Origin of the sequence: Ruegeria sp. HKCCD6157 (assembly GCF_013110685.1) — a bacterium.
Classification (GTDB): Bacteria; Pseudomonadota; Alphaproteobacteria; order Rhodobacterales; family Rhodobacteraceae; genus Ruegeria.
The window spans coordinates 795,478-910,820 of the sequence record NZ_WVRB01000001.1 but is presented as its reverse complement, the minus strand read 5'-3'; the positions used below and the strand labels follow the sequence as shown (position 1 = coordinate 910,820).

109 protein-coding genes and 1 tRNA gene (2 of these 110 only partly in view) are annotated in these 115,343 nt (G+C 59.4%); 40 read left to right on the top strand and 70 right to left on the bottom strand.

Annotated elements, in window-relative coordinates:
• Positions 1–1,029, bottom strand: partial view of an aldehyde dehydrogenase family protein gene (locus tag GS612_RS04225; protein WP_216603501.1) — the 5' portion only. It extends 438 nt beyond the left edge of the window; only the first 1,029 of its 1,467 coding nucleotides appear in the window; its start codon is at positions 1,027–1,029; the stop codon falls past the left edge of the window.
• Positions 1,030–1,195: 166 nt separating this feature from the next.
• On the opposite strand from GS612_RS04225, the gene GS612_RS04220 reads away from it, so the two are divergent.
• A complete protein-coding gene (locus GS612_RS04220; protein ID WP_253286093.1) occupies positions 1,196–2,296 on the top strand; it encodes a LacI family DNA-binding transcriptional regulator in 1,101 nt (366 codons plus the stop codon).
• Positions 2,297–2,306: 10 nt separating this feature from the next.
• Complete coding sequence (locus tag GS612_RS04215) at positions 2,307–3,944, top strand: GMC family oxidoreductase (protein WP_171231324.1); 1,638 nt, start codon at positions 2,307–2,309, stop codon at positions 3,942–3,944.
• Between the two features lie 422 nt (positions 3,945–4,366).
• Here GS612_RS04215 and GS612_RS04210 read toward each other — a convergent pair.
• Positions 4,367–4,456 (bottom strand) — tRNA-Ser (locus tag GS612_RS04210).
• A gap of 202 nt (positions 4,457–4,658) precedes the next feature.
• On the opposite strand from GS612_RS04210, the gene GS612_RS04205 reads away from it, so the two are divergent.
• The 8 genes from GS612_RS04205 to GS612_RS04170 all read left to right on the top strand — a co-directional run bounded on the left by GS612_RS04205 (position 4,659) and on the right by GS612_RS04170 (position 12,232).
• Positions 4,659–5,957 (top strand): SPOR domain-containing protein, encoded by a 1,299-nt coding sequence (locus GS612_RS04205; RefSeq protein ID WP_171639938.1) that lies wholly within the window; start codon positions 4,659–4,661, stop codon positions 5,955–5,957.
• Between the two features lie 16 nt (positions 5,958–5,973).
• On the top strand, positions 5,974–7,140 hold the full coding sequence (locus GS612_RS04200; protein ID WP_171115085.1) for a D-alanyl-D-alanine carboxypeptidase family protein: 1,167 nt from the start codon (positions 5,974–5,976) through the stop codon (positions 7,138–7,140).
• On the top strand, positions 7,137–7,763 hold the full coding sequence (gene tmk, locus GS612_RS04195; RefSeq protein WP_171639171.1) for a dTMP kinase: 627 nt from the start codon (positions 7,137–7,139) through the stop codon (positions 7,761–7,763). The genes GS612_RS04200 and tmk overlap by 4 nt, the downstream gene beginning before the upstream one ends.
• 3 nt (positions 7,764–7,766) lie before the next feature.
• Positions 7,767–8,888, top strand: a complete 1,122-nt coding sequence (locus tag GS612_RS04190; protein WP_171639170.1) for a DNA polymerase III subunit delta' — start codon at positions 7,767–7,769, stop codon at positions 8,886–8,888.
• A complete protein-coding gene (locus GS612_RS04185) occupies positions 8,885–9,691 on the top strand; it encodes a TatD family hydrolase (RefSeq protein WP_171329769.1) in 807 nt (268 codons plus the stop codon). Before GS612_RS04190 ends, GS612_RS04185 begins: the two co-directional genes overlap by 4 nt.
• Positions 9,688–10,485, top strand: a complete 798-nt coding sequence (locus GS612_RS04180; RefSeq protein WP_171115079.1) for an MBL fold metallo-hydrolase — start codon at positions 9,688–9,690, stop codon at positions 10,483–10,485. Before GS612_RS04185 ends, GS612_RS04180 begins: the two co-directional genes overlap by 4 nt.
• Before the next feature lie 54 nt (positions 10,486–10,539).
• Positions 10,540–11,472 carry an AEC family transporter gene (locus tag GS612_RS04175; protein ID WP_171639169.1) on the top strand — a complete coding sequence of 311 codons (933 nt, stop codon included), beginning with the start codon at positions 10,540–10,542 and terminating at the stop codon, positions 11,470–11,472.
• A 61-nt stretch (positions 11,473–11,533) separates the two neighbouring features.
• Positions 11,534–12,232, top strand: coding sequence for a CbiX/SirB N-terminal domain-containing protein (locus GS612_RS04170; protein ID WP_171639168.1), 699 nt, complete (start codon positions 11,534–11,536; stop codon positions 12,230–12,232).
• Positions 12,233–12,269: 37 nt separating this feature from the next.
• Here GS612_RS04170 and GS612_RS04165 read toward each other — a convergent pair whose 3' ends face one another.
• From GS612_RS04165 to GS612_RS04145, 5 genes are all read right to left on the bottom strand, one after another.
• Positions 12,270–13,262: a GGDEF domain-containing protein gene (locus GS612_RS04165; protein WP_171639167.1), complete on the bottom strand. Its 993-nt coding sequence runs from the start codon at positions 13,260–13,262 to the stop codon at positions 12,270–12,272.
• On the bottom strand, positions 13,259–13,846 hold the full coding sequence (locus GS612_RS04160; RefSeq protein ID WP_171639166.1) for a heme NO-binding domain-containing protein: 588 nt from the start codon (positions 13,844–13,846) through the stop codon (positions 13,259–13,261). The genes GS612_RS04165 and GS612_RS04160 overlap by 4 nt, the downstream gene beginning before the upstream one ends.
• 118 nt (positions 13,847–13,964) lie before the next feature.
• Complete coding sequence (locus GS612_RS04155; protein WP_171115072.1) at positions 13,965–15,524, bottom strand: trimethylamine methyltransferase family protein; 1,560 nt, start codon at positions 15,522–15,524, stop codon at positions 13,965–13,967.
• A gap of 118 nt (positions 15,525–15,642) precedes the next feature.
• A complete protein-coding gene (locus tag GS612_RS04150) occupies positions 15,643–16,335 on the bottom strand; it encodes an HAD family hydrolase (RefSeq protein ID WP_171639165.1) in 693 nt (230 codons plus the stop codon).
• A 24-nt stretch (positions 16,336–16,359) separates the two neighbouring features.
• A complete protein-coding gene (locus tag GS612_RS04145; protein WP_152458565.1) occupies positions 16,360–16,644 on the bottom strand; it encodes a DUF3572 domain-containing protein in 285 nt (94 codons plus the stop codon).
• Between the two features lie 88 nt (positions 16,645–16,732).
• Between GS612_RS04145 and GS612_RS04140 the strand changes: the two genes are divergently transcribed.
• Positions 16,733–18,133: a diguanylate cyclase gene (locus GS612_RS04140; protein ID WP_171639164.1), complete on the top strand. Its 1,401-nt coding sequence runs from the start codon at positions 16,733–16,735 to the stop codon at positions 18,131–18,133.
• Positions 18,134–18,138: 5 nt separating this feature from the next.
• On the opposite strand, the gene GS612_RS04135 is transcribed toward GS612_RS04140, so the two are convergent.
• The 4 genes from GS612_RS04135 to GS612_RS04120 are packed head-to-tail and all read right to left on the bottom strand — an operon-like array spanning position 18,139 to position 20,046.
• Positions 18,139–18,612: a periplasmic heavy metal sensor gene (locus tag GS612_RS04135; protein ID WP_171639163.1), complete on the bottom strand. Its 474-nt coding sequence runs from the start codon at positions 18,610–18,612 to the stop codon at positions 18,139–18,141.
• Positions 18,609–18,962: a hypothetical protein gene (locus GS612_RS04130; protein ID WP_171639162.1), complete on the bottom strand. Its 354-nt coding sequence runs from the start codon at positions 18,960–18,962 to the stop codon at positions 18,609–18,611. The genes GS612_RS04135 and GS612_RS04130 overlap by 4 nt, the downstream gene beginning before the upstream one ends.
• Entirely contained in the window at positions 18,952–19,569 is a 618-nt protein-coding gene (locus GS612_RS04125; RefSeq protein ID WP_171639161.1) for an RNA polymerase sigma factor, read from the bottom strand. Before GS612_RS04125 ends, GS612_RS04130 begins: the two co-directional genes overlap by 11 nt.
• Before the next feature lie 6 nt (positions 19,570–19,575).
• Positions 19,576–20,046: an EF-hand domain-containing protein gene (locus tag GS612_RS04120; protein WP_171205470.1), complete on the bottom strand. Its 471-nt coding sequence runs from the start codon at positions 20,044–20,046 to the stop codon at positions 19,576–19,578.
• Positions 20,047–20,265: 219 nt separating this feature from the next.
• On the opposite strand from GS612_RS04120, the gene GS612_RS04115 reads away from it, so the two are divergent.
• Positions 20,266–20,664 carry a DUF983 domain-containing protein gene (locus tag GS612_RS04115; protein WP_171115058.1) on the top strand — a complete coding sequence of 133 codons (399 nt, stop codon included), beginning with the start codon at positions 20,266–20,268 and terminating at the stop codon, positions 20,662–20,664.
• A 25-nt stretch (positions 20,665–20,689) separates the two neighbouring features.
• On the top strand, positions 20,690–21,391 hold the full coding sequence (locus GS612_RS04110) for an NUDIX hydrolase (RefSeq protein WP_171639936.1): 702 nt from the start codon (positions 20,690–20,692) through the stop codon (positions 21,389–21,391).
• Positions 21,392–21,401: 10 nt separating this feature from the next.
• Here the strand turns inward: GS612_RS04110 and GS612_RS04105 are convergent, their stop codons facing one another.
• The 31 genes from GS612_RS04105 to GS612_RS03960 all read right to left on the bottom strand — a co-directional run bounded on the left by GS612_RS04105 (position 21,402) and on the right by GS612_RS03960 (position 50,044).
• Positions 21,402–23,069: a ribonuclease J gene (locus tag GS612_RS04105; RefSeq protein ID WP_171639160.1), complete on the bottom strand. Its 1,668-nt coding sequence runs from the start codon at positions 23,067–23,069 to the stop codon at positions 21,402–21,404.
• The gene (locus GS612_RS04100; protein ID WP_152458573.1) at positions 23,066–23,845 is read right to left on the bottom strand and encodes a type III pantothenate kinase; all 780 of its coding nucleotides are present in this window, start codon (positions 23,843–23,845) and stop codon (positions 23,066–23,068) included. The genes GS612_RS04105 and GS612_RS04100 overlap by 4 nt, the downstream gene beginning before the upstream one ends.
• Before the next feature lie 11 nt (positions 23,846–23,856).
• Positions 23,857–24,606: a biotin--[acetyl-CoA-carboxylase] ligase gene (locus GS612_RS04095; protein ID WP_171639159.1), complete on the bottom strand. Its 750-nt coding sequence runs from the start codon at positions 24,604–24,606 to the stop codon at positions 23,857–23,859.
• A gap of 54 nt (positions 24,607–24,660) precedes the next feature.
• The gene (nuoN, locus tag GS612_RS04090; protein ID WP_171115054.1) at positions 24,661–26,103 is read right to left on the bottom strand and encodes an NADH-quinone oxidoreductase subunit NuoN; all 1,443 of its coding nucleotides are present in this window, start codon (positions 26,101–26,103) and stop codon (positions 24,661–24,663) included.
• A 15-nt stretch (positions 26,104–26,118) separates the two neighbouring features.
• A complete protein-coding gene (locus GS612_RS04085; protein WP_171167325.1) occupies positions 26,119–27,663 on the bottom strand; it encodes an NADH-quinone oxidoreductase subunit M in 1,545 nt (514 codons plus the stop codon).
• Entirely contained in the window at positions 27,663–29,813 is a 2,151-nt protein-coding gene (gene nuoL / locus GS612_RS04080) for an NADH-quinone oxidoreductase subunit L (RefSeq protein ID WP_171639158.1), read from the bottom strand. The genes GS612_RS04085 and nuoL overlap by 1 nt, the downstream gene beginning before the upstream one ends.
• A 6-nt stretch (positions 29,814–29,819) precedes the next feature.
• Positions 29,820–30,125, bottom strand: coding sequence for an NADH-quinone oxidoreductase subunit NuoK (gene nuoK, locus GS612_RS04075; protein ID WP_005984024.1), 306 nt, complete (start codon positions 30,123–30,125; stop codon positions 29,820–29,822).
• Between the two features lie 4 nt (positions 30,126–30,129).
• Complete coding sequence (locus GS612_RS04070; protein WP_171115048.1) at positions 30,130–30,732, bottom strand: NADH-quinone oxidoreductase subunit J; 603 nt, start codon at positions 30,730–30,732, stop codon at positions 30,130–30,132.
• Positions 30,729–31,139: a carboxymuconolactone decarboxylase family protein gene (locus GS612_RS04065; protein WP_152458579.1), complete on the bottom strand. Its 411-nt coding sequence runs from the start codon at positions 31,137–31,139 to the stop codon at positions 30,729–30,731. Before GS612_RS04065 ends, GS612_RS04070 begins: the two co-directional genes overlap by 4 nt.
• Positions 31,136–31,630, bottom strand: coding sequence for an NADH-quinone oxidoreductase subunit NuoI (nuoI, locus tag GS612_RS04060; protein ID WP_152458580.1), 495 nt, complete (start codon positions 31,628–31,630; stop codon positions 31,136–31,138). Before nuoI ends, GS612_RS04065 begins: the two co-directional genes overlap by 4 nt.
• Before the next feature lies 1 nt (position 31,631).
• Positions 31,632–32,669, bottom strand: coding sequence for an NADH-quinone oxidoreductase subunit NuoH (gene nuoH, locus GS612_RS04055; protein ID WP_152458581.1), 1,038 nt, complete (start codon positions 32,667–32,669; stop codon positions 31,632–31,634).
• A gap of 204 nt (positions 32,670–32,873) precedes the next feature.
• On the bottom strand, positions 32,874–34,895 hold the full coding sequence (gene nuoG / locus GS612_RS04050; RefSeq protein ID WP_171639157.1) for an NADH-quinone oxidoreductase subunit NuoG: 2,022 nt from the start codon (positions 34,893–34,895) through the stop codon (positions 32,874–32,876).
• Positions 34,896–34,900: 5 nt separating this feature from the next.
• Positions 34,901–35,305, bottom strand: a complete 405-nt coding sequence (locus GS612_RS04045) for a DUF5333 domain-containing protein (RefSeq protein ID WP_171639156.1) — start codon at positions 35,303–35,305, stop codon at positions 34,901–34,903.
• 98 nt (positions 35,306–35,403) lie between these two features.
• Complete coding sequence (locus tag GS612_RS04040; protein ID WP_152458585.1) at positions 35,404–35,754, bottom strand: hypothetical protein; 351 nt, start codon at positions 35,752–35,754, stop codon at positions 35,404–35,406.
• A 37-nt stretch (positions 35,755–35,791) separates the two neighbouring features.
• On the bottom strand, positions 35,792–36,208 hold the full coding sequence (locus GS612_RS04035; protein ID WP_171205464.1) for an MAPEG family protein: 417 nt from the start codon (positions 36,206–36,208) through the stop codon (positions 35,792–35,794).
• A 5-nt stretch (positions 36,209–36,213) separates the two neighbouring features.
• A complete protein-coding gene (gene nuoF, locus GS612_RS04030) occupies positions 36,214–37,512 on the bottom strand; it encodes an NADH-quinone oxidoreductase subunit NuoF (protein ID WP_171639155.1) in 1,299 nt (432 codons plus the stop codon).
• A 12-nt stretch (positions 37,513–37,524) separates the two neighbouring features.
• Positions 37,525–37,746, bottom strand: coding sequence for a DUF5337 domain-containing protein (locus GS612_RS04025; protein WP_171115038.1), 222 nt, complete (start codon positions 37,744–37,746; stop codon positions 37,525–37,527).
• A 30-nt stretch (positions 37,747–37,776) separates the two neighbouring features.
• A complete protein-coding gene (locus GS612_RS04020; protein ID WP_171639154.1) occupies positions 37,777–38,916 on the bottom strand; it encodes an NADH-quinone oxidoreductase subunit E in 1,140 nt (379 codons plus the stop codon).
• On the bottom strand, positions 38,916–40,139 hold the full coding sequence (locus GS612_RS04015; protein WP_171115034.1) for an NADH-quinone oxidoreductase subunit D: 1,224 nt from the start codon (positions 40,137–40,139) through the stop codon (positions 38,916–38,918). The genes GS612_RS04020 and GS612_RS04015 overlap by 1 nt, the downstream gene beginning before the upstream one ends.
• The gene (locus GS612_RS20625; RefSeq protein WP_256367742.1) at positions 40,139–40,261 is read right to left on the bottom strand and encodes a hypothetical protein; all 123 of its coding nucleotides are present in this window, start codon (positions 40,259–40,261) and stop codon (positions 40,139–40,141) included. The genes GS612_RS04015 and GS612_RS20625 overlap by 1 nt, the downstream gene beginning before the upstream one ends.
• A gap of 1 nt (position 40,262) precedes the next feature.
• Positions 40,263–40,436: a hypothetical protein gene (locus GS612_RS04010; RefSeq protein ID WP_010442775.1), complete on the bottom strand. Its 174-nt coding sequence runs from the start codon at positions 40,434–40,436 to the stop codon at positions 40,263–40,265.
• Positions 40,436–41,041 (bottom strand): NADH-quinone oxidoreductase subunit C, encoded by a 606-nt coding sequence (locus GS612_RS04005; protein ID WP_170343779.1) that lies wholly within the window; start codon positions 41,039–41,041, stop codon positions 40,436–40,438. Before GS612_RS04005 ends, GS612_RS04010 begins: the two co-directional genes overlap by 1 nt.
• Positions 41,042–41,052: 11 nt before the next feature.
• Positions 41,053–41,586: an NADH-quinone oxidoreductase subunit B family protein gene (locus GS612_RS04000; RefSeq protein ID WP_010442777.1), complete on the bottom strand. Its 534-nt coding sequence runs from the start codon at positions 41,584–41,586 to the stop codon at positions 41,053–41,055.
• Positions 41,577–41,942 (bottom strand): NADH-quinone oxidoreductase subunit A, encoded by a 366-nt coding sequence (locus tag GS612_RS03995; RefSeq protein WP_068335558.1) that lies wholly within the window; start codon positions 41,940–41,942, stop codon positions 41,577–41,579. Before GS612_RS03995 ends, GS612_RS04000 begins: the two co-directional genes overlap by 10 nt.
• A 194-nt stretch (positions 41,943–42,136) precedes the next feature.
• Complete coding sequence (locus GS612_RS03990) at positions 42,137–42,919, bottom strand: crotonase/enoyl-CoA hydratase family protein (RefSeq protein ID WP_171639153.1); 783 nt, start codon at positions 42,917–42,919, stop codon at positions 42,137–42,139.
• A 1-nt stretch (position 42,920) separates the two neighbouring features.
• Complete coding sequence (locus tag GS612_RS03985) at positions 42,921–43,772, bottom strand: hydroxymethylglutaryl-CoA lyase (RefSeq protein ID WP_171227951.1); 852 nt, start codon at positions 43,770–43,772, stop codon at positions 42,921–42,923.
• 78 nt (positions 43,773–43,850) lie between these two features.
• Positions 43,851–45,785 carry an acetyl/propionyl/methylcrotonyl-CoA carboxylase subunit alpha gene (locus GS612_RS03980; RefSeq protein WP_171639152.1) on the bottom strand — a complete coding sequence of 645 codons (1,935 nt, stop codon included), beginning with the start codon at positions 45,783–45,785 and terminating at the stop codon, positions 43,851–43,853.
• Positions 45,786–45,790: 5 nt separating this feature from the next.
• Positions 45,791–46,216: an ASCH domain-containing protein gene (locus GS612_RS03975; protein ID WP_171615922.1), complete on the bottom strand. Its 426-nt coding sequence runs from the start codon at positions 46,214–46,216 to the stop codon at positions 45,791–45,793.
• 1 nt (position 46,217) lies between these two features.
• Entirely contained in the window at positions 46,218–47,822 is a 1,605-nt protein-coding gene (locus GS612_RS03970) for a carboxyl transferase domain-containing protein (RefSeq protein WP_171639151.1), read from the bottom strand.
• 87 nt (positions 47,823–47,909) lie between these two features.
• Positions 47,910–48,437 carry a lysozyme inhibitor LprI family protein gene (locus tag GS612_RS03965; protein WP_171639150.1) on the bottom strand — a complete coding sequence of 176 codons (528 nt, stop codon included), beginning with the start codon at positions 48,435–48,437 and terminating at the stop codon, positions 47,910–47,912.
• On the bottom strand, positions 48,434–50,044 hold the full coding sequence (locus GS612_RS03960) for an AMP-binding protein (protein ID WP_171639149.1): 1,611 nt from the start codon (positions 50,042–50,044) through the stop codon (positions 48,434–48,436). The genes GS612_RS03965 and GS612_RS03960 overlap by 4 nt, the downstream gene beginning before the upstream one ends.
• Before the next feature lie 136 nt (positions 50,045–50,180).
• On the opposite strand from GS612_RS03960, the gene GS612_RS03955 reads away from it, so the two are divergent.
• Positions 50,181–50,783 carry an OmpW family protein gene (locus GS612_RS03955; protein WP_152458599.1) on the top strand — a complete coding sequence of 201 codons (603 nt, stop codon included), beginning with the start codon at positions 50,181–50,183 and terminating at the stop codon, positions 50,781–50,783.
• Positions 50,784–50,835: 52 nt separating this feature from the next.
• Here the strand turns inward: GS612_RS03955 and GS612_RS03950 are convergent, their stop codons facing one another.
• The 3 genes from GS612_RS03950 to GS612_RS03940 form a co-directional block, all read right to left on the bottom strand.
• A complete protein-coding gene (locus tag GS612_RS03950) occupies positions 50,836–51,999 on the bottom strand; it encodes an isovaleryl-CoA dehydrogenase (protein ID WP_171115013.1) in 1,164 nt (387 codons plus the stop codon).
• A gap of 164 nt (positions 52,000–52,163) precedes the next feature.
• Entirely contained in the window at positions 52,164–53,354 is a 1,191-nt protein-coding gene (locus tag GS612_RS03945; RefSeq protein ID WP_171205455.1) for a DegT/DnrJ/EryC1/StrS aminotransferase family protein, read from the bottom strand.
• A gap of 39 nt (positions 53,355–53,393) precedes the next feature.
• Entirely contained in the window at positions 53,394–54,065 is a 672-nt protein-coding gene (locus GS612_RS03940; RefSeq protein ID WP_171639148.1) for an HAD-IA family hydrolase, read from the bottom strand.
• 134 nt (positions 54,066–54,199) lie between these two features.
• Here GS612_RS03940 and glmU point away from each other — a divergent pair, with 134 nt between their 5' ends.
• The 4 genes from glmU to GS612_RS03920 are packed head-to-tail and all read left to right on the top strand — an operon-like array spanning position 54,200 to position 58,617.
• On the top strand, positions 54,200–55,552 hold the full coding sequence (gene glmU, locus GS612_RS03935; protein WP_171639147.1) for a bifunctional UDP-N-acetylglucosamine diphosphorylase/glucosamine-1-phosphate N-acetyltransferase GlmU: 1,353 nt from the start codon (positions 54,200–54,202) through the stop codon (positions 55,550–55,552).
• 3 nt (positions 55,553–55,555) lie between these two features.
• A complete protein-coding gene (glmS, locus tag GS612_RS03930) occupies positions 55,556–57,379 on the top strand; it encodes a glutamine--fructose-6-phosphate transaminase (isomerizing) (RefSeq protein ID WP_171639146.1) in 1,824 nt (607 codons plus the stop codon).
• A 3-nt stretch (positions 57,380–57,382) separates the two neighbouring features.
• The gene (locus GS612_RS03925) at positions 57,383–57,925 is read left to right on the top strand and encodes a pyridoxamine 5'-phosphate oxidase family protein (RefSeq protein WP_171639145.1); all 543 of its coding nucleotides are present in this window, start codon (positions 57,383–57,385) and stop codon (positions 57,923–57,925) included.
• A 5-nt stretch (positions 57,926–57,930) separates the two neighbouring features.
• The gene (locus tag GS612_RS03920) at positions 57,931–58,617 is read left to right on the top strand and encodes a DNA alkylation repair protein (protein ID WP_171639144.1); all 687 of its coding nucleotides are present in this window, start codon (positions 57,931–57,933) and stop codon (positions 58,615–58,617) included.
• Here GS612_RS03920 and GS612_RS03915 read toward each other — a convergent pair.
• Positions 58,605–59,036 carry a hypothetical protein gene (locus GS612_RS03915; protein ID WP_171639143.1) on the bottom strand — a complete coding sequence of 144 codons (432 nt, stop codon included), beginning with the start codon at positions 59,034–59,036 and terminating at the stop codon, positions 58,605–58,607. The two genes, GS612_RS03920 and GS612_RS03915, sit on opposite strands and share 13 nt — an antisense overlap.
• 90 nt (positions 59,037–59,126) lie before the next feature.
• On the opposite strand from GS612_RS03915, the gene moaA reads away from it, so the two are divergent.
• Together moaA and GS612_RS03905 are read left to right on the top strand one after the other, a co-directional pair.
• The gene (moaA, locus tag GS612_RS03910; protein WP_171639142.1) at positions 59,127–60,134 is read left to right on the top strand and encodes a GTP 3',8-cyclase MoaA; all 1,008 of its coding nucleotides are present in this window, start codon (positions 59,127–59,129) and stop codon (positions 60,132–60,134) included.
• Between the two features lies 1 nt (position 60,135).
• Positions 60,136–61,434, top strand: a complete 1,299-nt coding sequence (locus tag GS612_RS03905) for a 3-deoxy-D-manno-octulosonic acid transferase (RefSeq protein ID WP_171639141.1) — start codon at positions 60,136–60,138, stop codon at positions 61,432–61,434.
• Between the two features lie 71 nt (positions 61,435–61,505).
• Here the strand turns inward: GS612_RS03905 and GS612_RS03900 are convergent, their stop codons facing one another.
• The 5 genes from GS612_RS03900 to GS612_RS03880 are packed head-to-tail and all read right to left on the bottom strand — an operon-like array spanning position 61,506 to position 68,074.
• Positions 61,506–62,669: a M20 aminoacylase family protein gene (locus tag GS612_RS03900; RefSeq protein WP_171639140.1), complete on the bottom strand. Its 1,164-nt coding sequence runs from the start codon at positions 62,667–62,669 to the stop codon at positions 61,506–61,508.
• A gap of 22 nt (positions 62,670–62,691) precedes the next feature.
• Positions 62,692–63,855: a M20 aminoacylase family protein gene (locus GS612_RS03895; RefSeq protein WP_171639139.1), complete on the bottom strand. Its 1,164-nt coding sequence runs from the start codon at positions 63,853–63,855 to the stop codon at positions 62,692–62,694.
• 16 nt (positions 63,856–63,871) lie between these two features.
• Entirely contained in the window at positions 63,872–65,038 is a 1,167-nt protein-coding gene (locus tag GS612_RS03890; protein WP_171227934.1) for a M20 aminoacylase family protein, read from the bottom strand.
• A 40-nt stretch (positions 65,039–65,078) separates the two neighbouring features.
• The gene (gene argE / locus GS612_RS03885) at positions 65,079–66,248 is read right to left on the bottom strand and encodes an acetylornithine deacetylase (protein WP_171639138.1); all 1,170 of its coding nucleotides are present in this window, start codon (positions 66,246–66,248) and stop codon (positions 65,079–65,081) included.
• Between the two features lie 5 nt (positions 66,249–66,253).
• A complete protein-coding gene (locus GS612_RS03880; protein ID WP_171639137.1) occupies positions 66,254–68,074 on the bottom strand; it encodes an ABC transporter ATP-binding protein in 1,821 nt (606 codons plus the stop codon).
• A 285-nt stretch (positions 68,075–68,359) separates the two neighbouring features.
• Here GS612_RS03880 and GS612_RS03875 point away from each other — a divergent pair, with 285 nt between their 5' ends.
• The 3 genes from GS612_RS03875 to GS612_RS03865 all read left to right on the top strand — a co-directional run bounded on the left by GS612_RS03875 (position 68,360) and on the right by GS612_RS03865 (position 72,141).
• Positions 68,360–70,066, top strand: coding sequence for a peptide ABC transporter substrate-binding protein (locus GS612_RS03875; RefSeq protein WP_152458615.1), 1,707 nt, complete (start codon positions 68,360–68,362; stop codon positions 70,064–70,066).
• 94 nt (positions 70,067–70,160) lie between these two features.
• Positions 70,161–71,168, top strand: a complete 1,008-nt coding sequence (locus GS612_RS03870; protein ID WP_171114986.1) for an ABC transporter permease — start codon at positions 70,161–70,163, stop codon at positions 71,166–71,168.
• Positions 71,161–72,141 carry an ABC transporter permease gene (locus GS612_RS03865; RefSeq protein WP_152458617.1) on the top strand — a complete coding sequence of 327 codons (981 nt, stop codon included), beginning with the start codon at positions 71,161–71,163 and terminating at the stop codon, positions 72,139–72,141. The genes GS612_RS03870 and GS612_RS03865 overlap by 8 nt, the downstream gene beginning before the upstream one ends.
• Positions 72,142–72,148: 7 nt before the next feature.
• Here the strand turns inward: GS612_RS03865 and GS612_RS03860 are convergent, their stop codons facing one another.
• The 6 genes from GS612_RS03860 to GS612_RS03835 all read right to left on the bottom strand — a co-directional run bounded on the left by GS612_RS03860 (position 72,149) and on the right by GS612_RS03835 (position 78,874).
• Positions 72,149–73,285 (bottom strand): MFS transporter, encoded by a 1,137-nt coding sequence (locus GS612_RS03860; RefSeq protein WP_171639136.1) that lies wholly within the window; start codon positions 73,283–73,285, stop codon positions 72,149–72,151.
• A gap of 68 nt (positions 73,286–73,353) precedes the next feature.
• Entirely contained in the window at positions 73,354–74,631 is a 1,278-nt protein-coding gene (locus GS612_RS03855; protein ID WP_171639135.1) for a DUF3422 family protein, read from the bottom strand.
• 107 nt (positions 74,632–74,738) lie between these two features.
• Entirely contained in the window at positions 74,739–75,095 is a 357-nt protein-coding gene (locus tag GS612_RS03850) for a VOC family protein (RefSeq protein ID WP_171639134.1), read from the bottom strand.
• A gap of 160 nt (positions 75,096–75,255) precedes the next feature.
• Positions 75,256–76,710 (bottom strand): NAD(P)(+) transhydrogenase (Re/Si-specific) subunit beta, encoded by a 1,455-nt coding sequence (locus tag GS612_RS03845; protein ID WP_171639133.1) that lies wholly within the window; start codon positions 76,708–76,710, stop codon positions 75,256–75,258.
• A 13-nt stretch (positions 76,711–76,723) separates the two neighbouring features.
• Positions 76,724–78,295, bottom strand: coding sequence for a Re/Si-specific NAD(P)(+) transhydrogenase subunit alpha (locus GS612_RS03840; RefSeq protein WP_171639132.1), 1,572 nt, complete (start codon positions 78,293–78,295; stop codon positions 76,724–76,726).
• Positions 78,296–78,424: 129 nt separating this feature from the next.
• Positions 78,425–78,874: an isoprenylcysteine carboxylmethyltransferase family protein gene (locus GS612_RS03835; RefSeq protein ID WP_171639131.1), complete on the bottom strand. Its 450-nt coding sequence runs from the start codon at positions 78,872–78,874 to the stop codon at positions 78,425–78,427.
• A gap of 174 nt (positions 78,875–79,048) precedes the next feature.
• Between GS612_RS03835 and kynU the strand changes: the two genes are divergently transcribed.
• Positions 79,049–80,242, top strand: coding sequence for a kynureninase (kynU, locus tag GS612_RS03830; protein ID WP_171639130.1), 1,194 nt, complete (start codon positions 79,049–79,051; stop codon positions 80,240–80,242).
• Here kynU and GS612_RS03825 read toward each other — a convergent pair.
• The gene (locus tag GS612_RS03825; protein WP_171639129.1) at positions 80,235–80,813 is read right to left on the bottom strand and encodes a TetR/AcrR family transcriptional regulator; all 579 of its coding nucleotides are present in this window, start codon (positions 80,811–80,813) and stop codon (positions 80,235–80,237) included. The two genes, kynU and GS612_RS03825, sit on opposite strands and share 8 nt — an antisense overlap.
• 99 nt (positions 80,814–80,912) lie before the next feature.
• Here GS612_RS03825 and GS612_RS03820 point away from each other — a divergent pair, with 99 nt between their 5' ends.
• Entirely contained in the window at positions 80,913–81,377 is a 465-nt protein-coding gene (locus GS612_RS03820; protein WP_152458626.1) for a (2Fe-2S)-binding protein, read from the top strand.
• 3 nt (positions 81,378–81,380) lie between these two features.
• Positions 81,381–83,621 (top strand): xanthine dehydrogenase family protein molybdopterin-binding subunit, encoded by a 2,241-nt coding sequence (locus tag GS612_RS03815; RefSeq protein ID WP_171639128.1) that lies wholly within the window; start codon positions 81,381–81,383, stop codon positions 83,619–83,621.
• 58 nt (positions 83,622–83,679) lie between these two features.
• Here the strand turns inward: GS612_RS03815 and GS612_RS03810 are convergent, their stop codons facing one another.
• The 5 genes from GS612_RS03810 to GS612_RS03790 form a co-directional block, all read right to left on the bottom strand.
• A complete protein-coding gene (locus GS612_RS03810) occupies positions 83,680–84,489 on the bottom strand; it encodes an autotransporter outer membrane beta-barrel domain-containing protein (protein WP_171227924.1) in 810 nt (269 codons plus the stop codon).
• Positions 84,486–84,956 (bottom strand): hypothetical protein, encoded by a 471-nt coding sequence (locus GS612_RS03805; RefSeq protein ID WP_171639127.1) that lies wholly within the window; start codon positions 84,954–84,956, stop codon positions 84,486–84,488. Before GS612_RS03805 ends, GS612_RS03810 begins: the two co-directional genes overlap by 4 nt.
• A gap of 532 nt (positions 84,957–85,488) precedes the next feature.
• Entirely contained in the window at positions 85,489–86,268 is a 780-nt protein-coding gene (locus GS612_RS03800; protein WP_171639126.1) for a gamma-glutamyl-gamma-aminobutyrate hydrolase family protein, read from the bottom strand.
• Between the two features lie 218 nt (positions 86,269–86,486).
• Positions 86,487–86,912 (bottom strand): heme-binding protein, encoded by a 426-nt coding sequence (locus GS612_RS03795; RefSeq protein ID WP_152458631.1) that lies wholly within the window; start codon positions 86,910–86,912, stop codon positions 86,487–86,489.
• Positions 86,913–86,983: 71 nt separating this feature from the next.
• Entirely contained in the window at positions 86,984–89,119 is a 2,136-nt protein-coding gene (locus GS612_RS03790; protein WP_171639125.1) for a malate synthase G, read from the bottom strand.
• Positions 89,120–89,324: 205 nt separating this feature from the next.
• Between GS612_RS03790 and pepN the strand changes: the two genes are divergently transcribed.
• The 7 genes from pepN (at position 89,325) to GS612_RS03755 (ending at position 98,594) form a co-directional block, all read left to right on the top strand.
• Positions 89,325–91,877, top strand: a complete 2,553-nt coding sequence (pepN, locus tag GS612_RS03785; RefSeq protein WP_171639124.1) for an aminopeptidase N — start codon at positions 89,325–89,327, stop codon at positions 91,875–91,877.
• The gene (locus tag GS612_RS03780; RefSeq protein ID WP_171639123.1) at positions 91,874–92,302 is read left to right on the top strand and encodes a hypothetical protein; all 429 of its coding nucleotides are present in this window, start codon (positions 91,874–91,876) and stop codon (positions 92,300–92,302) included. Before pepN ends, GS612_RS03780 begins: the two co-directional genes overlap by 4 nt.
• 129 nt (positions 92,303–92,431) lie before the next feature.
• Entirely contained in the window at positions 92,432–93,691 is a 1,260-nt protein-coding gene (locus tag GS612_RS03775; protein ID WP_253286092.1) for a hypothetical protein, read from the top strand.
• Between the two features lie 81 nt (positions 93,692–93,772).
• Positions 93,773–95,284, top strand: a complete 1,512-nt coding sequence (gatB, locus tag GS612_RS03770) for an Asp-tRNA(Asn)/Glu-tRNA(Gln) amidotransferase subunit GatB (protein ID WP_171639122.1) — start codon at positions 93,773–93,775, stop codon at positions 95,282–95,284.
• Between the two features lie 147 nt (positions 95,285–95,431).
• Entirely contained in the window at positions 95,432–96,688 is a 1,257-nt protein-coding gene (pepT, locus tag GS612_RS03765; protein WP_171639121.1) for a peptidase T, read from the top strand.
• A gap of 80 nt (positions 96,689–96,768) precedes the next feature.
• Positions 96,769–97,188 carry a DUF4177 domain-containing protein gene (locus tag GS612_RS03760; RefSeq protein WP_171639120.1) on the top strand — a complete coding sequence of 140 codons (420 nt, stop codon included), beginning with the start codon at positions 96,769–96,771 and terminating at the stop codon, positions 97,186–97,188.
• 329 nt (positions 97,189–97,517) lie between these two features.
• A complete protein-coding gene (locus tag GS612_RS03755; protein ID WP_171639119.1) occupies positions 97,518–98,594 on the top strand; it encodes a PLP-dependent cysteine synthase family protein in 1,077 nt (358 codons plus the stop codon).
• A gap of 13 nt (positions 98,595–98,607) precedes the next feature.
• Here GS612_RS03755 and GS612_RS03750 read toward each other — a convergent pair whose 3' ends face one another.
• Positions 98,608–98,862, bottom strand: a complete 255-nt coding sequence (locus GS612_RS03750; protein ID WP_171639118.1) for a BolA family transcriptional regulator — start codon at positions 98,860–98,862, stop codon at positions 98,608–98,610.
• 107 nt (positions 98,863–98,969) lie between these two features.
• On the opposite strand from GS612_RS03750, the gene GS612_RS03745 reads away from it, so the two are divergent.
• The gene (locus tag GS612_RS03745) at positions 98,970–99,596 is read left to right on the top strand and encodes a J domain-containing protein (protein ID WP_171639117.1); all 627 of its coding nucleotides are present in this window, start codon (positions 98,970–98,972) and stop codon (positions 99,594–99,596) included.
• A 154-nt stretch (positions 99,597–99,750) separates the two neighbouring features.
• Positions 99,751–100,317, top strand: coding sequence for a hypothetical protein (locus GS612_RS03740; RefSeq protein ID WP_371809281.1), 567 nt, complete (start codon positions 99,751–99,753; stop codon positions 100,315–100,317).
• Between the two features lie 160 nt (positions 100,318–100,477).
• Here GS612_RS03740 and GS612_RS03735 read toward each other — a convergent pair whose 3' ends face one another.
• Complete coding sequence (locus GS612_RS03735; RefSeq protein ID WP_216603500.1) at positions 100,478–101,365, bottom strand: Hint domain-containing protein; 888 nt, start codon at positions 101,363–101,365, stop codon at positions 100,478–100,480.
• A gap of 454 nt (positions 101,366–101,819) precedes the next feature.
• Between GS612_RS03735 and cobS the strand changes: the two genes are divergently transcribed.
• The 5 genes from cobS (at position 101,820) to GS612_RS03710 (ending at position 108,609) form a co-directional block, all read left to right on the top strand.
• Positions 101,820–102,806, top strand: coding sequence for a cobaltochelatase subunit CobS (gene cobS / locus GS612_RS03730; RefSeq protein ID WP_152458642.1), 987 nt, complete (start codon positions 101,820–101,822; stop codon positions 102,804–102,806).
• A gap of 121 nt (positions 102,807–102,927) precedes the next feature.
• A complete protein-coding gene (cobT, locus tag GS612_RS03725) occupies positions 102,928–104,805 on the top strand; it encodes a cobaltochelatase subunit CobT (RefSeq protein WP_171639115.1) in 1,878 nt (625 codons plus the stop codon).
• A 150-nt stretch (positions 104,806–104,955) separates the two neighbouring features.
• A complete protein-coding gene (locus GS612_RS03720) occupies positions 104,956–106,746 on the top strand; it encodes an aminopeptidase P family protein (protein WP_171639114.1) in 1,791 nt (596 codons plus the stop codon).
• Between the two features lie 63 nt (positions 106,747–106,809).
• A complete protein-coding gene (locus GS612_RS03715; RefSeq protein ID WP_171231265.1) occupies positions 106,810–107,151 on the top strand; it encodes a DUF427 domain-containing protein in 342 nt (113 codons plus the stop codon).
• A gap of 90 nt (positions 107,152–107,241) precedes the next feature.
• The gene (locus GS612_RS03710; RefSeq protein ID WP_171639113.1) at positions 107,242–108,609 is read left to right on the top strand and encodes a DUF3179 domain-containing protein; all 1,368 of its coding nucleotides are present in this window, start codon (positions 107,242–107,244) and stop codon (positions 108,607–108,609) included.
• 3 nt (positions 108,610–108,612) lie between these two features.
• Here GS612_RS03710 and GS612_RS03705 read toward each other — a convergent pair whose 3' ends face one another.
• The 5 genes from GS612_RS03705 to ftsZ all read right to left on the bottom strand — a co-directional run.
• A complete protein-coding gene (locus GS612_RS03705; RefSeq protein ID WP_171114940.1) occupies positions 108,613–110,298 on the bottom strand; it encodes a chloride channel protein in 1,686 nt (561 codons plus the stop codon).
• 100 nt (positions 110,299–110,398) lie between these two features.
• Positions 110,399–112,048 carry a DNA repair protein RecN gene (gene recN, locus GS612_RS03700; RefSeq protein WP_171639112.1) on the bottom strand — a complete coding sequence of 550 codons (1,650 nt, stop codon included), beginning with the start codon at positions 112,046–112,048 and terminating at the stop codon, positions 110,399–110,401.
• 36 nt (positions 112,049–112,084) lie between these two features.
• A complete protein-coding gene (locus GS612_RS03695; protein WP_171114936.1) occupies positions 112,085–112,948 on the bottom strand; it encodes an outer membrane protein assembly factor BamD in 864 nt (287 codons plus the stop codon).
• Positions 112,949–113,074: 126 nt separating this feature from the next.
• Positions 113,075–113,995, bottom strand: coding sequence for a UDP-3-O-acyl-N-acetylglucosamine deacetylase (lpxC, locus tag GS612_RS03690; RefSeq protein ID WP_171231262.1), 921 nt, complete (start codon positions 113,993–113,995; stop codon positions 113,075–113,077).
• 213 nt (positions 113,996–114,208) lie between these two features.
• Positions 114,209–115,343 carry the 3' portion of a cell division protein FtsZ gene (ftsZ, locus tag GS612_RS03685; RefSeq protein ID WP_171639111.1) on the bottom strand. 470 nt of this gene lie beyond the right edge of the window, so only the last 1,135 of its 1,605 coding nucleotides appear in the window; its start codon lies beyond the right edge, outside the window; the stop codon is at positions 114,209–114,211.

Below are 115,343 nucleotides of genomic sequence, written 5' to 3'. Positions count from 1 at the left end.
ATTAGCGACCTTGGTCACCTCGACTTTGCTGACTTTGGGACCCAGATCGCAGTCTTCCAGGGGATCCCCGATCGACAAAGCACGGGCTGCGGACACGAATTTTTCAAGGAACTGATCCGCAATGTCGTGATGCAGATACATCCGCTCGTTGCAGGTGCAAATCTGGCCGCAATTGGCAAACCGGGCGCCAATGGCGGCCGAGACTGCGGCATCAATATCCGCATCCTCCATCACTATGAACGGAGCCTTACCGCCAAGCTCGAGCCGGACGACCTTGATCCGGTCGGCCGCGGCGCGAAATATCTCTTTCCCGGCGCGCGTGCTGCCGGTCATCGTGATCAGTGACGTATCGGGGTGTTCGACCAGCCGCTGCCCCACCACCGGCCCCTTCCCCGTCAGAACATTCAGAACACCGGGCGGAAACCCGACCTTGTCTGCAAGCTCGGCGACCGCAAGACCGGACAACGGCGTGATTTCGTGCCCCAACAGAACAACGGTGTTGCCCGCGACCAGCGCGGGTCCGACCTTCCTGGCGGCCAATGCCAAGGGGTAGTTCCAGGCCGTCAAAGCAACAACAACGCCATAAGGATGACGCCGGATCTGGATTTCCTCGGACTTGTTGTCCGATGCCACTATGTCACCCGAAATCCTCCGGGCCTCTTCAGCTGCATGGCAGAGAAAAGTGACGGCGGCATCTACTTCACCTCGGGCTTGCGAGATCGGCTTGCCCTGCTCGACCGTGATCAGAGCTGCCAGACGACCGGCGTCCGCCCGGATAGCCTCGGCGAGTTTCAAAACCAGTCGCGCCCGCTCGATCGCCGGGCGCGACGACCACGAGCCAAAAGCGCGGCGGGCCGCCTCGACCGCTGCATCCGCATGAGCGGCAGTGCCATTTGGAACTTGCGCAACGATCTCTTCATTTGCAGGGTTCTCGACATCAACCGTGCCCGCGCCAAAGTCGGCGAAGCGGCCATCGACAAACATCGAATGGCGAATGACTTGACCCAACTCCCCCACTACAGATCGCAATTTCGCCTCCCGCGCTTGCTCGGCCAAACCACAGTGGCGACCGCACCGTCGATCAAAACACTAATAATATTATTTCGTCAACACTAATATTAATTATTAGTTACTAATATTAGTTGCGCACCTTCTGCATAGTCGATAAAAAGGATGCGAACAAAAAGGTTGAGCGATGAACAATCAAGCGAACAAAGCCGGGCAGCACAGGGGTGTGGGACGAGTCGCGGGCCGGCAGCGCGTAACGATGCACGACATTGCACGCGTCGCCGGATGCTCGCAGACGACAGTATCGCTGGTCCTCAACAAAAACGATTCCGTCAAAATCTCCGAGGACACCAAGCAACGAGTCCTGGACGCCGCCAACACGCTTGGATACGCCATGCCCTCTCAACTCAGGAAACCCCAAGACAACGCGCGCCGACCCGCGGCGTTGGACGGAACCATCGCTTTTGTCGTAGATGATCTGGCGTCGAGCCCCGAAATGGTAAACGCGTTCAACGGCGTGAAACAGGCCGTTCGGGACACCGGAAATCTTGTATTGCTGGCAGAAACCCAAAACGACCCCGAGGTCGAGCCCAGAACGCTTAGATATTTCCTCGACCAACAGGTTGCGGGCATCATTTACGCAACCGTATTCACCCGGCGGGTGGTTGTTCCGGAAATCCTCAGGCAGACCGCTACCCCTGTTCTGCTGCTGAACTGTTTTTGTGACGACCTCTCTTTTCCTGCGGTGATCCCCGGCGAAGTCGCTGCTGGACATACAGCGACCAACGCCCTGATCAAGGCTGGGCACAAGCGAATCGCCACCATCACCGGCGAGCCGTTCATGGAATGCGCCGCAGGACGAACGACCGGGTATAGAAACGCCTTGGCTTCTGCCGACATTCCATTTGACGAAGACTTGGTCATCGAAGGCAACTGGCTGCCCAGCGCAGGCTATGCTGCCACGCGTGAATTGATGGACCTGCACTCTCCGCCAACCGCCATTTTCTGCCAAAATGACCGCATGGCGATCGGCTGCTATGAAGCGCTCAAGGAACTTGGCCTGTCCATCCCCGAGGACATCTCGGTCATCGGATTTGACGATGACGAAACCGCGCGACACCTGTCGCCGCCCCTGACCTCGATGATCCTTCCTACTCGGGCGATGGGACGCTGGGTCGTCGAACAACTGTTCCACGGACCAACTGATGGTCAGCGGCACCCTCTCGTGAAGCTTGAATGCGAACTGGTCGAGCGCGACTCGATCAGCGAACCCAAACGCCGGACCTGAAGGCGAAATCATGACGGAAACCTTCGATCACATCGTCATCGGCGGCGGCTCTGCCGGCGCCGCAGCTGCAGCGCGACTGGTAAACCAAGGAAAGTGCAGAGTTCTGGTGTTAGAGGCCGGTCATTCGCATCGCCATCCTTTGCTGGACATGCCGCCGGGCATCTTCAAGATGATCAACGGGTCAAAGTTCATGACCTATCACAAAACTGAACCGCAAGACCATCTGGACGGTCGTGTGCATGACATTCCGCAGGCCAATGTGTTGGGCGGCGGGTCTTCCGTTAATGCACAGGTCTATATGCGTGGTCGCCCTTCTGATTATAACGCGTGGGACGACCTGCTACGAGCGACCAACGACGGGGTCGGCTGGGGATGGGACGATGTGCTGCCCTATTTCCGCAGGATGGAAGACAATAACAGGCTTCACAATGACCTGCATGGCAGCGACGGTCCGGTGCAGGTTTCGGATCCAGGGCATATCGATGACATGTCCCGTTGGTTCGTCCAGTCGGTTCAGGCCCTTGGCGAACCATTCAACACGGACTTCAACGGCGCAACGCAGCGTGGTGTCGGGTTCTATCAGTTCACCAATCGCGCTGGAAAGCGCAGCTCGTCGGCCTATGCTTTCCTCGCCCCTCTAGAGATGAACCCGAACTTGACCATCCGGCTTGGCGCAACGGTCAGCAAAGTCATCATTGAGAACGACAGGGCCGTCGGGGTGCAGTACCGAGACAAACGCGGAGCAAACACCGTCCGGTGCGATGGCGAGGTTGTCCTTGCTGCGGGCGCTCTGGTCACGCCGAAAATCCTAATGCTGTCAGGTATCGGACCGGATGCACAACTTGCAGAACACGGTATTCCCGTCATCTGCCCATTGCCCGGGGTCGGACAGAACCTGATCGACCACCCCGAAGTTCCCATCACCGCCTTTGCCAATGGTCCTTACGGATATTTCAAACAAGGTGAGGGCTGGCGGATGCTGCGCAACGGCATCCAGTTCAAACTGTTCGGCAGCGGCCCGGTGACTTCCGCCGGGGTCGAAGCCGGCGCCTTTGTCAATCCGTCGAACCCCGACGGAGAACCGACCATTCAGGCCTTTTGCGTGCCCATCGTCTATCTGGATCGCGATGCGCTGGACGAGGTGCAGGATGACTTTGGCCTGACCGTTACGACCGTGGTGGTCAAACCGAAATCACGCGGAGAGGTTCGGCTTCGCTCGGCCGATCCTCACGCCCTGCCGGTGGTCTCGCCCAACCTTCTGAAGCATGAAGACGACATGCAGGAGATGATCCGGGGGCAGCAGTTCTTTCGCCGGGCATTCACGTCCGGCCCGCTTGCGCGAAGGATCCGCGAAATCGTCATTCCAACAGCGGATGACGATCAGACGCTGCGAGCACATTGCAAGCGGTTCGTGAAAACCAACTATCACCCGGCGGGCACCGCGAAAATGGGCCGGGACGGCGACGGAATGGCCGTGCTGGACGCCAGAATGCGCGTGCGCGGGATCGAGAGCTTGCGGGTGTGCGACATGTCCGCCGTGCCGGACATCAACGCCGGCAACACAAACGCACCTGCCATGATGCTGGGTGAACGATGCGCCGACCTGATCCTTGGCATCGGTTCGGCCCGCGAGATACGCATTTCCTGACCTGAGCTGCGACGTCACCATTGGTTGATCCAACTTCTGGCGCAATGAAATGGCCCCCGCCCTGCCCGTTGCACCGAAAACAGAATACCCTGCCACAAGCCGTCAGGACGTTCCCCGCCAAAGGTGCAGGAGCGTGTGGCATACGCCCTACAGAAAGTTGTCCCGCCTGGGCGTGAAACAATCGATCAACTCTCCGGCAGTAAGGCAAACACACCCATGGCTTGCACCGGACGGAATGATCAGGCTGTCAACAAGTCCCACCCAAAGCGACCCTGCCAAAACGCGACAATGAGCCCGGGGCCTGTCTCGTGCGCCGAGGGTACGGTCTGCTTCGCTTCTGATGGATAGCGCATGCGTCAAATCGCTGGAATTTCGGCTCAATTCCGGATCAGAAAACACAACTGAAGTGAGACAGGTATGAGTGGCGGGGAGACAGGGATTCGAACCCTGGGGACGCTCTCACGCCCAACGGTTTTCAAGACCGCCGCATTCGACCACTCTGCCACCTCCCCGTCGAAAGCAGGGTCTAAGGCGAAGTTCGCACAGAGGCAAGTCGAAATCGGGAAATCTTGCCGAAGCCCATGCAGCGGTCTTTCCATGACACTTCAGCCACGTTATGATCCGTACGAAAGACCGCAACAGGCTGGCACACAGAACCAGCAGATCGGCAGTGGGGTTCGGAAAACGAAACCCCTTCAGGCAAGGGAAAAGCAGATGAAGCGAGCGATCGAGACACGCCCGGGGCCTAAACGGCTGGCGTATCTGGCGTTGACTTTGACGATACTGGCCGGATGCGAAGAAGTTTTGTCAACTTCTGAATCGACTGAAAAACCGGAAGACAATTCGGGAAAAACAGAACTCCTGCCCGAGGTGACTTCCGGCTCTCAGCGTGATGTCGAGGCCCCTGAGGTTTTTCAGACAACCGAAGCAGGGCTTTGGGATGGCCGGCCTTCTCTTGGCGGGATATGGGTTGCGCACCCGGATGCGTCCCAACCTGAACGTGTCGTGATCAAAAACACGTCCAACAACAAATCGGTGACCGGTGCCTTGTTCCGGCGCGAGCGCAATTTGCCCGGACCCGCGCTTCAGGTGTCGTCCGCTGCCGCGAAAGAACTGGGAATGCTTGCGGGCGCGCCGACAAAAGTCAGCGTCGTTGCACTGCGCCGTGAAAAGCTGGAAGAACCATCGCCGGAGGATGCGCCAGAAGCAGAAGAATCAGCCGCCGAAACCACGGCTGCGGTTGCTGATGGAGCTTCCGACACGCAAGCGTCCGCAGAGCCGGCAAAACCGGTCAAACGGAAGTGGTGGCAGAAAAAGGAACCAGCCGCCGCCGCGGCTGGTACGACTGCGGTTGCAGCCGGTGCGGCCAGTTCATCCGATGAAACGGCTGATGACGTCGAGCCCGCAAGCGAAGATGCCGAGACTGCCACATCAACCGACGATCAGGCCGATGCACCTGCCGAAAAACCTGCCAAGCGGAAATGGTGGCAGAAGAAAGCCCCCGCCGCTGCGGCTGCGGGAACGGCCGTGGCCGCGGCAGACACAGCAACCGAAAGCGCAGAGGTAGCCGCCGAAGCCGCTGCGGCCGTGGCATCGCCCTCTTTGTCGGATGCAACGGTCACGCCCCCTGCCGAAAAACCTGCCAAGCGGAAATGGTGGCAAAAGAAAGACCCCGCCGAGATCACCGAAACACCGCTGGACCCGGTAGGGGGGGCCGCAGCAGCAATTGATGCGTCAGACGCCACGCCTGTTGCAGCAGCCACAACGTCGGCGACATCTTTGAGCAAACCGTATGTTCAGATTGGAACTTTCAGCGTTGAGGCAAACGCCAAGTCAGCAGCCCAAAAGGTGCGTCGCAACGGATTGCCCACAGTTGTTCGGGAACTGAAAACAGCGAATAGTACAGTCTGGCGCGTGCTGGTCGGCCCCGCCACAACCCGGGCCGAGCGCAAAGCCTTTCAAAAGGACGTGAAAGACCTTGGCTTCAAAGATGCGTTCACGGTAACCGACTAATTCAGGGAGGCTTAACATGCTGTCCTCAATACGAACATCTGTTCTGGCTCTTGGGCTTGCCGTTCTGGCGATACCAGCCCAGGCTTTTGATACATCCGCCCGCGCGGCTTACGTGATCGACCAAACCACCGGTACCGTTCTGCTGTCGAAAGAAGCCGACCAACCGTTGCCGCCTGCGTCGATGTCCAAGCTCATGACGCTTTATGTTGCGTTCGAAGCATTGCGGGACGGACGCTTGACGCTGGACGAAACTCTGCCTGTTTCGGAACACGCGATGAGCTATGGCGGCTCGACGATGTTCCTGAATACGCAGGATCGCGTTCGTGTCGAAGATCTGCTGCGCGGCATTATCGTTTTGTCGGGCAATGACGCCTGCGTCGTCATTGCCGAGGCGCTCAGCCCGGATGGAACCGAAGCGGGATTTGCGCGATACATGACCCAGCGGGCCAAGCAGATGGGCATGAACAATTCGAACTTCGCAAATTCGAACGGCTGGCCCGCTGCCGGGCATATGATGTCGGCTCATGATCTGGCCGTTCTTGCAGACCGGCTGATCACCGACTTTCCGGAATACTATCCCCTTTTCGCCGAAGAAGTTTTCGAATTCGATGGCCGCGCGCCGTCAAACGCCCGCAACCGCAACCCGCTGCTGCGGCTGGATATCGGCGCAGATGGCCTGAAAACCGGCCATACACAAGAAGCGGGCTATGGCCTTGTCGGGTCCGCCAAACAAGGCGACAGGCGTGTGATCTTTGTGCTGACGGGTCTCGACAGCACCGGCCAACGGGCAGAGGAGGCTGAGGCCGTGGTTAACTGGTCGTTTCGAAATTTTGTCGAGAGGACAGTTGCCACCGCGGAAACGCCGATAGCCGAAGCCAAACTGTGGATGGGCGAGAAAAAGACCGTGGGGCTTGTTCCCGAAGGTGATCTGAATGTGCTGTTCCCGGTTCTGGGCACTCAGAATGTCGAGGCCGAAGTGGTCTATGACGGCCCGATCAACGCGCCCGTCAAGAAAGGTCAGCAACTGGCCGAACTGGTGATCAAGCCCGAAGGGTTGCCGGAAATCCGGCGCCCGCTGGTGGCAGCCGAAGATGTTGCGATTGGCGGGTTTGTAGTGCGTATGCTGACCGTCGGCGGTATCGTATTGAAGGACGTGATCAACAACCCGCTGGAGTCGATGTGACGAAAGCGGGGTTATTTCTGACCTTCGAAGGCATTGACGGTTCAGGCAAGTCAACACAGGCGCGGATGCTGGCGGAACATCTGCGCGCGCAGGGTCACGAGGTGGTACTGACGCGCGAACCCGGCGGTTCTGCGGGGGCCGAGGAAATTCGCAGCCTGGTTTTGGAGGGCGACCCGGATCGCTGGTCGGCCGAGACCGAGATTCTGCTGTTCACAGCAGCCCGCCGCGACCATCTGGAGCGTACAATCGAACCCGCTTTGGCGGCAGGGAAGGTGGTGATCTGCGACCGCTTTGCGGACAGCACACGTATGTATCAGGGCTTGTCCCGGGGTGACCTACGAAATCTGGTGGATCAGTTGCACAGCCTGATGATCGGGCGCGAACCGGACATGACGCTGCTGATCGACATGGACCCCGAAACGGGTCTGGCACGCGCCAAGGGGCGACAAGGCACCGAAGAACGGTTCGAGGACTTTGGCCCGGAATTGCAGAAGAAGATGCGCGCCGGCTTTCTGGCGCTGGCCGATGAGTTCCGCGACAGGTTTTACATCGTGGATGGCAACAGGGACATGGACAGCGTTGCGCAGGATGTGACAGAAATCGTCCAGGCAGCACTGCGGTAGACGATGAGCGACGATATCCCTTCTCCGGATCAGGTGCCGGGCGCACCACATCCGCGCGAAACCATTCGGCTTTTTGGCCAGGATGCGGCTGAACAGGCATTCCTGACCGCCTACACCTCGGACCGTTTGCATCACGGTTGGCTGCTGACAGGGCCACGCGGTGTCGGCAAGGCGACCCTTGCCTGGCGAATTGCAAGGTTTCTGCTGGCCACGCCGCCGGCCGAGGATGGCGGGTTGTTCGGCGCGCCGCCGCCGCCCGAGACGCTCGATATCGATCCCGATCACCCGGTGGCCCATCGCATTCAGGCCGGGGCAGAACCGGGTTTGGCGGCGATAACCCGGTCGCTGAACGATCAGGGACGGCTGCGCAGTGAGATCGTCGTGGATGACATCCGCAAGCTTGGAAAGTTTTTTGGCCTGTCCTCTGCGGACGGCGGCCGCCGCGTCGTGATCGTGGATTCAGCAGACGAAATGAACGTCAGCGCCGCCAACGCATTGCTGAAAATGCTGGAAGAGCCGCCTGCCCGCACCACCCTTTTGCTGGTATCGCATCAACCCTCACGCCTGTTGCCAACCATCCGTTCGCGCTGTCGCACGCTGCGCCTCGGTCCGCTGAACGCGCAAGACATGCAAGCCGCCCTGTCACAAACGGAAACCGAAATTCCCGCGCAGACAGAACACCTTGCCGCGCTTGCCGCAGGTTCAGTCGGAGACGCCTTGCGTTTGATCAATCTGGGTGGTCTGGACATCTATGCCGAACTGATCGCCATTCTGGGCACCCTGCCCCGCATGGACCGCCAGCGCGCGCTGGCCCTAGCCGAAGCGGCAGCACAGCGCGGCGCGGCGGACCGGTTCGAACTTTTGCTTACCCTGATCGACATCGCTCTGTCACGGCTGGCCCTGACCGGGGCAACGGGCACGCCCCCCCTTCCGGAAGCCGCCCCCAACGAGGGTGAAACACTGGCGCGTCTGTCAGCATCACCAAATCAAGCCCGTCGCTGGGCCGAGGTCTCCGCAACGATCACAGCTCGAGCGCGACATGGTCAGGCAGTCAACCTTGACCCTGCCGCTCTGGTCCTAGATACGGTGTTCAAGATACAGGAAACTGCCGGTCAGAACAGATGAGCGACACCCCCCAGATTACCGACAGCCATTGCCATCTGGACTTCCCGGATTTCGAAGGCCAGTTGGACGACATCATCGCGCGTGCTGCCCAGGCTGGCGTGACCCGGATGGTGACGATCTGCACCAAACTGCGCAACGAACCCGCCGTCCGTGCGATTGCCGAAGCCCACGCGCCGGTCTTCTATGCCGCCGGCACACACCCGATGAGCGCCGCGGACGAGCCATTGGCCTCGGTCGATGATCTGGTCGCCCTGACACGGCATCCCAAATTCGTCGGTATTGGTGAAACCGGCTTGGACTACCACTATACCGCCGACAGTGCCGAAGTGCAGAAACAGTCACTTCGCATCCATATCGAAGCGGCCCAGCGCACCGGGTTGCCCCTGATCATTCACGCCCGCGCAGCTGATGAAGATATGGCCCGCATTCTGGCTGAAGAATATCGCAACGCACCCTATTCCTGCGTGATGCACTGCTTCTCATCGTCTGCTCAATTGGCCAAAGCCGCGCTGGAGCTGGGGTTTTATCTGTCCATGTCCGGCATCGCAGCCTTTCCCAAAAGTCAGGAGTTGCGCGATATCTTCGCAAACGCCCCGGTGGACAAGATTCTGGTGGAAACTGATGCGCCCTATCTGGCCCCGCCGCCCTATCGCGGCAAACGAAACGAGCCGGCCTATACTGTGCACACGGCCCAAAAGGGGGCCGAAATCTTTGGCATGGACTATTCCGCCTTTGCTGACCAGACACAGACGAACTTCGACCGGCTGTTTACCAAAGCGGCATCATACAAGGCCGCTGCATGACCGGCTTCCGATTTACAATTCTGGGCTGCGGGTCCTCTGGCGGCGTGCCGCGGCTGGGCGGTCAGTGGGGCGATTGTGACCCTGCGAACCCCAAGAACATCCGGCGCCGCTGTTCGATGCTGGTCGAACGCGACGGGCCAGATGGGACAACCTCGGTTCTGATCGACACCACGCCAGATATGCGCAGCCAGTTGCTGGATACAGGTACAGGGCGGTTGGACGGGGTCGTCTATACGCACTCTCACGCAGACCATGTGCATGGAATCGATGATTTGCGCATGATCGTGTTCAACATGAAAACCCGCGTTCCCGTTTGGGCGGATGGCGACACCCAGAACGCCTTGTTGGGGCGGTTTGGATACGCGTTCATTCAGCCGGAAGGCTCTCCTTATCCTCCGATACTCGAGCTCAAGTCCATCGACGGTCCATTTGAAATCGACGGCCCCGGCGGCCCGATTCCGTTTCGTCCTTTCAAAGTGAATCACGGTTCGATCGATTCCCTGGGATTCCGCATTGGGCAACTCGCCTATCTTCCGGATGTCGCCGAGATCTACGACGATGCCTGGCCCGAAATGAAAGGGCTGGACTGCCTTGTCATCGATGCCCTGCGCCGTTCACCTCATCCAACGCATGCCCATCTGGAAAAGACGCTTGGATGGATCGAAGAACTACAACCGAAGCGCGCGGTTCTGACCAACATGCATATCGATCTCGACTATGCGACCGTCGATGCGGAAACCCCCGACCACATCACCCCCGCCTTCGACGGGATGGTGATCCATCAGTCGCAGTAGGCCGCTGCCCGTCGCCCGCATGATATCGCAGCAGGCCCGTCGCACGGGGGCCACATGCTGCAAAGCCTGATCGACGTCATTCTTCCGGTTTTCCTTGTAATCGGGGCCGGGTATACGGCAACACGCACAGGGTACTTCAAAGAAGCGCATGTCGATGGGCTGATGAAGTTCACCCAAGGCTTTGCGATTCCCTGCCTTTTGTTCCTGGCCATCGCGCATCTGGACCTCAGCGCCAGTTTCGACCCCCGGCTTTTGGCCAGTTTCTATTCCGCTGCCGCCCTGTGTTTCACAGCAGGCCTGTTCGGCGCACGCATCATTTTCGGGCGCGATTGGGAAGATTGCGTTGCCATCGGGTTTTGTTGCCTGTTCTCAAACTCTGTCCTGTTGGGTTTGCCGATAACCGAACGCGCATATGGGCCCGAGAACCTGACCGGCAACTACGCGATCATCGCCTTCCATTCTCCGTTTTGTTACGGCGTCGGGATCACGGTGATGGAGGTCGTGCGAAATCACGATCATGGTGGCGTGCGCATGGCACGGTCTGTTTTGTCCGCAATGTTCAAGAACGCGCTGATCCTTGGTATCGCCCTTGGGTTTCTGGTCAACCTGTCCGGCCTGGCGATCCCTGCCGTGGTCGACGAAGCGCTGGCGTTGATCACCCGTGCTGCCCTGCCCGGGGCGTTGTTTGCCTTGGGCGGTGTGCTGGTCAAATACAAGCCCGAGGGCGACCTGCGCACCATTGCTTATGTTTGCTGTATCTCTTTGATGCTGCATCCCAGCCTGGTGTGGGTGTTCGGCAAATCCACGGGCCTGCCGCAGGATCTGTTTCGGTCGGGGGTTTTGAATGCGGCCATGGCTCCGGGTTTCAACGCCTATATCTTCGCCAACATGTATGGTCGCGCAAAACGGGTCGCAGCGTCGGCCGTACTTATCGGAACGGCCTCGTCCATTCTGACCGTCTGGCTATGGCTGACACTTCTGGGCTAACTGAGGTGTTGACTTCAGGTTGATGTGAAACACCTATCGCGCAACGCAGCAGGAGATCCGAATGTCACATGCCATAATTGTCGCTCATGGCCAACCGTCAGACCCGGAACCGGCCGAAGCTGCACTTGCGGCATTCGCCGCCAAGGTCAACGCGCTTACCGGGCATATAGCGGTGGATTCGGCCACCCTGGCTGCGCCGGGTGCGTTGGATGCAAAGCTGGACCGCGCGCCCGAAAACGCGGTCATCTATCCACTTTTCATGGCAAAAGGGTGGTTTGTCACCAGCGCGCTACCCAAACGGCTTGGGCACCATCCGGCACGGATTTTGGACCCACTTGGAATTGACCCGGACCTGCCGGCCCTGACCGCTGAGGCCCTGCGATCGGAATTGTCCGACAAACACTGGGCCGCTCGGTCCACCGATCTGGTCATTGCCGCGCATGGTTCCGGGCGCAGCCGGAACCCGTCGACCGTGGCGTTGCAGTTTGCGAAACAGCTTGCAGAACTGATTGCGTTCAAATCCGTTCGCGTCGGTTTCGTCGAAGAGCCACCTTCCATATCTGACGCTGCAAACGGTACCGAAGGTCAGGCGCTGTGCCTTCCGTTCTTTGCCTGTGCCGGAGGGCATGTGCAGGAAGACGTCCCGCAAGAGCTGGATCGCGCAGGGTTTTCAGGCGTGGTCCTGCCGGTGGTGGGAGAGTTGCCTCCGATCCGGCAACAGATAGCCAAAAAGATAAATGCGGCATTCGATTCAGCCTGAAGCCCCGATACGTGCCCATCGTGTTTTCTGAACGCATTCAGGTTTGCGCCTTGCTCAACGCTGAATACATGCGATGGCAAGACCGGCCGTCGCGCTTGGCCTGATAAAGGGCCAGATCTGCTGCGTGAAGAATGTCGGCGGCGTTGAGGCAGTCGAACTGCGTGGACAAGGCTGTGCCAATACTGGCCGAGATCGAACAACTCTGATTCTGAAAGGTCATCGGCTCATTCAACCTTGATATCAGACGCCCAGCAATGCAGGCCAGAGTATCTTCCCGCGCCAGATCTTTGAAAATAATGACGAATTCATCCCCGCCGACCCGGGCCACGGTGTCGTTGCTTCGTGTTTCCTGCTGCATGATGCGGGCGGCCTGCTGCAAGACGAAATCACCCGCCGCATGGCCCAGCTTGTCATTTACAGATTTGAAAAAGTCCAGATCCAGATGCATGAGCGCGAAGGTGGAATTCCCCGAAATCAAATGCTCGAGCAAGTGATCCATCGCCCTGCGGTTCTTCAGCCCGGTCAATGTGTCGGTAAAGGCCTGCTCTTCGGCTGCAAGCATCGCACCTTGTAGCCGAAGGTTGAGAGAGCGGGATGCCTCCATCGCGGCGGATTTGGCTTCGACCAGATACAACAGCTCAATCGCCAGATCCGTGCCCGAGAAATCCGCACTTGTCAGCGCATAGTCCCGCACCGCATCCAAAATCGAGATACCAAATGACAGATTGATGACCGCGCCACCGGAATGCGGCAAAGGAGCGACCAAGCCTTTGAGGGTTGTGCGCGGTTCATCATGAAACCTCAGATGCAGCTTCGCCCCCGCCATTGACATCAGGGCGGGAATGGTGGTGATCGTTCTGGGGCGGATCAGTTCAAACACATCCAGAAATCCCTGCCCCACCAGCGGCAGTTCAGGTCGCAACTTTTGCAGGGTCGGACCTGCTTGCTGAATATGCCCGTTTTGGTCCACCAACAGGAACATCGGGCAAAGCGTTTCCAGCAGACCTGCCAGTTCTTGGGTATCTGTCATCCGTTCCGAGCCCCCAGATCAAAATGCCGCCCCTCGGCAAAAGCGCTTTCAACCAACATGATGGAAATGACATCACTGCCTTGCTGCTGCCCCTCGTGTGACAGCATCACCAGCGCACCATAGTCATCCGCCATTGCGCGCAGGACCCCAACCATGACATTGGAATACCCTGGCAGGCCCGGAGAGCAACTCAGCTGAAATTCCGTGGCTGACAGTTCTCTCAACTCCAAGGCCGGTAGGGTCAAATCAGACACGGCCAGCCGCACGCGGTCCGCCAGATCGTCGAGCGAGTGAAGAAACTCCACGTAGCTGACGCCGCCGAACCTGAGAAGGCGGCGCAGCCCTTCCATATTCGGATGAGACACGAGATACGTTCCCAGGTCCTCAAAGACTTCGGCTTGCGGCCGATCGAGGTCGGCGCTCAGCGCCTCCATTACCTTGGACGTCATGTCATCGTCATAGACGAGCATGGCTTCAAACTCGACAAACCCCAGCCGCGCGGCGTCGGTCACGCGCAACCAGCAGGATCGCCCGTAGGTCGCACAGGCAAAGGACTGTATCGCTCGATTGATCAGACCATGCATCAGATGCCCCAGTTTGGTGTCCTGTGCACTGTGGCCGGAAAAACCTTAACAAATAGCCAAAATCCACCCTGAGTTGTAGCGAATTCAACCGAGTATCAGCGCGATACCACCTGTCCGGTCAGAAATCCGTGGGCGCGCCGCCTTCCGCTTTGCGACGTTCGACAAAAGCGGCCAGTTCCTCGCGAATGCCTTCATCGATCGGGGGGGCTTCAAAGCTCGAGATGATCTCCTTGAACATGTGATGCGCGCGTTCTGCCGTCCAGATACCGCCGGCGACCTCCCATCCTTCATAGTTTTTCCAATCACTCAGGAAGGGTTGATAGAAGGCCGTGGTATAGCGATCCTGCGTATGCTGAATGCCAAAGAAATGACCGTCATTGCCGACTGCCCGGATCGCATCCAGTGCAATCTCGTCCGGCCCTGTGGCGGTCAACTCGGGGTTCATATAGCGTTGAATTTGCTGTAGGATTTCGCAGTCCATGATGAACTTTTCCGGGCTGGCGATCAGACCGCCCTCAAGCCAACCGGCTGCGTGGTAGACCATATTGGTACCCGATTGCACGGCGGCCCAAAGCGAGTTCGAAGTCTCCCACACCGACTGCCCGTCCGGCACATTTGCCGCACAAACACCCGAAGACCGCATGGGCAAACCATAGAACCGCGCCATCTGGCCGGTCATCTGGGTCGAACGCATGTATTCCGGTGTTCCAAAGGCCGGCGCGCCGGATTTCATATCCACATTCGACGTGAATGTACCGATCACACAGGGAATACCGGGGCGCACGTATTGGAACAGCGCAATGGCACACAGCGCCTCGGCCAAGGACTGCGCCACGGCACCCGCCATGGTTACGGGGGCCATCGCACCCGCCAGCGTAAAGGGCGTGACAACAATCGCCTGACCACGCCGCGCCAGGCGCAGACACCCGTCGATCATCGGGTGATCGTGTTTCAGCGGCGAGGTCGAGTTGATATTGGTATACATCCGCGGCGCGGCTTCGAACTCCTCGTGACTCAAACCGCCTGCGATGCGCACCATCTCCATGACATCTTCGACGCGTTCCTTGCCCAGCGAATAGGCGTGCATCGCCTTGTCGGTCAGGGTCAGCTTGTCGTACAGCACGTCCAGATGGCGCACGCTGGCGTGGATATCGACCGGCTCGACCGGGTATCCACCGGCGAAATGGATGCAGTTGAAATATTGCGTCAGCTTCAGAAGGTTCCGGCACATCTCGCGATTGCCCGGTACTTTTTTCCCGATCTCCATGTCCCAGTAATTCGGCGGGGAAGAGACGTTGCCGAACAGGATGTTCTTTCCTCCGATTTCGATCTTGCGATCCGGATTGCGTGGGGTGATCGAAAAACGGCTGGGAGCCTTGGCGATCATCTCCATGACAAAGTCCCGCCCCATGCGGACATTGTCGCCGTCGATGGTGCAACCCGCCTCGCGCAGGATGCCTATTGCCTCTTCGTTGTAGAACTCGATCCCGATCTCTTCGAGGATGCGCATCGCCCCTTCATGGATCGCTTCGATACCGGCCTGATCCAAAGGTTCTGTGGGGCGATCGATATTGACCGGCGGATCCCAGGGCATCTGGTCAATCGCTGCACTGCCCCTGCGCGCAGCCGCCCCTGCGCGCCCTCCTCCGCGGCGCTTACGTGTCTTGGTCTCGGCCATCGGTGCCTCCTGTTCTTGCTTTCGTCAAGCAAGCCCCGAAGAGACGCCTATGGCCGCTCCGTCTGCGACAGAATATGTCGGTTTTTCATTCCGTTTTGTCGAATCCCGGATTTGAAAATCAAATTTTGGCCAACCATTCGGGAATATGTCCGATATCCGGCAAAATCACATCCGCCATCGGAGCCAATGCATCGGCCTCGGCCAAACCGGTCAAAACACCGATCGTGGTCATCCCCGCCGCACGCCCGGCCTGCAAGTCATGAAGACTGTCACCCACCATCGCGATACGAGATGGCTCGACCTCGATATGGGCGGCAAAGGCCAGCAACTGGCCCGGTCCCGGCTTGAACCCGTGACCACTGTCATACCCGGCGACGAAATCGAAATGCCCCCTTATTCCGACAGATTCGAGATGCTGCAAAGCGGGATGTTCACTGTCATTCGTCGCAACGCCCAGCTTGATTCCGGCATCTTGCAGACCTTCCAGGAAAGGAACCAATGGCACGGCGGGCACCTGCGGGGCCGAGGCGGCTTCGGAGTTCATCAAATCGATGATCTCTTGCAAGGTCACGCCATCGACATGGGCAATCAGAACTTCTGCGATTTCCTCGACCGTGGCGGCGATTACAATACTGTCTTCGGTATATTTCCCTTGCTCGAAATCATATCCGATGACACGGCCAAGCTCGGTCGCGCGATCTTCGTCCCAGTTGGACAGGCGCAACAGCATCGAGCGTCCGAACCCTCCCCACGTATTGGCAAAGTCAAACAGCGTGCCATCTTTGTCAAAGATGATCGCATCTATCGGCATCCGGTGCTCCTGCGGAAAATATGGTTATGTCCAGTGTATCTCAGCGCCGCCGGACAATACCGCCCTTGCCTGGGCGGGAAGATCATAGGCGAGTGAATTGGCGTCACAAAACGCCATGACCCACGAATCGTCAAGCACCAGAAAATCAAGAACCGATGCCAGAAACTCGGTATCGCTTGCCCGATCGCGCACATCCTCGATCGATGCGCCCGTAGAGCCCAGAAAAACAGGCAAAAGCTCGTCATTGCTGACCAGCCAGGCCAGGGCCGTCAGCGCAAGAGTTTCGGCGGAATCAGAGGATATCGGCATAAACTTGGGTCAGATCCGGTCTTGGAAAGGGTTTGTTAACCAGAGTCATAAACACTTTGTTCACGCATGCAATCAACGGTGAACAACTATGTCTGTGCAGGGAACCATCCTTGTCCTCGACGGGGTATCGACCAATCGCATCATGCTGAAGGTACAGCTGACGGCGGCCTGGTATCACGTGGTGCAGGGGGAAAAGCTTGAAGGGTTGCCCGCACTCGTGCGGCGTACGCAACCGGATCTGGTTCTGACGGCCCAGACGTTGCCGGACGGAACGGCTGCGGATGTGAAGAAGGCGATCGTGAAGGAACCCGGCCTTGACGACGTTCCGGTCGTGGCGATTGCCGCGCAAAATGACCGGGACGCCCGGCTGCGGGCGTTGAAGGACGGGCTGGATGATGTGTTGACGCACCCGTTCAAAGACACCTTATTGTTGGCGCGGATTCGCAGCCTTCTGCGTGTCCGTGCGGCCACTCAGGATTTGCAGGTCGGCAACGGATCGCAACCGATTGGCTTCGCAGAGCCGGCCCAACCGATAATCAGACCGTCCAAGGCGGCGCGGGTTGAATTTCTGACCCACACGGCCCGAACCGGCGCGCTTTGGCAAAAGGCGCTGGACGATCAACGTCAATTTGATCTGAACTGGCATCTTCAGTCAAACCTGCGGGGTGTTTTGTCCGGCTCTGTTCCTGATGCGATCGTGGTTGAACTGGGCTCGAATCCGGCCGGTCTGAATATCCTTGCCGACCTCAGATCACGCGGCGTGACCCGGCACACGGTTTTGATCGGGGTGCTGAAGGACGAAGACGCCGGACAGGCTTCGGAAGCTCTGGACCGAGGGGCCGATGCTGTCTGTCTGGGCGGGTTCTGCGCGCAGGAGATCCTGCTGCGGCTTGAAAACCAGATTGCCCGCAAGACGCGGCTGGATCAGATGCGGGTCTCTCTCAAAAGAGGCATCGCGGAATCTTGGATCGACCCGTTGACCGGGCTGCACAATCGCCGCTACGCCATGCGCGCGCTGGATCAGATCGCGCGCCAATCCGCCAGAACGGGGCGCAGTTTTGCGATTATGCTAGCCGATCTGGATCACTTCAAGGCAATCAATGACGGCCATGGCCATGCAAGCGGCGATTACGTTTTGACGCAAGCGGCGGAACGTATGCAAAATGCCTTGGGATCCCGTGGCTTTGTCGCCCGCATCGGAGGGGAAGAGTTCATGATCGGCGTGCCCGATGTATCGCCGAAACAGGCGTTGAACCTGGCCGAAACCGTTTGTGACAGCATCTGCCAGTCCCCGTTCCTGTTACCGGACCATGGGGCACAAGTTGATGTGACGGTCAGTATCGGGTTGAAGTTGTCTCAGGTCGGTTTCGCCCGGCAAGACTGTGCGGCTGAAAGCGTGGAAAACCTGATCAAATCCGCGGATAAAGCGCTTTATGCTGCGAAGAAAGCAGGGCGCAATCAGGTGAGTATCAGGCAAAGTGCAGCCTGATCTGTTCAGTCTCTTTTCTTGTGCCCATGCGGCCCGCGGTTGACGACCTCCTGCAATCGGTCTGCATAGGCCTGCCGCTCATCATCGCTCATGGCGGTCACACGTGCCAGCCATTGCGTTTGCAAGGCCTGCTGCAAATCGGCGGTGGCCTGTGCTTGTTGTTGCAACAGAACCTGAACGGCGACCGGGTCGAAGGGCGTTGCGCGCAAAGCCTGACTGAGCGCTTCAAAATCCTGAGCACGACCCTTGGACCCTTTTTTGTGCAGGCCCGTCAGCTCACCCCGCATCGCCTTTCGATCATCCTTGGGCAGGGCCCGGTACAACGCGGGGCCGAAGCCGGGCGGTGATTTGGCATGATCCCCACCTCTCAGGCGCAATACGGTGCCCACAGCGACACCGACGACCAGCAGGTTCAGCGCCAGTGACAGGGCCAGGACGACAGGAACCCACCTGCGTTTGGGCTTGGGATCAGTGTTCATTCCGTGTTCTCCAGAAAACTCGAGTCAAATCCAAGATCCGCCACGAGGAAAGTTGTCTCTTCCGACGTCAACAGGTTGGCCGGGTCCGGCAGAAAGGCTGGTGCGGAAAAGCCGATCCAGACCCCGGCAGCGCTTGCGGCGACAAGCCCGCCAAGGCCCTGCCATCCTCCTACGTTGCTTATCAACCTGTTCCATTTCGAAGGCATCGGCTGCGGTGCAGGCGCAAGGCGACCGAGGCGAACAGTTTCAGCATCCGTCTGGATGCGCACGGCAAGATCGTCCGGCAGTGTCGGTCGCTGACGCTGTGCCTGCGCAAACAAGTGATCCAGTTCCAGGTCTTCATCCGCCATTGTCATACCCCAGTTCTTCGCGCCGTCCGGCCAAGATCGCGGTCAGGCTGCGCTTGCCTCTTGCGGTCAGGCTTTCAACTGCTTCTACAGAAATGCCCATTATCCCGGCAATCTCGGGGTTGGGCAGCTCTTCAATATGGCGCAGCACGACCGCTTGTCGCTGCCGCTCGGGCAGCTCAGCCAAAGCCGACTGCAAGGCATCCTTGCGCGCCTCGTCCTGCATGCGGTCAACAACGCTGGCCTTGCCATCTTCGGGTTCGGGCACGTCCAACAACCTGTCAGGTGTCTTCTTGCGCCTGATGTCCACGCACAGGTTCAGCGTCACCCGATACAGCCAGGTCGATACCTTGGCCTGACCTGAAACCCAATTCGGCGCCATCTGCCATAGCCGCATCATCGCATCCTGCGTCACGTCTTCCGCCTCGGCCCGATTGCCCAACATGCGCAAAGCAACCGAGTAACAGCGTGGCCCCAAACGATCGGTCAGGATCCGTGCCGCCCCCGCCTCGCCGTCGGCGAATTGCCTCAGCAACGCATCGTCGCTGAGTGTGTTCGCGGTGCAACCCGCACCGCGAACATCTTGTGGGTGGGAGGTCAGGTCCTCCATCCTGCATCAGTTATCGCTTGCATTCGATTTTTGATGCTTTTTCTTATGGTGCCGTCCCATCCGATCTTTGGCATCGGCAAATTCCTGTTCCGAGATTCCGCCACTGTTGTCCGCATCCATCCGATCAAACATCTTGTCAGCCCGGCGCGGTTTCGGCAACTCATCCTGGCTGAGGAAGCCATCTTTGTTCGCGTCGTTGTTTTCGAACATCCTGGCAACCCGATCGCTGGCTTTCTTCTGGGCGGCAGCCTGCATTTCTTCCTGGCTCAGCTTTCCATCCCCATTGGTGTCCGCCTCGGTGAAACGAGCGGTGCGATGCGCCTCCATCTCTTGTTGCGTCACCTGACCATCGCCATCGGCGTCCAGTTCCTGAAAGGACACCGGCTCGCGGCCACCCGGGCCAGCGGCCAGAACAGAAGTACCGGTAATCGCAACAGCCGACATAACAATGGCCGAGATGAATGTAACGTTTTTCATTTCCGTTTCCTTTTGTTGACGCGGCCCGAGTGCCGCCGCTCATACCCATTCAAACGGGCGGCGCCAGGAATTCCGTCGCTGAAATCGATTTTATTTTTGAAAGGTTCGGGGTCGCCCCATGCCGACGTGGCGGGGAGACGTTGCAAAGCGACGCACCCCCCTTTTAAATTTTCACGATCAGGCCCATTATCCGCAAAAGATTACTGCGCGAGTTACATTATGACGGATCAGACGATCGAAACGACCTCTGAAGATGAGCGTGAGACATGGCCCGCCCTGGTCAAGGGGTTTCGCTGCAAATGCCCCAACTGCGGGGAAGGCAAGCTGTTGCACAGCTATCTCAAGGTCAATGACTCCTGCTCGAACTGCGGGCAGGAGTTGTTTCACCATCGCGCAGATGATGGGCCCGCCTACCTGACAATCCTGCTGGTCGGCCACCTGCTGGCTCCCGCTCTGCACGTGTCGTACGTGCATTGGCGGCCCGATCCGTGGACCATGGCCATCGGCTTTTCCGTCGCCTGCGTTGCCCTGTCCCTGTACCTGTTGCCACGCCTGAAAGGTGCGGTGGTGGCCTATCAGTGGGCACGCCGCATGCATGGCTTTGGAAAAACCGCGTGACCCGACCCAGTTGACCAGTTTGGACATGACACCCGACAAAACAGCCATCCGGGATGCAGCAACGGTTATCGTACTGCGGGACAGATGGACAAACCCCTCGATCCTTATGGGGCAGCGCGGGTCCAAAGCGGCCTTCATGCCGAACAAGTTCGTCTTTCCCGGTGGTGCGGTTGATCCGGCTGACGCGGATGTTCCATTGGCAACGGATTTGCCGGATCTGTGCTTTGAACGTTTGGGCGAACAGGCCGAGCCGGGGATTCAACACGCCCTCGCCGCGGCCGCCATACGCGAGCTTTGGGAAGAAACCGGTCTTGTTCTTGGCCAGCCGGGTACATGGCCCGGTCATGTAGCTGACGATTGGCAGAGCTTTGCCGCGTTGGGTTACCTGCCAACTGCGGCTGCGCTTCAGTTCGTCTTTCGCGCGGTAACTCCACCGGGCCGTCCCCGCCGGTTCGATGCGCGGTTCTTTCTGGTCGACGCCGACGCTCTGCAAGGTGATGTGGATGATTTCAGTCACGCCTCGGATGAGCTGTCGCACCTGCAATGGGTGCCACTGGATCGGGCACGGGATCTGGATCTGCCGTTTATCACCGAGGTCGTTCTGGCGGAAATAGCGGCCCGGGTTACGTCCCCCGAGCCGCCATCGTCGGTTCCATTCTACAAAAACAACGAAGAAGCCAACCTGTTCCTGCGTCTCAGGGGCTATCCGATGCCAACCCACGACTGACGGATCGGTTTCACCGCATCCGGCTGACCACCACCGTCACTTCGGGCTTTTTGCCAATTTCGGCTTTGGCTGTCTGCCGCACGATGCGGCGCATTTCTTCTTCCAGCTTGTCGTCATCGCGAAGGGTCTTGGCGGCGGCCCGCATCAGGAACTGGTTCAGATCCTCTTCCAGCACTTCGACCAACGCGGCACGGGACGTGCCAGTTTCAGGCAGCCCCATGGTGTCGCACCACGGCTCGCCCAGCGGTTCGTCTTCTTCGTCCAGAACCACCGTCACCGTAACATGGCCGTTCAAAGCCATGCGGATACGATCCCGCACCACGCCGTCAAGGGCACCGATCTTCACGGTACCGTCCAGATATGTGCGACCGGTTTCAACATAATCGACGACTACAGGCGCATTGCCGCTGAGATCCAGCATGGTTCCGTTCACCGCCAGCACTCCGGTTCTGCCGCCCTGCTCTGCCAGTTTGACATGCTCGCGCAGGTGCCGGTGTTCGCCATGCATCGGGATCACGAATTGCGGATCGGTCAGTGCATGCACTTTCTCGAGGTCCGGCCGGTTCGCATGGCCCGAGACATGATAGAGGCCCGAACTGTCATCGACGACATCCACGCCCTTTTCGCTGAGCTGGTTCATGATAAAGATCACGCCCCGCTCGTTCCCGGGAATGGTTTTCGAGGAGAACAGGAACAGATCGCCCTCGGCCAGCTCCAGACCACGGTACTTGCCACGGGCCAGTTGGGCGCTTGCGGCCCGTCGTTCCCCCTGGCTGCCGGTCACGATCAGCATCAGGTTCTGGCGCGGAAGGTCCAGAGCCTCTTCGGCGCTGATCACCTTGGGAAAATCCGCAAGAATACCGGTTTCGGTCGCGGCTTCGATCATCCGACGCATCGCGCGCCCCAGCAGGACGACGGAACGCCCGGCCCGCGCACCCGCCTCGGCCAGCGTTTTGACCCGCGCGACGTTTGAGGCAAAGGTGGTTGCCACGACCATGCCTTCCGCGCCTTCGACCAGCTTGACGATCTCGGGGCCAACTTCGGATTCTGAACGCCCCGGATGGGTCGAAAACACGTTCGTACTGTCACAGACCAGCGCCTTGATGCCGGGCTTGGCGACCTCGGCCCACAGGTCAGGGTCAAAGGCCTCGCCAACGACCGGTGCTGCATCCAGCTTGAAGTCGCCCGAATGCACGACACGCCCTGCGGGTGTATCGATGACCAATGCGGCACTTTCGGGAATCGAGTGCGAAACCGGAAGGAAACCAACTGTGAACGGCCCGACGGACACCTGTTCAGGCCAGGCGGAAACGGTCGTGACCGCCTCGGCCGGGTGTGCATGTTCTTCCATCTTGCGGCGCGCGATATTGGCCGTGAAGGCACGCGCATAGACCGGCGCACCCAAGGCTTCATAACAATGGGCCACGGCACCGACATGGTCTTCATGGGCGTGCGTGATGAAAACACCATCCAGCCGGTCGGCACGCTCTTTCAGCCATGAGATATCGGCATAGATGAGGTCAACGCCCGGCGTTGTGTCCATATCAGGAAAAGTGACGCCCAGATCCACCAGAATCAGGCGTTCCTTTCCCGGTTCACCGTAGCCGTACACATAGGCGTTCATGCCAATTTCGCCCGCGCCACCCAGCGGCAGGTAGATCAATCTTTCACTGCTCATACGGAGCCATTATCCTTGTTGTAGCGATGGATCACGGTCAGGCCGTGCATCGTCAGATCATCCTCGATTGCGTCGAACCCCACGTCGGCCTGATCGAACAAGGGGGCCAGCCCTCCGGTTCCAACGACTTTCATCGGCATTCCATACTCGGCCTTGATCCGGGCGATCAGCCCCTCGATCAAACCGGAATATCCCCAATACACGCCAGATTGAATACAACCAACCGTATTCGTACCGATCACCTTGTCAGGTCGGGAGACATCGATATGCGGCAGCGCCGCGGCTCCCTGATGCAGGGCCTCAAGGCTCAGGTTCACACCGGGGGCGATAATGCCCCCCACATATGCGCCGTCGGCGGCGACAACGTCGAAATTCGTCGCAGTTCCGAAATCCACGACAACCACATTGCCACCATGGCGGTCAAAAGCGCCCACGGCATTGGCCAGTCGATCCGGGCCAGGCACCGTGCCTTCATCCACACGCGGCGGGACAGGCAACAGGCAATCGGGCTTGCCCACAACCAATGGTCTGCACCCAAAAAAGCGATCGGCGAAGATACGCAGGTTGAACACGACGCGCGGCACGGTCGAGGCGATGATCACATCGGTGATGTCCGCCTCGATCCCGTAATGCTTCACCAGCGTCGAATACCATGTGAAATACGCGTCTGCCGTGCGCGCATGGTGGGTCGAGGTGCGCAGGGTGCACAGGAATTCCTCACCGTCCCAGATCGAAAAGACGGTATTGGTATTGCCGCAATCGATGGCCAGAAGCATCCGCGCCCCTCTCAGAAATAGACATCCGCCGCAGGAATGCTCACGCGGCCTTTGGCGGTGTTTAAGACAAGGTTACCGCTTGCGTCCACCGTTTCGAAGGTTCCAACCGTTTCCGACGTACCGGTCCGCGCGGTGATGACCTCGCCCAACCGGGCCGCGCGGGACAGCCAGGCGGTGCGGATCGGTTCGAATCCATAGGTGACGAACTGGGTTTCATACGCGGCATAGGCCGCGGCCAGTTCGGTCAGAAAATCCTCGGGCGAGACATGCGCCCCGGTTTCCGAAAGAAGTGAGACGGGACGAACCGCGCCGGGTTCTACCGCATCGGCATCCGGGGCATTGGCCAGGTTCACTCCGATGCCGATGGACAGATGCGCCACGCCGCGCCCCTGCCCCGTGCTTTCCAGCAGGATACCGGCAAGCTTGCCGCCGTTCAGCAGCACGTCATTGGGCCATTTCAGCGACAGTCCGGCAGCCCGCCCGGTAACGGCGACGCACGCGTCAAAAAGGGCCAGCGCCGCCACGAAACTGCGCAAGGCCGCCTGTTCCGGCGCGCCCTGAGGACGCATCAGCAAGGTCGCCGCCAGGTTGCCCATCGGGTTGGCCCAGCTTCGTCCGCGCCGCCCGCGCGCCGCCGTCTGGTGATGCGCCATGATCCAGACGGGACCACGCGCATTCGGAGCAATCCGCGCCGCTTCATTCAGCGTGCTGTCGACTTCCTGCACCTCGTGCAGGCCATAGCCTTGGGGCCATTTTGTCATATCAAAAAGGCTCGGTCGCGCAACCGAGCCCCTCTTTCCGGTTGTGCAAAACGATCAGTTGACAAGCGTGGCCGCTGCGGCAGCTGCCGCGCCCTCGACGCCGAACTGATAGAAGATACCGACCAGCATCAGGGCCGCAGACCCCATCAATGCCACCCACAGAACAGGGGTCGACCGGGTTTCGATCGGCTCTTCGTTCTCGGCCCCGAAATACATGTAGAACACGATCCGCAGGTAATAGAAGGCACCGATGACCGAAGCGATGGCCGAGACGACGACCAGACCGGTCAGACCCGCACTGACGCCCGCCTGCCAGACGCCGAATTTCGCAAAGAAACCAAGCATCGGAGGCACGCCCGCAAGGCTGAACATCAGGATCAGCACCGCCAGCGCCTTGCCCGGATCACGCTTGGAGTATTGCCGCAGAGCGTCAATGTCGGTGATGGGTTTGCCGTCACGCTCCATCATCAGAATGAAGGCGAAGGTGCCGATATTCATGGTCACGTAGATGGCCAGATACATCAGCATCGCCTTGATACCCAGCTCGGTACCGGCGGCCAGGCCAATCAGCGCATAGCCCATATGGGCAATCGACGAAAACGCCATCAGACGCTTGATGTCGCGCTGCCCGATCGCGGCCACGGCCCCCAGCAACATCGACAATACGGACAGCAGGACAATCACTTGCTGCCAGTCTTCGACAACGCCACCGAACGCGTCATGCAACAGGCGCGCGAACAACGCCATCGCCGCAACCTTCGGCGCCGTGGCAAAGAAGGCCGTGATCGGCGTGGGAGACCCCTCGTAAACGTCCGGCGTCCACATATGGAACGGAACGGCCGAGACCTTGAAGGCCAGACCCGAGATCAGGAAGATCAGACCAAACAGCAGCCCCAACGAAACATCGCCATGGTGAACTGTCTGGATGATGCCCGAGAACAACGTGGTGCCGGTGAAGCCATAGACCAGCGACGCACCATAAAGCAGCAGCCCCGAGCTCAGCGCACCTAGCACGAAATACTTCAGACCTGCCTCGGTCGATTTCGCGCTGTCACGACGCAGAGCAGCCACGACATAAAGCGACAGCGATTGCAGCTCGAGCCCCATGTAAAGCGACATCAGATCGCCTGCGCTGACCATCATCATCATCCCCACGGCGGCCAGTGCCACCAGCAACGGGTATTCAAATCGCAGCAGATCACGGCGTGCCATGTATTCCTGGCTCATGACCAGTACAGCACCCGCCGACAGCAGGATGGCAACCTTGGCAAAGCGGGCAAAGCCGTCATCGACGAACATGCCGTTGAAGGCCACGTTTGTACCCCCGCCCTGAGTTGCAATCCAGATTGCCAGAAGGGCCATAAGACCTGCCGTGGTCCAGACCAGCAGAGGCGCCAGCCCGTCCTTTGTCGTGTAGACAGCCCCCAGCAGCGCCGCCATCGCATAAAGCGCCAGAACGATTTCCGGCAGGATGATTGTCAGATCAGCCTGGATCATGTCTCCAAAGCTCCCTTAATGCGAAGCGGCTGTCTGGGTCGCAGCCTCAGCCGCGGCCAGAGCCGTGTCATAGTTCGAAATCAGAGCCGCTGTGGATTGCCCGATTACATCGGTCACCAGCGACGGGTAGACACCCAGCAGGATGGTCATCACGATCAGCGGGGCGAAGATCAACCGCTCGCGCGAGCTCATGTCGGTCATCGCCTTGAGGCTTTCCTTGATCAGATCGCCAAACACGACCCGGCGGTAGAGCCACAGCGCATAAGCCGCCGAGAAGATCACACCGGTCGCAGCCACCGCCGTTACCCAGGTGTTGACCTGGAACGCGCCCATCAGGGTCAGGAATTCGCCGATGAAGCCCGATGTGCCCGGCAGGCCGACATTGGCCATGGTAAACAGCATGAAGACCAGCGCGTATGCGGGCATCCGGATCACCAAACCGCCATAAGCCTCGATATCGCGGGTGTGCATCCGGTCATAGATCACGCCGACGCAGAGGAACAGCGCGGCCGAGATGAACCCGTGGCTGAGCATTTGGAAGATCGCGCCATCGATGCCTTGCTGGTTTGCCGCGAAAATACCCATGGTCACAAAGCCCATATGCGCGACCGAGGAATAGGCGATCAGCTTCTTCATATCCTCCTGCACCAGCGCCACCAACGAGGTATAGACAACCGCGATGGCAGACATCCACAGCACCAGATCGGTCATCACGGCCGAACCCACCGGGAACATCGGCAGGCTGAACCGCAGGAAGCCATAGCCGCCCATCTTCAGCAGGATCGCCGCCAGTACGACCGATCCCGCCGTGGGCGCCTGAACGTGGGCGTCCGGCAACCAAGTATGCACCGGCCACATCGGCATTTTCACCGCGAACGAAGCAAAGAAGGCCAGGAACATCAGGGTCTGCATGCCACCGACAACATAAATGCCCAGCACGCTGAAGCCCTCGGACGAGAACTGGTGCGTCATCAGCGCGGCAATGTCCGTGGTGCCCGCATCCGCATACATCGCAACCATGGCGACCAGCATCAAAACCGAGCCGAGGAAGGTGTAGAGGAAGAACTTGAAGCTGGCGTAGATCCGATCCTTGCCGCCCCATATCCCGATGATCAGGAACATCGGAATAAGACCTGCCTCGAAGAACAGGTAGAACAGTACAAGATCAAGCGCCATGAAGACGCCCAGCATCAGCGTTTCCAGCAGCAGGAAGGCAACCATGTATTCCTTGACGCGGTCCGTGACATTCCAGCTGGCCAGAATGGTCAGCGGCATGATGAAGGTCGTCAGCAGAACGAACAGGACACTGATGCCATCAACACCCATCTTGTATTTGAGGCCCATCAGCCACTCACCCTCTTCCACCATCTGGAAGCCGGGGTTCGACGGGTCAAAGCCGGTATAGATGCCGATCGAGACCAGGAAGGTTACCGTGGTGGCCAGCAGAGCAATCCACTTGGCGTTCCGCTGTGCCGCCGCATCGTCACCCTGCAGGAACAAGGCCAGAATGCCTGCGGCGATGGCGGGGATAAACGTGACGATCGAAAGGATATAGTCCATTACTGGGCCCCTCCGCCGATCGACATCCAGGTCACAAGGGCCGCGATGCCCAGCACCATCCAGAAGGCATAGGTAAAGATGTACCCGGTCTGCGCCTTGCCGGCGAGGCGGGTGAAGAAGGGAACAACGCCCATTGCTACTCCGTTCAGGAAGCCATCGATTGTATTGCCGTCACCGCGTTTCCACAGGAAGCGGCCAAGCGCCACAGTGGATTTTACGAAGACCGCATCGTAGATTTCGTCGAAATACCACTTGTTCAGAAGGAACAGGTAAAGCGGACGCTGATTTGCAGCCAGTCGTGCCGGCAGCGACGTGTTCACGATGTAGAACCAGTAGGCCACGACAAAGCCAAGCAACATGGCGACGAAGGGTGAAACCTTGACCCATTTCGGAGCCGCGTGCGCATCGTCCAGAACATGGTTGTCCGGCGCCATGTAAAGCGCGCCCTCGCCGGGCTGGCCCGCAAAGACATAGTGATGATCGCCACCCTTGGCATCCTTCTCACCATGACCTTCATCGGCATGGCCGTCAGCTGCGTGGCTTTCATCCGCATGGCTGTCTTCACCGTGCGAAGCATCCGCCGCCGCATGATCACCGGCATCGGCATGTTCTGACGCTTCGGCAACCGGAATACCGTAGAACTTGCCGACCTTGTCCGCATGGCCAAAGAAATTGCCATACCAGATCATCCCGGCAAACACCGCACCCAGCGACAGAACGCCCAGCGGCACCAGCATGGTCATCGGGCTTTCATGTGCGTGGTCATGCTTGTGCTTGTCGCCGCGCGGTTTGCCATAGAAGGTCAGGAAAATCAGACGCCAGCTATAGAACGAGGTGAACATCGCCGCGATCACCAGCATCCAGAAGGCATAGCCGGTTCCGCCCGCATAGGCGCTTTCGATGATTGCATCTTTAGACAGGAACCCGGCAAAACCTATTGTGGTAAGCGGAATGCCGACACCCGTGATAGCCAGCGTTCCGATCATCATCGCCCAGAAGGTGTAAGGGATCTTTTTGCGCAGACCACCGTATTCCGTCATCTCCTGCTCGTGATGCATGGCGTGGATCACGGACCCCGCACCAAGGAACAACAGCGCCTTGAAGAAAGCGTGCGTCAGCAGGTGGAACATCGCCGCCGAGTACATGCCGACGCCCGCGGCCACGAACATGTATCCCAGCTGGGAACAGGTCGAATACGCAATGACGCGCTTGATATCGGTTTGCACCAGACCCACGGTCGCCGCGAAGAACGCTGTCGAGGCCCCAAGGAAGGTGATGAACCCGGTCGCGCCCGGCGCGAATTCCATCAGCGGCGACATGCGGCAAACCAGGAACACGCCCGCTGTCACCATGGTGGCCGCGTGGATCAGGGCCGACACCGGCGTCGGGCCTTCCATCGCGTCCGGCAACCAGGTGTGCAGGATCAGCTGCGCAGATTTACCCATCGCACCGATGAACAGCAGAACACAGATCACCTCGACCGCGGTCCATTCGCCCCACAGGAAATGCAGCTTTTCTTCTGCAAGCACAGGTGCCGATGCGAAAATGTCCGAAAAGTTGATGCTGTCGGTCAGGAAGAACAGCGCGAAGATGCCCAGAGCAAAGCCGAAGTCGCCCACACGGTTGACGATGAACGCTTTCATCGCCGCCGCATTTGCCGAAGGCTTGCGATAGTAGAAACCGATCAGCAGGTAGGATGCGACACCCACGCCTTCCCAGCCAAAGAACATCTGCACAAGGTTGTCCGCCGTCACCAGCATCAGCATGGCGAAGGTAAAGAAGGACAGATAGGCGAAGAAACGCGGTTTATAGCTTTCGCCTTCGCGCCATTGCGGGTCGTGATCCATGTAGCCAAAGCTGTAGAGATGCACGAGCGCCGAAACCGTGGTGACCACGATCAGCATGATGGCGGTCAGCCGGTCCAGACGAATGGCCCACGAGGTCGAGAGCGATCCGCTTTCGATCCAGCGCATGATCTCGATCTGTTGTGTGTGCCCATCGAACGAGAAGAACACGAGCCATGACAGCAGACAGGCCAGAAACAGCAGGCCCGTGGCCGTCCACATGGCCGCTTTCTCACCTATGAACTTCCAGCCAAAGCCGCAGATCAGCGCACCCACCAGCGGGGCAAAGAGGATTGTGGTTTCCATGATCCCTTACCCCTTCATCATATTGACGTCTTCAACCGCGATGGTGCCGCGGTTGCGGAAGAAGCAGACCAGAATGGCCAACCCGATCGCCGCCTCGGCCGCCGCCACCGTCAGAACGAACAGCGTGAAGACCTGCCCGACCAGATCGCCGAGGAAACTGGAAAACGCCACGAGGTTGATATTCACCGCCAGCAGCATCAGTTCGATGCTCATCAGCAGGATGATGACGTTCTTGCGGTTCAGGAAGAGACCGAAGATGCCGATGACGAACAGCGTCGCCGCGACCGTAAGATAGTGTTCAAGTCCGATCATGGTCTCAAAGTCCCTGCCCCGGTTTCACGTCCTTCAATTCCATCGCCTTGGCCGGGTCGCGCATCATCTGGCCGACGATGTCCTGACGCTTGATGTCCTGACGGTGGCGCAGCGTCAGCACGATGGCACCGATCATGGCCACCAGCAGGATCAGGCCCGCCAGCTGGAACAGAAGGAAGTATTGATCGTAAAGAATGACGCCAAGCGCCTCGGTGTTGTGACGGTCCGCCGGGACCGGCTGCGCCAGATTGGCCGCTGCGCCCTGCGCGCTGTCCCAGGCCCCGAAGGCCATGACGAACTGCATCAGGATGACCAGACCGATCAGCAAGGCAAGCGGCATATAGCGTGCCATCTCGGCCTTCAACTCGGCAAAGTCCACGTCCAGCATCATAACGACGAACAGGAACAGAACCGCGACCGCGCCCACGTAAACGATGATCAGCAGCATCGCCACGAACTCGGCCCCCAGCAGCACGAACAGCCCCGCCGAGGATAGAAACGCCAGGATCAGCCACAGCACCGAGTGCACCGGCTGGCGGCTGATCACCGTGAACAGCCCGCCGGTGATGGCGCTGATGGCAAACAGATAGAAGGCAAAGACGGTCATTGATCCTCATCCTCGTTGTCGCCCATGACCTCTTGCGCCAGATCCAGCGCGCGGGTCATGGCCGGGATGCCGGCAAAGACCGACATCTGACCGATCGTTTCCACGATCTCTTGTTTCTTTGCGCCTGCCTCCAGTGCATGGCGCACAGTCTGGCGTACGGCCGAGTCCGCCTGAGCGCCCTGACAGGTCAGCCCGGCCAGCGTCAGCAACAGGCGAGTCTTGGCATCCAGCCCGTCTTTGTTGACGGTGTTGCCGAACATCATCTCCATGACCTCTTTCGGCATGGTCGGCCACAGCGCCTCGAACCCCTTGGGCGAGAAGCTTTCCATCGCCGGGTTCATCGCCTTGGCCATGTCCTGAGCCTGCTTCATCATCAGCTCGAACGGATTTGTCGGGCTGTCAGTCATCGGTAAGGCGCGTCCAATTCCAGATTGCGGGCGATCTCGGCTTCCCAGCGTTCGCCGTTGTCCAGCAGTTTTTGCTTGTCATAGAACAGCTCTTCGCGGGTTTCCGTCGCGAATTCGAAATTCGGGCCTTCGACGATGGCATCGACCGGGCAGGCCTCCTGACAGAATCCGCAATAGATGCATTTGGTCATGTCGATGTCGTACCGCGTGGTGCGGCGGCTGCCGTCTTCGCGCGGTTCGGCGTCGATGGTGATGGCTTGCGCCGGGCAGATCGCCTCGCAGAGTTTGCAGGCGATGCAGCGTTCTTCACCATTCGGATAGCGGCGCAGAGCGTGTTCGCCGCGGAAACGTGGGGACAGAGGCCCCTTTTCGTGCGGATAGTTCACCGTGGCCTTGGGCGCGAAGAAATACTTAAGCCCCAGTTTCATGCCGACCCAGAAGTCTTGCAGAAGGAAGTATTTGGCAGCGCGGGTATAGTCAATTTGAGTCATATCAGCCTCCTACGCTCCAACGGGCAAATGCGCCCCAGAACCAGTCGAATTTCGCCGCGAAGGCCACGAAAACCACCCAAGCCAGCGAGAATGGCAGGAACACTTTCCAACCCAGCCGCATCAGCTGGTCATAGCGGTAGCGGGGCGTGATCGCCTTGACCATCGCGAAGATGAAGAAGAAGAACGCCATCTTGGCGACCATCCACAGCACGCCATCGGGCAGGCCCGGGATCGGCGACAGCCAGCCGCCGAAGAACAGCAGAGAGGTCAGCGCGCACATCAGGAAGATCGCGATGTATTCGCCTGCCATGAACAGCAGGAAAGGCGTGGCCGAATATTCGACCTGATAACCGGCGACCAGTTCCGATTCCGCCTCGGGAAGGTCGAAGGGCGGGCGGTTGGTTTCGGCCAGGGCCGAGATGAAGAACAGGAACACCATCGGGAAATGCGGTAGCCAGTACCAGCTGAAGAACCCGAACGAGCCATCCTGAGCGCGCACGATGTCGCCAAAATTCATCGAGCCGGTCGAGATGATCACCCCGATGATGATCAGGCCGATCGAAACCTCGTAGGAAATCATCTGCGCGGCCGAGCGCAGCGAGCCCAGGAATGGGTACTTTGAGTTCGACGCCCAACCGCCCATGATCACGCCATAAACCTCGAGCGAGGACACCGCGAATACATAGAGGATGGCCACGTTGATATCCGACAGAACCCAGCCATCGTTGAACGGGATCACAGCCCAGGCGATCATCGCCAGAACGAAGGATGTCAGCGGTGCGAGGATAAAGACCGTTCGGTCGGCGCCCGCAGGGATCACTACTTCTTTCACCACATATTTCAGGGCATCCGCCACCGATTGCAGCAGGCCATAAACGCCAACCACGTTGGGGCCGCGGCGCATCTGGACAGCAGCCCAGATCTTGCGGTCCCCGTAAACAAGGAACAACAGTGAAATCATCACAAAGGCAACAACGGCAAGCACTTGCGCCAGAATGATGATGGCTATTCCGCCTGGGGTGTTAAAGAATTCAGCCATTGGTCCTCACACCGTGGGTATTCCGTTTTCCGCGCGCGATGCAAAGGCCATAAGCCTGCGCAAACTGCGGCTGGGTCGGCGCGTTGGTGTAAACAGCATCTGCCGCCATTGCGCCACCCTTAATATTCGGTTTCACACGCAAATCTGGCGCGGCGAACTGCCACCCGGCAGCCGCTTTTGCCTGCGATATGAAACAGGTCTGGTTCATTCCGCCGCGATCTTCTCGGATTTGCGGGCCTGCGCCTGTGCCGACAGCTCGGCCATCAGCTGTGAAGCCCGTGCAATCGGGTTGGTCAGGTAGAAGTCCTTGATCGCATAGCGGAAAGTTGCGTTGCCCAGAGTACCGGTGTCGAGAGCTTTCACTTCGTTCTCGATCACTTCGTCGATGCGGGCCAGATGCGGAACCGCCTCGATCAAGGCCGTGCGCAACTGCGCCAGAGAGTCGTAGGGCAGTGTTGCGCCCAGTTCGGCCGACAAGGCGCGCAGGATGGCCCAGTTCTCCTTCGCCTCACCCGGCGCAAAACCGGCCCGCATCGCCAGTTGAGGGCGACCTTCGGTGTTTACGAACACGCCGTTTTCCTCGGTATAGGCCGCGCCTGGCAGGATCACATCGGCGCGGTGTGCGCCCCGGTCACCATGGCTGCCCTGATAGATCACGAAGGCGCCTTCGCCGATCTCGACCTCGTCCGCGCCAAGGTTGTAGATTACATCGGCGGCGCTGATCGCGTCCATTCCGCCTTCGTTCGTGGCACCCACATCCATCGCACCGACGCGCGACGCCGCAGTGTGCAAAACGATCAGACCACTTTCCGTATTGGCCGCGATGGCTTGCGCAGCAGCCAGCACGGCGGCGCCGTCCGCTTCCTGCAAAGCGCCCTGCCCGATGATGACCAACGAACGTTTGCTCTTGATCTCATCATCTCCGCCCATGTCGACAACTTTTTGCAGCGCTGTTCGATCATCGCCAACGTGGTGATACTCATATGTCAGATCGACCGCAGGACCGACCAAAGCGACTTCGGCCCCATGCGCCCACGCCTTGCGGATACGCGCGTTCAGGACAGGCGCTTCGTCACGTGGGTTGGTACCGATCAGCAGGATGCGTTCCGTGGTGTCGATGTCTTCAATCGCGGCGGTACCAGCGTAAGCGCCACGATTGCCCGCCGGAAGCTTTGCGCCATCGGTACGGCATTCGACAACACCACCCTGCCCTTCGATCATCTGTTTCAGCGCAAACGCCGCCTCGACCGGAGCCAGATCGCCCACGATACCGGCAGGTTTCTCGGCGCCCTTCAGCGCCTCTGCTGCCTTGGTCAGCGCCTCGGACCATGAGGCCGGGCGCAGCTTGCCATTTTCACGGACATAGGGCTTGTCCAAACGCTGACGGCGCAGGCCATCCCAGACGAAACGTGTCTTGTCGCTGATCCATTCCTCGTTCACGCCGTCATGATTGCGCGGCAGGAAACGCATGACTTCACGACCTTTGGTATCGACGCGTATGTTCGATCCCAACGCATCCATCACATCGATGCTTTCGGTTTTGGTCAATTCCCACGGACGCGCAGTAAAGGCGTAGGGCTTGGAGGTCAGCGCCCCGACAGGGCACAGATCGATGATGTTGCCCTGCAAATTCGAATCCAGCGTCTGGTTCAGATACGAGGTGATCTCGGCATCCTCACCGCGCCCGGTCTGACCCATCTGAGTTATCCCGGCAACTTCGGTGGTGAAGCGCACGCAGCGCGTGCAGCTGATGCAGCGGGTCATTGCGGTGCCAACCAACGGGCCAAGATCCAGATCATCGACCGCCCGCTTTGCTTCCTTGAAACGGGATCCGGACATGCCATAGGCCATCGCCTGATCCTGAAGGTCGCATTCGCCACCCTGATCGCAGATCGGGCAATCCAGCGGATGGTTGATCAGCAGGAACTCCATCACGCCTTCACGGGCCTTTTTGACCATGGGCGAGTTCGTCTTGACCACCGGGGGCTGCCCTTCAGGCCCCGGACGCAGGTCACGCACCTGCATCGCGCAGGAGGCCGCAGGTTTCGGCGGCCCACCGACGACCTCGACCAGGCACATCCGGCAATTGCCAGCAATCGACAGACGCTCGTGATAACAAAAGCGCGGCACTTCGACCCCGGCTTGTTCACAAGCCTGGATCAGGGTCATCGCGCCATCGACTTCGATTTCCTGTCCGTCGATATTGATCTTGCGGAGGTCAGACATGGCTTTCAATTCGCCCTCAAATAAACGCCAATGGCGCTGTTTCTTTGGATTTCCTTCTGCCCCAGAGTGCAGAATGTGTTGGGGTTGTCATAGGTCACGCCATTCGAAGCCAGATACGCCTCGCCCTTGGCGCGCATCCGGTCTTTTTCAGCATCCGATTCGACGTAAGAGCGGATTTCGGTGTCCGAATACCCCAGTTTGTTCGCCTTGGAGCGCAGCCCCCACATCACACTGATCGCTTTCAATCGACGCCCGCTGATCGAGGGGCAATATTCCGAAATTTCATTTGCGATGGCGATGTAATAGAGTTCGTTGTCGATCTCTTTGACATCCCTCAAGGGCGGCTTCGCATTTGCGACGGCAGGCAATGTGATCAAGGCAGCCAAGGTGAGTGTTTTGGCAAAAAACATGGATCTTCCCTTCGTTTTGGACGCACCAAAACGAACCGGTCCGGTCTTGCTAGGCAATAGCGGCCGGCAATCCGTGTCGTGATATGCAAAACCGCGCGTCATGGCCGTTGGCATTTTCCCGCAAAGGTCAATTGATCATCACTGATGCGCAGGTTCTGCGGTTCAGTATCCGGCCCCACCTTCCAATCGATCCGCGAAGACCCGAAATTCTGCACGCAAAACTTGGTTCCTTCATGGCGGCCGGCCTCACGTGCACCGTCCAGCGACGCGGACGCACCCTTCACCACAACGGTAAAGTCCGTTGGCGATGCTTTCTTGTCGACCGCCTTCGCCTTTGCCTTGAACGCCTTTCCATCGAACAGAATACGATCTTCCGACGGCTTGATGATGCCGCAGGCGGACACGCTTGCCAGTGCCAGCAGGACTACAAGGGTTTTTGGGGCCTTCATGCTATCCCTCTTCGTGTTCTCATCCGCCGGGACGCCATCAGAACGCCGCCACCAATGCCATAAGCCCAATCACAAACATGCAGGCCCAGCCCAACACATACAGCACGGACCGAAGACCACTGTTCGGCTTGCCTATGCCTTTGATGTGCACCACCAGCATCACCAACCGCGCGAGCAATGCGACAGACGCCAGCAGATTGACCCAGAACGGGCTGGCGCCCAGCAATACCGCCGCAGTCACTACGGCCACAAACGCCGGAAGCGTTTCCGTTCCGTTCAGATAGGCCCGGTTCAGTCGATAGGCCTGGTCGGAATAGTCCTGCTCAGGGGTTGCCCCCGGCGCGAGGCCCTTGCCCTGTTTGGCCAGCGCTGAAAACGGGGCCAGAAAAAGAACCACCAGCGTGAAAAGCACAACCGATGAAATCGCGTGGCTGTATTCCGCAAACATGTCCATCCCGATCACTCCGCCGCCATCGCACCCATACGGCCCGATTTCCGAGCCTTGATGCGGTCTTCGATTTCTTCACGGAAATTCCGGATCAGGCCCTGGATCGGCCAGGCGGCCGCATCGCCGAGGGCGCAGATCGTGTGACCTTCCACCTGTTTGGTCACATCAAACAGCATGTCGATCTCTTCCAGCTCGGCCTCGCCGCGAACCAGGCGGTCCATGACCCGCATCATCCAGCCGGTGCCTTCGCGGCAGGGCGTGCACTGGCCGCAGCTTTCGTGTTTGTAGAATTTCGACAGGCGCCAGATCGCCTTGATGATGTCGGTGGACTTGTCCATCACGATCACCGCCGCCGTTCCAAGCCCCGAGCCCAGATCGTTGCGCAAATAATCGAAATCCATGATCGCGTCGCGCATGTTCTCACCGCGCACACACGGAACCGAGGATCCACCGGGGATCACGGCCAGCAGATTGTCCCAACCACCGCGAATGCCGCCGCAATGGGTCTCGATCAGCTCCTCGAAGGAAATCGACATCGCCTCTTCCACGACGCAGGGGTTGTTGACGTGACCCGAGATCGCAAACAGCTTGGTGCCCGCGTTGTTCTGGCGGCCGAAACCTGCGAACCAATCCGCGCCACGGCGCAGGATCGTAGGCACGACGGCGATGGATTCGACGTTGTTCACCGTCGTCGGGCAGCCATACAAACCCGCACCCGCGGGGAACGGCGGCTTCATCCGCGGCATGCCCTTTTTACCTTCGAGGCTTTCAATCAGCGCGGTTTCCTCGCCGCAGATATAGGCGCCGGCCCCGTGGTGCAGAAACAGGTCGAAATCCCAGCCCGAGCCGGCGGCGTTCTTGCCCAGCAGACCCGCGTCATAGGCCTCGTCAATCGCGGCCTGCAACGCCTCGCGTTCGCGGATGTACTCACCACGCAGGTAGATGTAGCAGGTGTGAGCGTTCATGGCGAAAGACGCGATCAGGCAGCCCTCGATCAGCGTATGCGGATCATGGCGCATGATCTCGCGGTCTTTGCAGGTGCCGGGTTCGGATTCGTCCGCGTTGACAACCAGATAGGACGGGCGCCCGTCGCTTTCCTTGGGCATGAACGACCATTTGAGACCGGTCGGGAAACCCGCACCGCCGCGTCCGCGCAGCCCGGAATCCTTCATCGTCTGGATGATCCAGTCGCGCCCTTTTTCAATCAGGCCAGCAGTGCCGTCCCAATGCCCGCGGGCCTGCGCACCTTTCAGCGTGCGTTCATGCATCCCGTAGATGTTGGTAAAGATCCGGTCCTGATCCTTCAGCATCGCGTGTTACCTTCAGCTGTCCTGACGCATGCGCCAGAGTTGAAAAATGTTGACGCCCGCATAGATGAAACCCGCCAGAGCGGCGAAATCAAACAGCAGCGCATGCCGGGTTGTCAAACCCAGCGCGGGGCCAATGAACAGGTTCATCGCAAGCCAGATCAGCATGGTCACGGCGATGACCACCCCGATATGTCGGCCCTTGCGGGCTATGGCCTGTTCCTTGTCCTTGTCCATCTTCCCCCGAAGCCCGGAACGGGCATCCGTCTAGTCTTCGTATGTGCCCTCGGATTTGGCACGTTTGGCGAATTCGGTTTCCTCACCGGCAGCAAGCTTGGCCGCCTGCTCGATCCAGCCATCGCGTTCGATCCGGCCTTTGAATTTCAATCGCGCATCGACCCAGGCCACATGTTCGGGCGTCCAGGCCGCGATCTGGTCGTAGTGATAGAAACCCAGCTCGTTCAGCGTTTCTTCCAGCTTGGGGCCGACGCCTTTCAACAGCTTCAAGTCATCTGCCTTACCGTCGCGTGCGGCGGTCAGAGTCTCAGGCTGATCTTCTTTGACGTCCGCGGGTTTGGCTTCGACGTCCTTGGCAACAGGTTTGGCTTTCGCCTCTGCCGCTTGTTTCACAGCCGGTTTGGGGGCCTCGGGCGCCTTCGGAGGTTTCGCAGCAGCCGACGCGCCCGCCTGCTTGCCATCCTTGCCAAGCCACGGTGTCAGGATCGGAACTTCGGTTCCGTCGATACGCTTGACCGTGTCCCCAAGCTCAGTCGCCAGTTCAACACTTGCGTTGTATTTCGGCTTGCCGGCTTCATATTCGGACAGGCTGGAAAGCCCTTTCAACGGCTCGGCCGCGTAACGCCCGTTCTGAGGACCGGGCGTCGGCACCTTGCCCGCCACCAGATCGTCGAGGATTTTGCCGAAACTCTCGGCGGTCAGATCCTCGTAGTAATCCTTGCCGATCTGCGCCATTGGCGCGTTGGTGCAGGAACCGAGACATTCGACCTCTTCCCAGCTCAGCTTGCCATCGGCAGAAAGTTCATGCGGCTTCGCGGCGATCTTTTCCTTGCAGACCGCGATCAGATCTTCGGCCCCGCAGATCATGCAGGACGTCGTGCCGCAGACCTGAATATGCGCCACAGATCCAACTGGTTGCAGCTGGAACATGAAGTAGAAGGACGCCACCTCGAGCACGCGGATATAGGCCATGCCCAGCATGTCGGCGATGGATTCAATCGCCGGGCGGCTCAGCCAGCCCTCCTGTTCTTGCGCGCGCCACAGCAGCGGAATGACCGCGCTGGCCTGGCGGCCTTCGGGGTATTTGGTGATCTGCGCTTCGGCCCATTGCTGGTTGGCAGCGGTGAAGGCAAAGCTTTCGGGTTGTTCGGGATGAAGACGGCGGAGCATTAGCGGTCAATCTCTCCAAATACGACATCCATGGTGCCGATGATGGCGGCGACGTCGGCCAGCTGGTGGCCTTTGGCGACGTGGTCCATGGCTTGCAGGTGCAGGAAACCGGGAGCGCGCAGCTTGGCGCGGTAGGGCTTGTTGGTGCCGTCGGCGACCAGATAGACGCCGAACTCGCCCTTGGGGGCTTCGACCGCGGCATAGACCTCGCCTGCAGGGACGTGGAAGCCTTCGGTATACAGCTTGAAGTGGTGGATCAGGCTTTCCATCGAAGTCTTCATGTCCGAGCGTTTCGGCGGGGTGATCTTGCCACGCGCAAGCACGTCACCGGGGCATTCGCGGATTTTGACGATGGCCTGCTGGATGATCGACAGCGACTGGCGCATCTCTTCCATGCGCACCAAATAGCGGTCATAACAGTCGCCGTTTTTGCCGACGGGGATCTGGAATTCAAACTCGTCATAGCATTCATAGGGCTGAGCGCGGCGCAAGTCCCATGCAAGGCCCGACCCGCGCACCATCACGCCCGAGAAACCGTATTTCTGAATGTCATCTTCAGTCACGACACCAATATCGGCGTTGCGCTGTTTGAAGATGCGGTTTTCGGTCAGCAGACCGTCGATGTCGTCCAAAACGGCGGGGAATTCGTGGCTCCAAGCCTCGATATCGTCCAGCAGTTCTGGCGGCAGGTCCTGATGCACACCGCCGGGGCGGAAATAGGCCGCGTGCAGGCGAGCCCCGCAGGCACGCTCGTAGAACACCATCAGCTTTTCACGCTCTTCAAAACCCCAGAGCGGCGGGGTCAGCGCGCCCACATCCATAGCCTGCGTGGTCACGTTCAGCAGGTGGTTCAGGATGCGCCCGATCTCGGAATACAGAACCCGGATCAGCGACCCCCGACGCGGCACCTCGACCCCGGTCAGCTTTTCGATGGCCAGACACCAGGCATGTTCCTGGTTCATCGGCGCCACGTAATCCAGACGATCGAAATAGGGCAGGTTTTGCAGATAGGTCCGGCTTTCCATCAGCTTTTCGGTGCCGCGGTGCAGCAGGCCGATATGCGGATCGCACCGTTCGACGATCTCACCGTCGAGCTCGAGCACAAGGCGCAGAACCCCGTGCGCCGCAGGGTGTTGCGGGCCGAAGTTGATGTTGAAATTGCGGATCTTCTGTTCTCCGCTCAGCGCGTCCGTGCTGCCGTCATCGTATCTTGAGCCGTCCATCAACGCCCTCGTTTCTTTTTCGCATCGGCCCGAACCCGAACCTTTTCCGCCTCGGCCGCTTTGGCTGCGGCCCCGGCCAGAAGAACCCCCAATGCGCCCAGAATGATCAACTCACCCATCATCTCAGCGGCGCTCCAACTCTTGCAGTTTCAGCCCGACCCACCACAGCAGGGCGATCGTGCCAAAGGGAACCAGACACAGCAGACACCAGTATTTGTTGATCCCGAAGAACGGTAAAATCTTTACCATCGGAATGATGGTCAGTGCAGACAGGATCAACCACCAGATGCCACCCATTATTCTGTCCCCTGTTTCTCATCCCCCGGCAGAATGTAGTTCGCACCCTCCCACGGGGACATGAAATCGAACTGACGGTATTCCTGCACCAGGCTGACGGGTTCGTAGACCACGCGTTTCTGCGCCTCGTCATAGCGGACCTCGGTATAACCTGTAGTCGGGAAATCCTTGCGCAGCGGGTAGCCGCGGAATCCATAATCCGTCAGGATGCGGCGCAGATCCGGGTGGCCCGAGAACAGGATGCCGAACATGTCGAACACCTCACGTTCGAACCAGTTGGCCGAGGGGTGCACGTCAACGATGGACGGCACCATGTCTTCTTCGCGGATCGAGACCCGCAGCCGGATACGCTGATTCTGGTACATCGACAGGAAGTGATACACCACATCGAACCGTTTGGCGCGTTCGGGGTAATCCACGCCGGTGATATCCACCAGCGTCGAAAACTGGCAGCTGCGATCAGATTTCAGGAATTCGACGAATTCCACAAGATTCGACGGAGCCACGTCCACGTTCAGTTCGCCGTGGGTCACGTCCCATGACAGGACGCAATCAGTCCGTTTCAGCTCCAACTGCGTGCCGAGTTCCTTGAGTTCTTCGCTCATCAGATCTCTCCTCAGCGGACAATTGTGCCGGTACGGCGGATTTTGCGTTGCAACTGCATCAGACCGTAAAGCAGTGCCTCAGCAGTCGGAGGGCAGCCGGGCACGTAGATGTCCACCGGAACAACCCGGTCACAGCCACGCACGACGGAATAGGAATAGTGGTAATACCCACCGCCATTCGCGCAGGAGCCCATCGAGATCACATAGCGCGGCTCGGGCATCTGGTCATAGACCTTGCGCAGCGCGGGCGCCATCTTGTTGGTCAGCGTTCCGGCCACGATCATCACGTCCGACTGACGCGGGGACGCCCGAGGCGCGATGCCGAACCGTTCCGCATCATAACGCGGCATCGAGGTATGCATCATCTCAACCGCGCAGCAGGCCAGGCCAAAGGTCATCCAGTGCAACGAGCCGGTCCGGGCCCAGTTGATGATGTCTTCGGTCGAGGTCAGCAGGAAACCCTTGTCCTGCAACTCGGCGTTCAGGGCCTGGGTGGCGACTTCCTTGTCGACACCGGCAGTATTGGCACCTGTCATCACTCCCATTCCAGCGCCCCTTTCTTCCATTCATAGGCAAAGCCGATGGTCAGAACGCCCAAGAACACCATCATGGACCAGAACCCGACATCGCTGATGTCTCTGAAGCCCACGGCCCAGGGAAACAGGAAGGCAATTTCAAGATCGAAGATGATGAACAGAATCGAAACCAGATAGAATCGGACGTCGAATTTCATCCGCGCATCGTCGAAGGCATTGAAACCACATTCATATGCGCTGACCTTTTCGGGGTCGGGATTGCGGACGGCCAGTACGACGGCGGCCAGAATCAAAACGATCCCAAGGCCCACGGCAACGGCCAGAAACACCAGAATCGGGAGGTACTCCCGCAGCAGGTCTTCCACGAATAGCTCCTTTCCTGCGCACATGTCTTGTCGGGTGCGCCGTCAATTGGCGTGTTGACTGGACATTCTCTATCCCTGCGGGGTCAGAGGGTCAACCGAACACAGCCCCCTTCGCGATCAAACCTGCGCTTGACAGCGCGGCATAGAATCGCAGCACCGGCGTTTGGCATTGATGTGGTGGAACCCGGTAAAACCTACTTATTCCATGCAGGTTTTCGTTTTTCAAAAAACGCCGCGATCCCTTCGCGTGCCTCTTGTGTTTCCCAGCGTTCGACCAACTCGCCTATGGTCTGATCGATCACGGCATCGTCGATGCACGGACCCAAAGCGCGCACCAGCGCCTTGGCAGAGGCAACCGCCCCCGGCGCGCAAGACAAATAAGGGCGAATTTCGTCCTCGACCGCGTCCGACAGCCGATCTGCCGAAACGGTTTTCGCCAGCAGGCCCAGACCAACGGCCTCGGACGCATCAAACAAACGGGCAGACATGAACACCCGGCGCGCGCGGGCTTCGCCCATGCGGGCGATGACATAGGGGCCAATTGTTGCGGGGATCAGCCCCAGGCGCGTTTCGGTCAGCCCCATCTTCAGACTGCCGACCCCGATCGCGACATCGCACACGGCCGCCATGCCCACCCCGCCCCCAAAGGCATTGCCCTGCAACGCCCCGATCAGAGGCTTTGGCATCGTGTTCAGAGCCTGCAACATCTCGGCCAGCTTGCGCGCCTCGACAAAACGCGTCTTTTTGTCAGCCGCCATCTGGTCCTGCATCCACCCCAGATCACCGCCGGCACAAAACGTCTTGCCCGCCGCGGCCAGAACGACCGCTCGGACCGCGTCATCCTGACCAAGTTGCGATGCGGCCTCGGTCAATTCCATGATCATCTGCCCCGACATGGCATTGTGTTTTTCCGGCCGGTTCAGGGTGAGCGTCGCGACACCGCGCATATCCGTCGAGATCGTGATCGTTTCAAACATGTCAGCCCCTCAAAGCCCTGGCCATCTGCGCGGCCTCTTCAATGACGTCGATATCCAGGCCAGTTTCGTATCCCAGCCGCTGCAAATGCGCCGCAACGTCCTCGGTGGCCACGTTACCGGCCGCACCCGGGGCGTAGGGGCAACCGCCCAACCCGCCCACGGCTGCATCGAACACCCGCACGCCCAGCGCCAATGCCGCATCAATGTTGTCGATCGCGCGCCCGTTGGTGTCATGGAAATGCCCCGCCAGCCGCGTCACCGGAACCCTCTCGCGAACAGCCAAAAGCATATGTGCAACCTTGTCCGGAGTTCCCTGCCCGATCGTGTCGCCCAGCGAAACCTCGTAACAGCCCAGCGCGAAAAGCCGATCAGCAACCTCAGCCACTTTTTCGGGCGGCGTCGGACCGTCATACGGGCAATCCGTCACGCATGAGACATAGCCACGAACCGGCAGGTCGATATGGCGCGCCGCCTCCAGAATCGGCGTGAACCGCTCGATCGACTCGGCGATGGAGGCATTGATATTAGCCTTCGAGAATCCTTCGGAGGCCGAGGCGAACACGGCGATCTCGTCCGCCTTGGCCGCCAGCGCGTCGCCATAGCCATGCATGTTCGGCGTCAGCGCGGCATAGCGCACCCCATTCGCACGCGTGATCCCCCCCAGCACCTGAGCGGAACCCGCCATCTGCGGCACCCATTTCGGGGACACGAAGCTTGCAACTTCGATCCGGCGAAACCCCGCACGGCTGAGACAGTCGATCAAGGCGATCTTGGCCGCGACCGGTATTTCGCGCTTTTCGTTTTGCAGCCCGTCGCGTGGCCCGACCTCATAGATTTCGACCAGCTCACCCATGTCCGCCCCCCTTCTGGATTGTCGTCGTTTCAAGCAATTATCGTCTGACCTTGGCACGCCGTGTTGCGCGGGTACAGATCAAGCTTCGTCCTCCAACCTCACCAGAGCAGCCCCGGCTTCGACCTGCGAACCATCCTCGACCAGCACTTCGGCAACGATCCCGTCCCGCGCCGCAAGCAGCGAATGCTCCATTTTCATCGCTTCCAAAATGGCCAGACGATCGCCTTTCTGTACGGTTTGTCCCGCTGTGGCAAAGACGGCTTTGACCAGACCGGGCATAGGCGCCTCGATCACATTGGTGTCGCCGGTCGCGCTGGTATCCCGGTCCAGCGGATCGATGACGTCGAAGCTCTGACCGTAATCGGTGAAAACCGTCAGGGTCCCGTTATGTGCGGCAACGCGAGGCATCGGCGTGCCGTTCAACATCCAGCGCCCGGCGGTGCGTTCGGCAACGACGCGGTTTTCGCCAACCTGCCAAATCTGGCGATCCGGCCCATCGACCTGCACATCCAGATCCAGCACGTCGTCGCGACGGGACAATTGCACGGCACGATGCAGCGGCGCCCACAGCGAAAACCCGGTTTCCGGATCGACATCCACCAGATCCAATGCCGTCATCGCAGCCGCGACCGCGGTAACATCCGACGGCTCGGGTTCCTGCACCAACGTTTCAAGGTCTCGCCCGATCAGCCCCGTATCGACATCGCCCGAGGCAAATCCTTCGTGACGCGTCAACGCGCCCAGAAAGGCCAGATTGGTAACAGTACCTGCAACTTCGGTCTGTTGCAGCACCCGGTTCAACGTCTCAAGCGCAACGGCACGCGTCGATCCATGCACCACCACCTTGGCGATCATCGGGTCATACCACGGGCTGATCGTGTCCCCGGCGCGAACGCCGCTATCGGCGCGACAGTTGCCGGGGAAAACCAGATGAGTCAGCGTTCCCGTCGCGGGCAGGAACCCTTTCGGCACATCCTCGGCATACAAACGAGCCTCGAAGGCATGGCCAGAGATCGCAAGATCATCCTGTTTCTTGGGAAGACTCTCGCCTGCGGCCACGCGAAGCTGCCACTCGACCAGATCGATCCCCGTGATGGCCTCTGTCACCGGGTGCTCCACCTGAAGGCGCGTGTTCATCTCCATGAACCAGAATCTGTCGGGGCGCAGCCCGTCCGAGGCATCGACGATGAATTCGACCGTGCCCGCGCCTTTATAGCCGATCGCCTCGGCGGCGCGCACGCCGGCCTGACCCATAGCCTCGCGCATCTCGGACGTCATGCCCGGGGCGGGGGCTTCTTCGATCACCTTCTGATGCCGGCGCTGCAACGAGCAGTCCCTTTCAAACAGATGAACGGCATGGGTACCATCGCCGAACACCTGCACTTCGATATGGCGGGGTTTTGCCACGAATTTTTCGACCAGCACGGCATCATTGCCAAAGGCGGTCCGGGCCTCACCCCGCGCGCTGTCGAGAGCGGTCGCGAAATCCTCGGGGCGTTCGACAAGGCGCATCCCTTTGCCGCCGCCGCCCGCAACGGCTTTGATCAGAACCGGATAGCCGATGGCATCCGCTGCGCCTGCCAGATGCTCGGGGTCCTGATTGTCGCCGTGATAACCTGGCACGACCGGAACGCCGGCCTTCTCCATCAGAACCTTGGCCGCGTCCTTGAGGCCCATCTTGCGGATCGCATCAGCCGAGGGGCCGATGAACGTCAGCCCCGCCGCCTGTACGGCATCCACGAAATCGGGGTTCTCGGACAGAAAGCCATACCCCGGATGGATCGCCTGTGCGCCGGTGTTCAGCGCGGCCTGAATGATCACATCACCCTTCAAATAGCTGTCCGCCGGGGCGGGGCCGCCAATATGAACCGCCTCATCCGCCATCTGAACATGTTTTGCGGCCGCATCCGCATCGGAATAGACAGCAACGCAGGACACGCCCATGGACTGGGCCGTTTCCATGACGCGGCAGGCGATCTCACCCCGGTTGGCAATCAGAATTTTGTTGAACATGGTCTTCACCCTTCCAATGCCAGATCTTCGACGAGACGGAACCGTTCGCACACGAGTTTCATCTCGGGATCAAAGCCGCCGTTTCGTTGGAAATATCGACGATGATCTTCCCGCCATCCTTCAAGCGTTTCATTTTCACCTTCCGCCAAGGCGAATTCCTCGGTCACATCGCAGTAACGCTGGATCGAAACATCAACGGTTTCAATGACCAACGCCGGAGTGTCATCCCAGTTCAGCGCAATATCGCGGCGACCGGACTTTGGCATCTCAAGGCTGTCATCAGGATAGTTTCTGAGCGCGTCGCAGGTCGCTGTTTTACGGCCAGAACGGACCAAGGCCAGAAGCTCTGAACTCAGCACGGGGTTGTCGCCGAATTTGAAGGTTTGTGCACCGGGATAGCGGGCGATTATGTCTTTCAAACTCTCGCTCATCTCACATCCGGAACACGCCGAAACGTGTCTCCTCGATCGGGGCATTCAGCGCGGCGCTGAGCGACAGGGCCAGCACATCGCGGCTTTTGCGCGGGTCAATGATGCCGTCATCCCACAGCCGCGCCGAGGCATAGAGCGGATGCGACTGTTCCTCGAACATATCCAGCGTCGGGCGTTTGAACTCGGCCTCTTCTTCGGCGGACCACGTGCCACCCTGCCGTTCTATCCCGTCGCGTTTGACGGTGGCCAGAACGCCCGCAGCCTGTTCCCCGCCCATCACCGAAATGCGCGAATTCGGCCAGGTCCATAGAAAGCGCGGCTGATAGGCACGACCGGCCATGCCGTAGTTTCCAGCACCAAACGAGCCGCCGACCAGCATGGTGATCTTGGGTACCGAGGTGGTCGCCACCGCTGTCACCATCTTGGCCCCGTGCCGCGCGATCCCCTCGTTTTCGTATTTCCTGCCGACCATGAACCCGGTGATGTTTTGCAGGAACACAAGTGGGATTTTGCGTTGCGAACACAGCTCGACGAAATGGGCACCCTTCTGCGCCGCCTCGGAAAACAGCACGCCGTTGTTGGCGATGATCCCCACCGGGCAGCCTTTGACATGGGCAAACCCCGTGACCAGCGTTTCGCCGAAGCGCGGTTTGAATTCGTCGAACCGAGAGCCATCGACCAGACGCGCAATCACTTCACGGATGTCATAGGGCGTGCGCAGATCAGCAGGGACAACGCCCAGGATTTCCTCGGGGTCATAGGCCGGGTCTTCGGGGCTGGCCCAGTCCACCGTCTGCGGCTTGTGGCGGTTCAGCGACCCAACCGCCCGACGGGCCAAGGCCAGCGCGTGGGCATCATCCTCGGCCAGATAGTCGGCGACGCCGGACAGGCGCGTGTGCACATCGCCGCCGCCCAGATCTTCGGCGCTGACGACCTCGCCCGTTGCTGCCTTGACCAGCGGCGGACCGGCCAGAAAGATCGTGCCCTGTTCTTTGACGATGATCGTCACATCCGACATGGCCGGCACATAGGCGCCACCGGCCGTGCATGACCCCATCACCACAGCGATCTGAGCGATCCCCTTCGCGCTCATCCGCGCCTGGTTGTAGAAGATGCGGCCAAAGTGATCGCGGTCGGGAAAGACCTCATCCTGATTGGGCAGGTTCGCGCCACCGCTGTCGACCAGATAGATGCAGGGCAGATGGTTTTCCTCGGCAATCTCCTGCGCCCGCAGGTGTTTTTTGACCGTCATCGGGTAATAGGTGCCGCCCTTCACGGTGGCGTCGTTGCAGACGACCATAACCTGCTGCCCCTGAACAAGGCCAATGCCCGCAATCACCCCGGCACAGGGCGCGGCACCGCCATACATCCCATGAGCCGCCGTCGCGCCGATTTCGAGGAACGGAGACCCTGGGTCCAGCAGGTTCGCCACCCGCCGGCGCGGCAACATCTTGCCCCGCGACACATGGCGGTCGCGCGATTTCTCACCCCCGCCCATGCGCGCGGCCTCGGCGGCGGCAGAGATTTGCGCCAGCGCGTCGAGATGGGCTGCGCGGTTTGTCTTGAAGCCCTCGGAAGCGGGCATGGCTTTGGATGTGAGTTTCATATCAGTGCTATCCCGTTATCCGTTCGATAAACTACAAGTAAGCTGCGCAGGCCGAAGCATCTTGGTCCAACCTGCGACTTGGTTGATTTATTGCTTGTCGACAAAACCACCCAATTCAGCTTGAAGCGTTTGCATCTGCATGAGTGAAAGCCGCGATTTGCAATCGTCTACGACTGCGCCGTAGCCGGAGTTAATGGCATTCCAAGTCGCTTCAATCTCACACATCGCATCTCGGTACTCGATCCAGGCTCTTTGCGCCGCTCGCAACATCTCTTCACTTTCGGCAGTCCGGTCAGAACCATAGGCGTTGTTTCGTGCAGCCGCCAAATAAATGGGGTAAATCTCATTGAGCTTTGCATCAATTTCCTCGAATGCGGCGTAGCTACAATAATATGCGCCGCCCGCCGTAGAGAGATTTTGTGTAAACCGATTGCAGCGACTTAGGGCGTGCTCAAAGCACGTCAGTTGGTCAGAGTATTCCCAATTGAAGCACTCGGCCAAATTGAGATGAGTCTCGGAATCAAAGTCATCAATAGACTGCAACGGTTGAGCGAGTGTTACCGCTGGAAACGCGCTGAACACACTGAAAACTATAGTTGAGATTAAGACTCTCATTTTATTCCTTTTTCGTGTTTTTGTGGTTGTGCACCAAACGAATACGGTGCTTCAGCCAAAGCATCAATTCCCGCATTAGTTGAAGTTGCAGTCTCCCCCGCCGCCCGCGTCTTCAACTCCTTGCGGATCACCTTCCCGGTCACGGTCATCGGCAGTTCCTCCAGAAACGCCACCTCGCGCGGATACGAATAATGCGCCAGACGGTCCTTGACCCAATCCTGCAACTCGGCACCCGTGGCCTCAAACCCCGGTTTCAGCACCACATAGGCCTTCACGATCTCGGTCCGCAGCTTGTCAGGTTTGCCGACCACGCCCACGGTGGCCACCGCCGGATGGGTCAGCAGGCAATCCTCGATCTCGGCCGGGCCAATGCGGTAACCGGCCGAGGTGATCACGTCATCATCCCGACCGACAAAGCGCAGGTAGTCGCCTTCCCACACGCCGCGGTCTCCGGTGATCAGCCAATCACCCCGGAACTTCTCGGCCGTCGCTTGCGGATTGTTCCAGTATTCCAGCAGCATCGCGGCCGAACCCCGCCGGATGGCAACATCGCCTTCCTCGCTGGTCGGGATGCCGTCATCGTCGATCACCGCGACTTCATGCCCGGGCACCGGCTTGCCTATACAACCGGGTTGAACGGGGAAATCCTCGGCGCAGGAGGATACGACCATGTTGCATTCGGTCTGGCCATAGAATTCGTTGATCGTCAGACCAAACGCACCTTGGCCCCAGGCCAGCATCTCGGCCCCCAGCGGCTCACCCCCGGACGCGACCGAACGCAAACCCGGGATCGCCTGATCCGCCGCCTTGAGCATCCGCAGGGCGGTTGGCGGAAAGAACACATTCCGCACCCCGCCCCGCGCAATGATCTCGGCGCAGGCTTCGGGGGTGAACTTCTCAAGCCGTGCCGCGACAACCGGGATACCCAGTGCAAGGCCCGGCATCAGCACATCGAACAACCCGCCGATCCACGCCCAATCCGCCGGGGTCCACAGGCAGTCTCCTTCACGCAGGTGATTGTGGCTGATCGAGACACCCGGCACATGCCCGGTCAGAACCCGGTGCCCGTGCAGTGCGCCTTTCGGGCTGCCGGTTGTACCAGAGGTGTAGATCAATACGGCAGGATCCTCGGGCCCTGTCGCGGCATAGGGCAACGCAGGACCGGCCACGCCAATTTCGGATGCGATCAGCGGTTCAGCCAGATCGCCCAGCAATTCCGCCCCTTCGGCATCGGTCAGCACGATCTGAACGCCCGCATCGCCCGCCCGCGATCGCAGCGCATCCCGTTTGAACAACTTGAACAAGGGCACCGAAATCGCGCCGATCTTCCAGATCGCCAGATGAGCTGCCGCACACCAGGGTGACTGGCTCAGCAGCACTCCGACCCGATCACCGGGCCGGACGCGGGCCAGCAGGGCGCGCGCGATCCCATCAGCCATTTGCGACAACTGCCCATAGATTATCTGCCGCCGCCCTGATCCGGTCAGATCGATAAGCGCCACCTGATCACCCGGATGGTTCAGACATTGCTGCGCCATGTTCAGCCGGTCCGGTATGTCCCAGCCTCCTCCTGAGCGCAAACCCGGTATGCGCTCAGCGTGCAACAAGGCGAATTCCCCTTGTTTTCCTGATGCTTCGCGACCTGACTTTGGGCGGACACATCACGCAAACTTGATGCAGATCAGAGTGGCTGGACACCGCCTTTGCGAAACCAAGAGCATCAACATAACCAAAGGCAAGAATATGACAAAGAAACTCGCCGCTTTGACACTGTCTACCGCGTTGGTCGCCCTGGCGGCTCCGGCTTTGGCCCAGTCGCAAGGGGACTGGACGCTGGGTATCGGTGTTGGCTATCTGGACCCGAAATCCGACAACGGCACGCTGGCCGGTGCGCCAGCGACGATCGACGCGGACACCCGCCCGATTTTCACCGCCGAGTACTTTATTCGCGACAACCTGGGCATCGAGCTTCTGGCAGCGACCCCGTTCAAACACACCGTAGCCCTTGGCGGTACGGACGCGGCCACGGTCAAGCACCTGCCGCCCACCTTGTCGCTGAACTATCACTTCCCGACCAACAGCGCCTGGAAACCCTATGTCGGCGCCGGTCTCAACTATACGATCTTCTTCGACGAGCAATCGCCTCTGGGCAACATCAAGGTCGATGACTCCTTCGGCGTCTCGTTGCAGGCCGGTCTGGATTACATGGTCACCGACAACGGGGCGATCCGCCTGAACGTGCGCTGGTTCGATATTGACTCGGACGTCTCGCTCAACGGCGCCCCCATCGGCACCGCGGAAATCGATCCCTGGCTGGTCGGTGTTTCCTACGTCCATCGGTTCTGATCCCGTTTCCAAAGCGCCCTGCGGTTACCTCGTCCGCAGGGCGTTCTTTCTTTCAGAGCATTTCATTCATCATTTCGCGGCCAATCAGCATCCGGCGAATCTCGCTGGTGCCTGCGCCGATTTCCATCAGCTTGGCATCCCGGAAAATCCGGCTGACCGGCGCATCCGACAGGAAGCCCGCCCCGCCCAGCGCCTGAACCGCCTGATGGGCCTGAACCATCGCCTGCTCCGACGCGTAAAGGCAGCACGCTGCGGCATCCTGCCGGGTCACGTCACCGCGGTCACACGCCTTGGCGACCTCATAGACATATGCTCGCGCCGAGTTCATCGCGGTGTACATGTCGGCAATCTTGCCCTGCATCAACTGAAAGCTGCCGATAGGTTTGCCGAACTGCTTGCGTTCAGCCAGATAAGGCATCACTTCGTCAAGACAGGCGGCCATGATGCCGGTCCCGATGCCTGCCAGCACGACCCGTTCATAATCCAGCCCCGACATGAGCACGGCAACACCCTTGCCCTCTTCGCCCAACACGTTCTCGAACGGCACCTCGACGTCTTCAAAGATCAGCTCAGCCGTGTTCGACCCGCGCATACCCAGCTTGTCGAAATGGGGCGAGGTTGAAAAACCCTTCATCTCTTTTTCGATCAGAAATGCGGTTATACCCTTCGATCCAGCATCGGGGTCCGTCTTGGCATAAACCACCAGAGTATCCGCATCCGGCCCGTTGGTGATCCAGTATTTGTTACCGTTCAGACGGTAATGGTCGTTCCGCTTTTCCGCGCGCAGCTTCATCGACACCACATCCGACCCGGCCGAAGGTTCCGACATGGCCAGCGCCCCCACATGCTCGCCCGAGATCAGCCGCGGCAGGTATTTCTGCTTCTGTTCTTCATTGCCGTTCAGCTTGATCTGGTTCACGCACAGGTTCGAATGCGCCCCGTATGACAAAGAAACCGAAGCTGAAGCGCGCGCGACCTCTTCGACGGCGATCGTATGCGCCAGATAAGACATGCCTGCACCGCCGTACTCTTCCGGCACTGTAACACCCAGCAGACCAAGCTCTCCCATCTCTTTCCACAGCTCGTTCGGAAAGGCATTGGTGGCGTCGATCTCGGCCGCCATCGGCTTGACACGCTCCTGCGCCCAGCGATGCACCATCTCGCGCAGGGCATTCACATCCTCACCCAGATCGAACTTCATCGTGGCCATGAACATCTGCGTCTTCCCTCCGCTTTAATGAACAAGTGTTCAATAAATCTCTAGCAGCGAATCTTTTGCCGGTCAATCTTTGTGACAGCGCGTCCAAAACGGAAAACACCGCCCCGAAAAGGGCGGCGTTTCAAAAGATCGAGCGTGCGCCGCAGGCGCACTCCGCTTGGTCAAGACTGATAAACCGCGCTCACTTCGGCCCGGATGATCCGGGCGATCAAACGACAATCCTCCAGGGAAAACGTCAAAGGCACGCGCATATCCATAACGCCGGCCAGAACGCGGTCACTTTTAGGCATCCGCTCGCTATCGAAATATCGCCAACTGTCATAGCGCGACGTGAATCCTGTCGGTTCGGCACCGCCGAACCACTTCAGCTCAACCCCACGCGCCGCGCAACGGCTGATCACTTCGGCTATCCGTTCAGGCGCCCAATCCAGCAGCAGGAACTGAATCGAAGACCCGACATAGGTTTCCTCTTCGGGCCGTTCGACGATCGTCAGGCCCGACGTACCCCGCAACCCGGTTTCGATCTCGCGATAACGTTCGTTCCACCGGGCCACCTGTCGGTCCAGATCCCGCAATTGCGGGCGCAGGATCGCCGCGCGCAAATTGTCCATCCGGCCCGAGACGTTGGGCGTGGTGTATTTGATCCGCTCGAACACGTCCGGCCCCGGCGCCGCAAGATGGCGTTCGTACAACATGTAGGACCCCGACAACATCGTAGCCTTTGCCGCCAGTTCCTCGTCATCGGTGACCAGCAAGCCCCCTTCGCCCGAATTGACATGCTTGTAGGTCTGACAGGAATAACACCCGATCGCGCCCTGCCGTCCTGACAACTGACCGCGCCAGGCTGCACCCATCGTGTGTGCGCAATCCTCGATCACGATCACCCCGGCCGCGTCACACATCTGCATCAGCCGGTCCATATCACACAGATGCCCGCGCATATGGCTGAGCATCAGAACACGCGCTTGATCCAGTTTGCCCTCAAGATCATCCAGATCGATGGTCAGGTCTTCCGTCACTCCGACAAAAACTGCCCGCCCGCCGACCGAGGCAATCGACCCCGGGACCGGGGCCAGCGTAAACGCATTGGTTAAAACCGGATCGCCCGACTGCACGCCGACCGCGCGCAGGGCCGTGGCCAGAGCGTAACCGCCAGACGAAACCGCAAGACAGTATTTAGCCCCCATCTGCGCCGCAAATTCCTGCTCCAGCAGGGCCGTTTCCCCCAACTCTCCGGGGACGACATTGTATCGATGCAGACGCCCATGGCGCAGAACGGCCAGTGCCGCCTCGATTGCATCTTCCGGAAGGGGTTCTTGCTGCGTAAAGCTGCCAGAGAATACGTCGGTCATGGTCTTGTTCTGAGGCTCCGAAAGGGTCCGGTCAAGGTTTCAGGCTGCCGCACCGATCAGATCAGGCACGAGGCCGGGCAAGTCGTCAAAATGATGCAGAAGGGCTTCGGGTTCCAGCGCCGCCATGTCATCCCCCGATGGCCCGAAGGTAACCAGCACCGAAGGAACGCCCGCCGCCCTGGCGGTATTGCGGTCGGTATCCGAGTCTCCGACCAGCACGCACAAGTTCGGATCGCCCCCGGCACGGCGCGCGGCTTCACGCAAAGGCGCCGGGTCCGGTTTGCGTACCGGCAGCGTATCGGCCCCGACCAAAGATGCAAAACGGTCCCGCACCCCCATGCGCGTCAGCAACAATTCGGCCAGATGTTCCGGTTTGTTCGTGCAAATGCCCACACCGTAACCCGCGTCACTCAGCACCTCGACCGCCTGTAGTGCACCGGGATAGAAACTGGTGTGGGTGTCGATGTCCTGCGCGTAGGCCTCAAGAAGAACCGGGTAATAGGCCTGCACCGTATCCTCGTCATAGGCCCCGACACGTTTCAGCCCGTGGGTCAGCATCATGCGCCCACCTCGCAGCGCCACACCGGAATCCGGCCCGTGGACCAGTACATCCCCGTGCCCCATCTTGCGGAAACAATGGTTCGCGGCCGCCAGCAAATCGCCGGATGTATCCGCCAAAGTGCCGTCCAGATCGAAGATGACGGTGCGCATTTCGCCCCCTTGCTCGGCAGGTTTTCGCCGTATCCTGTTTCAATCGGCAATCTTGTTTGATGGCCGAACGGCTTGCGCCTTTGACCTCAGCGGATAAAACGGACGGCAACAAAACACAAAGAGAAAACGAATTCATGACCACTGCCCTCGTCATCCTTGCCGCCGGAAAAGGCACCAGGATGAATTCGGACCTTCCCAAAGTTCTGCATCCCATCGCTCAGGTTCCGATGCTGATCCACGCGATGCGCGCCGGATCTGTCCTGTCGCCCGAACATACCGTGATCGTCACCGGCCACGGGTCCGAAGCTGTGGCAAAGGTTGCACGGGCCGAGGATGAAGGGGCGCAGATCGCAGTTCAGGAAGACCAGTTGGGTACGGCCCATGCGGTCGCCCAGGCCCGGAGCGCATTGAGCGGGTTCGAAGGTGATGTGGTTGTTCTTTACGGCGACACCCCGTTCTTGCAGCCCGACACGCTGGAAAGGATGATCGAGGCACGGTCCGGGAATGACCTTGTCATTCTTGGTTTTGACGCAGCCGACCCTGCCCGTTATGGCCGGCTGGTCATGAATGGCGACGTGCTGGAACGCATTGTCGAGTTCAAGGATGCGTCGGATGAAGAACGATCGATAACATTCTGCAATTCTGGGCTTTTGGCCTGCAATGCGCAGCTGCTGTTTTCGCTGATCGACGAGGTCGGAAACGACAACGCTTCGGGCGAATACTATCTGACCGACGTGGTTGAAATTGCGCGCCGCCGGGGGCTGAACGTGACCGCAGTCGCGTGCGACGAGGCGCAGACGCTGGGCGTGAACTCTCGCGCTGATCTGGCGACCGCCGATGCCGTATTTCAGGCGCGCGCCCGTGCCGAGCTGCTTGACATGGGCGTCACCTTGATGGCGCCTGACACGGTGTATCTGGCCGCGGATACGGTGGTCGGGCGCGATACGGTGATCGAGCCGAATGTGGTGTTCGGACCGGGCGTCACGGTCGAAAGCGGCGCGACGATCCGCGCCTTTTCGCATCTTGAGGGCTGCCATGTCAGCCGGGGCGCTGTCGTCGGCCCCTACGCTCGGCTGCGCCCCGGTGCCGAACTGGCCGAAAACACGCGGGTGGGCAATTTTGTCGAGATCAAGAATGCCGAAATCGCCGAAGGCGCGAAGGTCAATCACCTTAGCTATATCGGGGACGCTTCGGTTGGCGCAGCGACCAACATCGGTGCGGGCACGATCACCTGCAACTATGACGGCGTGATGAAGCACAAGACCACGATTGGTGAGAATGTCTTTGTCGGCTCGAACACCATGCTGGTGGCGCCGGTCACGGTGGGCGACGGCGCGATGACCGCGACGGGCACGGTCGTGACCAGGGATGTGGACCCCGATGCGCTGGCTGTTGCGCGGGCCAAGCAGGAAAACAAGCCCGGATATGCGCGTAAATTGTTTGATATGTTGAAGGCGAAAAAGGCTCGCCGCGATAAAAAGGCCTGAGGTATGTGTGGAATAGTAGGTGTTTTGGGGCAGCACGAGGCCGCCCCTATTCTGGTAGAAGCCCTGAAACGGCTTGAATATCGCGGCTATGACAGCGCCGGGATAGCAACCGTCAACGACGGCGTATTGGGCCGGCGGCGCGCGGTTGGCAAGCTGGTCAACCTCAGCGACCTTCTGGTGCATGATCCTCTTCCCGGAAAATCCGGCATCGGCCATACCCGCTGGGCCACGCATGGCGCCCCGTCGGTCAACAATGCACATCCGCACAAGGCGGGCCCGGTGGCCGTCGTTCACAACGGCATCGTCGAAAACTATCGCGACCTGAGGGCCGAACTGGCCGAACATGGCGTTGATTTCCAAACCGAAACCGACACGGAAACGGTTGCCCTCATGACGGAACACCACCTGAACTCGGGCCTGTCCCCGGTTGAGGCCGCGTTCAAGACGATCGACCAGTTGGAGGGCGCCTTTGCGCTGGCCTTTCTGTTCGACGGAGAGGACGACCTGATCGTGGCGGCCCGCAAGGGATCACCACTGGCCATCGGACATGGGGATGGCGAGATGTATGTGGGCTCTGACGCCATCGCCCTGGCGCCTCTGACCAACCAAATCACATATCTGGAAGAAGGCGACCGCGCGGTTCTGACCCGAACGTCGCTTGAAATCCGCAACGAATCCGGTGAGTTGGCCAACCGGGAAAAGCGCAAGATCAAGCTGGATCATACGCGTGCGGACAAGGGCGAGCACAAGCATTTCATGGCCAAGGAAATTGCTGAACAGCCCATCGTTGTGGCGGAGGCGATCCGGTCCTACCTGCCCACGGGTGGTGACCGCGTGGCACTGCCCGATGCCGATCTGGATTTCCGCAAGCTGGACCGTCTGACCATGGTGGCCTGCGGCACCGCGTTTTACGCCTGCCTGACCGCGAAATACTGGTTCGAGCAACTGGCCAAGATGCCGGTCGAGGTCGATATAGCCAGCGAGTTCCGCTATCGCGAACCTCCGATCACGGATCGAACACTGGCGCTTTTCGTCAGCCAGTCGGGCGAAACCGCCGACACGCTGGCCGCGTTGCGGTATTGTGAGGGCAAGGCAGACAAGATCGTTTCGGTCGTCAACGTGCCCGAAAGCTCGATTGCACGCGAAAGCGATATCGCCTTGCCGATCCATGCCGGTGTCGAAATCGGAGTGGCGTCGACAAAAGCCTTCACCTGCCAGTTGAGTGTGCTGCTGATGCTGGCGCTCAAGGCCGCAGCAGACCGGGGCACGATGACGGATGAGGACATCGCCGATCATGCCGCCGCGCTGCGCGGGTTGCCGACCGTGCTGAACGCCGCACTCGATCAGAACCGGGCGATCCGCAAAGCCGCCCAACGCCTGTCCGAGGCGCGCGACGTCCTGTTTCTGGGCCGTGGCCTGATGTATCCGCTGGCAATGGAAGGCGCGCTGAAGCTGAAGGAAATCAGCTATATCCACGCCGAAGGTTATGCGTCAGGAGAGTTGAAACACGGCCCCATCGCCCTGATCGACAAGCATATGCCTGTGGTTGTGATGGCACCTCGTGACACCGTGTTCGACAAGACCGTGTCAAACATGCAGGAAGTGATGGCGCGCAAGGGCAAGGTGATCCTGGTTTCTGACGATGACGGCATTGACGAGGCCGGCGACGGAGTATGGAGCACCATCCGCATGCCGCATGTCCACACCAGCCTCGCCCCAATCCTGTATTCGGTTCCGGCGCAGCTGCTGGCCTATCACACGGCCGTGGCTAAAGGTACAGATGTGGACCAACCGCGCAATCTGGCGAAATCCGTCACAGTGGAGTGAAACATGGCCAAGCAATTCCCGGAACTGGACGACGCCCAGCAGAAGTTCATCCAAGATCAGCACATCTTTTTCGTCGGCACGGCAGCGCCTGACGGACGGGTGAATATCTCACCCAAGGGAATGGATTCGCTGCGCGTTCTGGGGCCGAACCGGGTTGTTTGGATGAACCTGACCGGCAGTGGCAATGAAACCGCGGGGCATTTGCTGGAAACCAATCGCATGACGCTGATGTGGTGTTCTTTCACCACGCGTCCGCTTATCCTGCGCACCTATGGAACGGCCCACACTTTGCATGTGGGCGACGCTGGCTGGGAGGAACTGGCCGATCTGTTCCCCGACCACCGCAGCGCGCGGCAGATTTACGATCTGCAGATCGACCTGGTTCAGACTTCCTGCGGCTATGCCGTGCCTTTCATGGAGTTCCAATCTGACCGCGATACAATGCAGAAATGGGTGGATGGAAAATCAGACGAGGACATCCGCTCGTATTGGGTGGAAAGGAACAGCCAAACGATTGATGGAAAGCCAACCGGCGTACCAAAGTGAGCCCGATGCTGAGTGGATATCTCGATCAAATCAAAGCGCATGGTGACCCCGAGCGGGCGACCCAGATGGCCAGTTACCACAAGGCGGATCGCATCTATCTGGGCGTCGCGAACCCGGTTCTCAACGACCTGACCAAGGCGTGGCGGAAAGAACTGGACGTGCCGGCGCGGGTCGCATTGGCGGACGGGCTATGGCAAAGCAACATCCACGAGGGGCGACTTGCCGCATCCAAACTCTTGACTCAGGCACGCATCCGACCGGATGCGGCGGTTTGGAATTTGCTTCAAAGCTGGCTGCCGGAATTCGATGCCTGGGCCGTTGCGGACCACGCGTGCATGGCGATGCAAAAACGGCTTTCAGCAAATCCCGAACGGTTGGACGAGGTCGAACTGTGGAACCGATCTGATCACATGTGGACCCGGCGCGCGGCCTTGGTCGCAACCCTGCCCTGGACCAAACAGAACCACCCCAAGCCTGACGATCTGCACCGCCGTGACCGCATCCTTGGCTGGGCTGCGGGATATGTTTCGGACCGCAACTGGTTCATCCAGAAATCCATCGCCTGGTGGCTGCGCGAACTGTCCAAACATGACCCAGAACGCGTGATCGCCTTTCTGAAACAGCACGGTGATGCCATGAAGCCGTTTGCCCGCCGCGAAGCAGGCAAATACCTGAAAAATCAGTTCACATAGACCTCAAGCTCGACAAGTTCGTCGAAGGGCACCAACAGGGCCCTCATGGCGTCCAGTGACAAGCGGCTGCCGCTGCTGTCCGGACCGGAAACCGGGACCAACGTGATATAGGCCTGCGCCCCGGTCCGTGGCACGACGACACGCGCCGTAACTTCGCTGTCCACCAGCGGCGTCTGCATCCAGCGCCCCGGAGTGGTCGGATCCCCAAGCCCGGCGATGGTGGTCTTCGCCCCAACCCAGTTCGGGCGCGCGGAAACCGGTTCGGGTTGCAACGCCTCTTCGGCAACTGCTGTGCCCGTTTCCGTGTCAGGCACCGTCTGGGCGGGCGCGTCGCCCCCGCCGAACACTCGATCAGTCGTTGACTGCACGGCGTCGCATCCGGCCGTCATTGCGCATGTCAAAACAAGTATTTTCTTCATGCCAGAAACCTACAACCCTGCGCCCAGCTGTTCCAGCGCAAAGCGCAGTTCGCACTTGTCGCGGCCATGTTCCAGCTTTACGTATATGGCATGACAGCTCCGCTTATCGACCCGTTTGCCCGCGCCATCACGTATCTCCGCGTCTCCGTCACGGATCGCTGCGACTTCCGCTGCGTGTATTGCATGTCCGAGAACATGACCTTTTTGCCCAAGAAAGACCTGTTGACATTGGAGGAACTGGACCGGATGTGTTCGACCTTCGTCAGAATGGGGGTCGAAAAGCTGCGCATTACGGGTGGTGAGCCTTTGGTGCGTCGCAACATCATGACGTTCTTCAATTCGATGACACGTCATCTGGACAGCGGTGCATTGAAGGAGTTGACGCTGACAACCAACGGTTCGCAACTGCACCGATTTTCCGAAGACCTTTATGCGGCCGGTGTGCGTCGGGTGAATGTCTCGCTGGACACTCTGGATGATGACAAGTTCGCCAAGGTGACGCGCTGGGGTCGCCTGAAACAGGTTTTGTACGGAATCGACGCCGCGCAAAAAGCTGGCCTGCGGATCAAGATAAACGCCGTTGCCCTGAAAGGGTTCAACGAGCCCGAACTTCCTAAAATCACGGAATGGTGCGCCCAGCGGGATATGGATCTGACTTGGATCGAAGTCATGCCCATGGGCGATATCGGCAACGAAGACCGCCTGGATCAGTACTGGTCGCTCAAGGACGTGCGGAAAGAATACGAAAACCGCTATTCGGTCACCGATCTGGCCGAACGCAGCGGTGGCCCGGCCCGTTACGTGCGGCTCGAGGAAACCGGCCAGAAAATCGGCTTTATTACGCCGCTGTCGCACAATTTCTGTGAAAGCTGCAACAGGGTCCGCCTGACCTGCACGGGCGAACTCTACATGTGCCTGGGCCAGGAAGACATGGCCGACCTGCGCGGTGCCCTGCGCGATCATCCCGACACCGAACAGCCACTTGAAGACGCGATCCGATCTGCGATCAATCTCAAACCCAAAGGGCATGACTTCGACTATTCCCGCCAAGCCGTCGATGGCCGGATGAGCCGTCACATGAGCCATACAGGCGGCTGATATGCCGGATCACGACGGCCGCCCCACGGCGTTGTACCATGTGTACTGCGCCCTCACATCTCTGGCCGCGCCTCTGATATGGCGGGTCGTTCGGAACAAGCTGCGGGCAGCAAACGTACCTGATAAGCGGCAACAAGAACGCCTTGGCCATGCCAGCCTGCCCAGACCAAATGGGCGTTTGGTCTGGTTCCACGCCGCCAGCGTCGGCGAAAGCCTTTCGGTTCTCAGCCTGATCAGACGGCTAGCAGACCGCCTGCCCGAGGCAGAGTTTCTGATCACCTCGGGCACCCCGACCTCAGCGGCTCTGATCGAAAAACGCCTGCCGCCCCGTACACGGCATCAATTCCCGCCGCTTGACACGGCAGGCCCGGTCCGGCGCTTTCTGAACCATTGGCAACCAGAGGGCGGGGTTTTCGTCGAAAGTGAGATTTGGCCGCGTTTGATCGTCGAAAGCGCCAGACACGCCGTTCCGCTGGCCCTTCTGAATGCACGACTGTCGGACAAGTCCGTTGCCGGTTGGAAAAAGCGCCCCAGAACAGCGCGGTTCGTATTGAGCAAGTTCAACCTGTTCCTGACACAAAACGGCAAAACCGCAGCCAACCTGATAGCCATGGGTGCCCCTGTCGGCCGCGTCCGGCCCGGCACCAATCTCAAGGCCATGTCAGACCCTCTTCCCATAGACCACGGCACGCTGGACGACATTGGTTCTCAGATTTCTGGCAGACCTGTGTGGATCGCCAGTTCAACCCATGCCGGTGAAGAGGAAATCGTTCTGGCCGCGCATAAATCACTTCTGGAACGCTGGCCCGATCTGCTGCTGTTGCTGATCCCCCGCCACCCAGAGCGCCGCGGCGATATCGCCAAACGACTGGACGCCTCCGATCTCAACGCCGCGTTCCGATCAGAAAGTTCCCCGATCAAAACCGAAACCCAGGTATATGTCGCCGACACATTGGGCGAGACCGGCACATGGTACGCTCTGTCTCCCATCGTGTTCCTGGGCGGCTCCCTTAAAAACATCGGCGGCCACAACCCTTTCGAACCCGCCCAGGCCGGAGCCGCCGTGATAACCGGTCCCGGATACTTCAATTTTGCTGAAACATTCGCGCCGTTGATCAAAACCGGTGGCGCCATCGAGGTTCAAACCGAAACAGATCTCTCTGCGGCGGTCGACCATTGGCTTTCAGACGACCAAGCCCTGACCCGGGCCCGCAGCGCCGCCCAATCCTGCGTCAAGACGCAAAGCAACGCACTGGATTCCGTCGTGGAAACGCTGTGCCGTTCGCTCGACCTGACGTAAGTAGGCGGGATCCTTCTTCATCTGGCCAAAAATATCCCGGGGGTGTGGGGGCAGAGCCCCCACCCGCCCCATCAGGCCGCCGGCATCCGCTGCTCGACGATCTCTGCCCACCAGCTGCACCCAGCGGGAATCGCCTCATCGTTGAAGTTGTATTCCGGGTGGTGAACCATGGCCGTATCGCCGTTACCCACTAGAATATAGGCGCCTGGGCGCTCCTCCAGCATAAAGGCAAAATCCTCGCCGCCCATGACCAAAGGCGCATCATCACAATCACCAGATACCGACCGGGCAACAGCTGCTGCAAACTCTGTCTGCTCTTCACTGTTCACCATCACCGGATACCCGCGGATATAGGTCACATCGGCGGTGCCTCCGAACGTTGCCGCCACACCATTGCAGATCTCGTTGATCCGCTTTTCGGCCAGATCCCGCATATCCTTGCTCATGGTGCGCACGGTACCCTTGATCTGAACAGTCTGCGGGATCACGTTGAACGCTTTCGACGAGGTCTCGAACGACGTCACCGACACCACGACCTGGTCGATCGGATCGGCATTGCGCGAGGAAATCGTCTGAAGCGCCAACACCGCCTGCGCTGCCAGTACCGTGGAATCTACTGTTTCATGCGGCTTGGCAGCATGACCGCCGCGCCCTTCGAAAGTGATGTCGAACTGATCGGTTGCGGCAAAGAAAGAGCCGGGACGGATGGCGAACTTGCCCACAGGTTGTCCCGGCCAATTGTGCATGCCGTAGACTTCCTGAATATTCCAGCGGTCCATCATGCCATCTTCACACATTTCACGACCACCACCGCCGCCCTCTTCGGCAGGCTGGAAGATCACAACAACCGTGCCATCGAAATTTCGGGTTTCAGACAGGTACTTCGCCGCACCAAGCAGCATCGCCGTGTGGCCATCATGGCCGCAGGCATGCATGGCGCCCGGCGTTTTCGACGCATAGTCCAACCCCGTCGCCTCATGGATCGGCAGCGCATCCATATCCGCCCGCAAACCGATCACCTTGCCGCTGCTGTCCGATTTGCCCTTGATCACGCCAACAACCCCTGTGCGCCCGATGCCGGTGACGACCTCGTCGCAACCAAACTCCTGCAACTTCTCGGCCACCATTGCGCTGGTGCGGTGCGTTTCGAACAGGATTTCAGGGTTTTGGTGCAGATCCCGTCGCCAGGCGGTGATCTCATCCTGCAATTCGGCAAAGCGGTTTTTGACTGGCATGTCTATTCTCTCCTAATTCAGTTCAAGCCGCCGGCATTCGGCGCTCGACCATTTCTGCGAACCACGAACATCCAATCGGGATGATCTCGTCGTTGAAATCGTATTCAGGGTGATGCAACCCGGCGCTGTCACCGTTGCCCAGAACGATGAAGGCTCCGGGCCGTTCCTCCAGCATGAACGAGAAATCCTCGCCCCCCATCACCATCGGCGCCTCGATGCAGCTGCCTCCGACCGAGACTGCGGCCTCTGCCGCATATCCCGTCTGAGTTTCGGCATTGATCGTCACCGGAACGCCGCGCGAGTAATTGACGTTCACGGAACCACCGAATGTTGCTGCAATCCCTTCGGCGACCTCTTTGAGGCGCTGTTCGATCAGATCTCGCATCTGGTTGGAATGGGTTCGGACCGTGCCGCGTATCTGCGCCGATTGCGGGATCACGTTGAACGCTTTCGATGACGTCTCGACGGACGTCACCGACAGCACGGCTTGCAGGATCGGATCGGCATTGCGCGACACGATCGTCTGCAATGCCACGATCATTTGCGACAGTATCACCGTCGTATCGACCGTCTCATGGGGTTTTGCAGCGTGACCGCCGCGCCCTTCAAGATGGATATCAAACTCGTCCGCTGCGGCCAGCAAAGGGCCCGAACGGATCGCGAACTGCCCGGTCGGCAGGCCCGGTACGTTGTGCATCGCATAGACTTCCTGAATGCCGAACCGGTCCATCAGACCGTCCTTGCACATGGCCTCGGCGCCATTCCCGCCCTCTTCGGCAGGCTGAAAGATCACGATTGCAGTGCCATCGAAATTGCGCGTCTCAGACAGGTACTTTGCCGCTCCCAAAACCATGGCGGTATGCCCGTCATGCCCGCAGGCATGCATCGCGCCTGATGTCTTCGAGGCATAGTCCAGCCCGGTCTGTTCCTGCATCGGCAGCGCATCCATGTCGGCGCGCAGGCCAATCACCCGGCCCTGCGTGTCGCTCTTTCCCCGAATGACCCCGACCACGCCGGTGCGACCGATGCCTGTAACGACCTCGTCACAGCCGAATTCCTTCAGCTTTTCCGCCACCAGCGCGCTGGTGCGGTGCGTGTCGTACAGAATTTCCGGATGTTGGTGAATGTCACGCCGCCAGCCTGTGATCTCTTCGTGCATCTCTGCGAGGCGGTTTTTGATCGGCATGTCACTCTCCCTCAAATTATGCCACGGGCAATCGTCGTTCCACGATCTCGGCAAACCAACTGCAACCGGCGGGAATGGCATTGTCGTCAAAATTGTATTCCGGGTGATGGCACATCGCCGTGTCCCCGTTCCCGATAAAGATGTAAGCTCCGGGCCGTTCTTCAAGCATATAGGCAAAATCTTCCGACGGCATGATCGGATCAGTGCTGTCATTGACCTTGCCCGCCACGGCCTCGGCCGCCTCGGCAGCGTATGCCGTTTCGGCCTCGGAATTCACAGTCACAGGATAGCCGGGCGTCCAGACGACATCCGCCTTTGCGCCGAAGGCCGAGGCCGTATCCTCGGCGATCCTGCGCACGCGTTCTTCCGCAATGGCGCGGTATTCGGGGTCGAGCGTCCGGACGGTCCCCTGCAAGCGAACGGTATGCGCGATAACGTTCGACGCGACGCTGTCCGTTTCAAACGTACCCACAGTCAGCACCACGCGTTTGATCGGATCGACGGTGCGCGCCACGACGGATTGCAACGACACGACGATATGCGAGGCCACCAGCGTGGTATCTACCGCATCATGCGGTGCAGCCGCGTGTCCGCCCTTGCCGGTGATCGTGATTTCGAACTCATCAGATGAGGCCAGCAAGGCGCCGGGTCGGATCGCGAATTCGCCCACCGGCAACCCAGGCATATTGTGCATGCCATAGACCTCATCAATGCTCCAGCGATCCATCAGGCCGTCCTGACACATGGCCAGACCGCCTGCACCACCTTCTTCGGCGGGCTGAAAAATCAGAACAACGGTGCCATCGAAGTTTCGGGTTTCAGCCAGGTACTGGGCGGCCCCAAGCAGCATCGAGGTATGCCCGTCATGCCCGCAGGCGTGCATCTTGCCCGATACGGTCGAGGCATAGTCCAACCCCGTCGCTTCTTCGATCGGCAATGCGTCCATGTCAGCGCGCAATCCGATCACGCGCCCGGTCGTATCCTGCCGTCCCCGGATCACGGCCACGACCCCCGTCCGGCCAATTCCCGGCGTGATCTCATCCACACCGAATTCCCTGAGACGCTCGACAACGAAAGCAGCCGTTTCATGCACGTCATACATCAGTTCAGGATGTGCGTGCAGGTGGCGGCGCCACTTGGTAATATCGCCATGCATCTCTGCAAGTCTGTTTTTGACAGGCATCTCAAGACCCTCCCCTGAACCACTGAGGCCACGTTGAATGTTACGCCGCGCTCAGCCTTTCAACCAATCGTTGCATGAACCCATGCCCAGCTTCGAACTGCGCGATCGATATGAACTCGTTCGGCTGATGAGCCTGCGCGATATCGCCGGGGCCGCAGATCACGGCCGAATACCCGGCCGCCTGAAACTGCCCCGCCTCGGTCCCATAGCTGACGACGTGGCTGGCGTTGTCCCCGGTCAGGGCGCGCACCAAAGCTTCGGCTTCTCCGTCCTGTTCGGGCACCAGCCCCGGGATCGCGAAATGCTCGGACAGTTCGATGCGCGCATCGGGGTGAACGGCCTGCATCCGAGCTTCGACCCGGCGGACCTGTTCGACATAGGCATCGCGCCATTCAGCCTGCGTTTCGTCCGGCACCGTGCGGAAATCCATCATGAACTTGCAGTCTTTGGCGGTGATGTTGTGGGCTGTCCCGCCTTCGATCATGCCGACATGACAGGTGGTCCACGGCGGGTCAAAAACAGCCGCGATTTCGCTCGGCTCAGCGGCCATGCTTTCGGCATTTCTGTGATTTGCCCAATCGATCAAAGGCGCCGCCGCCATGATGGCGTTCACGCCAGTATGCATGATCGAGCTGTGCACTTCGAACCCGACGATATGTGTATCAATGCCGAATCCGCCCTTGTGCCCTGTCACCGCCTGCATCATCGACGGCTCACCCACAATCACTGCCGATCCCTTGGGCAGAACCTTTTGCATTGCTTCAATCATCGGCGGCGCACCGGTGCATCCGACCTCTTCATCAAAGCTGAGCGCCAGCTGAAGCGGCCGGCTGATATTGGCATAGTGTGCTTCGACCAGGGCCCAGATGGCCAGGGCGTCAAACCCCTTCATGTCGCAGGTGCCGCGACCGAAGTATCTGCCGTCTTTCTCGGTCACCGTGAAAGGATCAGTGTGCCACGGCTGACCGTCCACCGGCACGACATCCGTGTGACCGGACAGAACCACCGCGCCTTCTTCCTGTGGACCAACATGCGCAAAGATCGCGGCCTTGTGCGGTTGGTCCGGATCCGGCCAGCGGTGGCTTTCGATTCCGTGGCTCTGCAAGTAGTCCTGAACCCAATCCACCAGCGGCAGATTGGTGTCACGGCTCACGGTCGGAAATGAGATCAGCTGTGTCATGATCTCAAGCGGGGTCAGGCGTTTCGCCATTGGGGTCAATACCCGCTGTCCGTGGTCAGGATGAAGTGCCCTGCCTCAACCTCTTGATATTGCGAAGGTTCCGGCGTGTAGTTGGTGGGATGAATAGGAGACGGGATCGGTTTGAAATTCAGATCCTTTTCCGATTTCCGCTTGTTCGGGTCCGCGATCGGAACCGCCTTCATCAGCGCCTGTGTATAGGGATGCTGCGGGTTCTCGAACACCCGCGCCCGGGGCCCAAGTTCGACAATGCGCCCCAGATACATGACCCCGACATAGTGGCTGACCCGTTCGACCACGGCCATGTCGTGGCTGATGAACAGGTATGACAGGCCCAGCTCGGACTGCAATTCCATCATCAGGTTCAGAACCTGCGCCTGCACCGACACGTCAAGGGCCGAAACCGCCTCATCCGCAATGATCAGCTTGGGGTTCAGGGCCAAAGCGCGGGCAATTGCGATCCGCTGACGCTGACCGCCCGACATTTCATGCGGGAAGCGGCGCATGAAGCTGCGCGGCAATTGCACCTTGTCGAACAATTGTGCCACGCGATCCTGAAGTTCGGATCCCGACGCCACACCATAATTGCGCATCGGCTCGGCCACCTGGTCGACCAGCTGCATCTGCGGGTTCAAGGACGCGAACGGGTCCTGGAAAATCATCTGCATGTCCAGCCGCGCCTTGCGCAAACCAGACGGATCAAGCTTCATGATATCGACGCCGTCCAGATCAATCTCGCCCGCCAACGGCTCAACCAGCCGCAGGATCGAGCGCCCCGCCGAAGACTTGCCGCAACCGGATTCCCCTACAAGACTGAGCGTTTGACCTTTGTTCAGAGTGAACGAGACATCCTCGACCGCATGAACGTTCGAAATCGTGCGCCGCAAAAGCCCGCCTTTGACCGGGAACCGTGTCGTCAGGTTCTTGACGGTCAGCAGAACCTCTTCCGTACCCGGAATTGGTGCAATGCTCTGCCCTTCGACCCCCAGCAGCTTCATCGGCTCGGGCGCAGACTTACCCTGCATCTCGCCCAGTTTCGGCACCGCGGCCAGCAACGCCTTGGTATAGTCGTGCTGTGGGTTTTCGAAGATCTCCTTGACCGTGCCTTCTTCGACCTTGTTGCCGCGGAACATCACAACAACGCGGTCAGCCATCTGGGCAACCACAGCCATGTCGTGGGTGATGAACATCACCGCAGTTCCGGTTTCCCGCTTGAGGCGGTCCATCAAGGCCAGGATCTCGGCCTGAATGGTCACGTCCAGGGCTGTGGTGGGTTCGTCGGCGATCAACAGGCGCGGCTCACAGGCCATCGCCATCGCAATGACAACACGTTGGCGCATCCCGCCCGACAACTCGTGAGGGTATTGTTTCAGACGTCGCTCGGGCTCTGGGATACGAACCTGACGCAGCAATTCCAGCGCCCGTTGCTCGGCCTGCGCTTTCGTCATGTCCTTGTGGATGCGCAAACCTTCGGTCAACTGGCGGCCCACGGTGAAAACAGGGTTCAGCGCGGTCATCGGCTCTTGAAAGATCATCCCGATTTCGTTGCCGCGAATCTGCTTCATCAGATCCTGATCGGCCTTCGCCAGGTCCATTTCTTCGCCATCGCGACGATCAAACAACAGTTCGCCGCCCGCGATTTCGCCGCCACCGAACTCGACCAGACGCATCAAGGACAAAGATGAAACCGACTTCCCCGAGCCCGATTCGCCAACGATACAAACGGTTTCGCCTGGTTTGACCTCGAACGAGACGTCCTCAACACCAACAACGGGACCGTCCTTTGTCTGAAACTCCACCCGCAGTTTTTTGATTTGAGCAATAGGCTGATCCAGCACGTGCGCGCTCCCTTGACGAGGTTATTCTTGTTCTGAATGCCGAACGCTACGGCGGGCCACCGGGAAAAGTCAAACCCATTACACATTTTCGCGACGGCACCACTTGCATTTTTCTCAAGTTCTGTTTCGATACCCAACGTAACCGCCTTGGGGAGGCAGCGCCGATTTATGTCGTTAGCGCTATTATCTTTATTGATCAAAAACTTACCCCGAAGCGGCAACGCCAAACCCGCAGGCCTTGCGGAGATAATCGAGACACGAACGTGTCCAATTCGGGAGTGACTTATGAAAATCAAAACCCTTTTGCTTGGTGCGATCGCAAGCACGGCAATGGCCCCGATGGCCTTTGCCGAGCGCGGTTCGGACGGCAATGTCAGCATCATCTATTGGCAGGCTCCGTCGATCCTGAACCCGTTCCTGTCCGGCGGTACGAAAGACGTGGAATCAGCCTCGCTGGTGATCGAGCCACTTGCCCGCTACGACCAGGACGGCAACATGGTGCCATATCTGGCGTCAGAAATCCCAACCGTGGAAAATGGCGGTGTCAGCGAAGACCTGACGTCGATCACATGGAAAATCGCACCGGGAATCACATGGTCTGACGGCTCTCCGTTCACCGCTGCTGACGTAAAGTTCACCGCCGATTACTGTATGCACCCGGAAGGTGGCTGCGCGCAGGTGACCAAGTTCGAAGGCGTCACCTCGGTCGAAGCTGTTGATGACCTGACCGTCAAGGTCACTTTCGACGCACCGACCCCCTTCCCCTATGGCCCGTTCGTCGGCGGTGAAAGCCCGATCCTTCAAAAGGCCCAGTTCGAAAACTGCATGGGCGCCAAAGCCCCGGAATGCACCGAACAGAACTTCAACCCGATCGGCACCGGCCCCTTTGTCGTCACCGAGTTCAAACCGAACGACGTGATCACCTTCAAGGCCAACGACAACTATCGTGATCCGGCAAAACCTGCCTTCGCGACCGTGACCTTCAAAGGCGGCGGTGACGCGACGGCTGCAGGTCGTGCCGTCATGGAAACCGGTGAATTTGACTATGCCTGGAACCTGCAACTGGCTCCGGAAGTGATCGCACAGATGCAGGAAGGTGGCAAAGGTACGCCGGTTGCAGGCTTCGGCCCGCTGGTCGAGCGCATCATGCTGAACCAGACCAACCCGTCGCCCGAGTTGCCGGAAGGCGAGCGTTCGACGGCCAAGCATCCGCACCCATTCCTGAAGGACCCGGCCGTTTACAAAGCCATGTCGATGGCCATCGACCGTCCGCTGCTGGTGGAAATCGGCTATGGTCAGGCTGGTAAAGTGACCTGCAACTGGGTTCCGGCCCCTGCGGCGTTCAACTCGACCTCGATGACCTGCGACACCCAGGATATCGAAGGCGCCAAGAAACTGCTGGATGATGCCGGTATCGTCGACACCGATGGCGACGGCGTCCGCGAGAAGGATGGCGTTCCGCTGAAGATCGTCTATCAGACCTCGACCAACGCTGTCCGTCAGGACTTCCAGGCACTGATCAAGGAGTGGTGGAGCCAGATCGGCATTGAAACCGAACTGCGCAACATCAACGCATCGGTCTTCTTCGGTGGTGACCCGGGCTCGCCCGACACGTTCCAGAAGTTCTATGCCGACGTTGAAATGTACGCCAACACCTTCAACGGCACCGACCCGCAGTCCTATCTGGGCAACGGTCTGTGCGACAAGGCACCGCGTCCCGAGACGCAGTGGCAGGGCGAAAACATCAGCCGCTTCTGCAACGAAGAGTTCGACAAGCTGCACGCTCAATTGGCCGAAACCGCTGGTCTGGAAGCGCGTGCGGAAATCGCCAAGCAGCTGAATGACATCATGGTTCAGAATGGTGGTATGATCCCGCTGGTTCACCGTGGTCGCCTGTCGGCGCATGCAAACACCCTGGGTGGCGTTGTCCTGAACGTTTGGGACAGCGAGCTGTGGAATATTGCGGACTGGTACCGCAAGACCGGTTCCTAAGCACTGACCTTGCAAAACCGCGCCCCGATCGTTATCGGGGCGCGGTCATTTGCATCCCACCCCAACAAGAAGACGCATATAAAGGCGCCTCTTAATGCTTAATTTCACAATCAGACGACTGGTGCTGGCCGTTCCAACGCTGCTGTTCATCAGCCTCGTCATCTTCCTGCTCCTCGAACTCGCACCCGGCGATCCGATGGCGCAGGTTCCGCTCACCGTTCCCCCCGAAGTCAAAGAGAAGATGCGCGAGGCGCTCGGCCTTGGCCAGCCGATGCATATCCGGTTCTGGAAATGGATCGTGCAATTCTTCTGGATCGAACCGCAGGTTCTGATCGACCACATCTTCGGCACCAGTTTTTCCGCAGGCGACCTGCGCGTGATATCTTGGCAGACCCGCTCGCCCGTCATGGACATCGTCGTTCAGCGTATCCCGCAGACCCTGTGGGTTGTCGGCACCGCCTATGTTGTCGCCATCCTGATCGCGCTGCCCATCGGCATCTATTCGGCCTATCGCCAGTATTCCTGGTTCGACCAGATGGGCACCTTCGTGTCGATGGTCGGCTTCTCGGTCCCTCCGTTTTTCTCGGGCGTTCTGGTGATCGTGATCTTTTCAGTCCAGTTGGGCTGGTTCCCGTCGATCTATGACACCACGCATGTGGTCAACAGCTGGGACAGCTTCGTCGTGCAGCTGAAGCAGATGATCATGCCGGTCATGGTTTTGGCGTTGCAGATCACCGCACAGCTCAGCCGTTTCATGCGCGCCTCGATGCTGGACAATCTCAACCAGGATTACGTCCGCACCGCCCGCGCCAAGGGGCTCAGCGAATACACCGTGGTCATGGTCCACGTTCTGCGGAACTCGATGATCCCCGTGGTCACGGTCATTGCACTGGGCATTCCGGCCATCTTCGGCGGCGCCATCATCACCGAGCAGGTTTTCAAGGTGAATGGTATCGGCCAGTTGCTGATCGGAGCCATTCAGGCCAACGACCTGCCGATGGTGCAAACCCTGACCTTCATCTTTGCCGTGCTGATCGTGCTGTTCAACCTGATCGCCGACGTCCTGTATGGCATTCTGGACCCGAGGATTCGCTATGACTGATCACGACAAATCAGACACGCTGATCCCCGACGAAGGTCTGGCCCCGGCATCCACCGCGCTGCCAACCGCTGATGTGATGGAGGAACTCACGACCCCGCCGCGCAGCCAATGGCGCGACGTCTGGGATCAGTTCAAGACGCACAAGGGCGCCATGGTGGGTGCGGTGCTGTTTATCCTGATCGTGGCGGGCGTCTATCTGGGCCCCTATCTCTGGAGCATTGATCCAACGCAGATCGATATCCGGGCCCGCAATCAGGGGCCAAGCTGGGCGCATCCTTTCGGCACCGACCAACTGGGCCGGGATATTCTGGCGCGCATGATGTCGGGCGGTCAAACCTCGGTATCGGTGGGCATCACCGCGATGCTGCTGGCACTGTTCCTGGGATCGTTCATCGGTGTTCTGGCCGGGTTCTTCAAACGGCTGGATGGTCCGCTCATGCGTCTGACAGACCTGTTTCTGGCCCTGCCCCTGCTGCCCTTGTTGCTGGTCATGATGCTGCTGTTCCGCGAGCCCCTGTCGGCCGCGTTCGGGCTGGAGCGCGGGATCTTCATCCTGATCGTCTGCGCCATCGGTATCACCTCGTGGATGCCCACGGCGCGGATCGTACGGGGTGACGTGCTGGCCATCAAAGAGCGTGAATTCGTTCTGGCGGCCCGGTCCATCGGCACCAGCAACACTCAGATCATCACGCGGCATATCCTGCCGAACGTGTTGTCTCCGATCATGGTATCGGCGACGCTGGGGATTGCGACGGCGATCATTACCGAAAGCGCGCTTTCCTTCCTGGGTCTGGGCTTTCCGCCCGACTTCCCGACATGGGGCCGCCTGCTGTTCGACGGAGTCGATTATCTACAGCAATACCCCGAGCGTGTGTTCTGGCCTGGTCTGGCAATCTCGCTGACTGTCCTGAGCGTCAACTATCTGGGTGACGGTCTGCGCGATGCGCTGGATCCCCGCATTCGCGGACGCTGAAACAAGTTCAGTCGGCGCGCCTCAGCGCGCCGGCCAACAGCACGATCAGAACGGCCAATGGCAACAGCACAGCGAAGGCCAGACGCAGGCCGAACACTTCGGCCAAAAAGCCGATCAACGGCGGACCGATCAACAGCCCCCCATACCCCAATGTCGCAACACTTGCGATGGCTTGCCCCGGCGGCACATTTGGATCGCTGGCCGCCCGGCTGAATGCCAGCGGCATGATCACGGCATAACCTATTCCCATCAAGGCAAAGCCGGCCAGCACGGGCAGGATCGTTGCTGTTGAAACCACCGTGAATACGCCCAAAGCCGCGCATATACCGCCGAACCGGGCGGAAACGACCGGACCGAACCGGGTGATGACAAGCGCGCCTGCAAGTCGAAACGCCACCATGGTCACTGAAAACACCGCATAGCCCAAGGCAGCGACGCTTTCGGACGCCCCCGCAATGTCACGCAGATATATCGCGCTCCAGTCCGCGACGGCCCCTTCGCCCAATGCCCCGCACAAGGCGGCTATGCCAACCAGTATCAACGCCCCGGATGGCAAGGCGAAAACCGTACTCTGAGGCCCTTGGGATTGGCGCGAAGTCCAGCTTACCCAGGATGACGCAAGCGCAAGGCCAACAACCACGCCACCCGCCAACAGGAAGTGCACAAGAACCGTCAGCCCCATCTGAACCGCGACATACCCGCTGAGCGCGCCAAGTCCGGCCCCAAGGCTCCACATTGCGTGGAACGAGGACATAACGGGTTTGTCATATGCCTGCTCTACCTCGGCGGCCCATGCATTCATTGCAACATCCATCGACCCGTGAAAGGCGCCAAAGACAAAAAGGAACACTGCCAGCCCCCAAAGCCCATCAGCCATGGCAAGCAGGATCAGCGACCCCGTGTACAGAACCGCAATGATCCGGGTGATTGCAACTGCGCCGAATCGATCCGTAAGCCGCCCGGTTATCGGGAAAGAGCAGACAGCCCCCGCAGCCATGAACAACAGGCCATATCCAAGCGCCTCATGGGACAGTTCCAAGCGGTCACGTATGGCGGGAATGCGCGACGCCCAGATTCCGAACAGGGCACCATTCAGAATGAACATGGCGGCGACAGAGCGCCATGCTGCAACTATGCTTATCATTCCAAGCCCTCGCTCTGCTTGCCCAATGCCGCTGTTCTACAGGTCAGACGAACATTGGCAATTGCTGCTCAACCGAGCCGTTTGCGAATGCGTCGCACCGAGTACCACACCCCGGCGACAACCGGGATCGTAACCGCTGCCGTCAGCATGCCCTTGCTGATGCCAGAGGCCGTCAGCGGATAAAAAAGATAGCTGACCAGCGAAACCGCGTAATAGCTGATGGCAACCACGGAAAGCCCCTCGACCGTATGTTGCAAGCGCAGTGCCAGATCAGCCCGACGGTCCATGCTTTCCAGCAACGCCTGGTTTTGTGCGCTGCGTTCCACATCCACTCTTGTCCGCAGCAACTCACCCGCGCGGATCGCCCGATCAGACAAGGCCTGAAGCCGGCGTTCCGTGGATTTCACGGTGCGAATTGCAGGGTCATATCGGCGCATCATGAAGTCAGCGAAATTCTGACCACCCTCGAAACGTTCTTCTCGCAACACTTCGATCCGCTGGTTGACGATGGCCTCATACGCCCCCGTAGCTCCGAAACGGAAAGAACACCGGGCCGACAATGTCTCGAGCTCGATCGACGTTGCCAGCAAATCCTGTAACAGCGCGTCAGGCTGCGCCGAGTTGCCGGTCATCTGCCCCATCAATCGGGTGAGTTGCCCGTCCAGCTCTCCGATACGCGGCATCAGCTGCTTGACGCGCGCAAAACCCAGCATCGACATCGCCTTATACGTTTCTATTTCGCAAAGACGCTGAATAATCCGTCCCGTCCGGCGCCGTCCGGTGCCCTCGGCCACGAACAAGGCAAAGCGCATGTGACCTGCCGGATCGATCCGAAAATCACTGGCACAAACCGCTGCATCGTCCAACACCCTGGACACGGCCAGGCTTTCCGGCTCGAACCAATCCAGCAGTTTCGACTTCACCAAGTCGTCACTGTCGCGTTCAACGACGCGCATCAATACTGACGTAACCCTTTGGCCAGGACTGGCCATCAACCAATCGGGCGGAAAGACCTCAAAGTCAGCCGGATCAAAGGCGCGATCACTCACATTCTGCGCGATCGCCGTGTAGGTCACGAATTCGGTATGCTGCTCCCACTTCAACCAATGGCGGCCAATCTGGCCCGCGTAATGCGTGGCGTCCGGCCGAGGGTGCTGCGCGCCGTGGCGATCCAGCAGGTCGATCAAGTGAGCCAAATCCGCACGTCGATCGCGCGCCACGGCGGCCTCGGACTTTTTGATCGCAAGAAAGACCACCGTACAGGGCATTGACGCGACCGGAAACGGTCGAGCATGCAGTTCATTTGCCAGCGCATAGCGAAGGGGATGGTCGTCTATCGGTGTCATGTGTGGCTCCGCCTCGTCACGCGCACTATACGGCACATAATTGATACATCAATTCTCTTTTTATTTCATATACTTACAGGGATACAACGGTATACAACCCTGCTATCTCATTGATTTGGCTGCCACAGCTCGATGGGATTGCCTTCGGGATCATGGATGCGGGCAAATTTTCCTACTTCGCTGTCCCAGTCAGGATTGGTTTCCACCGTGATTCCAGCCTGCTCAAGCTGCGCCGTCAGCGCGCCCAAGTCATCGACACGAAAATTGATCATCCACTGCTGATCGGCCCGTCCGAAATATTCGGTGTCCTCCGCGAATGGCGCAAAGACCGTATAGCCTTCACGCTGCTTCCAGGGCACGGGGTCATAATGATTGACGCCCAGGTGCTTCTCATACCAGGCGCTCAGCGCTTTCGGGTCGCGGGCGCGAAAGAACACTCCGCCAATACCATTCACTTTCTCCATCCTCGACCTCCTGCCATCTGTGCCGCCCCCCAGACTACCACACTCCGCCTGCTTCATCTGGCTGGAAATATCCTGGGGGTTTGGGGGCAACGCCCCCATGCACACTCAAAACGAAAAGGGCGCCCAAAGGCGCCCTTTGCAATCTGATCAAACGCGACGATCAATCGATCATCGGCAGCAGCTTGTCCAGCGATTCCTTGGCGTCGCCATAGAACATGCGGGTGTTCTCTTTGAAGAACAGCGGGTTTTCGATGCCGGAATACCCAGTGCCCTGACCACGTTTCGAGACAAACACCTGCTTGGCTTTCCAGCATTCCAGAACCGGCATTCCGGCGATCGGGCTGTTGGGATCTTCCTGCGCCGCCGGGTTCACGATGTCGTTCGAACCGATGACGATGGCCACATCGGTGTCCGGAAAGTCGTCGTTGATCTCGTCCATTTCCAGAACGATATCATACGGCACCTTCGCTTCGGCCAGCAAAACGTTCATGTGGCCCGGCAAGCGGCCCGCCACGGGGTGGATTGCGAAACGAACGTTCTTGCCCTTGGCCCGCAGCTTGCGCACCAGTTCGGAAACCGATTGCTGCGCCTGTGCCACGGCCATCCCATAGCCCGGAATGATGATCACGCTGTCCGCGTCGTTCAAAGCCGCAGCAACGCCATCAGCCTCGATAGCGATCTGTTCGCCTTCAACGGCCATCTGTTCGCCCTGCGGGCCACCAAAACCGCCAAGGATCACGCTGACAAAATGGCGGTTCATCGCCTTGCACATGATGTAGGACAGGATCGCACCCGACGAGCCCACCAGCGCACCGACCACGATCAACAGGTCGTTGCCCAGCGAGAAACCGATCGCCGCAGCCGCCCAGCCCGAATAGCTGTTCAGCATCGACACCACCACCGGCATGTCGGCGCCGCCGATACCCATGATCAGGTGATAGCCGATGAACAGCGCCGCCAGCGTCATCAGGATCAGCGGGAACAGACCGCCTGTCGATGTGTACCAGAACAGGCAGATCAGCGAGAGACCCGCCGCCGCCGCGTTCAGCGCATGGCCACCGGGCAGCTTTGTCGCTGCCGAGGTCACCTTGCCCGCCAACTTGCCATAAGCTACGACCGACCCGGTAAAGGTGATCGCACCGATGAAGATGCCCAGGAACAGTTCCACGTGCAGGATTGCCAGTTCAGCCGGGGTTTTCTTGGCAATCAGCTTGGCAAAAGACCCCAGATCGGACAGATCCGCCTGGCTGGCACTGTCCGCAATGGCCATGACCTGTGCCACGTTGCCGATCTCGAAATGCGCGTTGAAGCCAACGAACACGGCCGCAAGACCGACCAGCGAGTGCATCGCCGCAACAAGCTGCGGCATCTCGGTCATCTGGACGCGCTGCGCAACATATTGGCCGATGAAACCACCGCCCGCAATCAGCAGCAGCGACAGAAGCCACAGACCCGAGCCCGGGCCAACCAGCGTGGCGAATACCGCCAGCGCCATACCGACGATGCCATACCAGACCGCGCGCTTGGCGCTTTCCTGGTTCGACAGGCCGCCGAGCGAAAGGATGAAAAGGACAGCCGCAACAACATAGGCGGCAGTGGTGAAGCCATAATCCATGTGCCCGGCCTCCTTAAGATTTCTGGAACATGGCGAGCATGCGCCGGGTTACGAGGAAACCGCCGAAGATGTTGATCCCGGCCATGAAAACGGACAGTGCCGCCAGCAGAATGACCAGGAACGACCCCGATCCGATCTGCATCAAAGCCCCGACGATGATGATCGACGAGATCGCGTTGGTGATCGCCATCAGCGGAGTGTGCAGGCTGTGTGCGACGTTCCAGATCACCTGGAAGCCCACAAAGATGGCCAGCACGAAGACGATGAAGTGCTGCATGAAACTGGCCGGAGCGATCAGCCCCACCAGCAGCATGAGCGCGCCCCCGACACCCAGCAGGGTGAACTGCTGCTTGGTCTGCGCCTTGAAGGCCGCGATTTCCTGCGCCTTCTTTTCTTCCGGGGTCAGTTCCTTGACCTCGGGCTTTTTCTGCGCCGCGATCGCCTGCACCTTGGGTGGCGGCGGCGGGAAGGTGATCTCACCCTCATAGGTCACGGTCGCGCCGCGGATCACGTCATCTTCCATGTCGTGGTTGATCTGACCGTCCTTTTCAGGCGTCAGATCGGTCATCATGTGACGGATGTTTGTCGCGTACAAAGACGAAGACTGCGCCGCCATCCGGCTGGGGAAGTCGGTATAGCCGATGATGGTCACGCCGTTGGGCGTCACGACCTTTTCGTCCGGCAAGGTGCCTTCAACGTTTCCGCCGCGCTCGGCCGCAAGGTCAACGATGACCGAGCCCGGCTTCATTGCCTTGACCATGTCTTCCAGCCACAGCTTGGGCGCCGGACGGTTGGGGATCAGCGCCGTCGTGATGACAATGTCCATTTCCGGGGCCAGCTCTCGGAACTTGGCCAGCTGCGCATTGCGGAACTCTTCTGACTGGACGGACGCATACCCACCGGTGGACGCACCATCCTGCTGTTCTTCTTCGAAGTCCAGATAGACGAACTCTGCCCCCATCGATTCGACCTGCTCGGCCACTTCCGGGCGCACATCGAACGCGTAGGTGATTGCACCCAGCGAGGTTGAAGTGCCAATCGCGGCAAGCCCGGCAACACCGGCCCCGACGATCAGAACCTTCGCAGGCGGCACCTTGCCAGCCGCAGTCACCTGACCGGTGAAGAAACGGCCAAAGTTGTTGCCGGCTTCGATCACGGCGCGGTAGCCGGCAATGTTGGCCATCGACGACAACGCGTCCATCTTCTGCGCCCGGGAAATACGCGGCACCATTTCCATGGCGATCACATTTGCGCCCTTGGACTTGGCAAGTTCCATTCCTTCTTCGTTTCCGGCAGGATTGAAGAAGGAAATCAGCGTCTTGCCCTTGGTCAGACGCTTCAGTTCCGTCTCGGTCGGGATACGAACCTTGGCGATGATATCTGCGGCCTTCCACAGCGATGCCGCGGTCTTGACAACCTCAACGCCCACAGCCTCATACGCCGCGTCCGAAAAACCGGCGGCAGCACCTGCGCCTTTTTCGATCAGGCACTCATAGCCCAGTTTTTGCAGTTGCACGGCCGAGTCCGGTGTCATCGCGACCCGGTTCTCGCCGTCCAGTATTTCCTTTGGCGTGCCTATCTTCACTGGCAGTCCCCCTAATTCTTACTCGGTCTGAGCGGGTGATCGGTATTCTTTGTTAAGCAAAGATGTATCCTGCGCAACATTATTTCGCAAGCGCAGCATTTTTGACGTGATGTCATTGCGGACTCCACCCTAAATCCAGCGCCGTGTCTTGCGTTCGTAACGCGCGAAGTCGGCGCGAAAGGTACGACGCAGGCGGTCTTCTTCCGGCAGGATGAAGCGACGCTCCAACACCGAGACGAAGACTGGCACAACAACCAGGGACAGGACGGCATCAAACCGAAGGATAAGACCCGCAAGAATCAGAACGTCGCCCACATAGATCGGATTGCGACTGCGCTTGTAGATACCGGATTGCACCATCGATGACGGGGTTTCATGCGGGATGACGGTTGTCTTGTGACGGCGGAATTCGACCACCGCCAGAACAGCCATCAGGATTCCACCTCCGATCAACACCCCGCTCAGAAGATCCGTCAAACCACCCTCAAGCGACAGACCCAGCTTCAGATACTTGGCCTGCAACCAGGCAAGAGCTGCAAAAGCAATCAACCAAACCGGCGGAACGTCCATCCAGCGCATGCAAAGCCCTCATTGAATGACGACAAGATCAAGCACATGTCGCTTCTGCGCGATGTCCTACCGCTTTTGAGCCAAAATGGCAAAAGACCAGTATGTCGCATCGCATGGACTCATTATCGCGGATCGACTACCTCAATAGCAATCACCGACGTTCACACGAGTTAGCGAGCCTTCATGACTGATTTTGCGGCAACCAAAGCCATGTTCGACCTGCCAGAGGGCGTCATCTATCTGGATGGCAACTCTCTGGGCCCCCTGCCGAAATCAGCCGGTGCCCGAGTGCAACGGATGCTGACCGACGAATGGGGCCAGATGCTGATCACCGGATGGAACAAGGCTGGTTGGATGGGCCTGCCCACCGCGCTTGGTGACCGGATTGGCCGCCTGATCGGAGCAGAGCCCGGCAGTGTGGTGACCGGAGACACCTTGTCGATCAAGGTCTATCAGGCCGTGGCCTCGGCCCTTGAACTGAATCCGGATCGCAGAGTGGTTCTGTCCGACAACGGCAACTTTCCTTCGGACCTGTATATGGCGGATGGCTTGCTGCGCTCGCTTGGGGACGCGTATGAGTTGCGCGTCGTTGATCCCGAAGCCGTGGCCGGCGCAATCACCGAAGAGGTCGCTGTTCTTATGTTGACTGAGGTGGATTACCGCTCGGGTCGGATGCACGACATGAGGGCGCTGACCGAACTGGCGCATGCCAACGGTGTGGTAACGGTCTGGGATCTGGCCCATTCCGCGGGGGCCATCCCCGTGGACCTTTCAGGGTGCAACGCCGATTTCGCGGTCGGGTGTACGTACAAATACCTCAACGGCGGCCCCGGCGCGCCAGCCTTCATCTATGTCGCGCCAAGGTTGGCGGAACGCACCCGCCCCGCCCTGTCCGGATGGCTGGGGCACGAAGCGCCGTTTGCCTTCGATCTCGACTACCGCCCCGGCAGCGGCATTGAACGGATGCGGGTGGGAACGCCGCCCATCATCCAGATGACGGCCTTGTCGGCTGCGATGGACATCTGGGATCTGGCGGACATGGCCGACGTCCGGGCCAAATCGATTGAACTGACCGAGCTTTTCATAGAACGCGTCGAGGCAACCTGCCCGGATCTGCAACTGGCCAGCCCCCGTGATCCGCAGCAGCGTGGCAGCCAGATCTCGTTCCGTTTCAAGGAAGGGTATGCCGCCATGCAGGCCCTGATCGCCCGTGGCGTGATCGGAGATTTTCGAGCACCCGACATAATGCGGTTCGGCTTTACACCTTTGTATATCGACGAAGGCGATGTCGAACGCGCCGTCGGGATTATGGCCGATATCATGCAGAACCGCCTGTGGGACACGCCCGAATACAGGATCCGTCAGCGCGTTACCTGACTTCGAGTCCGGCGCCGAAAAGGGCCGCGACCTGTGCGACCTGCTGTTCATAGACCTCCGCGCCGGCGCCAATCAGCTTCAGCCCCTTGAGCGTGGCCGTGATCGTCCGACCGATCTCTGCCGCGTCAGCCAGCAGGCGAACCCGGCCCGCCTTTTCCTGTTGCGTCAGCCAGTCCGCATAGAGCGCGGCCAGCTCGGCCTCACCCGCCGCGATGATTTCCCCAGATAGGGATTTTGTGTTGTCGAGCATTTCAAGCCCGTGGGGCGAGGCCAGAATTTTTGCCATCCCCTCGGTCTGCGCCTGAATTGCGCGGGTCAGAACCTCGGGCACGGACCCTTGCGTCGCCAGCGCTTCGGCCACCGCAACACTCTTTTCGGCATAGTACAGCTCGGTCAGCTTGCTGACGATCGCCTCTTTGTTCTTGTAATGCAGATACACCGCCGGCCGAGACATCCCCGCGCCGCGCGCGATATCGTCCATCGAGGTCTTTCGGTATCCATAAGTGGAAAACGCCTGAAACGCCGAGTTCAGGATCGCCTGTTGCCGTGAGCCGTCACCATTATCTTTCATATCCGAAGCCCTGACATTTTTTGTCGAATTTGTCAATTGACATCCTGACACTTTCATACAATTATGTCAGAAACCAGCCACAGCAACACGAGGTGCGCCATGGCGACGACCCTGAAGATCAACGGCAAGCAACATCAGGTGGATCTGCCTGATGACGTCCCCCTGCTTTGGGTTCTGCGGGATGAGGTCGGGCTGACCGGCACCAAGTTCGGCTGCGGCGTGGCCGCATGCGGGGCCTGCACCGTGCATATCGATGGCGAGGCCGTGCGCTCGTGTCAGGTGGCGCTGTCGGATGTCTGGGGTGACGTGACCACGATCGAAGGGCTCGGCTCGCCGGACGCGCTGGCCACGATCCAACAGGCCTGGATTGATCATCAGGTCGCGCAGTGCGGATACTGCCAGTCCGGCCAGATCATGCAGGCCGCGGCATTGCTGGCGGAAAACCCGGACCCCACTGACGCAGACATCGACGAAGCGATGCAGGGCAACCTGTGCCGCTGCGGCACCTATCCCCTTATCCGCGCAGCAATCCATGACGCGGCATCCAAGCTGAAGGAGGCGTAAGCAATGGCTTCCGTTGGAAAAATCCTCCGCCGTACGTTCCTGATCGGCTCTGCCGCGATCGTTGGCGGCGTGGCCTTCGGGGCCTATTACGTGACCCGCCCCGCAGCCAACCCCTTGAAACCCCGCGAAGGAGAGGCAGCACTGAACCCGTTTGTGCTGATTGACCAGAACGGCGTCACCTTGTTCGCGCCCCGCGCGGAAATGGGTCAGGGGGTCCGAACCACATGGGCCGCGCTGATCGCCGAGGAACTGGATGTCGATCTGGATCAGATCACCGTTCTGCATGGTCCTGCTGCGGCGGCCTATTACAATTCGGCCCTTGTGGGCGAAGGGTTGCCGAACAAGGGATACGATATCTCGAATTTCCAGCACAATCTGGGCGAGGCACTGGGTGTTCTGGGCAAGACGCTCAGCCTGCAAGTCACCGGTGGCTCGACCTCGATGAAAGATGGGTTCGACCGGATGCGGCAAGCCGGTGCTTCGGCCCGTGAAACACTCAAACGCGCTGCCGCAGACCGGTTGGGCGTCGATCCTTCGGATCTGAAAACGGCGTCAGGCCATGTCATTGCCCCCAACGGCGACAAGATCGCCTATTCAATGCTTGCCGAGGATGCCGCCGGGCTGGAACCGGTTGAGGTACCGTTGCGAGACCCGTCTGAATGGCGCTATCTGGGCCGAAGCCAACCGCGTCTCGACATGGTGGGAAAGGCGACGGGCACCGCTGAATTCGGCGTCGATGTCCGCCTGCCCGGCATGAAATTCGCCAGCGTGCGAATGAACCCCAAACTGGGCGGCGCGATGAACGGCTTTGACGATAGCGCCGCAAGATCCATGCCCGGGGTTGAGAAGGTCGTCGATCTGGGCACAGGCGTGGCCGTGATCGCAAGCAACACATGGTTGGCCAACCAGGCAGTCGAGGCCATTGATGTCGATTGGGGCGACGCGCCCTATCCGCCGGAAACCGAAGAGATCTTTGCCAGGATCGCCGAGGCGTTTGACGACGCACCGAACTCGACCATGCGCGACGACGGCGATGTCAGCGCAAGCCCGGAGAACGCCACTGAAATCACCGCCGAGTATCGCGTGCCCTATCTGGCCCATGCAACGATGGAGCCAATGAATGCCACCGCGCTCTACACGGGAAATGCGTTGGAACTCTGGTGCGGCAACCAGGCCCCCACACTTATTCAGTTCCGCGTCGCCAACACTGCCGGTCTGGATACCGAAGCCGTCCAAATCCACACCACCTATCTGGGTGGCGGGTTTGGTCGCAGGGGCGAACTGGATTTCGGCGAAATCGCAACCAAGGTTGCCATGGCCATGCCCGGCACACCGGTTCAGACGACCTGGAGCCGCGAAGAGGACATGCGTCACGACTATTTCCGCCCCGGCGCCATCGCCCGGATGCGCGGCGCGGTTCAGGACGGCAAAGCCGTGCTCATTGACGGGAAGGTCGCGGCCCAATCTCCGACCCAACAGGCGGTCGAGCGCTACACCGGGTTCCCCGGCGGCGGCCCTGACAAGGTGCTGGTCGAAGGTTTCTTCAACCAGCCCTACGCGGTACCGAATTACCGCATGAGCGGCCACATTGCTGATTTGGCTGTTCCCGTGGGGTTTTGGCGCTCGGTCGGCAACAGCCATAACGGCTTTTTTCATGAGACATTCATGGATGAGATGGCTCATGCCGCAGGCCGTGACCCGCTGGAGTTCCGGCTGGACCTGATGAAGAACGAACACGCGCCGTCGGCGGGATGTTTGGAAGCCGTGAAGGAAATGTCACGCTGGACGGGTCAGACGACCGAAGGCGTCGGTCGGGGCGTGGCCTTCACATACAGCTTCGGCACCCCGGTGGCCCAGGTCATCGAAGTGGTCGACGAAGACGGCACCATCCGCATCAGCAAGGCCTGGATTGCCTGCGACATGGGGCTGGCGCTGGACCCGGAAAACGTCAAGGCACAGATGTTCGGCGGCATGATGTACGGCCTGTCTGCCGCATGTTTCGGCGAGATCACCTTTGCGGAAGGCGAAGTCGAGCAGTTCAACTTCCCCGACTATGACGCGATGCGGATGCACACAGCCCCGCAGGTCGAGGTGCGCGTGCTGGAAACCAATCGGCATATGGGCGGTGCGGGCGAGCCCGGAACACCGCCTTCGATGCCGGCACTTGGCAATGCGCTATTCGACCTGACGGGCAAGCGCGCACGTTCCCTTCCGCTGATCAATCAGTTCAACCTATTGACCTGAACGTCTTGGCGCCGCCTTTTGACTTGAGGCGGCGCTTTCCTTTTTCGCCCCTTGAGGATCAGAAGCTGACAGAAAGAAAAATGGACGCTTCGGTCGTGTCCAGATCATCTTCGAACAAACTCAGATATCCCAGTGTCGCCTCGACAAAAACGGCCTCACTCGCGCGCGCGCGCACCCCCACGCGCGAGGCCCAAGTCAAGTCGGTCTGCGATCCAGCGCCTAATCCAACATTTTCACGGTCGAACCAATAGGTCGCGCTCAGCGTCGCAAACGGAGACACGATCGATCGCGAAGTGACAAATGGCCTGCTGATTTCCAACTCTGGTGTTAAGGCGCTGTAACTCGCTGAAGCAACTTCGCCAACTATGTTGACCGGAACACCTGCCACGGTGCCGCTCAGATCATAGTCTTCTGCGCTGTAGTTGTAATAGTCATAGGCAATCGACGGACGTAACAGGAAATTCCCGGCCTCGTACTGACCGATCGCCTCCAGATTGGCTCGCCACCGGGTCCGGTCGAAATCGCCACTTAACCCCAGCACGTTCACATCCGTCGAAAACTCGCCGAAGGTCGCCAGTCCATTCAGCACCCATCTCTCGGACATGCGCCAGGCAAAATAGGGGCCCGCAGCAAGCCCTTTAGTGTCTTGTCTGAATTGACCCTGAAACCCTTCGACATCAAGGTTTTCATATTCAACCTGAAATCCAACGACCAAGTCCGGCCTGACAAGCCTGTCGAACCCCGCCGCAAAATAGTTGTCATTTATGTCGACTTCTCTGACCCCGCGCGTGTCTTCGATTTCGGTATAGGTGAAATCTGTCCATACATTCCATGTGGACGGCGGCGCGAGATCTCGGCCTTCGGTCAAAGGAGGGCCCACAATAGGAGCAGTAACAGAGGGATCACATAATGCCGCGTCAAGTTTACCCGTCGCTGCGTCAACACACTCAACACCGACAGCGTATGCCCCGTCAGCAGCACTTTGTGGTCGAGTACGAGGTATAGCGGCCGCAGTTCCACCTCCGGCAATACCACCACCAGAGCCACCAGAACCACCTCCACCACCGGAGCCACCTGAACTTCCACCGCCGCCAAAGCCGCCACCGGAGCCGCCTGAGCCCCCTCCACCGCCAAAGCCGCCGCCAGAGCCGCCTGAACCGCCTCCGCCGCCAAAACCGCCGCCAGAGCCACCTGAGCCACCTCCACCGCCAAAGCCGCCACCAGAGCCACCGGAACCGCCACCACCGCCAAAGCCGCCGCCAGAGCCACCGGAACCGCCACCACCGCCAAAGCCGCCGCCAGAGCCACCTGAACCGCCTCCGCCACCACCTCCACCGGGCAAGCTCCAGTTTCTCTGTTGGTTTTGCGTATCGATCAGGCAATCCTTGCCATTTGGTGCTCCACCGATTTCGAACAATCGGTGCACTCCACCATTTCCGTTTGAGACAAAGGGTGAAAAGCTTAGATGAACGCCTCTGCTAGACTTGTTCCACGTGTCCACCGTTGTGTTGCCTTGCGCGGCTTCCAAACGAAAACCGCCTTGCTCAGTCGCAGACAACCAAACGGAGGATGCTGAATCACGCGTGCGTCCGATGTAGAGCAACTCACCTAAAGAACCACACTGCTGCGCCATCACTTCAGCTGCGAAACCGGAAGTTGCCAAAAATGTCGCTGCGAGAAACCTAACTGAACACAATCGCCTTTGGGTTGATCCTTGCATATCTCAATCTCGCACCGTTTCGTGGCATCGGGGGCAAGCATTCAGACCTGCTGGCGGATAAACAAGGGTATTGGGCTCGTCTCATAAACAAATATTCGAATGTTGCGATTCAGAGACGGGGAATCGAGGGCAGCCCGCTGGCGCCGGTCAAGCAGATTGCCTTAGCCTTGCAGAACGATTGCTACAATTCCAGTTTCTAACCGCATCACCGAAGGCTTCGAACAGGGGGCGCGAGACCGGGTCATTGATCGCATCCCATTCCGGGTGCCATTGAACCGACAAGGTAAAGCCGGGCGCATCCTTGATATAGATCGCCTCGGGCGTCCCGTCCGGTGCATGGCCATCAATGACCACGCGCTGCCCAATCGTTTTGATGCCCTGACCGTGCAAGGTGTTGGTCATGACCTCGGTTGCGCCGAACAGTTTGTGGAAAACGCCGCCGTTTTCCAGTGTCACCACATGGCGCAGAGCAAACTTTTCCTCCAAGGTTCCATCGGGCGGCATCCGGTGGTTCATCCGCCCCGGCAGATCGCGGATCTCGGGATAAAGCGTTCCGCCCATGGCAACGTTAACTTCCTGAAACCCCCGGCAGATGCCCAAAAACGGCTGCCCCCTTTCAACGCAGGCGCGAACCAACGGCAGAGTTATGGCGTCGCGTGCCCGGTCGAATTCGCCATGTGCATCGGTTGCAGGTTCCCCGTATTCTTCCGGGTGCACGTTCGGGCGACCGCCTGTCAGCAGAAAGCCGTCACAGACCTCCAGCAACTCACCGACCGACACGTAACGCGGATCTGCGGGTATCAACAACGGAAGACATCCTGACACATTGGCCACGGCATCCGAATTCATCGTTCCCCCAGCATGTGTGGGGTATTGATCGTTCATGAGGTACGAGTTGCCGATGATACCGACGACAGGCCGAGACATTCCGCTTTCCCTGCTGTTGTTGTGCCTGTCAAGGAAGCTAGCGGCAGCGGTTTTAACGTGCAAGAATACACGCCCTGCATGAAAGCGCAGGGACGTGTTCGAAGACGCACTGTACGTTCTGATCCGCTCTTATTAATTGGAAACATTTTCCAAAATGCAGCCAAGCGAAGGATAATTTCCCCGCTTGGCCGGAAAGACGTGTAAATACAACGTTCTTGTCAAATCTCGCCGATCAGGCCGGCTGCCTCGATTCCCGCCATTGCGGCCAGCGCATCATTGTCTGATGTGTCTCCGGTAACCCCGACGGCGCCGATCACGGCCCCCTTGCGATCACGCAACAACACGCCACCCGGAACAGGCACGACCTGACCACCATAGACGCCATTAACAGAGGCCATGAAATAGGCTTGTGTTTCGGCGCGTTGCATCTGCGCGGTGCCCGCCATTCCCAGCATGACCGACCCATAGGCCTTGCCCTGCGCAATCCCGAACCGGCCCGGTGCTGCACCATCCTCGCGCTCGAACGCAATAACATGCCCACCGGCGTCCAGAACCACGACGGAGAGCGGCTTCAACTCCATCTCTCGGCCCTTTTCCAGGGTTTTTCGGATGATGGTGCGGGCCTTGCGTAGGGAAACTGACATCTGAAGGTCCTCTCGTCAGATTGAAGTTCGACAAAGCCCGCAAACGATCAGTCTGTGGCCTTTTGTCGGTGTTATCTTTGGCTGGCTTTCAATTCCAGACGGCGCGCATGCAGGACCGGCTCGGTATAGCCCGAGGGCTGAACCCGGCCCTTGAACACCAGATCGCATGCGGCCTGAAAGGCGATACCGTCAAATCCCGGCGCCATCGGTGTGTAATTCGGATCGTCTTCATTCTGGCGATCCACGACAGCGGCCATCTTTTGCAGTGCGGCCATGACCTGAGCTTCATCCACGATGCTGTGATGCAGCCAGTTGGCCAGTGCCTGCGACGAAATCCGGCACGTCGCGCGGTCTTCCATCAGGCCGACATCGTTGATGTCGGGCACCTTGGAACAGCCCACGCCCTGATCGACCCAACGCACGACATAGCCGAGGATACCCTGCGCATTGTTTTCAAGTTCACGCGTGATTTCCTCGTCACTCAGATTGCGCCCAGCCAGCAAGGGGATGGTCAACAGATCCTTCAACGTACCACGTGCGCCGCCTGCGGCCAGCTCGTCCTGACGGGCCAGCACATCGACCTTGTGGTAATGCGTTGCGTGCAGGGTCGCGGCCGTGGGCGACGGCACCCAGGCACATGTCGCTCCAGCCATCGGGTGGCCGATCTTGGCCTCAAGCATATCGCCCATGCGATCCGGCATGGCCCACATGCCCTTGCCGATCTGCGCCTTGCCCTTCAAGCCACAGGCCAAACCAATATCGACATTGCGATCTTCATAGGCCGCAATCCATGGCGTATTCTTGATGTCGCCCTTGGGCAGCATCGGACCGGCCTCCATCGAGGTATGAATTTCATCGCCTGTCCTGTCCAAGAAACCCGTATTGATAAAGGCGACCCGTGATTTTGCGGCGCGAATGCATTCTTTGAGGTTGACCGAGGTGCGGCGTTCCTCATCCATGATGCCCAGTTTCACCGTGTTGCGCGGCAGGCCCAGAATGTCTTCGACCATGTCGAATATCTCGACCGAGAACGCGACTTCCTCGGGTCCGTGCATCTTGGGCTTCACCACATAGACAGAGCCCTCGACAGAATTGCCCCCGTCTTGCTTCAGGTCGTGCATGGCGATCAGGGTGGTGCACAGAGCATCCATAAGGCCTTCGCCGATCTCGCGCCCTTCTGCGTCAAGCACGGCCGGGTTGGTCATCAGGTGACCCACGTTGCGCACCAGCATCAGTGACCGGCCTTTCAGCCTGGCCTGATCACCCGACGGAGTGGTAAAGCTCAGGTCCTCGGCCAGTTTCCGAGTGAACGTTGTGCCGCCCTTGGTGACCTCTTCGGTCAGGTCGCCTTTCATGAGGCCCAACCAGTTGCCATAGGCCACGACCTTGTCGGCAGCATCGACGCAGGCAACCGAATCTTCGCAATCCATGATGGTGGACAGCGCGGATTCCAGCCGGACATCCGCGATGCCCGCGGGATCGGTCGCGCCTATGTTGCTTGTGGGGTCGATCATGATCTGGATGTGCAGACCGTTGTTTTTCAACAGCACAAAATCGGGCTTGTTCGCCGAACCGCCAAACCCGGCAAATTGGGCGGGATCGCCCAGCGCAGGGGTCAGCGCACCGTCGGTGACACCCAATTCGCTGACATCCGCCCATGATCCCGACGCCAGAGGCACGGCATCATCCAGAAACGCCTTGGCCCACGCGATTACCCGCGCGCCGCGCGCCGCATCATAGCCACCGCTTGCCGGCAGATCCCCCATTGCATCCGTTCCGTAAAGCGCATCATAAAGGCTGCCCCAGCGCGCGTTGGCCGCGTTCAGGGCAAAGCGTGCATTGGTAATCGGAACAACCAGTTGCGGGCCCGGGGTCAGGGCGATCTCGGGGTCGACATTGGCCGTTTCAATCTGGAATTCGTCGCCTTCTTCGACCAGATACCCGATCTCTTTCAGGAAAGCCTCATATTCAGCGGCATCGGTGTTCTGCCCCTTTCGGGACATGTGCCACCCATCGATGCGGCTTTGGATCTCGGCCCGTTTGGCCAACAGCTCACGGTTTTTCGGCCCCAGTTCGTTCACCATCCGCGCCATGCCGGCCCAGAACTTCTGCGAAGAGACGCCCGTGCCCGGCAGCGCCTGCGTCTCGATGAACTCAGCCAAAACCGGATCGATCTGCAGTCCGCTCAGGGTCTGTCTGTCCGTCATATTCCTGCTCTCCTGCAATTGTGCGCCATTGTATGCACTGTGACTTAGGCGGAAAGTTTCCGATAGGCAACTTTCATCCCGTCATTTGGGGCATTCGCTTCGGCTTGAAGCTGTTTCAAAAACCTCAAGGCAATGGCAGGGCCGGTTGCAGCGCCGGAACGAAGCCCCTAACGTCGCGCCAGTCCCGAACGATACGAGGCCCAAGATGCGCGACGCTGCCCCTACCACGATCTACCTGAAAGACTACACACCGTTTGGCTATCTGGTGGACAGCGTGCACCTGACCTTTGATCTGGACGCGCACGCCACGCGCGTCACCTCGCGCATTGCGTTCCGGCCCAATCCTGACGCCACTGACCGCACATTCTTTCTGCACGGGGAAGAACTGAAACTGATCCGCGCCGCCATTGACGGGGCCGAGATCACGCCAGACGTGACCGACAAGGGGCTAACCGCAGATGTCCCGGACGCACCGTTCCTGTGGGAAGCCGAGGTTGAAATCGACCCCGGCAACAACACTGCGCTGGAAGGTCTGTACATGTCGAACGGCATGTACTGCACCCAGTGCGAGGCCGAGGGGTTCCGCAAGATCACCTTCTATCCCGACCGGCCCGACGTGATATCCACCTTCACCGTTCGGATCAATGGCGACCTGCCGGTTCTGCTGTCGAACGGCAACCCGTCGGGCAAGGGCGATGGCTGGGCGGAATGGGTCGATCCATGGCCCAAACCCGCCTATCTGTTCGCTCTGGTCGCCGGAGACCTGATCGCACATCCCGGTCAGTTCACCACCAGGTCAGGTCGCACCGTCGAACTGAACCTCTGGGTCCGTCCCGGAGACGAGGGGAAATGCGCATTCGGCATGGAGGCGTTGAAGAAGTCGATGAAATGGGACGAGGACGTCTATGGCCGTGAATACGATCTGGACGTCTTCAACATCGTGGCCGTCGATGACTTCAACATGGGCGCGATGGAAAACAAGGGGCTGAACATCTTCAACTCGTCGGCCGTTCTGGCCAGCCCCGAAACTTCGACCGACGCCAATTTCGAACGGATCGAGGCGATCATTGCGCATGAGTATTTCCACAACTGGACCGGCAACCGCATCACCTGCCGCGACTGGTTCCAGCTGTGCCTCAAGGAAGGTCTGACAGTATTCCGGGATGCGCAATTCACCTCGGACATGCGCTCGGCCCCGGTGAAGCGCATCCACGATGCCATAGACCTGCGTGCCCGACAGTTCCCCGAGGACAACGGTCCGTTGTCGCATCCAGTGCGCCCCGAAAGCTTTCAGGAGATCAACAACTTCTACACCGCCACCGTCTATGAGAAGGGCGCCGAGGTCATCGGCATGCTGAAACGGTTGGTCGGGGATGCGGCCTATGCCAAGGCGCTTGATCTGTATTTTGAACGCCATGACGGTCAGGCCTGCACGATCGAGGACTGGCTGAAGGTTTTCGAAGACACCACCGGGCGCGATCTGACACAATTCAAACGTTGGTACAGCCAGTCGGGCACTCCGCGCATCAGGGTTCAGGAAGACTGGGCCGACGGCACCTATACGCTTACGCTGAAACAGCGAACCGATCCCACGCCGGGACAGGAGGAGAAACTGCCTCAGGTCATCCCGGTTGCAGTCGGCCTGCTTGGGCCCAACGGCGATGAGGTTCGCGCGACCGAAGTGCTGGAACTGACGCAGGCCGAACAGAGCTTTGCGTTCACTGGCCTGGCGGCGAAACCCACAGCATCGATCCTGCGCGATTTCTCGGCACCTGTCATTCTGGAACATGACCAGTCGAACGCGGAACGCGCGTTTCTACTGGCGCATGACACGGACCCGTTCAACCGTTGGCAGGCAGGACGGGATCTGGCGCAGGACACCCTGATGCGGATGATCCTTCAGGATGCGGTACCGGATACCGATTACCTTGACGGATTGTTGACTGTGCTGCGCAATGACGAACTGGACCCGGCCTATCGTGCGTTGATGCTGGGATTGCCGACACAATCGGAATTGGCAGCGGCCCTGCATGACCGTGGCCACACGCCCGACCCCATGGCGATCTGGGCCGCGGTGGAAACGTTCCGGCAGGCAACAGCCCAGACCGTACAGGATTTGCTGCCCCGCCTGCACAGTGAGGCTTTGGTGGACGGCCCCTACAGCCCGGACGCCGAGCAGTCCGGCAAACGGGCACTTGGCAGCGCTGCGCTGGCACTGACCTCTCGTCTTGACGGCGGGGCGATGGCGGCCGAGGAGTACGACAAGGCAGACAACATGACATTGCAACTGACGGCGCTGTCTTGCCTTTTACGCGCCCGCAAGGGCGAGGCGCAGCTGGATGCCTTCTCCGACCAGTGGCAGCACGACCGGCTGGTCATGGACAAGTGGTTTGGCCTGCAAGTCGCGATGGCAGCGCCCGAAGCGACGCCCGCAATTGCCGCGACCCTGACCGAGCATGCGGATTTCAACTGGAAAAACCCGAACAGGTTCCGCGCCGTCATGGGGGCCTTGGCGATGAACCACGCAGGGTTCCACCAACCGGATGGCGCCGGATACGCCCTGCTGGCCGACTGGCTGATCCGTCTGGACCCGGTGAACCCACAGACCACGGCCCGAATGTGCTCGGCGTTCCAGACCTGGAAACGGTATGATCCGGATCGTCAGGCCCTGATGCGTGCGCAGCTTTCCCGCATCGCGGAAACACCGAACCTGTCGCGGGACACGACCGAAATGGTGTCCCGCATCCTCGGCGCATGACGCCTTACAGCTTCGCCCGCAGCAACCGGAGTTTGCGAACGCTGGCCATCCTGGCCGGTGTTTATGCGGCGTTGCTGGCGCTGGTTGTCCTGTTTGACGCGGCCTGGTGGATCGCTGGGCTGCTGTCCCTGGCCACCCTGCCCGCACTTTGGGACGTGGTTCAGAACACCCGCGCGGGCATGCAATTGGATCAGGATGCACTGAGCTGGTTCACGGGGAACCGGCAGGCAGAGGTCGCGCTGCGCGACATCGACCATTTCCGCTTTGACACCCGTTGGGATTTCTCGGTTCGAGTGTCGATTGTTTTGCATTCCGGCAAACGAATCCGTCTGCCGGATGAGTCGCTTCCGGCGCATCTGGATTTGGAAATCCTTCTGAAACAAGCCGGAATTCGCGTGGAACGGCATCATTTCACCGTTTTCTGAAACACTGGACCATTGAAGGGTGAATTGGACACTAAAAAGGAAAATTATTCGGCAATTTACTTGATTTGAACCCGATATCCCGCCAGACTTCGGTGTCAGTTATCAGTTTTTTCAGTTTTGAGTTTCGCCATGTTTCGGTCGCTAAGGGCACTGTTCGCCCCATCCACAGCCAGTCCTACAAATGCTTCAGCAGACCTGTGCGCGACGAAATCCGCGCTTGCGGCCGCCTTGCCCGAGCAGGGTCAGCTCAATATTCCCGTTGCAAAACCCGGGGGCGATGATCTGATCGGACATTCCACGATCGCACATGGCCGCTATCTCGCCCGGCAGGACCGCTGGGCAGAGCTGTCGCAGGAAATGCGCGTGGCTGATCAGGATCGCGCCGCCGTTGCAGATGGTATGCCGGTGGCAGATCTGCTGGCCTTCGGTGCCAGATCGGACGTTGTTCTGGCCGCTGAACATGCGCTCTCGGATGGCGCGGCCATCTCGGATTACGACCTGTTGGGTGGCATCTCGGAACTTGAAGGCGAGATGGCGGACAACCCTGATGACCCGATGATCGCCACCGTCGTTGCCCTTGCCCATATCGATTTGGCGTGGGCATGGCGCGGAACGGCCTCGGACGCGACGCTGCCACCTTTACACCGGTCACGCTGCGCCGCGCATTTCGACCGGGCCGCAGCAATCCTGCCCAAATGCAGAAAGGATGCTCCCGACAGCCCCCTGATTGCAGCGACCGGATGTGCGCTGCTGGCTGGTCAGCGCAAATCCAACGCGCGGGTGGCCGAAGAATACGAACGGCTGATCACGCTGGATCCATGCAATCAGCGCCACATGCGCGCGATGGGCAGCCACCTTCTGCCCCGGTGGTTCGGCAGCTACGAAGAGCTGGAGCTGCAAGCCTTGCGTACAGCCGCCAGGACACAGGATATCTGGGGCGCGGGCGGATACACATGGGTTCAGTTCGACGCCATCGCATTGGACGAAGAGGCCTGTGCCCGCGTCGATATCGAGTATTTCCTTGAAGGTCTGCGCGATATCCTGCGCCTGCGACCCGATCAGCAGATGATCAACATGCTGTCATCCTACTGCGCGATCACCGTCCAGAACGGATTTGGCCTGAACGATCAGGCCGACCTTGTCCGTTCGCAGATGCGCGACACGGCAAACCGGCTTATCCGCGATCACCTGACGGAATTGCACCCGTTGATCTGGGCGCATGCGGCCAACGGTTTCAACAATTCCGTCCGCATAAACTCTCCCGAACGATTTGCAGCGCGCGGTCAGCGCGATGCCTTGCGCGCCATCTCGGATCTGTTCCGGGAAGAACTGCGCAGCGGTATGGATGTGACATTCACACCGTCGGGCCTGCGGTTTTCCCAGAACTGAACACGACAGGATTCCCCCTTGCCCCTAGGCCCTCCCGGGCCTAATACGCAGGCTTAGACTTCTGCGGAAATGAGGCGCGCCATGCTCGATCTGACATACGAAATGCCCAAACCCAAAACCATTGCCGGGGCCAAGCACGATTGGGAACTGGTGATCGGGATGGAGGTGCATGCTCAGGTCTCATCCAATGCCAAGCTGTTTTCGGGTGCATCCACCCAATTCGGGGCCGAGCCGAATTCAAACGTGGCCTTCGTGGACGCGGCGATGCCGGGGATGCTGCCGGTGATCAATGAATACTGCGTGGAACAGGCAGTGCGCACCGGACTGGGCCTGAAGGCGGATATCAATCTGAAATCGGCCTTTGACCGCAAGAATTACTTCTACCCCGACCTGCCGCAAGGGTATCAGATTTCCCAGCTGTATCACCCCATCGTGGGCGAAGGCGAAGTGCTGGTCGAACTGGGCGACGGCACCGCGCGCAAGGTGCGGATCGAGCGTATTCACATGGAGCAGGACGCGGGCAAGTCGATTCACGACATGGATCCGCATATGTCCTTCGTCGACCTGAACCGCACCGGCGTCTGCCTGATGGAGATCGTCAGCCGCCCCGACATTCGCGGGCCGGAAGAGGCCGCGGCCTATATCGCCAAGCTGCGTCAGATCATGCGTTACCTGGGCACCTGCGACGGCAACATGCAGAACGGCAACCTGCGGGCCGATGTGAACGTCTCGATCTGTTTGCCCGGCGCCTATGAGAAGTATCAGGAAACACAGGATTTTTCGCATCTGGGCACGCGCTGCGAGATCAAGAACATGAACTCGATGCGCTTCATCCAGCAGGCGATTGAAGTCGAAGCCCGCCGCCAGATCGCCATCGTCGAAGGGGGTGGTGAGGTCGAACAGGAAACCCGCCTGTATGACCCGGACAAGGGTGAGACCCGCTCGATGCGGTCCAAGGAAGAGGCGCATGATTATCGTTACTTCCCCGACCCTGATCTGCTGCCGCTGGAAATCGAACAAGCGTGGGTCGATGACATCGCCGCGAAGCTGCCTGAACTGCCCGACGAGAAAAAAGCACGTTTTATCAGCGCGTTTGGCCTGACCGACTATGACGCATCGGTTCTGACCGCCGAGGTGGAATCTGCCGCGTATTTCGAAGAAGTCGCCAAGGGTCGCAACGGCAAACTGGCTGCGAACTGGGTGATCAACGAACTGTTCGGCCGTCTTAAAAAAGAAGACCACGACATCACCGACTCGCCGGTTTCCCCGGCACAGTTGGGTGGGATCATCGATCTGATCTCGTCGGATGCCATTTCGGGCAAGATCGCCAAAGACCTGTTCGAAATCGTCTATACCGAAGGCGGTGATCCCGCGCAGATCGTTGAAGACCGCGGCATGAAGCAAGTGACCGATACCGGCGCCATCGAAGCTGCTCTGGATGAAATCATCGCTGCCAACCCGGCACAGGTTGAAAAGGCCAAAGTGAACCCGAAACTGGCGGGTTGGTTCGTGGGCCAGGTCATGAAGGCGACCGGAGGCAAGGCGAACCCGAAGGCCGTGAACGAATTGGTCAGCAAAAAGCTGGGCTCGTAACCCGATTGATGTGTACAGGTCTGCCAACGGCTACGGTTGGACTTGTATACATCGTATTCTCACGAAATCTTAAGACTTGGGGTCAAGCCATCGGCTTGACTTCCCCCTGTTCGCGTCCTTTCTTCGCCTCCAGAAAGGTGAGGTATCATGCAGAACAGATTTGATCAGGAACTCGAAGACCGGCTGGTGCGGTATGCGGCCATCGACAGTCAGAGCGACGAGACTTCCCCCACAACCCCCAGCACGCAAATCCAGTTCGACATGCTGAACCTGTTGCGCGATGAACTGACCCAGATCGGCGCGCAGGATATCGAGATCACAGGCGACAGCGTAGTGGTTGCGACCATTCCCGGAACCGCTCCGGGGCCGACAGTGGGCTTTTTGGCGCATGTGGATACCGCCCCACAGTTCAACGCCACAGGCGTCAAGCCACGGGTGATCAAGGGATACAATGGCGGCGATATCTCATTCCCAGACGATCCTGATCTGGTCCTGTCACCGGAAGAAAACCCCTATCTGGCCGAGAAAATTGGCCATGACCTGATCACCGCTTCGGGTACAACCCTGCTGGGTGCGGATGACAAGGCGGGCGTGTCGATTCTTATGACCATGGCTCGGCACCTGATCGAAAACCCGGATGTTCCGCACGGACCGATCCGCATCGCCTTTACCCCGGATGAAGAGATCGGGCGCGGTGTAACCGAACAGCTGCCCAAGGATCTGGGCGCGGATTTCGCCTATACGCTGGATGGTCAGGAAGTCGGTGAGATCGAGTACGAAAGCTTCTCAGCCGACCGTGCGGTGATCAAGATCGAAGGCGTTTCGATCCATCCCGGTTTGGCGAAAGACAAAATGGTGAACGCAGCACATCTGGCTGCAAAAATCGTTCAAACGCTACCTCAGGCCACCATGACCCCGGAAACCACCGATGGGCGCGAGGGATTCATCCATGTCACCGACATGAATGGCGGCTCGTCCGAGATGGAGATCAAGCTGATCCTGCGTGATTTCGAAATGGACGCACTGGAAGCCCAGCGCAACATCGTGCGTCAGGTGTGTGCCGCTGTACAGGCCACCGAACCACGCGCAAATATCACCTGCGAGATCAGCCATCAGTATCGCAATATGCGCTATTGGCTGGAAAATGACATGACACCGGTCGATCTGGCCCGCGATGCCTGCCGCGAATTGGGGATCGAACCTCTGTCCGTCCCGATCCGTGGCGGCACCGACGGGTCGCGCCTGACCGAATTCGGCACCCCTTGCCCCAACCTGTTCACTGGGATGCAATGCATTCACGGACCGATGGAATGGATCTCAGTACAAGACATGGCACTGGCGACTGAGCTGTGCCTTTCGGTTGTGACCAAGGCAGCACAGGCAGGCGGCAATCATCAGGGCTGATTTCCGCTGGTTGGGCAACGGCTCTTTCCCTCGGGGATCAGCGTGTTAGTTTGGCGCGAACAGGTGTTTAGGAACAGTTGATGCAGCGCTACGAATACAAGGTGATCCCCGCCCCACAAAAAGGTGTCAAAGCCAAAGGGGTGAAAACACCCGAGGGCCGCTTTGCGGTCTCGGTTGAACAGGTCCTGAACCAGATGGGTCAGGACGGCTGGGAATACCACCGTGCCGAGCTGCTACCCAGCGAGGAACGCGCGGGCCTGACCGGATCGACAACGAACTGGCGTAACGTGCTGGTGTTTCGGCGCGTGGTGGAAGAAGAAGTTGACGCATCCGAAATCGGTACAGCACCAGATATGGACAGCACCCCTTTGGCCCAGCCGGTTCCGGGCCCCGACGAGGTTCAGGCGCCGAAACCGATTGCGGCCGAGGCAGACGAACCGCCGTTGTCGTTGAAACAGTCTGATGAAGTATCCGAGGCCGATGACGCTTCAAAATCTTAGTCTTTGTCACAGGGGTGGGTATCTGAGATAAGGCATTAGACCACCTGCTGTTTTGAGATAAGTCCAACATCTTTAATCATTTGCCACGCCTTCAACACAGGTTGCCCGGCGGAACCCGTGTCCAGGCTTGTCCCGTGCGGGTTCCAGCGCACTCCGATTGCAAATGACCGGAACAGACGCCTGTCTATGCGTGATCTCGTCCGAAAAAGAACAAAAGCGTCAAAAGACTGGCGGCGACTTGAACACAAGCAGGACACGCCATTTGAAAAAGGGATACGCACCCCGAAAATCTGTGGCATGCTAATCGAACAACCGGGAGGGACATCAAAATGGCTATTCGGCAGACGCAAGGGCGGGCACGCCTTTATGACAGCATTCTCGATACAGTAGGCGACACGCCTTGCATTCGAGTCAATCGTATCGCGCCAGATCATGTAACCGTCTATGTGAAGTTCGAAGCGTTCAATCCCGCTGGTTCGGTCAAGGACAGGCTGGCGCTGAATATTATCGAAGCGGCGGAACGCGAGGGGCGGTTGAAACCCGGTCAGACCGTTGTCGAGGCGACATCTGGCAATACCGGGATAGGACTGGCCATGGTTTGCGCTGCCAAGGGCTATCCTCTGGTTGTCACGATGGCTGAAAGTTTCTCGGTCGAGCGGCGCAAGTTGATGCGGTTTTTGGGGGCCAAGGTCGTTCTGACCCCCAAGGCGCAAAAAGGGTTTGGCATGTACACCAAGGCCAAGGAACTGGCCGAGGAAAACGGGTGGTTTCTGGCCAGCCAGTTCGAAACTTCTGCCAATGCCGATATTCACGAAAACACGACCGCGCGGGAGGTTCTTACAGATTTCGAAGGGCAGCGACTGGATTACTGGGTGACCGGATACGGGACCGGTGGAACGGTTTCAGGTGTCTCGCGCGCCTTGCGGAAAGAGCGGCCCGAAACGAAGATCATCCTGACCGAACCAGCCAATGCAGCCATCGTGTCATCGGGGTACACCAACACCCGCAACGGGGATCATCAGCCGACCGAGAGCCACCCGAATTTCGAGCCGCACCCGATTCAGGGATGGACGCCGGACTTCATTCCTTGGGTCCTGCAGGAAGCCATAGACAATAAGTATCACGACGAACTGATCCCCGTACCCGGACCCGAAGGGATCGCGTGGTCGCGCCGACTTGCCTCGGAAGAAGGTATTTTCACCGGAATCTCGGGCGGGTCGACCTTTGCCGTCACAATGAAGATGGCCGAATCCGCACCGGAAGGATCCGTTTTTTTGGTCATGCTGCCGGACACCGGCGAGCGATACTTGTCGACCCCCCTGTTCGAGGGAATAGAAGAGGTCATGACACAAGAGGAATACGCCATCTCGGCATCTACGCCGTCCGCGCAGATGGAGGCGGATTGACACGTAAAGGTCTTCAGACGCCGATATCCAGGGCCAGCGCGTGGATGCGCGGCACGATGTCGCCCAGCGCCTTGTGCACGGCACGGTGGCGGGCGACGCGGGATTTGCCTCCGAATGCGCTGGCGCGGATACGAACGTTGAAGTGGCTTTCACCACCTTCCTGATATCCTGCATGGCCCCTATGGCTTTCGCTGTCGTCGACCACGTCCAGCTCGCGCGGATCAAAGGCGGCTTGCAGGCGGGTTCGGATCTCGTCGGTCACACTCATTTTTTTGCTTAGCGGCAAAAATATTGCCGCACCCCTCTTCTACTTTCGGCTGCTTAGATTAAACTGCTGCCTCCGAGTCGAAAAGACGCGTTCTTGAGGATTAGAGCATGGCGAAATCAGACCCCTTCGGATTCGATATGTCCGTTTCCAGCGCCAAAAAGAAGAATCCGCGGGGACGCCGGGGCATGTCGGGTGCCTCTGAAACCTCGGTCCGGATCTGTGACCACGAGGGATGTGAAGAGCCGGGAAAGTTCCGCGCGCCAAAAGCACCGGATGTCCTGGATGATTATTTCTGGTTCTGCCAGCAACACGTGCGGGAATATAATCAGAAGTGGAATTTCTTTGACGGCACCACCGAAGCCGAGCTGAACGCACAGCGTTCGAAAGACAAGGTTTGGGAGCGCGAGACCAAGCCGATCGGCGACCCCGAAGCACGTGCCTGGGCCCGTTTGGGGATCGAGGATCCGCATCAGGTTCTGGGTGCTAACAGCACGCAGAACAAAGGCCGCACGACGGGTGGCGGCGGACGACGCCTGCCGCCGACCGAACGCCGTGCGATCGAGATTCTCGAGGCCAATGACAGCTGGACCAAGGCCGAGGTTCGCAAAGCGTACAAGAAGCTGATCAAAGTGCTGCATCCGGACATGAACGGCGGCGACCGCTCGCAGGAAGAGCAGTTGCAGGAAGTTGTCTGGGCCTGGGATCAGATCAAGGACAGCCGGAACTTCAAGTAAGGGCACGGCTTTGCCTGCTTTGCGTTCGCGGCGCGCCCTGCCTGAATGGTTGGGTGCCGCAGACGACACAACCTGAAAAAACTGCGCAGGTTCCGTATGGAACCCTGTTTCATTCCACACGAAAGTGGTGGAGGATTTGGGACAGGAGTTTCCAGTGATCAGTTTCGTGCGCACATCCATTTGCCTGTTGCTCGTCTCGCTAAGCGGGCTCATCGCTGCCAGCTTCATTCCGACTGATGCGGATTGGCTGTTCCTTTTGGCGCTGATTTGCGTGGTGGCCAGCGCAATCTTGTTCATACGGGCCTGGTTCAGGTGGCGCCGGGCCAATACATGGATCATCGTGGACGGCTCGAACGTCATGCACTGGAAAGATGGCACGCCGGATCTGGGTACGTTGAAGAAGGTCCTTGAGACTTTGAAGCGCGCAGGGTTCAAACCGGGCGTCATGTTCGATGCGAATGTCGGGTACAAAGTCGAAGGCCACTATATGGACGACCGGAAGCTGAGCCGCGCCCTGGGCCTACGATCCAAGCAGGTCATGGTGGCCCCCAAAGGGACACCTGCGGACCCGCTGATCTTGCAGGCGGCGCGGGATAGCAAGGCACGCATCGTCACAAATGACCGGTTTCGGGATTGGGTAGACGAGTTTCCGGATGTGTTGAAAGCTGACCGTCTGTTAAAAGGTGGCTTTCGCAAAGACGAGCTTTGGTTTTCGCTATAGTCAAGCGACAGTTGACCCAAGGCACAGATGTGTAAGGCCATCACAACGGTGCTGCACTGAGAAATTGCCTAAGGCAACTGATCCGAGAGAACACATTTTAAGGGGTTTGTTGAGGCCAGGGATCAAACCAGGGGCGGTTCGGATTACAACTATTCGCGCTTTAGTCCGGGTATGAGCTTCGCAATGCAATTGCTTCCCGGCGCTTCAAACAACTTAAGCGAGTTTGCTGCGACACTGCGGTGCCGTCACGCAATTCGGGGAACAGTGCGAGCAGTTCTTCGACGTCTTCACGACAGAAAGACTTCAGCGCTGTGTCGCCCAGAAAAAGACTTTCGCTACGTAGCCCCTGCGAGTGCAATACCGCGTGTCGAGAGCAGGCAATGTGGTAATATGTGATGTCTTCACCCGTGTACACCTGCTGAATTGTTCCGTCATTCACCAAGTGAATTGCCGCAACAAAGACCCGATCTTGTCCGAACAACAACTCGGCGCGCCAGCCTTCCAGCATGATCCGATGTTGCGGAGACACAAAAACATCCTGGTTGGGTTGACCCTTGCAAATCGCGTCGCGCCGAATGCGAACGGGTCTAAATTTTGGTTGCAAAGCCAGTGTTTGTGCACTCAGCACTTTTTTCCCGATCCACAAAATCGGCAGCGTTTTCCCACCTGACACGCAAACTCTGTCACCGATCATCAGGTTCTCGACCGGGCGTGGACCGGCCTCGGTCTCGATCAGGGTTCCAGCAACAAAACAGGGCGGATTGTTTGGATCAAGATCTCCGGTTGTGATTTGCCAGTTTCCGGTTGTCATTGGCCCGGTGGGGTTGTTGGTGTCCCAGGCGTAGATTTCGGTCCCAACCTGAATAAACTCACCAGATTCGCCGGTACCTCTGTAGTTACCTTGTCCGAGGTACGTGTAGGGTACGAACGGACCACCGTTGATCGAAATCGTTTGACCCGACACAGTGGCTGGTTCGGTCATGTTTTGGACGATCAAGTCGCCTTGCCCGCTTGTGTTGACCGAATGAAGTAAGACATCAAACGACATACGTTGTATCCGCTAAGCAGGTTGGACCAAAAGGAAACTCGCAACGAACATGTTCCTTCCGTGTGTTGACTGAACAGAACACCACAGACCTCACAAACTCACAAAGAACGCCAAAATCCACATTTAAAAGTCATGTTAACGCGCCGAAGAAGCATTTCAATGATAGTATGTTAATGTTTGCATTTGAACGAGGCACAAAGGTTGTTGCCAGCCTTTCACCGAGGACTTCTGGGTTATGCGCAATCGGCCTCAAAGCTTGTTAACGCGAGGTGCCAAATCGTAGTGTGGGTCATCATTCTGGAATGACACCCCAAGCGCAAAGATAGGGCCAGTTTGCAAGAAAAACATGCGCACCTTTGGGCGCCTTTCGCTTTCCCTTGCCCTTGCCCGCAATATGTTGCACCACACACGGGTTCATACCCGGTGAACGGGCCAAAGGATAAGGACTAGGCGCATGGCTGACGGATCGATCGATATCAACGCAAAACCTACCGAGGATATCTCGGTCCGTGACGTGTTCGGCATTGACAGCGACATGGCGGTCAAAGGTTTCGCCGAGCGCAGCGACCGAGTGCCGGTGATCGATCATACCTACAAGTTCGATCCGGAAACCACGCTGGCGATTCTGGCGGGCTTTTCCCATAACCGTCGCGTGATGATCCAAGGCTATCACGGCACCGGCAAATCGACCCACATTGAACAGGTCGCCGCCCGTCTGAACTGGCCCGCCGTGCGTGTGAACCTGGACAGCCATATCAGCCGGATCGACCTGATCGGCAAGGACGCGATCAAACTGCGCGACGGCAAGCAGGTGACCGAGTTCCACGAAGGCATCCTGCCCTGGGCGTTGCGCAACCCGGTTGCCATCGTGTTCGACGAATACGATGCGGGCCGCGCAGACGTGATGTTCGTGATCCAACGTGTGTTGGAGCATGACGGCAAGCTGACCCTGCTGGATCAGAACGAGATCATCACCCCGAACCCGAATTTCCGCCTGTTTGCCACCGCCAACACGGTCGGTCTGGGCGATACCACGGGCCTGTATCACGGCACGCAGCAGATCAACCAGGCGCAGATGGACCGCTGGTCGCTGGTGTCGACCCTGAACTATCTGAGCCACGACGCCGAGACGATGATCGTTCTGTCGAAGGCGCCGCATTACAACACCGCCGAGGGCCGCAAGACCGTCAGCCAGATGGTCACCGTCGCCGACCTGACACGGACCGCCTTCATGAATGGCGATCTGTCCACCGTCATGAGCCCGCGGACCGTGATCAACTGGGCTCAGAACGCCGAGATTTTCCGCAACGTGGGCTATGCGTTCCGCCTGTCCTTCCTGAACAAATGCGATGAGCTGGAGCGCCAGACCGTGGCCGAGTTCTATCAGCGCTGCTTCGATGAGGAGTTGCCTGAAAGCGCCGCGAGTGCGAGCTTGGGGTAAGCACCCGAATTGCGCCCGGAGCGGGCGCAATGCCTCCGGCGGGGATATTTTTGGCCAGATGAAGACGGATCCGTTACTGTTTTCGACGCCGGGCAGGCCAGTACTATGAGGGCTTAAGGACATGGCACAGAAGAACGACAACCCCGCCGATCCGTTCAAGAAGGCCTTGGCCGAGGCCACCAAGGTCATGGCCGATGATCCCGAACTGTCGGTGACCTATACGGTGGACCCTTCGGGCATGACGGGTGAGTCGATGCGGTTGCCTCAGGTCTCGCGTCGGATGACGCGTGAAGAGGTGCTGTTGGCGCGTGGCACGGCGGACGCCTTGGCGTTGCATCGCAAGTATCATGACGACGCGACCCATGCGCGCTATGCGCCTCCGGGCGATATGGCGCGGGATCTGTACGAGGCGATGGAGACCGCCCGCTGCGAGGCGATGGGCGCGCGGGACATGCCGGGCACCGCCAGCAATATTGACGTCAAGATCGGGCATGAAGCAATCCGGCGTGGGTATGATCAGTGCAAGCAACCCGCCGATGCACCTCTTTCGGTTGCGGCAGGCTACCTGATCCGGCATCTGGCCACCGGGCGTGAGCTGCCCTCTGCCGCCGAAAACATCATGAACCTGTGGCGTGGTTTCATCGAAGAGCAAGCGGGTGGGACGTTGGAAAACCTGGACGAGATTCTCTCGGATCAGGCGGAGTTTGCCAAATTCGCCCGTCAGGTGATCAAGGACCTGGGATATGGCGACCAGCTTGGGGATGACCCCGATGAGTTGGACGACGAGCAGGAAGACCAGGCCGAGGAAGACGCCGAAGAACAGCCCGATCCGGACAGCACCGGTCAGGATGATCAGGACGAACAGGACGCCGACGCGACCCCTGAGCAGACGCAGGAAGAGCAGCAGGATCAGTCTCAGGCCCAGGTCTCGATGGACGAAATGGCCGAAGACGAGATGGGTGACGAGGCTGAGATGCCGGATGGCGAGGCGCCTCTGGAGCCGCCTGCCCCACCGCCGGCATCCGAAGCGGACCCGGATTACAAGGTCTATCTGGACACCCATGACGAAGAGATCGCCGCCGAGGATCTGGCCGAACCGGCCGAACTGGAACGTCTGCGGGCCTATCTGGATCAGCAGCTGGAGCCGTTGAAAGGCGCGGTGTCGCGTCTGGCCAACAAGCTGCAACGCCGGCTGCAGGCGCAGCAGAACCGCAGCTGGGAGTTCGACCGCGAAGAAGGCATTCTGGACGCGGGTCGATTGGCACGTGTGGTCGCGAACCCCACCACTCCGCTGAGTTTCAAGGTCGAGAAAGACACCGAGTTCCGCGACACGGTGGTGACGCTGCTGCTGGACAATTCGGGGTCGATGCGCGGACGTCCGATTTCGATCGCCGCCATCTGTGCCGATGTTCTGGCGCGGACGCTGGAGCGGTGCAATGTAAAGGTCGAAATTCTGGGCTTTACCACGCGGGCGTGGAAAGGCGGTCAGGCGCGCGAGGCATGGCTGAACGATGGACGTCCGCAGCAGCCCGGCCGTTTGAACGACCTGCGCCACATCATCTACAAGGGCGCGGACGCCCCTTGGCGTCGTGCGCGGCCCAATCTGGGTCTGATGATGAAAGAGGGCCTGCTGAAAGAAAACATCGATGGAGAAGCCCTGGAATGGGCACATCGCCGGATGCTGGCGCGGCGCGAACAACGCAAGATCCTGATGGTGATCTCGGACGGTGCGCCGGTCGATGATTCGACACTGAGCGTGAACCCGGCCAACTATCTGGAAAAACACCTGCGCGACGTGATCGCGATGGTCGAAAAACGCAAGATGGTCGAACTTTTGGCCATCGGCATCGGCCATGACGTGACCCGGTATTATGACCGGGCGGTGACGATTACCGATGTAGAGCAACTGGCCGGCGCGATGACCGAACAACTGGCGGCTCTGTTTGACAGTGACCCACGGGCGCGGGCGCGGGTGATGGGGATGAGAAAGGTCGGCTGAGGCTGATCTTCTGCCCGGCGGGCGCATTTCCCCGAGGGCGACGTGTTTTTCGTTGCTGATCATCGGCCTGTTCACGCGGGGTGTTGCCGTCTGGACATTTTTTGAAATGCGCCTCAGGGTCACGCTCAAATGCTGTGAATGAGGCCGCCCATGTTCCAATCCTTCGAAGTGACCGCCCGCCCGGAACAGGGGCCACCGCGGCTGGCCGCCTTGCGCGAACAGATGGTGCAAGAAGGGCTGGATGGGTTTCTGATTCCGCGGGCGGATGCCCATCAGGGAGAGTATGTCGCGGCGCGCGATGAACGTCTGGCCTGGCTGACCGGGTTCACGGGCTCGGCCGGGTTTTGCGCCGCCCTGCGCGACGTGGCCGGAGTTTACATCGACGGGCGGTATCGCACCCAGGTCAAGGCACAAGTTGCCGCAGATTTCACCCCGGTCCCCTGGCCCGAGGTAAGCCTGAGCGCCTGGCTGAAACAGCAATTGCCCAACGGCGGCAAGATCGGTTTTGATCCGTGGCTGCATGCGGCGGGGCAGATTTCCGGCACATTGAGTGATCTGGAAGGATCGGGCATCGAACTGGTGAGATGCGAAAACCTTGTGGACCGGATCTGGGCCGATCAACCGGCACCGCCGATGAACCCGGTCAAGGCGCATCCGATCGAATTTGCCGGGGAAGGTGCGGACAGCAAGATCGCCCGTCTGGCCGAAGACCTTCGGCGGGCCGGGCACAAGGCAGCGGTGATCACCCTGCCGGATTCCATCATGTGGCTGTTGAATATCCGTGGGTCGGATATCGCCTATAATCCGGTGGCCCACGGCTTTGCCATTCTTCATGCAGGTGGTCAGGTCGATCTGTTCATGGCAGCAGAAAAACTGGCCGGGGTTCGGGATCATCTGGGCTCTCAGGTGACTTTGCGTGCTGTGGGCGATTTTCTGGATGCGGTTGCGGCTCTGGCCGGTCCGGTGCAGGTGGATGCCGCTTCGGTACCTCAGATCGTGGCCGATGCGCTGGGTGATGCGATGACGGATGGCGGCGATCCCTGCGCCCTGCCCAAAGCCTGCAAGAATGCGGCTGAAATCGCGGGCAGCGCCGAGGCGCATTTGCGCGATGCGGTTGCGGTCATCGAAACGTTATGCTGGCTGGACCAACAGGCCCCGGGCAGCGTGACCGAAACACAGGTTGTCACCCGGCTGGAAGAAAACCGGCGCAAGGACAATGCGCTTCAGGACATCTCGTTCGATACCATTGCAGGCACGGGTCCGAACGGCGCGATCATGCATTACCGCGTGACGGAAGAGACCGACAGCCGCCTGGAAAGCGGCCATATTCTGGTGCTGGACAGTGGCGGGCAGTATCTGGACGGCACCACCGACATCACCCGAACCATCGCCATCGGTGACGTCGGAACCGAGGAAAAAACCTGCTTCACCCGGGTGCTGAAGGGCATGATTGCCATGTCGATGCTGCGTTGGCCTGCGGGCCTTGCCGGGCGGGATATCGAATGTGTGGCCCGCGTGCCGCTGTGGTCTGCGGGACAGGATTTCAACCATGGGGTCGGACATGGGGTCGGCGCCTATCTGAGCGTGCATGAAGGGCCGCAGCGGCTGTCTAAAGTCAGCCATGTACCGCTGCAACCCGGCATGATCCTGTCAAACGAACCCGGGTATTACCGGGAAGGCGCCTTTGGCATCCGCATCGAAAACCTTGTGGTGGTGGAAGACGCTCCTCTGCTTCCCGGTGGCGATGCCGAACGCGCGATGCTGAACTGGCGCACGCTGACCTATGTACCGATTGACCGCAGACTGATCATGGTCGATATGTTGACGACCGACGAACGCGACTGGCTGAATGCCTATCATCGCGACGTTGCGGAAAAAATCCGCCCAAGGCTGGGACATGACGCACAACTGTGGTTGGATGCCGCAACTGCCCCAATCTGACACTGGTCTGTTACATAAAACAGGCAGAGGGGTGGCCCTGATACGACGACGGAAGGAAGAGGAATGGCTGAGATCACGATCCGGAAAGCGCCGGGCAAATGGACTGTCCGCTCGGGCGGTGCGATCCTGGGCGAAACGAACAACGCGCTGGAACTGCTTGAAGGCGACAAGGATCCGGTGATCTATTTCCCGCGCAACGATGTTGCGATGGCGTTTCTGGATCGGACCGACAAGGTGACCCACTGCCCCGGCAAGGGCGACGCGACGCATTTTTCCATCGTCAACAAGTCATCCGTTACCGACAACGCGGTCTGGAGCTATGAGGAGCCGATTCAGGCAGTGGCCGAGATCAAGGACCATCTGGCATTCTACCCGGCTGAATCGGTGAAGGTGGAGCAGATTTAACACCCCCCCCGCACCCACCTCACGCAGCTGTGGCATGCACGTGAACGGCATTTGCGGCACACTTGCTCCGGGGTAACACCGGAGGCTTCCATGTCGATGTCACGTCGCGGTTTTGCTGGGATGATCGGGGCTGGTGCAATGGCACCCGGTGTGCTGTGGGCGCAGCAGGATCCGGTTCTGGACGCGTTGCGCAGCACGCTGAGCGGGCGTCGGACCGCATTTGAGGCGCAGATGGCGTATCTGAAGGACCGCGGCCAGCCGGATGTTGTGGCCGGGTTGCTGACTGCGATGCGTTATGCCGACAGGCGGCGGAATGAGATTGTCGAGGTGATGGAGGCCCTGACCGGGCAGCGCCATGGCAATGACTGGTTCGAGTGGATGCTGTGGCAGGAACGAAACCCGCAGATTACCCCTCATCCGTCGCTGATCCCGTTCAAGCGCGAGGTTCTTCTGGGGATCGACCCGAATTTCGATCTGTTCCTGCGGCCCGAATATCTGCAACGCGACAAGATGAAGATCCGCCTGGAAGAGATCGCCTGGGGCGGTGTGTACAAGGATGGCATTCCGTCCCTGGACAATCCCACCCTGATCTCTGCTTCGAATGCGGGGTATCTGAAAGGCGATGATCTGGTATTCGGCGTGGCCATCAACGGGGATGAACGTGCCTATCCCCTGCGGATCATGGGCTGGCACGAGATGTTCAACGAGGTGATCGGTGGTGTGCCCGTGGCGCTGGCCTATTGCACGCTTTGCGGGTCGGGCATCCTGTTTGAAACCCAGATGGCGGGGCGGCGAAAGCCGTTCATTTTCGGGTCGTCAGGTTTCCTCTATCGTTCGAACAAGCTGATGTTTGACCGTGAGACGCATTCGCTGTGGAACCAGTATACCGGCAGGCCTGTTGTGGGGCCCTTGGCGAACAGCGGCATCACGTTGAAACAGCGCCCGGTGGTGATCACGACATGGGACAGCTGGAGGACCTCGCATCCCAAAACCCGTGTTCTGTCGCTGAACACCGGGCATCGGCGCAATTACGGATCAGGGGTGGTTTATCGCGACTATTTCGCCTCGAGCGAGCTGATGTTCCCGGCGGTTGTGGATCAGTCCCGGCATCGGCAGAAGGATTACATCTTTGCCGTGCGCCAGTTTGGTGCAGCCCGCGCCTGGCCTCTGGATGCGTTCAAGGGCAAACCGGTGATCAACGATGCAATCGGTCGGACACCTCTGGTTCTGATTGGCGATCCAAAAGAGCGCAGCGTGCGGGCTTATGAGCGAAAAACGCATGCGTTCCGGGCGACGCAAGGCGGGTTGCAGGATAGCGCGGAGAACGGTTGGACCGTCACGGAAGAGGCTTTGATCGGGCCGGATGGAACGCGTTTGCCACGAGTCGCCGGTCATGTTTCCTACTGGTTTGCGTGGGACAATTATCTGGGCGACGCAGCCAGCGTGTATGGTGAGTGAAACTCAGGAATGCTCTTCGGCAGCCGTGGCCGCAAGCGCCCTGTTATATGCCTTGAGCGCATCGACGTGATAGAGCGCCCCAACCGGTGTTTCAGAGCCGTCGTTTTCCAGAATGACAACCGGAATGCAGGGGATGTCGTCACGATCAAAATAAGGCATGGCGGCTTCCAGCGTGGCGCTGGCCTGAATGCACAGGCCCTGGTCGATCAGCCCCTGTGCCTCTTCCTTCGTGATCGACCGCGGATCCCCAAGCGGGCGCATCACCGCTCCGGCGCGAAGCATTGCCAGCAGATAAGCCTGCGGCCCCGCGGCCAGGTGGACATCACGCCGTTCCAGCTGCGTCAGGAAGAAAGACCGGTCCACAAGTCTCGAGGCCAGTGCCGTGGACATGGACACGCTGACCATCACGGCAAGGCCGATCTGCCAATCGCCGGTCAGTTCAAAAACGATCAAAGTGGTCGAGATGGGCGCGCCCAGCACCGCCGCAGCCACGGCGCCCATTCCGGCAAAGGCATAAAGCGTGTGCGTGCCCGACACATCCGGCAGCAACCCGGTGGCGATCAGACCGAAGGCCAGCCCGGTCAACGCGCCGACCATCAGAGACGGAGAGAACACCCCGCCCCCCATGCGCCCGCCCATGGTAATCGCCACCGCAACCGTTTTGATCACCGCAAACAGGATGGCCGTGGTCAGCACCAGATCACCGGTCAGGGCGCGAATTGTCGTCTCATACCCCACGCCGATGATATGCGGAAACCAGATCGCCATCAGCCCCAGCATCGCCCCGGACACTGCAGGGCGCAGCCAAGCCGGAATCGACAGGCGGTTCTGGATATGGCTGCCGATATCCTCGGCAAAGAAAATCGACCGCATCAGCAGCAGCGCAACAAGTCCGCAGATCAGGCCCAGGATCAGGAAGGCCGGAAGCTCGACATAGAATTGCAGCGATCCCGGCGTCTCCAGCGTGAACTCGGTGACGTCGCCATATTCCAGCCGGTTGATCACCGTTCCCGCGACCGAGGCGATGACGATCGGGGCAAAGGCGTGAACGGCGAAATGGCGCAGCACGACCTCGAGCGCGAACAAGGCCCCCGCAATGGGGGCGTTGAAGCTGGCCGACACGGCCGCGGCAACGGCACATCCCAACAGGTCACGTCCCGTGATCCCATCCGCGTGTATGCGGTTGCTGACCCATGTGGAAATCACTCCGGCCATATGCACCACCGGCCCCTCTCGGCCTGTCGATCCGCCCGAACTGAGCGTGATCAGCGAGGCAAAAAACGACGCGATGCCCGCCTTGACCTCGACCCGCCCGTCGGTGATGGCCGAACCTTCGATCACGTCGGCAACCGACCGGACTCGGCCGTCATTGGTGAACCGGTTCAGGATGATGCCGACGACCAGGCCACCGAAGATGGGAATGATCAGAACCATGAACCATGGCAGTTTCTCGGCGTGGCTGTGCAGCAGCAGGATGTCATCGGTATCGTAAAGATAGGCTTGCAGCGCACGGATGGCCTTGCGGAAGCCAAGCGCCATGAAACCGGCCGCGATCCCGATGGCTAGCGCAATGAACCAGAACTGGATCTGGCTTGGCCCCCGGCGCAGCATGACCCGCCACGCATCCTTGATCGCGGCCAGAGCCTGATTGAACTGGTTGCGCAGAACGGTGCGGGTCGATTGGGTCATTGGCCCTCGGGGATCATCACTTAACCCTTAGTAAGCCACGGAGCGCCCATATAAAAGTGAGATAGCGACAGTGTGAGCACCAATTCACGCCATCGCCGCGTCAGGCCTGCAACAGAGCCCGTGCGGCGGCACGGGCTTCTTCAGTGATGGTATCGCCGGCCACCATGCGCGCGATCTCGTCCACCCGATCCGGTTCGGCCAGAGGAATGACGGTGGACAGGGTTTGTCCGTTGGTGACCTGTTTCTGCACCCGCCAGTGATGCGCCGCCCGTGCGGCGACTTGAGGGGAATGGGTGACAACCAGAACCTGCCCGCCCTGCGCCAGCGACGCCAGCCTGCGCCCGACCGCATCCGCGGTTGCCCCACCGACACCACGATCGATTTCGTCAAAGATCATCGTCCGGGCACTGTCGTCGCCAGACAGACAGACCTTGAGGGCCAGCAGGAAGCGGCTGAGCTCACCCCCCGAGGCAATCTTGTTCAGCGGCCCCGCCGGTGCACCGGGGTTGGTGGCCACGGTGAAGGCCACCGCGTCGGTGCCTTCGGGGCCGGGTTCAGCCGGGGTGATCTCGGTCTGGAACACGGCACGTTCCATCTTGAGCGGGGCCAGTTCCGCCATGACGGCCGCGTCAAGCCGCCCGGCGGCGACCTTGCGCGCGGCGCTGAGGTCGGCTGCGGCAGCGTCATAGGCTTGTTGCGCCGCGTCTACGGCCGCTCGCCTGTCTGCCAGGTCGGCATCCCCTGCCTCCAACCGGTTCAACCGGTCACGCAGAGTGTCGGCAAACGAACCCAGATCATCCGGGGCCACGTCATGTTTGCGGGCCTGCGCACGGATGGCAAACAGGCGTTCCTCGGCCTGTTCCAATTCTGCCGGGTTGAAGTCCAGCGCTTGAAGGCAGGCATTCACGCCATCCTGCGCCTCGCCCAACTCGATCATCGCGCGCCCGAGCGCTGCTATCGGTTCTTCCAACTGGCCGCCCGCATTGTCCGAGACGCCTTCCAGCCAGCGGATGGCGTCGGACATGGCCCCTTCCGCCCCGTCCCCGGACAACAGGGCAAAGGCACGCGCAACATCGTCGCGAATCCGCTCGGCCCCTTGCATCATGCGGCGGCGGGCATCCAGCTCGGCATCCTCACCGGGTTGCGGGTCAAGCTGGTCAAGTTCGGCGACCGCATGACGCAGGAATTCTTCCTCGCTGCGGACGGCAGCCAGAGCGGCCTCGGTCTCGGCCAGCGCCTTGCGGGTACGGGACATCGCGGCCCAGGCGGTTCGCACGTTTGTCAGTTGCTCCGAAACCTGTGCGAATTCGTCCAGCATCGCCCGATGACCACGTGGATTCAGCAAACCGCGGTCATCATGCTGTCCGTGCAGTTCGATCAGAGTCTCGGACAGCGCCCGCAGAACTTCGCCCGAGCAGCGGCGGTCATTGACCCAGGCGGTCTTGCGGCCCTCGGCCGTGTTGACGCGACGCAGGATCAGTTCCTGCCCCCCCGGCAGGCCGGCTTCGGCCAGAATCGCATGTGCGGGATGATCGGCAGAGAGTTCGAATTCGGCGACGACCTCACCCTGCGCGGCCCCCTGCCGCACCAGTTCCGCGCGCCCTCGCCAGCCCAACACGAAGCCAAGCGAATCCAGCAGAATCGATTTGCCCGCACCCGTCTCGCCGGTCAAGGCGTTCAAGCCCGGCTGAAAGCTGAGTTCCAGCCGGTCGATGATCAGCATATCGCGGATATCAAGGGCGCGCAGCATGTGGTCTTCAGCGTCCCGGACCAAAGGCCATCGCGATTACAACCATTCACCTTTGATGGTCTGACGATAAATCGTGCTGAGCCAGTTGTTACCGCGGCTCTTGAGATCAAGCCCGCGAGAGGTCAACAGTTTGTACGCATCGTCATACCATTCCGAGGACTGGTAGTTGTAGCCAAGAATGGCACCTGCGGTCTGCGCCTCGTCCAGCAGGCCAAGCGACAGATAGGCCTCGACCAGACGATACAGTGCTTCGGCGGTGTGGGATGTGGTCTGAAAGTCTTCGACCACAACTCGGAACCGGTTGATCGCCGCGATATAGTGATCCTGACGCAGGTAGTAGCGCCCGATCTCCATTTCCTTGCCTGCCAGATGGTCGAAGGCCAGATCGAACTTCAGAACCGCCGATGTGGCGTATTCGCTGTCGGGATAGACCTCGATCACGGTCCGCAGAGATTGCAGCGCCTGGAAGGTCAGGCCCTGGTCACGCCCGACTTCGTCGATCTGATCATAATAGCTGAGCGCCAGCAGATACTGCGCATAAGCAGCATCTTCATCCGTCGGATAGAAGTCGATATAGCGCTGCGCCGCCGCGCGGCTTTCTTCGTAATTCTGGTCCGAATGGAACGAAAACGCCTGCATGATCAGCGCGCGCTTGGCCCAATCCGAATATGGATACAAACGTTCGACTTCCGAGAAATACCACGCCGCATCGTCCGAGCGATTCTGCGACAGTTCGTATTCACCTCGGGTATAGATCTGTTCCGGCGTGAACCCTTCCAGATTCTGTTCACGGTCCGCGCCCTTGTTGCCAAAAAGGCCGCCGGCGTTGCCGCATGCCGTCAAAACTGCTGCCAGAAGAATCGCACCCGCGAATCTGACTGCCGCTTTGCTGCCAACCATACCGCCCATCCTTGTCGTCTTGCTTAATGGGGTTTGCCCCGATTTGAGCCATGGTCTAGCACAGAAAATTCCGGTGCAAAACGCCTTATGCGACTTCTGGCGCAAATGTCGTCAGAGTTGATCTGATCAGGCCACTTCGGGAATTTCGTTGACAACAAGCCCCTGCCCCGGCAGGCGCGCGGCCTGTTCCGGCGTGCACAGCACCGGACGTACTGCGCCCGGCGTTTCGAACAGGTTGCGCAGCAATGTGTTGGTCAGCGAATGACCCGACTTGTTTCCGGTGAAGTGACCCAAAATCGGCCCACCAGCCAGATAGAGATCACCCAGAGCATCCAGCATCTTGTGACGCACGGCCTCGTCGACCCGGCGGAAACCGCCCGGTGTCAGAACTTCGACGCCCTGAACGACCACGGCATTTTCAAGCGTGCCGCCCAAAGCCAACCCGTTTTCGCGCATCGCCTCGACATCCGTGCGACGGCAGAACGTGCGACAATCGCTGAGTTCACGCGCGAAGGAACCGTTGCGCATATCAAGCGTTTTGCTCTGGCTGCCGATGGCACCGTCTTCGAAATCGATATGGAAGTCGATGATCAGCCCGTCAGCGGGCGCAAGGCTGGCGCTCGCGCCTTCGCGGGATGCGGTGACGGTTTTCAGAACCTCATAGGCCAATACCGGGCTGGCCTGACGGCGCACGCCTCTGGCCATAATGCCACGCACAAATTCGATCGAAGAGCCGTCCATGATCGGAACTTCGGGGCCGTCGATCTCGACAAGCGCGTTGTGCACGCCACATCCGGCCAATGCAGCCATGATATGTTCGACGGTGGAAACCGATACACCGGCATCATTCACCAGACGCGTACAAAGCGGGGTCCGTTCAACCGCATAGTAGATCGCCGGGATCATCGCGTCGCCCAGTTGAATATCCGTCCGCTTGAACCAGATGCCATGACCAGCCGCCGCCGGTTTCAGGACCATGGTCGCCGGCTTGCCGCTGTGCAGCCCGACGCCTTTAAACGTGACCGGAGATTTGAGCGTATGTTGCAAAATGGGCCTCGGTGAGTAGTGTCCAGCCTGCTTGGGCCGTGTTGGACACTGAGTTAAGGAAGCCCGCGTCAAGGCTCAACTCACTCTTTGCAACCGATTGAAACATGTATGTAACAGATCGGCAAAACCCTGCTTACATGCCTGCAAGATACTGTTAATAAACGATTAAGGGCCGCCAAATGGCAGCCCCTTGAGTGGATTTTGTTACCGCGATCAGTTGGCTTGACGGCGCAGGAAGGCCGGAATTTCGATGCGGTCCTGATCCGGATCGGCCTCTTCCTGAAGCGGCGCGGTCGCCTCGGACTGTCGCAAAACGGGCTGCTGCCGCGGCGGTTGGGCCGGTGTATCCGAGGCATGACCGGTCATCCGATCGATCAGACGATTGAAGCCAAAACGCGACCGCTCCTCGGGTTCCGGTTGCGAAACCGCTTCGGGTTGGCGGGGCGCTGCCGGTCTCTGCGGCGCCGACGGAACCTTCTGAACAGCAGCCTGCAAACGCTGCAATGCTTCGGGCGACGGGGTGCCGGCAGCATGCCCGCGCGGTGCCACGAATGCCTCGGGCGCGGGCTCAACGTGCTCTGGCTGCGGCTCGAATTCGGCCACACGCGGCTGATAAGCGGGCGGCGGCAGGCCGTCATCGTCACGCTCGTCGCGCGGCTGGAATTGCGGCTGCGCCGGCTCTTCAGCGGCTTCAAACAGCGAAGGTTCGCGGTTTTCTTCCGGCTGCGGGACGGGCTCTGCTGCGTCGGCAACCACCCTGGCTTCTTCATGAATATGCTCTTCAGCCGAAACCGTGCGGGTCAGCGGTTCGGACATCGAACGGCGCGCCACCGGGACTTCGGTCGTTTTTTCGCTGGCGTCGATGCCGGTCGCAACAACCGACACGCGCATTCCGCCTTCCATAGCGGTATCCAGCGTCGAGCCGACGATGATATTGGCCTCGGGGTCCACTTCCTCGCGGATGCGGTTGGCGGCTTCGTCCAGCTCGAACAGGGTCAGGTCGTGCGACCCGGTGATGTTGATCAGCACGCCCTTGGCGCCCTTGAGGCTGATTTCGTCCAACAGCGGGTTTGCAATAGCCTTTTCCGCCGCCTGGATGGCGCGATCTTCGCCTGTTGCCTCGCCGGTGCCCATCATTGCCTTGCCCATCTCGTCCATCACGGCGCGAACGTCGGCAAAGTCGAGATTGATCAGGCCGGGGCGCACCATCAGGTCGGTCACGCCTTTGACGCCCTGATACAGAACGTCGTCAGCCATCGAGAACGCCTCGGTAAAGGTGGTCTTTTCATTGGCCAGGCGGAACAGGTTCTGGTTGGGGATGATGATCAGCGTGTCGACAACCTGCTGC

What these genes read in the sequence shown, in the direction of transcription:
- GS612_RS04220 (WP_253286093.1), top strand. Translation starts at nt 1,196, where the DNA reads ATGAACAATCAAGCGAACAAAGCCGGGCAGCACAGGGGTGTGGGACGA.
- GS612_RS04215 (WP_171231324.1), top strand. Translation starts at nt 2,307, where the DNA reads ATGACGGAAACCTTCGATCACATCGTCATCGGCGGCGGCTCTGCCGGC.
- GS612_RS04205 (WP_171639938.1), top strand. Translation starts at nt 4,659, where the DNA reads ATGAAGCGAGCGATCGAGACACGCCCGGGGCCTAAACGGCTGGCGTAT.
- GS612_RS04200 (WP_171115085.1), top strand. Translation starts at nt 5,974, where the DNA reads ATGCTGTCCTCAATACGAACATCTGTTCTGGCTCTTGGGCTTGCCGTT.
- GS612_RS04190 (WP_171639170.1), top strand. Translation starts at nt 7,767, where the DNA reads ATGAGCGACGATATCCCTTCTCCGGATCAGGTGCCGGGCGCACCACAT.
- GS612_RS04185 (WP_171329769.1), top strand. Translation starts at nt 8,885, where the DNA reads ATGAGCGACACCCCCCAGATTACCGACAGCCATTGCCATCTGGACTTC.
- GS612_RS04180 (WP_171115079.1), top strand. Translation starts at nt 9,688, where the DNA reads ATGACCGGCTTCCGATTTACAATTCTGGGCTGCGGGTCCTCTGGCGGC.
- GS612_RS04175 (WP_171639169.1), top strand. Translation starts at nt 10,540, where the DNA reads ATGCTGCAAAGCCTGATCGACGTCATTCTTCCGGTTTTCCTTGTAATC.
- GS612_RS04170 (WP_171639168.1), top strand. Translation starts at nt 11,534, where the DNA reads ATGTCACATGCCATAATTGTCGCTCATGGCCAACCGTCAGACCCGGAA.
- GS612_RS04165 (WP_171639167.1), bottom strand. Translation starts at nt 13,262, where the DNA reads ATGACAGATACCCAAGAACTGGCAGGTCTGCTGGAAACGCTTTGCCCG.
- GS612_RS04160 (WP_171639166.1), bottom strand. Translation starts at nt 13,846, where the DNA reads ATGCATGGTCTGATCAATCGAGCGATACAGTCCTTTGCCTGTGCGACC.
- GS612_RS04155 (WP_171115072.1), bottom strand. Translation starts at nt 15,524, where the DNA reads ATGGCCGAGACCAAGACACGTAAGCGCCGCGGAGGAGGGCGCGCAGGG.
- GS612_RS04150 (WP_171639165.1), bottom strand. Translation starts at nt 16,335, where the DNA reads ATGCCGATAGATGCGATCATCTTTGACAAAGATGGCACGCTGTTTGAC.
- GS612_RS04145 (WP_152458565.1), bottom strand. Translation starts at nt 16,644, where the DNA reads ATGCCGATATCCTCTGATTCCGCCGAAACTCTTGCGCTGACGGCCCTG.
- GS612_RS04140 (WP_171639164.1), top strand. Translation starts at nt 16,733, where the DNA reads ATGTCTGTGCAGGGAACCATCCTTGTCCTCGACGGGGTATCGACCAAT.
- GS612_RS04135 (WP_171639163.1), bottom strand. Translation starts at nt 18,612, where the DNA reads ATGAACACTGATCCCAAGCCCAAACGCAGGTGGGTTCCTGTCGTCCTG.
- GS612_RS04130 (WP_171639162.1), bottom strand. Translation starts at nt 18,962, where the DNA reads ATGGCGGATGAAGACCTGGAACTGGATCACTTGTTTGCGCAGGCACAG.
- GS612_RS04125 (WP_171639161.1), bottom strand. Translation starts at nt 19,569, where the DNA reads ATGGAGGACCTGACCTCCCACCCACAAGATGTTCGCGGTGCGGGTTGC.
- GS612_RS04120 (WP_171205470.1), bottom strand. Translation starts at nt 20,046, where the DNA reads ATGAAAAACGTTACATTCATCTCGGCCATTGTTATGTCGGCTGTTGCG.
- GS612_RS04115 (WP_171115058.1), top strand. Translation starts at nt 20,266, where the DNA reads ATGACGGATCAGACGATCGAAACGACCTCTGAAGATGAGCGTGAGACA.
- GS612_RS04110 (WP_171639936.1), top strand. Translation starts at nt 20,690, where the DNA reads ATGACACCCGACAAAACAGCCATCCGGGATGCAGCAACGGTTATCGTA.
- GS612_RS04105 (WP_171639160.1), bottom strand. Translation starts at nt 23,069, where the DNA reads ATGAGCAGTGAAAGATTGATCTACCTGCCGCTGGGTGGCGCGGGCGAA.
- GS612_RS04100 (WP_152458573.1), bottom strand. Translation starts at nt 23,845, where the DNA reads ATGCTTCTGGCCATCGATTGCGGCAATACCAATACCGTCTTTTCGATC.
- GS612_RS04095 (WP_171639159.1), bottom strand. Translation starts at nt 24,606, where the DNA reads ATGACAAAATGGCCCCAAGGCTATGGCCTGCACGAGGTGCAGGAAGTC.
- nuoN (WP_171115054.1), bottom strand. Translation starts at nt 26,103, where the DNA reads ATGATCCAGGCTGATCTGACAATCATCCTGCCGGAAATCGTTCTGGCG.
- GS612_RS04085 (WP_171167325.1), bottom strand. Translation starts at nt 27,663, where the DNA reads ATGGACTATATCCTTTCGATCGTCACGTTTATCCCCGCCATCGCCGCA.
- nuoL (WP_171639158.1), bottom strand. Translation starts at nt 29,813, where the DNA reads ATGGAAACCACAATCCTCTTTGCCCCGCTGGTGGGTGCGCTGATCTGC.
- nuoK (WP_005984024.1), bottom strand. Translation starts at nt 30,125, where the DNA reads ATGATCGGACTTGAACACTATCTTACGGTCGCGGCGACGCTGTTCGTC.
- GS612_RS04070 (WP_171115048.1), bottom strand. Translation starts at nt 30,732, where the DNA reads ATGACCGTCTTTGCCTTCTATCTGTTTGCCATCAGCGCCATCACCGGC.
- GS612_RS04065 (WP_152458579.1), bottom strand. Translation starts at nt 31,139, where the DNA reads ATGACTGACAGCCCGACAAATCCGTTCGAGCTGATGATGAAGCAGGCT.
- nuoI (WP_152458580.1), bottom strand. Translation starts at nt 31,630, where the DNA reads ATGACTCAAATTGACTATACCCGCGCTGCCAAATACTTCCTTCTGCAA.
- nuoH (WP_152458581.1), bottom strand. Translation starts at nt 32,669, where the DNA reads ATGGCTGAATTCTTTAACACCCCAGGCGGAATAGCCATCATCATTCTG.
- nuoG (WP_171639157.1), bottom strand. Translation starts at nt 34,895, where the DNA reads ATGTCTGACCTCCGCAAGATCAATATCGACGGACAGGAAATCGAAGTC.
- GS612_RS04045 (WP_171639156.1), bottom strand. Translation starts at nt 35,305, where the DNA reads ATGTTTTTTGCCAAAACACTCACCTTGGCTGCCTTGATCACATTGCCT.
- GS612_RS04040 (WP_152458585.1), bottom strand. Translation starts at nt 35,754, where the DNA reads ATGAAGGCCCCAAAAACCCTTGTAGTCCTGCTGGCACTGGCAAGCGTG.
- GS612_RS04035 (WP_171205464.1), bottom strand. Translation starts at nt 36,208, where the DNA reads ATGGACATGTTTGCGGAATACAGCCACGCGATTTCATCGGTTGTGCTT.
- nuoF (WP_171639155.1), bottom strand. Translation starts at nt 37,512, where the DNA reads ATGCTGAAGGATCAGGACCGGATCTTTACCAACATCTACGGGATGCAT.
- GS612_RS04025 (WP_171115038.1), bottom strand. Translation starts at nt 37,746, where the DNA reads ATGGACAAGGACAAGGAACAGGCCATAGCCCGCAAGGGCCGACATATC.
- GS612_RS04020 (WP_171639154.1), bottom strand. Translation starts at nt 38,916, where the DNA reads ATGCTCCGCCGTCTTCATCCCGAACAACCCGAAAGCTTTGCCTTCACC.
- GS612_RS04015 (WP_171115034.1), bottom strand. Translation starts at nt 40,139, where the DNA reads ATGGACGGCTCAAGATACGATGACGGCAGCACGGACGCGCTGAGCGGA.
- GS612_RS20625 (WP_256367742.1), bottom strand. Translation starts at nt 40,261, where the DNA reads ATGATGGGTGAGTTGATCATTCTGGGCGCATTGGGGGTTCTTCTGGCC.
- GS612_RS04010 (WP_010442775.1), bottom strand. Translation starts at nt 40,436, where the DNA reads ATGGGTGGCATCTGGTGGTTGATCCTGTCTGCACTGACCATCATTCCG.
- GS612_RS04005 (WP_170343779.1), bottom strand. Translation starts at nt 41,041, where the DNA reads ATGAGCGAAGAACTCAAGGAACTCGGCACGCAGTTGGAGCTGAAACGG.
- GS612_RS04000 (WP_010442777.1), bottom strand. Translation starts at nt 41,586, where the DNA reads ATGGGAGTGATGACAGGTGCCAATACTGCCGGTGTCGACAAGGAAGTC.
- GS612_RS03990 (WP_171639153.1), bottom strand. Translation starts at nt 42,919, where the DNA reads ATGTTTGAAACGATCACGATCTCGACGGATATGCGCGGTGTCGCGACG.
- GS612_RS03985 (WP_171227951.1), bottom strand. Translation starts at nt 43,772, where the DNA reads ATGGGTGAGCTGGTCGAAATCTATGAGGTCGGGCCACGCGACGGGCTG.
- GS612_RS03980 (WP_171639152.1), bottom strand. Translation starts at nt 45,785, where the DNA reads ATGTTCAACAAAATTCTGATTGCCAACCGGGGTGAGATCGCCTGCCGC.
- GS612_RS03975 (WP_171615922.1), bottom strand. Translation starts at nt 46,216, where the DNA reads ATGAGCGAGAGTTTGAAAGACATAATCGCCCGCTATCCCGGTGCACAA.
- GS612_RS03970 (WP_171639151.1), bottom strand. Translation starts at nt 47,822, where the DNA reads ATGAAACTCACATCCAAAGCCATGCCCGCTTCCGAGGGCTTCAAGACA.
- GS612_RS03965 (WP_171639150.1), bottom strand. Translation starts at nt 48,437, where the DNA reads ATGAGAGTCTTAATCTCAACTATAGTTTTCAGTGTGTTCAGCGCGTTT.
- GS612_RS03955 (WP_152458599.1), top strand. Translation starts at nt 50,181, where the DNA reads ATGACAAAGAAACTCGCCGCTTTGACACTGTCTACCGCGTTGGTCGCC.
- GS612_RS03950 (WP_171115013.1), bottom strand. Translation starts at nt 51,999, where the DNA reads ATGTTCATGGCCACGATGAAGTTCGATCTGGGTGAGGATGTGAATGCC.
- GS612_RS03945 (WP_171205455.1), bottom strand. Translation starts at nt 53,354, where the DNA reads ATGACCGACGTATTCTCTGGCAGCTTTACGCAGCAAGAACCCCTTCCG.
- GS612_RS03940 (WP_171639148.1), bottom strand. Translation starts at nt 54,065, where the DNA reads ATGCGCACCGTCATCTTCGATCTGGACGGCACTTTGGCGGATACATCC.
- glmU (WP_171639147.1), top strand. Translation starts at nt 54,200, where the DNA reads ATGACCACTGCCCTCGTCATCCTTGCCGCCGGAAAAGGCACCAGGATG.
- glmS (WP_171639146.1), top strand. Translation starts at nt 55,556, where the DNA reads ATGTGTGGAATAGTAGGTGTTTTGGGGCAGCACGAGGCCGCCCCTATT.
- GS612_RS03925 (WP_171639145.1), top strand. Translation starts at nt 57,383, where the DNA reads ATGGCCAAGCAATTCCCGGAACTGGACGACGCCCAGCAGAAGTTCATC.
- GS612_RS03920 (WP_171639144.1), top strand. Translation starts at nt 57,931, where the DNA reads ATGCTGAGTGGATATCTCGATCAAATCAAAGCGCATGGTGACCCCGAG.
- GS612_RS03915 (WP_171639143.1), bottom strand. Translation starts at nt 59,036, where the DNA reads ATGAAGAAAATACTTGTTTTGACATGCGCAATGACGGCCGGATGCGAC.
- moaA (WP_171639142.1), top strand. Translation starts at nt 59,127, where the DNA reads ATGACAGCTCCGCTTATCGACCCGTTTGCCCGCGCCATCACGTATCTC.
- GS612_RS03905 (WP_171639141.1), top strand. Translation starts at nt 60,136, where the DNA reads ATGCCGGATCACGACGGCCGCCCCACGGCGTTGTACCATGTGTACTGC.
- GS612_RS03900 (WP_171639140.1), bottom strand. Translation starts at nt 62,669, where the DNA reads ATGCCAGTCAAAAACCGCTTTGCCGAATTGCAGGATGAGATCACCGCC.
- GS612_RS03895 (WP_171639139.1), bottom strand. Translation starts at nt 63,855, where the DNA reads ATGCCGATCAAAAACCGCCTCGCAGAGATGCACGAAGAGATCACAGGC.
- GS612_RS03890 (WP_171227934.1), bottom strand. Translation starts at nt 65,038, where the DNA reads ATGCCTGTCAAAAACAGACTTGCAGAGATGCATGGCGATATTACCAAG.
- argE (WP_171639138.1), bottom strand. Translation starts at nt 66,248, where the DNA reads ATGGCGAAACGCCTGACCCCGCTTGAGATCATGACACAGCTGATCTCA.
- GS612_RS03875 (WP_152458615.1), top strand. Translation starts at nt 68,360, where the DNA reads ATGAAAATCAAAACCCTTTTGCTTGGTGCGATCGCAAGCACGGCAATG.
- GS612_RS03870 (WP_171114986.1), top strand. Translation starts at nt 70,161, where the DNA reads ATGCTTAATTTCACAATCAGACGACTGGTGCTGGCCGTTCCAACGCTG.
- GS612_RS03865 (WP_152458617.1), top strand. Translation starts at nt 71,161, where the DNA reads ATGACTGATCACGACAAATCAGACACGCTGATCCCCGACGAAGGTCTG.
- GS612_RS03860 (WP_171639136.1), bottom strand. Translation starts at nt 73,285, where the DNA reads ATGATAAGCATAGTTGCAGCATGGCGCTCTGTCGCCGCCATGTTCATT.
- GS612_RS03855 (WP_171639135.1), bottom strand. Translation starts at nt 74,631, where the DNA reads ATGACACCGATAGACGACCATCCCCTTCGCTATGCGCTGGCAAATGAA.
- GS612_RS03850 (WP_171639134.1), bottom strand. Translation starts at nt 75,095, where the DNA reads ATGGAGAAAGTGAATGGTATTGGCGGAGTGTTCTTTCGCGCCCGCGAC.
- GS612_RS03845 (WP_171639133.1), bottom strand. Translation starts at nt 76,710, where the DNA reads ATGGATTATGGCTTCACCACTGCCGCCTATGTTGTTGCGGCTGTCCTT.
- GS612_RS03835 (WP_171639131.1), bottom strand. Translation starts at nt 78,874, where the DNA reads ATGCGCTGGATGGACGTTCCGCCGGTTTGGTTGATTGCTTTTGCAGCT.
- kynU (WP_171639130.1), top strand. Translation starts at nt 79,049, where the DNA reads ATGACTGATTTTGCGGCAACCAAAGCCATGTTCGACCTGCCAGAGGGC.
- GS612_RS03825 (WP_171639129.1), bottom strand. Translation starts at nt 80,813, where the DNA reads ATGAAAGATAATGGTGACGGCTCACGGCAACAGGCGATCCTGAACTCG.
- GS612_RS03820 (WP_152458626.1), top strand. Translation starts at nt 80,913, where the DNA reads ATGGCGACGACCCTGAAGATCAACGGCAAGCAACATCAGGTGGATCTG.
- GS612_RS03815 (WP_171639128.1), top strand. Translation starts at nt 81,381, where the DNA reads ATGGCTTCCGTTGGAAAAATCCTCCGCCGTACGTTCCTGATCGGCTCT.
- GS612_RS03800 (WP_171639126.1), bottom strand. Translation starts at nt 86,268, where the DNA reads ATGTCTCGGCCTGTCGTCGGTATCATCGGCAACTCGTACCTCATGAAC.
- GS612_RS03795 (WP_152458631.1), bottom strand. Translation starts at nt 86,912, where the DNA reads ATGTCAGTTTCCCTACGCAAGGCCCGCACCATCATCCGAAAAACCCTG.
- GS612_RS03790 (WP_171639125.1), bottom strand. Translation starts at nt 89,119, where the DNA reads ATGACGGACAGACAGACCCTGAGCGGACTGCAGATCGATCCGGTTTTG.
- pepN (WP_171639124.1), top strand. Translation starts at nt 89,325, where the DNA reads ATGCGCGACGCTGCCCCTACCACGATCTACCTGAAAGACTACACACCG.
- GS612_RS03780 (WP_171639123.1), top strand. Translation starts at nt 91,874, where the DNA reads ATGACGCCTTACAGCTTCGCCCGCAGCAACCGGAGTTTGCGAACGCTG.
- GS612_RS03775 (WP_253286092.1), top strand. Translation starts at nt 92,432, where the DNA reads ATGTTTCGGTCGCTAAGGGCACTGTTCGCCCCATCCACAGCCAGTCCT.
- gatB (WP_171639122.1), top strand. Translation starts at nt 93,773, where the DNA reads ATGCTCGATCTGACATACGAAATGCCCAAACCCAAAACCATTGCCGGG.
- pepT (WP_171639121.1), top strand. Translation starts at nt 95,432, where the DNA reads ATGCAGAACAGATTTGATCAGGAACTCGAAGACCGGCTGGTGCGGTAT.
- GS612_RS03760 (WP_171639120.1), top strand. Translation starts at nt 96,769, where the DNA reads ATGCAGCGCTACGAATACAAGGTGATCCCCGCCCCACAAAAAGGTGTC.
- GS612_RS03755 (WP_171639119.1), top strand. Translation starts at nt 97,518, where the DNA reads ATGGCTATTCGGCAGACGCAAGGGCGGGCACGCCTTTATGACAGCATT.
- GS612_RS03750 (WP_171639118.1), bottom strand. Translation starts at nt 98,862, where the DNA reads ATGAGTGTGACCGACGAGATCCGAACCCGCCTGCAAGCCGCCTTTGAT.
- GS612_RS03745 (WP_171639117.1), top strand. Translation starts at nt 98,970, where the DNA reads ATGGCGAAATCAGACCCCTTCGGATTCGATATGTCCGTTTCCAGCGCC.
- GS612_RS03735 (WP_216603500.1), bottom strand. Translation starts at nt 101,365, where the DNA reads ATGTCGTTTGATGTCTTACTTCATTCGGTCAACACAAGCGGGCAAGGC.
- cobS (WP_152458642.1), top strand. Translation starts at nt 101,820, where the DNA reads ATGGCTGACGGATCGATCGATATCAACGCAAAACCTACCGAGGATATC.
- cobT (WP_171639115.1), top strand. Translation starts at nt 102,928, where the DNA reads ATGGCACAGAAGAACGACAACCCCGCCGATCCGTTCAAGAAGGCCTTG.
- GS612_RS03720 (WP_171639114.1), top strand. Translation starts at nt 104,956, where the DNA reads ATGTTCCAATCCTTCGAAGTGACCGCCCGCCCGGAACAGGGGCCACCG.
- GS612_RS03715 (WP_171231265.1), top strand. Translation starts at nt 106,810, where the DNA reads ATGGCTGAGATCACGATCCGGAAAGCGCCGGGCAAATGGACTGTCCGC.
- GS612_RS03710 (WP_171639113.1), top strand. Translation starts at nt 107,242, where the DNA reads ATGTCGATGTCACGTCGCGGTTTTGCTGGGATGATCGGGGCTGGTGCA.
- GS612_RS03705 (WP_171114940.1), bottom strand. Translation starts at nt 110,298, where the DNA reads ATGACCCAATCGACCCGCACCGTTCTGCGCAACCAGTTCAATCAGGCT.
- recN (WP_171639112.1), bottom strand. Translation starts at nt 112,048, where the DNA reads ATGCTGCGCGCCCTTGATATCCGCGATATGCTGATCATCGACCGGCTG.
- GS612_RS03695 (WP_171114936.1), bottom strand. Translation starts at nt 112,948, where the DNA reads ATGGTTGGCAGCAAAGCGGCAGTCAGATTCGCGGGTGCGATTCTTCTG.